Source organism: Staphylococcus sp. HMSC070D05 (assembly GCF_001815595.1).
GTDB lineage: Bacteria > Bacillota > Bacilli > Staphylococcales > Staphylococcaceae > Staphylococcus > Staphylococcus hominis.
The window spans coordinates 59,404-167,852 of the sequence record NZ_KV821138.1; the positions used below are offsets into that span (position 1 = coordinate 59,404).

Below are 108,449 nucleotides of genomic sequence, written 5' to 3' on the forward strand. Positions count from 1 at the left end.
GAAGGATAAATACCTTTAAAGTCTTTACCTTCAGATTCACCGTATAACTGTTTCCACCATTCATTAAAGTACTGCATAGATGGTTCGTAGTTAATTAACATCTCAGTTGTATAACCTTTACTATAAAGAACATTTCGAATTGTTGCATATTGATATGCAATATTCTCTTCTAAATTTTCAGATGATAGTTCTTTACGAGCTTTATTTGCCCCATTCATAATTCCTTCAATATCAATACCTGCAGTTGCAATCGGTAATAATCCTACCGCAGTTAATACTGAATAACGACCACCTACATCATCAGGTACAACAAATGTTTCATAACTTTCATTATCTGCTAATTGTTTCAATGCACCTTTTGCTTTATCAGTTGTAGCAAAAATACGTTTTTTCGCTTCATCTTTACCATATTTTTCTTCAACTAATTGTTTAAACAATCTAAATGCTACAGCAGGCTCAGTAGTTGTTCCTGATTTAGAAATAACATTTACTGAAAAGTCTTTATCAGACAAGTAATTCACTAATTCTTGTGTATAACTTGAAGATAAGTGATTTCCTACAAATACAATTTCAGGATATTCTGTACTGTTACGGAAAGATGACGTAAGCATTTCAATTGCAGCACGTGCACCTAAATATGAACCGCCAATTCCAATAACTACTAATACATCTGAATTTGATTGAATATGTTTTGCAGCTTTTTGAATTCTAGAAAACTCTTCTTTATCGTAATCTTCAGGTAAATTTACCCAACCTAAAAAGTCGCTTCCAGCACCTGTACCTTCATGAATCGTTTTATGAATTGTTTTTACAATGTCTTTTTGTTGATCAAGTTCATGTTGACCAAAAAACTCTAACGTTTTGCCATAATCTAATTGAATATGAGTCATTTATAAATCCTCCAATATTTATGAATTAGTTTCATTTTACTAACTTTAAGTTATCTATTCAATGAACAAGTTCAATTATTCAAAAAATAACCTGCTTTTTTATAGAATCATTGAATTACTTTACCTTGTAATGAATACATAATTGAAACAGCAATCAACACTTTATTTGTAGTAATATTCAATAAATATAGAAATAACAATAGATAATTAATTATATTTCAATTATTTTATTTTGTATAAATATGTAAAAAAATGGTTTTATTTTCATAAACAATCTGTTAGGATAGAATTATATTAATTTTCAGAAAAATTTGAGGTGACAATATGAAAGATAAAATTGTTTTAGCTTATTCAGGTGGATTAGATACTAGTGTAGCTGTTAAATGGCTTATAGATAAAGGGTATGATGTCGTGGCAGTATGTTTAGATGTTGGCGAAGGTAAAGATTTAGATGTTGTTTATTCTAAAGCATTAGACATGGGCGCCATCGAATGTCATATTGTTGATGCAACTAAGGAATTTAGTGAAGATTATGTAAGTTATGCAATAAAAGGAAATTTAATGTATGAAAATAGTTATCCTTTAGTATCTGCGCTTTCAAGACCGTTAATAGCGAAGAAATTAGTAGAGATTGCTGAACAAACCAAGTCAATTGGTATTGCACATGGTTGTACTGGTAAAGGTAATGATCAAGTACGTTTTGAAGTAGCAATTAAAGCACTTAACCCTAATTTGAAGACATTTGCTCCTGTTAGAGAGTGGGGATGGAGTCGTGAAGAAGAAATCGACTATGCAATCAAACATGGTATTCCTGTAGGTATTAATCATGATTCACCTTATTCCATCGATCAAAATTTATGGGGCCGTGCAAATGAATGTGGTATTTTAGAAGACCCATATGCTGCTCCACCGAAAGATGCCTATGATTTAACTGCTGAATTAGAGGATACACCAGATACACCAGATGAAATTATCTTATCATTTAAAAATGGTGTTCCTGTTCAACTTAACCATAAAGACTATGATTTAGATCAGCTAATTCTAACATTAAATGATTTAGCTGGTAAACATGGTATCGGACGTATCGATCACGTAGAGAATCGTTTAGTTGGTATAAAATCACGTGAAGTATATGAAACGCCAGGTGCTGAAGTTATATTAAAAGCTCATAAGTCTTTAGAAACATTGACATTAACTAAAGATGTGGCACATTTTAAACCAGTCATTGAAAAACAATTTGCTGAACAAACATATAATGGTTTATGGTTCTCACCTTTAACAGACAGTCTAAAGCAATTCATCGATAGCACTCAACAATACGTTGAAGGAGATGTCAGAGTTAAATTATTTAAAGGTAATGCTATTGTTAATGGTAGAAAATCACCTTATACACTTTATGATGAAAAGTTAGCAACTTATACTAAAGAAGATGCTTTTGATCAATCAGCTGCAGTCGGCTTTATCGATATTTATGGACTACCAACACAAGTAAATGCTTATTTACATGGAGGTTATAATAATGAGTAATAAAGCATGGGGAGGTCGTTTTCAACAACAACCTGAAGAGTGGGTAGATGAGTTTAATGCTTCTATTGATTTTGACCAAACGCTTTTAGATGAGGATATTCAAGGTAGCATTGCACATGCAACAATGCTTGCACATCAAAACATTATTTCTGAAGAAGAAAAAAATGCTATTGTAAAAGGTTTGAAAGATATACAGGCAGATTTTCATAACCATAATATTAAATTTAAACATGCTTTAGAAGATATACATTTAAATATCGAACATGAACTGATACAACGCATTGGAGATCCAGGTGGCAAGTTACACACAGGTCGTAGCAGAAATGATCAAGTAGCAACAGACTTACATCTCTATGTAAAAAAACAAGTCATTGAGATTCAAGCACTCATTCGTTCATTCCAAGATGCTATTTTAACTCTAGCAAAATCTCATGTAGACACGATTATGCCAGGCTATACGCACTTACAACGTGCTCAACCTATTTCTTTCGCTCATCACATCATGACATATTTTTGGATGTTGGAAAGAGATTATACACGTTTTGCAGATAGTTTAAAACGTATTGATATATCTCCTCTTGGCGCTGCAGCATTAAGTGGCACTACGCATCCTATCGATAGACATAAAACTCAAAAATTACTTGGTTTTGAATATATTTATGAAAATAGTCTTGATGCAGTGAGTGATCGTGATTACATTATTGAAACATTGCATAATATATCATTAACAATGACTCACCTATCACGTTTTGCGGAAGAAATTATTTTTTGGTCTACGGATGAAGCGAAATTTATTACACTATCTGATGCATTTTCTACTGGTTCATCTATTATGCCTCAAAAGAAAAATCCAGATATGGCTGAACTCATTCGTGGTAAAGTTGGACGTACGACAGGACATTTAATGAGTATGCTTGTAACATTGAAAGGCTTGCCTCTTGCATATAATAAAGACTTACAAGAGGATAAAGAAGGTTTATTTGATTCAGTTCGTACGATTAAAGGTTCATTACGTATTTTTGAAGGTATGCTTAATACGTTAACAGTTAATACAAATCGTTTAAATGAAACTGTACATCAAGATTTTTCTAATGCAACAGAACTTGCAGATTATTTAGTAGCCAAGAATGTACCGTTTAGAACAGCACATGAAATTGTAGGAAAAATTGTCTTTGAATGTATTCAACAAGGTATCTATTTGTTAGATGTACCATTTGAACGTTATCAAGAATTAAATGATAAAATCGAAGAAGATGTATATGATTACTTAAAACCAACAAATTGTTTAAATAGAAGAAAAAGTTATGGCTCTACAGGCCAAGACGCTGTGCGTCATCAATTAAACGTTGCAGAAAATATTTTAAAACAATAATGAATACTATTATTAAGTGACTATGAATTGAATAAATAAGATTCTAATAAACTATCTACTTGAGAAATGAGTCTAAATCGATTAATCGTTTTATACGAAGGGGTTTGATTTTGTGAAAATCACATTACTTGTGAGAATAAGTAATGAAGTTTCCTTGGGTAGAGTAAGTTAAGTCATGTTAGACTCTTTGTATATAAGGCACCTCGTTAATTTAGTTTAGTGAAGTTTATTAAATTATACGAAAGGGCCTTATTTTTTTAGTGTTTCAATGTAAAATGACGCATAAAGACAAAATATTTGGGCTAGACTCATTTTTTAGTTAAATTTAATTATTTTAACTTTCTCTATATTTATTGTTAATAAATTAATAGTTTTGCTAAAATTTTGAAAAAATTCTTCTAAAAATTTCTTCTCTTTGCTAAAGTTTTAATGTATTTTTAAACTGAATTGAGAGGATGAGTTTTTTGAAGATTTCTAAAAAAGTAATGATATCTAGTTTAGCAATCGCCACTATCGGTTTAGTAACATTACATAATCCAGTAAAAGCACATAATAACCCTAACAACCATGGCACTGCTTCTAATTCTGCTGTAGCACATCAACAGTCTAATCAATCACAAAATAAATATACGTCAGTAGCGATTAGTAAACATCGTAATCAAGATCATTCGAATTGGATGACTAACTTAACTGGAGAACGTTTTACGACTATTGCTCATAGAGGTGCAAGTGGCTATGCGCCAGAACATACGTTTTATGCATATGATAAAAGTCATAATGAGTTAGGGGCGTCGTACATTGAATTAGACTTACAACGTACAAAAGATGGACAATTTGTAGCAATGCATGACGAAACCGTTGATCGTACAACAAACGGTACAAGTCGTGTCGAAGACTATACACTCGCACAACTTAAACAACTAGATGCTGGGTCATGGTTTAACAATGCTCACCCTGAATATGCGAAACCAGAATATAAAAATGCTAAAGTCCCTACTCTAGATGAAATTTTATCTCGCTACGGTACAAAGGCTAATTATTATATTGAAACTAAAAATCCTAATGTATATCCAGGTATGGAAGAACAACTACTTGAAACATTAAAGAAACATCACATGTTAACTGGTAACTCTTTAAATCAAGGACATATATTCATTCAATCTTTCTCAGAAGAAAGTTTACAAAAAATGCACCAATTAGATTCAAGAGTACCACTGATTCGATTACTTGATAAAAATAAATTGCAACAACAAAGTGAAGCGGATTTACAACATATTCGCTCATACGCGATAGGTGTCGGTCCAGATTATACTACTTTAAACGCTGAAAACACTAAGCATTTAAAAGATTTAGGATTTCTAATTCATCCTTATACAGTGAATGAAACTGCAGATATGCAACGTTTAAACCAATATGGTGTTGACGGTCTATTTACAAATTTTGCTGATAAATATAAAGCGACTATCCCAAACGAGTGATTTTATTAATTAAATCATTCTAGAAAAAATCTCCCAATGACGAGTATATATTTCTCATCATTGGGAGTTTCATTTTTAATAGTTATATTTACGCCCATCCACGATAGCGTGCTGCTTCAGCGGTACGTTTAATTCCTACGATATAAGCTGCCAATCTCATATCAATTTTTCTATTTTTTGCTAATTCATAAATAGTATCAAATGCCTCGATTAATTTTTTCCGTAATTTTTCATTTACTTCATCTTCTGACCAGTAGTAACCTTGGTTGTTTTGTACCCATTCAAAATAAGATACGGTCACACCACCTGCACTTGCTAATACATCCGGTACAAGTAAAATATCACGTTCAGTTAAAATACGTGTAGCTTCTGGAGTAGTTGGTCCATTTGCCGCTTCCACAACAATATCCGCTTTAATATCGTGTGCATTATCTTCTGTGATTTGATTTGAAATTGCAGCCGGTACTAAAATATCACAATCAAGTTCGAATAATTCTTTATTTGAAATTGTATCTTCAAATAAGTTAGTTACAGTACCAAAACTATCACGACGATCTAGTAAGTAATCGATATCTAAGCCATTAGGATCATGTAATGCACCGTATGCGTCTGAAATACCGACTACTTTAGCACCCATATCATTTAAAAATTTAGCTAAGAAACTTCCCGCGTTCCCAAAACCTTGAATCACAATACGTGACCCTTTAATTTCTTTTCCTCTACGCTTAGCAGCTTGTTCAATAGCAATCACTACACCAAGAGCAGTAGAACGATCACGTCCTTGTGAGCCACCTAAGACAATTGGCTTACCAGTAATAAAACCAGGAGAATTAAACTTATCTAAAGCACTATATTCATCCATCATCCAAGCCATAATTTGAGAATTTGTAAACACATCTGGAGCAGGAATATCTTTAGTTGGTCCTACAAATTGAGAAATCGCACGTACATATCCTCGTGATAAACGTTCTACTTCATGAATACTCATTTGACGTGGATCACATACTATACCACCTTTACCTCCGCCATAAGGTAAGTTGACAATGCCACATTTTAAAGTCATCCACATTGATAATGCTTTGACTTCTTCTTCATCTACATCAGGATGGAAACGAACGCCACCTTTAGTAGGACCTACAGCGTCATTATGTTGTGCACGATACCCAGTAAATGTTTTAACTGTACCATCATCCATGCGTACTGGAATACGTACTTGCAAGAATCTTAATGGTTCTTTAATTAAATCATACATACCATCATCAAATCCCAATTTATGCAATGCTTCTTTAATAATGTTTTGTGTAGAAGTCACTAAATTATTATTCTCAGTCATAATCACTTTCGCCTCTTTTTTTCACAAATGTTTTCGCTTTCATAAGTATTGTAACACGCCTATACTTTTTAAAGAAATTAAATCATGCCCTATTACGTCTATTTACTCAAATACACTTCTAATTCGATTTAATGCTTCATCTATTTCTTCTTTAGTAATAATCAAAGGTGGTGCAAAACGAATTACTGTATCATGGGTTTCTTTACATATTAAACCTTTTTCTTTCAACGCTTCACAAAATGGTCTTGCACTTTCGTGTAATTCCATACCAATGAATAACCCGCGTCCACGAACTTCTTTAATTGCAGGGTGATTAATCTTTTGTAATTCTGTTTTAAAATATTCACCTAGTTCATTTGAATGTTCTGGTAAATTTTCATCAATAATGACATCTAAAGCCGCAATTGACACTGCACAAGCAAGCGGATTGCCACCAAAAGTAGAACCATGAGACCCAGGTGTAAATACATCAAGCACCTCATTATCTGCTAATACAACTGAAATTGGTAAGACGCCTCCACCAAGTGCTTTACCCAAAATATATAAATCTGGCTTAACATTATCCCAATCACATGCAAATAATTTTCCCGATCGTCCTAATCCAGCTTGAATTTCATCAGCGATAAACAAAATATTATGTTCATCACATAAATCTCTAATGGTTTTCAAATAACCTTCTGGAGGAATATTAATACCTGCTTCGCCTTGAATAGGTTCAACTAAAACAGCTGCTGTATTTTCATTAATTGCTTCTTTTAATTGTGCTTCATTACCAAAGTTAACTTTACGAAAACCCTCTAGTAAAGGACCATATCCACGTTGATATTCAGCTTCAGATGATAAAGACACAGGGGCCATTGTACGACCATGGAAGTTCCCATTAAATGCAATAATCTCAGCTTGATTTGATTCAATACCTTTAACGTCATAGGCCCAACGACGCGCAGCTTTTAATGCTGTTTCAACTGCTTCAGCACCTGTATTCATTGGTAGTGCTTTATCTTTACCAGCTAATTTACAAATTTTTTCGTACCATTCCCCTAAATTATCACTATGAAAAGCACGAGAGACAAGTGTCACTTTATCAGCTTGATGTTTTAATGCTTGAATAATTTTTGGATGACGATGACCTTGGTTAACTGCTGAATATGCCGATAACATATCTATATATTTATTACCTTCTGGATCAGTAACCCAAATTCCCTCTGCTTCTGAAACAACAATTGGTAGCGGCACATAGTTATGAGCACCGTAATGGTTTGTTAGTTCAATAATTTTTTCAGATTTAGTCATAATATCTCCCCTTTGCTTATTGTTATATTAAAACTAATCACTATATTTACTGGCTTTCGAAATTCTATTTTAAAACATTAAAATCTCTCTAACTCCATAAATGAAAGCCCTTACAAAAATAATGACATATCCCCTTGACATTTTACAAGTAAATTATTTCTATTATCTAAAATTTTGATATAAACTTTTTTCTCTTAATAAAAAAAGGTAGTGGACAAAATTCACTATGAATTCTGTCTCACTACCATACTATTTCATATTTCATTAATTATTTATCTTTACGAGGTAACGGATAAAATCCTTTATTAAATTGTTCCCATAAATTTGGTGGTAACGCATGTTTATCTTCACGATTTGGATCAAAGTACGAGATAATTTCCTCTTCTTTACCCTCTTCAATTTTATTGATAAAGTTATAATCTAGAAGAATTCCACGACCTAATGCTACGAGTTCAATGTCTGTCGATTCTACTGCATCTAAAGCATCATCAGCAGTAAATACAGAACCTATACCAATGACTGGCATACGTCCATCTACCCATTGATGGATAAGTTTTAGACGTTCTTCTCCTTCATATTTACCCTCACGTGTTTTTGAGTGGATATCCATAATTGAAATATGAACATAGTCAATCGCTTTTTTTGTAATTGTTTTAATTAATTTTTCTGTGTGTTCCATTGAAATACCAGGTGATTCTGCTTCTTCTGGTGATAATCTATAACCTACAATAAAATCTTTATTTGCATAAGTTTCTTTAACTTTTAATACTTCATCAATCACTGCGAGTGGGAATTTTAAATGGTCTCCCCATTCATCTTCACGACGATTATAGTATGGAGAGAAGAATTGATGAATTAAGTAATGGTTCGCTCCATGTATTTCTACGCCGTCAAATCCAGCTTCAATGGCGCGACGTGTAGCTTCACCGAAATCTTTAATTGTTTGTTCGATTTCTTCAGTAGTGATTTCTCTTGCATGATGTTCCTGTTGTTGACCAAAACTTTTCATTGAAACGGGGCTTGGTGCTACAACATCTCCATTAGGAGTCAATTCAGGTAAAGCTTGTGCACCACCATGATGAATTTGGACTAATGCTTTTGCGCCATTTTTCTTCATCGCTGTCGCTAAGCGTTTTAAACCTTCGATATCTGAATCATGTGCTACAGATGGTTGGCCTGGGAAGGCTTTACCAATATCATTTACATTACTTGCAGCATTAATTGCAAGACCTACATCTTTTGCACGTTTTTCAATGTAAGAAATTTCGACATCTGAAATGGTACCATCATCATTTGAAGATGTATGTGTTAAAGGTGCAAGTACAAAGCGATTTCTTAATGATACACTATTTGGTAATGTAACAGTTTCAAATAATTTTTTATATTTATTATTCATAAGTAATCCCTTTCTAAATCTTTTAGTTTTATTATTTTTAAACTATAACATGAACGTTTTTATGTCTCTACTTTTATGCTTCTATGCATTAATCATCTTTTTATATTTGGTAATATATTAACATAATAAAAAACGTTACTTAAAAAAGTAACGTTTTAACGTATTAACAGTCATTCAATTATTATTACGAATTGCACGTTTAGACTGCTTAATCCAGACCGGTAGGCGTTCTTCAAGCGTTTGAAACCCATACTTTTCTGTCTCTTTAATTTCATCTAATACAGACTGTTTTTCTTTTTTTCGTTCATAATTCTTAAAGTAATCATTATCCTTAAGTGACAAATTAAGCTTTCCTTCATCGTCTATAGAAAGAATTTTAGCTTTTACAATTTGACCTTCTGATAGAAATTTTTTTAGATTATGGACGTAATCATCCATAATCTCTGAAATATGGATAAGTCCTTCAGTATGGTCAGGGGTCTCAACAAAAGCGCCATACGGTTGAATTCCAGTCACACGCACTTTAATATGCTGACCTTCTTTATAGTGAGTATTCAACTTGATAACCCCTTATTTCGTTTTTCTTAACATATTAATAATAGCATAAATCCCATACTTGGACTAATGATAAACTAATAAAAAATTAATTTCTTTAGAAATTTATATTTCTTCTTCCTAAATTTACATTAAAAAGTTCGTTTTTAATAAAAAAGATGAGCGTAAATGTCTTATTTAAAACAGTTTATGCTCACCTATTTTTATTTAATGATATTTCATTGACGAGTTAAGCTTTTTTGTCTTCTACATCAATCGATTCAATAACAACATCATGTACGGGCTTATCTTGTGCCCCTACTTTAGTATTTGCAATATCTTCTAATGTAGTTTCACCATCGATTAATTGACCAAACACAGTATGTTTTTGATCTAACCAAGGTGTTCCACCTTTGTCTGCATAAGCTTTAGCAATTGGTTCAGGCCAACCGCCATCAACAAGCTGATTAAGCATTGTATCTGGTACTTCTTTCATTTGAACGACAAAGAATTGTGAACCATTTGTATTTGGACCAGCATTTGCCATTGAAAGTGCACCATATAAATTAAATGCTTCTAATGAAAACTCATCCTCAAATGAACCTCCATAAATACTTTCTCCTCCCATACCAGTAGCAGTAGGATCTCCACCTTGAATCATAAAATCATTAATGACACGATGGAATGTAATGCCGTCATAATATCCATTTTTTGCATGTGTCACAAAATTTTCAACTGTTTTTGGAGCAATCTCAGGAAACAGTTTAAATGTCATATCTCCTTTATTTGTATGCATGATTACTTTAATTTCATTATCTTGTATTTCTTTATTTAACTGTGGATAGTTAGTCATTTAAATTCTCCATTCATGTTATGATGATATAGATACATAATAACATATTTGAAAGGAAGTAATATAGCATGTTATATCGATTCTCTCATAAGACAGGTGCCTATGGTGTAACGATTAAAGAAGATAACAATCATCAAGTTTTAGTACAAATTGAACAAGTCATTAAACATCCTAAACAAGGAGATTTACATCATCCTGGTGAAACTGAAGGTGTTTTTTTTCATGAAAGACGTGCTTTAAGCCATTATGAAAAACGTTATGCAACACGTTCACAATTGAGAGATTTTAATGTAGAAGAAATGAAATATGAAGATTCTTTACAACAAGCGATTACTAAAATGGAAAACGAATTAAAACAACAACACACAGAATACGCAAAATTGGCATTAGACAATTTAAACAGTCTAAAAAAAGACTATTCTATCCAATATAAACAAAATTTTTTCTAGTTAATTTTACGTCTTTCTTCCTATTTAACAAGATAAGTAAAATTGCTGACTTTACGTCTTTTCACAGTTTTTCAGAATAAATTGATTCATGTATAATAAAATTTATAACAATTTTTGAAGGAGGAAAATATAGTGAGTTTGATACATATTGCGGTACTTTTACCGTTAATATTCGCACTCATTATTCCAATCCTTTATCGTTTCTTTAAAAAGATACATTTAGGATGGTTTGTATTACCTGTTCCTGTTGTCTTATTTATTTATTTTTTATCTTATATTTCAACTACTCAATCAGGTAACACAGTAATAAAAACTTTCAATTGGATGCCACATATTGGTATGAATTTTGATATTTATCTTGATGGCTTAAGTATACTCTTTAGTTTGCTTATAACTGGCATTGGAAGTTTAGTTGTTCTTTATTCAATCGGTTATTTAGATAAATCTGAACGATTAGGGAACTTTTACTGTTATTTATTACTGTTTATGGGTGCAATGTTAGGCGTCGTACTCTCAGATAACATCATTATTTTATATCTATTCTGGGAATTAACTTCATTCTCAAGTTTTTTACTCATTTCTTTTTGGAGAGAAAAGAAAGCTTCTATATATGGAGCACAAAAGTCACTGATTATTACTGTATTTGGAGGACTTAGTTTACTTGGCGGATTAATTTTAATTTCACTTGCCGGACAATCATTAAGTCTACATTATTTAATCCATCATGTATCTCAAATACAAGACAGTTCTTTCTTTATACTTGCAATGGTTTTAATTATGTTAGCAGCTTTCACAAAATCTGCCCAAGTACCATTTTACATTTGGTTACCTGATGCAATGGAAGCACCTACTCCTGTTAGTGCATATTTACATTCAGCCACGATGGTTAAAGCAGGGTTATATCTTGTTGCACGTTTAACCCCATTATTCGCGGTATCAGAAGGATGGATATGGACTATTACTTTAGTAGGCTTAATCACACTATTTTGGGCTTCATTAAATGCAACGAAACAACAAGATTTGAAAGGGATTCTAGCATTTTCTACAGTTTCACAATTGGGAATGATTATGTCTATGCTAGGTATTGGAGCTATAAGTTATCATTTTGAAGGTAGTGAAAGTCAATTATATATCGCTGGTTTTACAGCAGCTGCTTTCCACTTAATTAACCATGCTACCTTTAAAGGCGCATTATTTATGATTACAGGTGCCATTGATCATGTGACAGGCACACGTGATGTAAAAAAATTGGGCGGTTTACTTACTATCATGCCAATTTCTTTTACTCTTACTGTAATTACAGCATTAAGTATGGCAGGTGTGCCACCATTTAATGGTTTCTTATCAAAAGAAAAATTCTTAGAGGCTATGATAGAAGCTACACACGCGCCTCTATTTAGTTTAAATACTCTAGGTATTATTTTTCCAATTTTAGCGATTATAGGTAGTATATTTACATTTGTATATTCAATTAAATTCGTACTACATGTATTCTTAGGTAAATATCATTCTGATTTATTACCTAAGAAAGCACATGAGGCATCATTATTAATGTTAATTTCACCAGCAATTCTAGCAACGCTAGTTGTTGTTTTCGGACTATTCCCTGGACTATTAACACATTCTATAATCGAACCAGCTACTAAAGCCATAAGTGGAATATCAACAGCACATGCAGAATTCCATATGTTCCATGGTATTACTCCTGCGTTCATCTCTACTTTAACGATTTGGATTGTAGGTATTATCTTATTATTTAGTTTCAATTACTGGATTCGTTTATTAAAAGCACAACCAGACAACTTAAAATTAAATTATTGGTATGACACCACTGGCAAGTGGTTACCAAATCATTCCGCTTCGCTAACTAATTATTATGTTAATGGATATGTACGTGACAGTTTAGTTTTTATTTTTGGTACATTAATTGTGTTAACACTCATCACATTAGTGAGTGTACCGTTTAGCTTTAATTTTAAAAATATAAATACAATTCACATCTATGAAATGATTATTATCATAATACTTACTATCTCAGCGTTCTTAGTTGTTACAGCAACATCTCGTTTATTTAGTATTATTATGCTTAGTGTTGTTGGCTATGCAGTATCAGTTTTATTTGTTTTCTTTAAGGCACCTGATTTAGCTTTAACACAATTTGTTGTTGAGTCTATCTCAACGGGTCTATTTCTATTATGTTTCTATCACTTGCCTAACTTAAATCGCTATAATGAAAAAACATCTTTTAAATTAACGAATGCTATCATCTCTATTGGTGTTGGTTTGGTAGTGATACTATTAGGTCTTATCGCTTATGGTAATAGACATTTTTCTTCTATTGGAGAGTATTACAAGGCACACGTTTATGACTTAGCACATGGTAAAAATATGGTTAACGTTATTCTCGTAGACTTCCGTGGTATGGATACCTTATTTGAATCTTCTGTATTAGGTATTGCAGGTCTTTCAGTTTACACGATGATTAAATTACGAAGTAAACGTAACAAAACAAGTGAGGTGGAAAGCAATGAATAGACAAAATAACAATTTAATGTTTCAGTATTCAGCTGTAATTATTGCTTTCTTAATTGCTCTTTTTGGTATTACTTTATTTTTAGCAGGACATTACACACCAGGTGGAGGATTTGTTGGCGGATTGCTTCTATCAACCGCTTTAACCATTATTATGATTGCATTTGATATAAAAACGATGCGTAAAATCTTTCCTTGGGATTTTAAAATCTTAATTGGTATTGGTTTATTATTCTGTGTAAGTACGCCTATAGCAAGCTGGTTTTACGGAAAAAGTTTCTTTACACATACAGAATTTAATATTCCATTACCCCTTCTACACTCTGTTCATATGAATACACCAATGTTCTTCGACTTTGGCGTTATGTGTGCAGTAATTGGTACAGTAATGACTATTATTATAACGATTGGAGAGAACGAATAGTGGAAATTATTATGATTATTGTATGTGGCATACTTACATCAATCAGTGTCTATCTCGTTTTATCTAAAAGTTTAATACGTATTATTATGGGAACTACGCTGATTACACATGCATCAAATTTATTTTTAATTACTATGGGGGGATTGAAACATGGTGAAATGCCAATATATGAAAAAAATATTCATCACTATGTAGATCCAATCCCTCATGCATTAATACTTACTGCAATTGTTATTGCATTTGCAACTACTGCTTTTTTCTTAGTCTTAGCTTTTAGAACGTATAAAGAATTAGGCACAGACAACATAGAACAAATGAAAGGAGTGCCTAGTGATGATAGCAACTAATATGGTTGTTCTTACATTAGTTATACCAATTATTACCGCTATTATTCTTATCTTTTTAGGTCAACACTATCAATTAAAACGTGCGGTCACATTGATAGGCTTAGTTTTAACTTTGATTGTAGCGATGATTAATTTAATTAATGTTAGTAAATTTGGTCCTCTTAAAGTAGAACTAGGTTCTTGGCCGGCCCCATATGGTATTATCTTTTTATTAGATACGTTAGGGGCAATGTTGATTGTAACGAGTATTATCATTACTCTGCTCATTACGGTCTATTCTTTTTCAACTGCCGGAATCGATAGAGAGCGTTATTATTTTCATTTTTCAATCGTCTTTATGTTAGTGGGTATTATTGGTGCTTTCACTACTGGAGATATTTTTAACCTTTTCGTATTCTTTGAAGTCTTTTTAATGTCATCTTATGCATTGCTTGTATTAGGTGGCACACGTATTCAACTTCAAGAAACAGTAAAATATTTACTTATTAATGTTGTAACATCGACATTTTTCGTTATTGCTGTTAGTATCTTATATTCAATTGTCGGCACTTTAAATATGGCTGACATTAGCGTAAAACTTAATGAACTATCTCATTCACATGAAGGCTTATTAAGTATTGTCTTTATTTTGTTCATCTTTGTGTTTGCAACTAAAGCTGGTGTCTTTCCATTATATGTTTGGTTACCTGGATCATACTATGCGCCACCTTTTGCTATTATTGCATTCTTCGGTGCTTTATTAACTAAAGTTGGTGTCTATGCTATTTTAAGAACACTTAGTCTTTTCTTCCATAACACAATGAGTTTTTCTCACTATACTATTTTATTCTTAGCACTATTAACGATTATATTTGGATCAATTGGTGCTATTGCTTATTATGATATTAAAAAAATTATTTTATATAATATTATGATTGCAGTAGGTGTCATACTCGTTGGTGTTGCTATGATGAGTAAATTAGGAATTATGGGTGCTATATATTATACCATTCACGATATGTTAGTTAAGACTGCACTTTTCTTAATCATTGGTGTCATGTATCAAATTACCAAAACATCAAATCTTAAGTCATTCAGTGGTTTAATTAAGACATATCCTATACTTGGTTGGTCTTTCTTTATTGCAGCTTTAAGCTTGGCTGGTATTCCTCCATTTAGTGGATTTTATGGAAAATACTTTATTGTAAAAGCCGCTTTTGAAAAAGGATTTTATATCAGTGCAATTATCGTATTACTTTCAAGTTTAATCGTACTTTATTCTGTGATTCGTATTTTCCTACATGGTTTCTTTGGTGAACCTAAGGGATATAAAATGAATAACAAAGTAAATGTAAAACAAGCAACAATCGTTTCAGTAATTGCCGTTGTCATTACTGTACTATTTGGTTTATCTGCTGATGCACTTTATCCATTTATATCAGAAGCAGCTAAATCTTTCTATGATCCTAATGTTTATATTAAAAGTGTATTAGGAGGTAGATACTAATGGCTCTTCAATTTGTGTTAAATATTATATTAGCTATTATATGGATGTTTTTAAGTGGCAGTTATACATTCAATAACTTTTTACTAGGATTCTTAATAGGAATTGGGCTTGTTTACTTATTTAAAAAAGTATTGCCTGGTAGTTTTTATTTAAAAAGAGTTTATAAAGTCATTAAATTGATTGTTGTCTTTTTTATAGAATTAATGAAAGCCAATATTGATGTATCCAAAATTGTGTTACAGCCAAGACTTAAAAATCAACCTGGTTTCTTTATTTATCACACAGATTTAAAACATGATTGGCAAGTTGTTTTATTATCTAATTTAATCACTTTAACACCAGGAACTGTCGTTTTAGGTATTAGTGATGATAGAACTAAAATATACATTCACTCAATTGATTTTAGTACGAAAGAAGAAGAAGTTGAAAGTATTAAATCATCACTTGAAAAAGTAGTGAGAGAGGTGGGCGAAGCTTAATGGTAAAAACAATTATTATGATTGCTTTAATTGTCGTAGTATTATCGATGCTAGCAATGTTTATTCGTATTATTAAAGGCCCCACTTTACCAGATCGCGTCCTTGCATTAGACGCTATCGGCTTACAATTGATGGCGTGTGTTGCATTATATAGTGTATTTATCGGCGCACAATACTTACTTGTAGTTATTTTACTTATTGGTATTTTAGCTTTCTTAGGTACAGCAGTATTCTCTAAATTTATAGATAAAGGTAAGGTGATTGAACGTGATAGCAAAAATCGTCATTAGTTTAGCCATCATTTTCATTATCTTAGGTGCATTAATAAGTGCAATTACTGCTATTGGTATTATTCGTTTAAAAGATGTCTATTCACGCGGTCATGCTGCAGGTAAATCTGCAACATTAGGTGCTATATTTTTATTATTTGGAACGTTTTTATATTTTATTGGAACAGAAGGATACGCCAATATGCAACTGATATTCGGCATTATTTTCATTTTAATTACTGGTCCTCTTTCTAGCCATTTAATGATGAAAGCATCATATAATAATAAAATGCCTTATACTAAAGATACAAAAATTGATGAACTTAAAGATGAATTTAACAATAAAAAAATATAATATGATAAAAATCGGGGTACTTTCTTAAAGTGCTTCGATTTTTTCGTTTTGAAAAAGATAGTTTTATGTTATTATAAATCGTAATAATTACGTTTTAAAGGAGTTATATTATGCATTGGACTATTATTGGTGGCGGTATACAAGGAACCACTATAGCAATTAAGTTACGTGAAGCAGGCATATCCATCCAAAATCTTACAATTATCGATCCTCATGATTCTTTATGCGAACAATTTCATAAATACACAAATAGAATTGATATGCCTTACTTACGTTCACCTATTGTACATCATATTCATCCTGACCCGTTTCACTTAAAAAAATTTGCAAAAGTGAATCAGTATATTAATCCAACTTTTGGTCGTTATCAAAGACCTCAAACAGAGATGTTTATGGATCACACACATGCTCAAATACATAACTATCATCTAAATCAATGTCATATTCAAAGTTATGTTCAACGTATTGAAAAAAATCAAAGAGGATGGAGTATGACAACAAGTCATCATTCTGTCATTCAAACTGATTGTGTTGTTTTAGCACAAGGATGTCATAATGAGCCTTTTATCCCTTCCGCATTTACTCAAGCTAAAGATGTATGTCATATATTTAGTGACCATTTTAATTCTCAATTATTTTCACAATCATCTCATGTCATTGGAAGTGGTATTTCAGCTGCTCATTTAACATTAAAGCTTTTAAAACTAGATAAGAAAAAAATCGTTCATTTATGGATGAATAAAAATATAGATATTCAACATTTTGATGCCGATCCTGGTTGGCTAGGTCCCAAAAAAATGAAGCCCTTTTTAAATCATTCTTCACATGAAGAAAAACTTCAAACAGTGTTAAAAGAAAGACATAAAGGTTCAATGCCTCGCGAGTTATATTTACGCTTAAAGAAATATGTTCAAAATAAAAGACTTATAATACATAAAGAAGAGATTAAGGACTTAAAATCGCATCAAATTATTACTGAAAATTTAAATATTCCATATGATTACATTCTTTTAGCAACTGGATTTAAGCCTTCAATTTTGCAGCAACCCATGATACAATCTCTAATTCAACATGCTAACGCCCCCCTCCTATCTTGTGGATTTCCAAAAATCACTCATGAATTAGAATGGTTACCTCATTTATTTGTTGCTGGTGGACTAGCTGATTTAGAACTTGGTCCATTTGCTAGAAATATCATGGGAGGTAAAGAAGCAGCTCAAAGAATTTATAGCGTGTTTCAAAGAATAGATCACCATAAAGAAGTATCATAAATATAAAATACTAGCCCATAGATGAATATTTTTCTATGGACTAGTATTTTATAATTTGTTATTTTAATGGTTTAATCCCTATTGTACCTCTCATGATACTAATTAATTTATCTTGATCACTTTTAATTTCAATATTCCATACTTGTGTCGTATGACCTTTATGAATAATAGAAGCGGTAGCAATCACACGTCCCTCTTTTACTGAGTGAATATGATTGGCATTCATTTCTAAACCTAATGGGATAAAGTGTTTCGTATCAATTAAATGGGCAGCACCTAATGAACAAGCTGTTTCACCTAATGCAATACTTGCACCACCATGTAGATAGCCAAAGGGTTGTTTAACCTTATCAGTGACTGGCATGGAAATTACAACAATTCCCTCACCTTCTTTTTCTATTTTCATATCAAATGTTTCAAGTAAATTAGACATGTTGTCACCTCTTTTTTCTATAATATCATTGCAGCTATTGTACCAAAAATCATCAACGGAACATTATAGAAAATGAAGTTAGGTATACATGTATCTCTAATGTGATCATGTTGACCATCTACATCAAGCCCTGCTGTGGGTCCAAGTGTTGAATCACTTGCTGGTGAACCAGAATCTCCAAGTGCAGCAGCTGTTCCTACTAAAGCAATTAATGCCATATTATCTAAACCAAGAGATGCTCCTAGTGGTATAAATAAAGCTGCTATAATTGGAATTGTAGCAAAAGATGAACCAATACCTAACGTAACAATAAGACCAACAATATACATTGCAATAATAGTAATTAATTTATGTCCATTTGTAATCTCAGTTAAACTAGAAACTAATTTTTCAATATCACCAGTAGCATTCATGACACCGGCAAAACCGTTAGCTGATAAAATAACGACACCAATAAATGACATAATTTTTATTCCTTCTACAAATTGACTATCTAATTCGTTCCATTTATAAATACCAGAAATAAAGAATATCAGCACTCCTGCTAATGCTCCGAAAATCATTGAATCCGTAAATGTTTGAACTAAGAAGGTAGCTAAAATAGCAAAAATTGTAACTACTAATACATATGGACGAATTTCTGCTACTTCTTCTCCATTATCTTTCAATCTTTCTTGCTTATATTCACGTGGTTTACGATAAACAAACATTCCGATAACTAAACCGGCAATATAACCAAATGAAGGAATTAACATTGCTTTCCAAATCATATTAAATTCGATAGGATGATGCGCTTTTTGAAATCCGCTTTGTATAATTTGATGGAAAATCTGTCCAAAACCATAAGGTAGTAAAACATAGGGCCAACATAAACCAAATCCTATGACTAAACTAATTAATCGTCTATCAATTTTCAGATCGTTAAATAGACTAAGTAATGGTGGGATTACAATTGGTATAAATGCAATATGTACTGGAATTAAGTTTTGACTCATAATACTCATTGCTAATAATGCTAAAATAATAATCACTTTTACTTTAATTCTTGATAAGCGATTATTTTCAGTATGAATCGCATGTATAATTTTATTTACCAAATAATCTGTGATACCACTATATGATATCAGTGCTGCAAAACCTCCTAATAATGCATAACTTAATGCAACTTCCGAACCATCTACAATATTTTTACCAAATACACTAATTACTTTGTTTAAACTCATACCAGATATTAGACCACCTACAAGTGAACTAATAAATAAACTAATGATAACATTCAGTCTTAAGAGACATAATATAATCATTAATATTACGGCAATAACTACAGCATTAAACATTATACCCACATCCTTTATTACTCTACCGAACTAAAGTAAATAATTATGTGATTAATAATATCAAGTAGTTAGATGGTTGTCAACGTCTAATATAATCGTAATTTAAAAATGTTTTAAAAAAATAAACGTCTAAGGTATCAGTGTACCTCAGACATTTATCTATTTTGTCTCAAAATGAATGTATAGTCATTTCTAATATCCGTTCTATATTGATTGTCGTAACCAATTCACTATGGTCATTATCATGCTTCCTGTCGGACCTTTAGGACCTTTATAGTTATCTTTATTAATCGTTGCAGGACCTGCAATATCAAAATGAATATGTGGCGTCTGCCCACTAAAATGCGTAACGAAAGCTGCAGCAAATAAGGCTTTACCTTGTCCGTTTGTATGATTCACTAAATCAGCGACATCTGTATTACGAATCAATTGTTGTTCAGTTTGAGTAATAGGTAATTCAAAAGCAAATTCATCAACTTCTCTAGCACTTTCTAAAATGTGTTTCATATCTTCATCTGCATTCGAACTAAATAAAGCAGCCTTATCTTCTCCTAATGCCGCTATAGCAGCACCTGTAAGAGTAGCAAAATCACATATTAAACGTGGTTGAAATTGATTTGCATAAAATACGCCGTCTCCTAAAACTAAACGACCTTCAGCATCGCTATTTAAAACCTCTACTGTTTCACCATTTAAGGCAGTATATACATCATCTGGTTTCATAGCCTGTTGACTAATCATATTTTCTGCAGAGACAATGACACCTACAATATTTACTGGTAAAGATAATTTAGACGCAGCATCAATCATTCCTACAACGTTAGCAGCACCACACATATCAAATTTCATTGTTTGCATACCCATTTTAGATTTGATGCTATAACCACCAGAATCATATGTAATCCCTTTCCCAACTAATGCAATAGGCGCTTCATTTTTATCTGTTCCATGATACGTTAAAGTAATAACAACAGGAGGATGAGTGGACCCTTTACCTACAGCATGTAGTAAGCCAAAACCTTCTGCTAACAATGTATCATTATTTTTAATATCTACTGAAACAGAAGACGATTTAAAGTGATGTGCTACTTTACTTGCAAAGTATTCTGGAGTAAGTATATTAGGAGGCATATTACTAAAATCACGTGCTATATTTACCGATTCACCAATTAAATATCCTGCTTTTATATCTTTTATGTCCTCATCACTATTAAATGACTCAATATATAATTCCAGTTGATATGGTGTGGATTTGTTAGATTTATAGTTGTTAAATTCATAAATCGATTGTCTACTTTGTAGTCCGAAAATCTCTGCAATACTTGTTTTGTCAATTTGTTTTGAATTAAATGTCTCAAAAAGAACATTGGCTTCTGTAACACGTTCTTTTTTTAGGTATTGAAAAAGTGTACCAAACACTTTTAAAAATGAAGCATAAGATAATGTTTTCAAATTTCCTAGTCCAACCGTAATTAAACGTTTAGGTTCGTTATTTATATATAAAATAGTCGAAGATGTTTTTCCTAATTGACTACTTACAATATGTCGATGTCGGTAATTTTCAATGGTTTGTGTAAGGTCACTATTTTGATACGTGATCTTTCCAATTTGATTAAGATGATCAGGTAAGCCTAAAATAATAACGTCGGTCCTTTTATTCGAATCATAATTAAAATGTATCATATAATTCTCCTTTAAAATAAAGGAGTGAGATATTGAAATCTATTTTATTTCACAGATTTCTGTCTCACTCCTTAATGATTAAATATTTAATTTATTAACTTAGAATTTACCTTTTTTAAATGCTAAGCCAACGCCACCCATTTTGAATACAGCACGTGTATCAATTACTTTTTTCATGAATGCAGCTTTTTTACCAGTGATGTCTCTACCGAACACATGACCTACACCATCATGTGAACCTAAAGAACAAACTGTACCACGATCAATATATTCGAAGTCAGTTGTAGCTTGGCCATTTAAGATATTTTCAATGTTTTTAGCAACATGCGCACCTTGTTGCATAGCAATTTGAGCAGTAGTTGGTAATGGACGTTCCTCACCTGCTGGGATAAACGCAGAAACATCACCAATAACGAAGATATCATCGTGACCATCAATTGTTAAATCTTGTTTAGTTACAATACGACCACGTTTTACCCCTTCGAATGATTCTTCCATAAGTTGACTACCGCGAACTCCAGCAGCCCACACTGCAGTATTGGCTTCAAGTTGTTGTTCTTGATCATTTGTTTTAACTTTGAAACCTTTTTCATTACAAGCAACGATAGGCGTACCAATTTTAAATTCAACGCCACGTTCTTCTAAATAATTAACGACATAATTTACAAGATTTTCTGAGAACATTGGTAAAATTTTAGGCATAGCTTCAACACATGTAATTCTAACTTTATTATGATCTACGCCATATTTATTACATAATTCAGGAATTCTATCTGTTAATTCACCTAAGAATTCAATACCTGTAAATCCAGCGCCACCTACTAAAATTGCTAAATCATTTTCATCTTTCTCTTTTGATGCAGCGTAGTTAGCAAATTTATCTTCAATATGACGAGATAATTCGCGAGCAGTATGAATATTTTCAATTTGGAATGCATGTTCTTTCATTCCGTTAATACCGAATGTTTCACTTTCAAATCCTAAAGCAACAACTAAAATATCATATTCAAAAATACCATGCGTAGTTTCTACTTTTTTAGCATTTCTATCAATTTTAGTTACTTCTGCATTGATGAAGTTGACTTTATTTTTGTCAATTACACTTTCAATTGGATAAATTAAATCTTCATAATTTAACGTACCAGCTGACGCTTCGTGTAACCAAGTTGCTTCATAATGATATTTATTTTTGTTAACTAAAGTGATTTCTGCTTCATTTGCAGCTATTTCTTTTTGTAATTTAGTAACTGCTTGTAAACCTGCATATCCTGCACCTAATACAAGTACTTTTTTACGAGTTTGTGCCATTTCATTCACCTAAGCTTTCGTATTTTTTCTTAAATGTAGATAAAGGCTACAAGTTTCAGAACATATTGAAACGTAGCATTTTTATAATACAATAGTATTGTAAAAATACTAATTGTTTCGAAAAACTTTGAACTTAACCTATTTGTTCATCCCCATTTATAGTCTTAGTCAACACTTTTATATTCCATTTTGTGAACATTTATTCACAAAAAAGACAAAATTTAATCCACTTCCAATTTTATAGTTTTTATATCATATTTTCAAGCAACAACAGAACGATTATTTAAATTTATTATTACTATATTGTATTAACTTAAGAATATAAGATTTAACAATTTTCAGGATGTCCAGCTACTTTTGCTGTTCTAAAAGAACTGCCACATCCACATGATGCAATTGCATTTGGGTTGTCGATTTGGAATCCACCACCCATTAGTGATTGTTTAAAATCAATTTTTGTTCCATTTAGTACTGGTGCATCATATTTATCTACTAATACTTTTAATCCATAATATTCTAAAACTTCATCATTTGTACCCGGCGCTTCTTCAGCAGACATACCATAAGTTAAACCTGTACATCCGCCACCATTCACTTTGATTTTTAAATATCCATTTTCCATATGATTACTTTTCAACATGTCTTTTACTTCATAAGCTGCTGCTTCAGTAAGTGTTACTGTTGGCATTTCTAATCACTCCTATAATAAATTTGTAAAATCATTTTCTTCTATGTGTTTATAAATATTGTTTAACAAATCTTCAGGTGTATCCCCTTCTACGACTTCTCCATCTACCAATGCATATAACCCAGAAGAACATAAACCACAATTATTGAGACATCCATATTCTAACACATCTACTTCAGGATCACTTTCGAGTTTATCGTAAACGTAGTCTCCGCCCTTGGCCATATTCGATATACAGAATTCGACTAATGGAAACATACTTCACCTTCTTTTTGATTTAATTATATTATTATAACAAATCTCTTTATATGTTGCATTGCTATGGTTTTTAACTATTTATATTTTGCAATAACATTTTACATTTGTTTGTCGTAATTATTAAAAACATATATAATAAAATTATATTAATCTTTCATTTATTTGTTAGGGGACAATAAATGAAAAATAAGCATTAAATTAGGCTGTAATCACTTAATATTGAGCCTATACTTTATTTATACAATCTAACATTATACAGGTCTGACATTCATAATACATAGCCAATTGATTTTAATGTAAAGGGGTAACATAATATGAAAAATTTAGTTCTGCTTGGTGGAGGATATGGTAATATGCGTATTATGTCGCGCATTCTTCCAGATGTTCTTCCTCAAGAATACACACTAACTCTTATAGATCGAATGCCGTTTCATGGTTTAAAACCTGAATTCTATGCACTCGCTGCAGGCACAAAATCTGATAGTGATGTGCGAATGAATTTTCCTAATTCACATCGTGTCAATACAATTTATGGAGAAATAAGTGATATTGACTTAGATAATCAAATTGTTTCAGTAGGACAAACTAAAGTAGATTATAATGAGTTAATTATCGGACTAGGTTGTGAAGATAAATATCATAATGTTCCAGGAGCTAAAGAATACACTCATAGTATTCAAACGCTATCTAAAGCCCGCGAAACGTTTCATCGTATTAGCGAGCTACCTAAAGGAGCACGTGTTGGAATCGTAGGAGCTGGCTTGAGTGGTATTGAATTAGCAAGTGAACTACGCGAAAGTCGCACAGATTTAGAAATTATTTTATATGATCGTGGACCTCGTATATTAAGAAATTTTCCAGAAAAATTAAGTAATTATATTGCGAAGTGGTTCCGAGAAAATAATGTAAACGTGGTTCCTAATTCATTAATTGATAAAGTCGAGCAAGGAACAATTTATAACGGAGGTACACCAGAACCTGTTGATATTGTAGTATGGACAGCAGGTATTCAACCCGTTGAAATTGTAAGAAAATTGCCTATTGATATTAATAAAAGTGGTCGCGTTATCGTTAATCAATATCATCAAGTACCGACTTATAAGAATGTTTATGTCGTTGGAGATTGCGCAGCTTTACCACATGCGCCAAGTGCTCAATTAGCAGAAGTACAGGGTGATCAAATTGCCGTTGTACTAAAAAAACAATGGAATCATGAGCCACTTCCTGAAAAAATGCCTGAATTAAAAGTTCAAGGTTTCTTAGGTTCTCTAGGAGAGAAAAAAGGATTTGCCTATATTATGGATCGTACAGTTACAGGACGTTTAGCGCATATATTAAAATCAGGTGTTTTATGGCTATATAAATATCATAATGGATAAATAAAACTGGGAAGCGGAACAGAATTTAATTTCAATTCATCATCTCAAGCTTCCCCTCATTTTTATAAAAAAACAAATACTCCACTTTGTATTAATTATCTATAATATATTGATCTATAAAATGAGTCACTTTTTTTGACTGAATATAACCGTCAGCTACATATTCATCGTTCATTGTAATAAGCGGGTAGAACAACTCATCATTTTCAATTTGCTCAATATATTGTTGATCATGATCACTTAAATTTTCAGTTTCTTTTTGAAAGTCGATATATGTATATTCGAAATGAATATTAGGATATTTTCTTTCTAACAATGGTTTTAGCCACTCATACGTATTTTTAGAAGTTGGTGCATTGACACAACTCGCACACACTACATCTGCACCGTAAACAACAACACTTACTTTCGTCATGTATTAATCCCCCATTTAGTTTTATAGATTTTTCTTTCTTTATCTATTATAATAAATTAATAATAAGTTTATGAAGTATTTTACTTGAAAGGAGACATATCTCATGCCTACTGAGAATACAACAATGTTTGATCAAGTAGCCGAAGTTATTGAACGTTTACGTCCGTTTTTATTACGTGACGGAGGAGATTGTACATTAGTCGATGTAGAAGATGGCATCGTAAAATTACAATTACATGGTGCGTGTGGAACGTGTCCAAGCTCAACTATTACATTAAAAGCAGGTATAGAACGTGCTTTACACGAAGAAGTGCCAGGGGTTATAGAAGTAGAACAAGTTTTCTAACGATATAAATTAAAGACACTCTACACTCAGTATTTAATCAGAGTAGGGTGTCTTTTTTCATTTACTATTTAGAATGACCTTGATAATCGTTCATATGTTTTTCAATTTGACGATCCATGTATACCCAACCTTTCCAACCTACATGTACCACATCACTTAATACATATTTTTCATAGTCTTTATTTGACATATCATACACTTTCCCACCGTGTGTAACAACAGTTTTATGTATTTTTTTATAGACAGGTTCACGTGTGGAACGATGAATACCTAAATGATCGTACCACTTACCATTTACTGGAAGAATAACATATTGTACATCAGCACCTGCTTGATGCATTGTATCTACTAGTAAAGATAAATCCTTAAACTCTGGTGAATTCATTTTAAATTCATGTTGGCGACGATTCATTGGTTTTTTATGCATTAGTTGTTTCCAATATTCGTTACGAATACCATAATCATTAGAAGTAGAACGTTTTTCACCAAGTTGCACTGCTTTATTACTCATGCTTTTCCAAGAATCATTGGATGATGTAAGTGAGTGTACATGAGCTAATGGTGATGTATCTAATGAAAAGTATGTTTTTATTGCCTCAATTTTAAGAAGTTGACTTTCTTTAAAATTAGAAATATAACGACCTTTAGGGTTGGTTGGATCTTTTACTAATTCTTTTAAATATTCCTTGTTAGGAACACTTTTAAATTTTAATAATCGTTTAGCATAGCGTTGTTTTAACTCTGAAGGCATATTCTTTTGTTGAAATATCTGATTGATTTGATTTGGTGTCGTACGCGCAGCCATATCCATATCATTAACGCCATGTGTACTAAACCATTGTGGTGAAATGATAAATGTCATCTTTTTACCTTTAAGTTGATCATATTGACCTGCTAATTCAATAGCATTAATTAAATCTGTATTACCACCCGTACCAACTAAGAATACGGGCTTGGTATTTTTTCGATGATGCATTGCTATCGCAGGATTAAACGGATCACGTTTATTTAACTCACTTGAACCATAAAGTGGATAATATTTATCATTACTAAATAATTGATTTTGAATGAGCGTACCTTTAAGTACTTGATTGGTTAGTGACGTCCTATTATCAGCAAGTGTCTTATTGTTAACGAGACCAGTAAACCAACTCGCAGGCATTAATACAAAAGCTAAAAATATGATTCCACTAATAAGAATTGGTAAAAATGGTTTGACTTTCATCGTAATTCTTCTAAAGCTTCAACAATTTTATTAGGAGTTGCCCATTCATCACGATCAAAATCCATAATTGATACTTCAATTCCTAATCTATTTTGAATTTCTAATAATAATCCAACCGTTTGAAATGAATCAATAATGCCTTCTTCAAAAATCTCAACATCTGGGTTTTCTTTAACTACGTCATTTTCTGCTACATCAGCTAATACATCTAAAACTTGTTTTCTAAATTCCATCATTTATTTCTCCCTTTAAATTAATTTTCCTGAGAATATTAAGAATCCAAATGCTACAAAATGGAATGTGATAATAACACTTAATGCTGTAGTAAAACCATTTTGAAAGCGAGGTGGATGTTTCTTTCTCCAACGTTCATAATATCCATATCCGATAAACATTAAACCGTGATAAATACCATAAACAATATAAAATACTTCTAATCCGTGCCATACACCCATAATAAAGAAATTTAAGAAGAAGGCAAAATTTGACATTGCAAATTGATTCTTCATTAATTTTTTACGAGACATATAGAACAATGTTCTCATATAAACACAGTCTCTAAACCAGAATGATAATGACATATGCCATCGATTCCAGAAATCTTTAATATTACGTGCTTTAAACGGCTGTTTAAAATTTGGTGGTGTATTAATGCCATATAGATAACTCACTGCTACTGCAAATAAACTATAACCTGCAAAGTCAAAAAATAAGTAAAAGCTATAGGCATACATATATAACCATTTATGAGTAAAACCATGTAAATGCATTAATAATGGCATAATTGCATATACATTAATTAAATGAGCAATAATATATTTATATAAGAAGCCCATCATAATCATATGAATCGCTTTAACTACCATACCTCTGTATTGCTCACCAGTTGGTATTTTTTTATCATCTTTGACAAAACGTTTATAACGGTCGATTGGTCCTGAAGATACTGTTGGGAAGAATGAAATAAATTGAATCAATTTACCCAATTTAATTTCTTTAATAGACCCATCTCTAATCTCCATTATAAGTTGTACACTTTTAAAAGTAACATATGAGATTCCTAAGAATCCGACAAATTCAATTAACTTATGTTCATGAAAATGTATTTGATGTCCACCTAACCATGAACTTTGTAATATTTTAACAAATGCTAAAGGTAAAATAGATAAAATCATAACAATTAAAAATTTAATAAAAGTATTATTTTTTTGTCGTGATTTGTAATACCACATGATTAACAACACTTGCCATATTAAATAAATTACAAAACTGATTAGTTGAACACTTAAATATTTTTGTCCAAATAAATTGTATTTATCTGAAGAGAAAATAATCACAATCATAATCGCTGTACTTATTCCATTGTATACATAGCTTCGCTTACCTAAAAATCCGAGTATGATGACTGGTAAAAGAACGATAAATGCGACTAAGAAGAAGGTAAACGTACCATAAGGAATCATGCGTCAATATCCTCTGCAACTTGTTTACGATCAAGTTTTCCATTTGATGTTAATGGAAGTTGTTCCATCCAAACGAATTTTCTCGGAATCATATATTCAGGTAAGCGAGATTTCAATTCATTTTTAATGTTTCTGGTCATCTCTAAGTCATTATTAACTTTTTCAGTAGGTACAATAGCACCTACAAGATAAACAACTTTTCTATTTTTATAAATTGGTACAACAACGGTTTCTCTAACATATTTTGAGTGTCTTAGTTGTGTTTCAATTTCTTCTAGTTCCATGCGATAGCCGTTTAATTTTATTTGAAAATCGATACGTCCTTGGATAAACCAATAACCATCTTTTTCAATAGCTTTATCACCCGTGTGATAAATGCGAACGCCATTATCAAACTTAAATACTGCTTCAGTTTTTTCTTTGTTTTTTAGATATCCTAAACTCACACTTGTTCCTTTAATAACAAGCTCACCTTCATCAGTTGTTGATAGTGTAGTATTTGATCTTGCTACACCTACTGGAAGTGGATTATAACGTTTTAAAATCTCAGGTGTAATTTTTACACCAGTAACTGCAACTGTCGCTTCCGTTGGTCCATACGTGTTATAAACAATTGCATTTGGATATCTATCAACAAGTGCTTTAGCTGTTCTATGCGGTAAAATTTCTCCACAAAAGAAGAAATGATTTAAACTTGGATAGGCTTTTTCATTAAGGTTAGGAAGTAATAAACACATTTCTATAAATAATGGTGTTGATACCCAAGTATTAATTGGTGTTTGAACAAGCATTTCATTTAATAACTTCGGTTTTTTTATCATATCTTTATCTACTAAGTTAAGTGTTCCACCAGATGTCAAACATGGATAAATTGCCATTACAGATAAATCAAATGAAAATGGCGCTTGGTTCAACCACTCCTGATGATCATCTGTTTCACTTAATGAAACCATCCATTCTGCAAATTCTATTAAACTCGCATACTCAATTTGCACACCTTTAGGCTCACCTGTAGAACCAGAAGTGAATATAGTATAAACAACATCTGTTTTAGCCATTTGACTATCAAAAACAATTGGATAATCAGAATGTTTAATATCTTCAATTGTAAGTTCTTTCCTTGATTGATTCACACTTGAATCAGTTGTATTTAAAATAAATGTTGGATTTACTTTATTCATAATCATTTCTACCCGTTCTATTGGGACTGACGTATCAATTGGGACATAGCCACATCCTGCTTTGATTGCTCCTATCATTCCAACTACCATATATGGTGACATATGACCATAGATGATTAATGGTTTATTTGTATCTTGTAAATAATGTGCTAGCTTACTAGATTCTTCTATAAGTTGACGATACGTTAACTCATCTGATTTATGTCTAATAGCTACTCGATCTGGATTTTTTTGTCCAATATCATTAATTAAATTTATAATATCTGCCATCATTTGACTCCTTACTAGAATTCGTTATATATAAAGTTATTATGTGTATCGCCTGAACCATATATAAGATACAAAGCTATAAAAATTGCTAAGTATAGAATAGTCAGGAGATATGGTTTTGCTTTTTCATAAAAAACACTTATTTTTTTAGTTTCTTTCAATTGAATTTTGCACCTCACAAACATTGCTATTTATTTTGAAAAACAATTCTACTTATTTTATATTTAATAAAGTTATCTTACTATTAAGAAATATTATATCGCGCTTTTATTTTTACACTTTATTATATAAAAATATTAATTATATATCAAATTTATTTTATATAATAATTATCGAGTGTTAAATATGTATCTATCTTATCCGATATGTCCTTATTCTCATCTTTGATATCCTATATATTAGTACTAATAGTTACATATCACAATTACACAACGCATAACAAAACTGTTATATATAAAAACTTCTTATTACTTATCATTAATTTAAGTAATAAGAAGTTATCATAGAAATTATTTTTATTAATTAGTATTATTTTCTAATTCAGCTATGGCCTCATTCAAATCTTTAAATGAATAGGTTGGTTTTGGTTGTTTAGTTTGAATTTCTTCATAAGATGTTACACCTGTTTGTACATGTATCGTATCCATCCCCACATTAATACCAGACATGATATCTGTATCATACAAATCTCCTACCATAGCCACTTCAGACTTATCGAGTTTCAAAATATCTAAAGCAATTTGCATGATTATGGTTTCTGGTTTACCGATAAATTGTGGCTGTTGACCAGTAGATACGCTAACCACACTTGTAATAGCTCCATTCCCAGGTAAGAAGCCTTTTTCTTTAGGAATTGAGACATCTGGATTAGTAGAGATAAATTTTGCGCCTTGACGTACTGCTAAAGTAGCTATTGCAAGTTTTTCATATGTGACTGCTTCATCTAAACCGATAACTACATAGTCTACATTCTCATCTTCTTTTACGGTTAAACCTACATCGGTTAACGCTGTTCTTAAACCATTACCTCCTAGCATATATACACTAGCTTGATTATTTTCATTTGCAATGTAATTTGCCGTAGCTAGAGCAGAAGTAACTACTTCTTCTGGTTTAGCGTTAATTTTCATTTCTTTTAACTTTTCGGTTACTTCTTCAGGCGTCTTAGTAGAGTTATTAGTAACAAATAAATGAGGAATATCGTTTTTATTCAAATAATCGATAAATTGAGCAGCACCATCAATTTCTGCTGTACCCATATACATTGTTCCATCTAAATCGATTAAATAACCTTTATAATTTTTCATTATGAATAATCTCCTTTTCCAAAAGCGGTAATTGGCACATTTTCTTTTTCAAGAAATTGAGTAACTTCTTTAACAAATTGTCGATAATACAGTATTGAGGTATCAAATAATGGTACAAGTGTTTCAACTTCTAATTCCGTATAATGATGTGCAAACTGTTTTCTGATTTCAACTGTATCATTAATATAGTTCTGTGTATCTTTGGAAATCACACCTTCAAGTTCTAAAATATCAATAACATCTTTATAGTTACCAGGATCTCTCAAAATAAAAGCGTCAATAATCATATTTCCAATATCTACTGATGATTCAATTAGCATTTGCGCAATACGTTCAAATGCATAATGATTTGATTTATTTGTTTCATAATCCTTAATAAGCTGATTTAAATATTTTATTTTAAGTGCTAATTTATCTTTATCTACAAAATACATATCGGTCACCTCTTATTATTATTATCATATCATAGTTTTGCATCATGCATCATTTGTCGTTATACTAATTTCACATATTAAAAATAAAGGAGCATGACTGATATGATAGATATGTTTCTGTACGATGATGAGGAACAATCGCAAGCACAATTTGTAGGATTTGTAGGTGAACATAGTCGCTATGATTTAATGCTTATTCAGACCGATCGTCATTACGGTAAAACACTAGTATTAAATCTTCAAACTAATAAATTTGGCATCATAGGCACAGACGATATTGAAGAAGAAGGATATATTGCTCATATATTAGGTGTGTCTCAAGAAGAAAGCGAAGAAATCATTGAATATCTAAATCAAGTTATTCAATAAATGAAAGGTCAAAACAATGATATTCACAAAATATACATTGTTTTGACCTTTCACTATTTATTATTCTTTTTTTCAGTAGATTGTGTAGCTTGTATTGTTGGTTTTATTTTCACATCATGCAATTTATCTTCTACTTCATCTACACTAGCTAATTCTAATCGTTCATTATCATTAATATGTCTCACTATGAAATATGGACAACCGAAATTACAATATTCCAAAATATAATCTTGAATGGTTGAAAACCGTTTTGAAATTTCAGCTTTTTTATTTGAATCTTTATAAAATCCTTTTAAACGTAATTGATCATAACCAAAATCTCCAACTACAAAATCATATTTATCAAGTATATCTGAATATCTTGAAGCAAATAATTCTTCATCAAAGCATTCTCTATAATCTTCAATTAATTCAAAATACTGTTGATTAATTTTAATCATAATACGTCACCTTTAATTGTAATTATAATAAAAACTTAGATTGCCTATTTTAAAGAAAAAGAGCAATCTAAGTTTTAGCATCCACCTATTAATAAACATTCTTAATTGACTTTATGTACTCATATCATTGTTTCATAAGATAATATGACGTCATTATGCAATATCGCTTAAAAGAAAGTTTATTTTAAATTTTGGGGTTAATATTATTTTTGTTGTAACTGTTCTTCTCCAAGACGGTGTTTTTCTTTTGCCGCTTCATTTACTTGTTCATCAGCATGATAAGAACTTCGTACCATTGGACCAGCTTCACAATGTTTAAATCCTTTTTCCATTGCGATTTTTCTTAATTTACCAAATTCTAATGGAGTATAATATTTTTCAACTTTTAAGTGTTTACGTGATGGTTGTAAATATTGACCAATTGTTAAAATATCAACATCATTTGCACGTAAGTCATCCATTGTTTCATAAATTTCTTCCAATGTTTCACCTAAACCTACCATTAAACTTGATTTAGTTGGAATATCAGGTTGTAACTCTTTAGAACGACGTAAGAATTCTAATGTTCTGTCGTAAGTCGCACGTGCACGAACTCTTGGAGTTAAGCGACGCACTGTTTCAATGTTATGATTTAAAATATCTGGTCTTGAAGCCATTAGTGTTTCAAGTGCTTCATAATCACCACCCATATCTGACGGTAAAATTTCAATTGTCGTATATGGATTACGTTCACGTACTTTACGAACCGTTTCTGCATATACATTAGATCCTGCATCTCTTAAATCATCACGTGCAACAGCTGTGATAACAACATGTTTAAGATTCATTAGTTCTACAGACTCTGCAACACGTTCTGGTTCATTTAAATCTAGTTCATTAGGTAAGCCAGTTTTTACTGCACAAAAACGACAAGCTCTTGTACATACCGCGCCTAAAATCATAAATGTAGCCGTACGTCTAGCTCCCCAACATTCATGTATATTTGGACATTTTGCTTCTTCACAAACTGTATGTAAATTTTTCTCACGCATCATTTTCTTGAGGCCGATGTAGTTTTCATTAGTGTTTAGCTTTATTTTCAACCAATCTGGTTTACGTAAAATCTCTTCATTTTTAGTAGCCATAACAACACATACCCTCCTGTTTAATCTATCTTTAACTATTATAACGAAATTTACATTAAATTAAAATGTAATAACTTATAAAATTAAGACATAACTATGAACATTTGTGTACTAAGAAGAATGATACATATGAATTAGTTTTTCTTTAAAGATATCTCTTAAAAATTCAGGCATTAAATAATCAATTGATGTTCCTTTTAATAATGGGAAATATCTTCCAAATGTATACATATCTACAGTTCCTAATATATATGTACGGTTATCTTCTATTTCTTGTCCATCTACAAAGAAGCGATGTTCTGATTGAATAAATCCACATTGATATAATATATAACCACCAAAAATATCGCCTCTAAATCCTAACCCTTGGACATGTTCATACATATATTCTTGCTTTTGACTTTTTAAGATTACCTTTTTCAATTCAGAACCTTTCAAACGTATACGAACTAAGTTGATTGGATGAGGTAACATAGTATGGATATCGTATTCAGTAAGTTTATCGCCCTCAACACTATTAACAATTAATCCGGCATTAATAATTGTACAATCTGCATTTGTAAACTCATACACACTTTCTGCAAGTAAATAAGTCGTTTTTGTAATCACATTTGTTTTACTAGATAAAGAAACTGGCTTATTAATAATCGCCTTATTCATCAAATCTTTTCCTTCTTCATCAAAATGTGTTTTAACCACTGGTAATGTGTCTACTGGATGTAATGTAGCCTCTTTAGTAACTACTTTTTTATTTTCAATCGTTAAATTCACTTCTCCAAGATAATATCCATATTTCCCCGCTGCTGCCATAAGTACACCGTTATTTACTTCACCTTGATTAAAATGATGATGTGTGTGACTTCCTAGTATCACATCTATCTCTGGGATTTCTTGACATAATTTTTCATCAAAAAAGACACCTACATGACTCATCACTATTAATACATCGTATTGTCCTCTGCATTGTTTAATTTCGTCTTTGATGGCTTCTAATGGGTCTGTCACAATCCAATCAAGTGCTCGATAGAATGGCGTGAAAGGTGCCGTGGCTGCTACAAATAAAAAGCGCACATCTTCTATTTCTTTTATATAAGATGTGGCAATATGACGAGGTAAGTGGCCATCTTCATCTAAAACATTGGCACATATGACTTTAAATTGTGCATCATTATAAAGATGATTTAATGCTTCATGAGAAATAGTCATTCCTTCATTATTCCCAATAGTAGCAATATCACAATGAGCCTCATTTAAAAGTTCAATATTCTTTTTGCCCATAGTTGCTTCTGTTACTGGTGTAGATAAATCAACATGATCACCAATATCTAAATAAAGTGACGGGTGTTGAAGTTCAGGTCGGTGTTCAGCCATGTACGTCATAATACGTGCATATTCATTAAGGTGACTATGAATGTCATTTGTATGAAAAATTGTAAGCTTCACTTAAATTCCTCCTGTTTTATTATAGAAACGATTTAATAATTAGATATACACCCATAATTAACATAACTGTACGTAATAATAATACTACTGTTTCTGATTTAATCGAGCGATTTATTTTCACTCCAATTTGAGCGCCAATATAACTAGAAATGATTAGAATAATTGAATATGACCAAGCAACATGACCTTGAATAATATGTCCAATTGAACTCATAACACTTGAAAAGAAAATCATCATCATACTTGTACCTACTGCTACATGAGGTGGAAATCTAAATACTATAAGCATTAAAGGAGTCATCAACGCTCCACCACCAATTCCAAATAAACCTGTAAGTACACCTATAAATAATGTAGAAAAGAAGGCAAACATAGGTGGAACGCTATAATGATATGTCATCCCTTTAGCATCGATATATGTTTTACGATACTTTTCCTTATCGAATATTTTAAATGGTTTAATTTTATGTCTAATCATCAATAAAATAGATACACATATCATAAAAATACCAAAGTATAAATTAAACGAATTTAATGTTAAATATCTACTTAAAAATGAACCAATAAGTGAACCAGGTAATAATCCAAATAAAAATATAGATCCATTTTTAATATCTACTTGCTTTGTTTTCAAATAACCAATAGATGAAGAAAGTCCAGTTACAATAAGAATAACCGATGACGTACCAATTGCAATCTGAGTAGTGATGCCATGTAACAGATGATGGTTTACACCTAAATACACTAAAGTAGGTACGATAATTATACCACCACCAATACCTACTAAAGAACCTAATACTGCAGATAATAATCCAATTAAAACTAATAAAATAATTGTTAAAAACATTATAATTCGCCTCTTAGAAAAATTTTAATTGCTGAGGTGCTAAGCCTGTATACTCTATATCTAAAATATCTTGATAGGTTTTAGCATTTTGAGCGGCATGACCACCAGAATTATTATTAAAAATGACATAAACCTTTTTAGCTTTTTGTTCTAATATTTGAACTTTATTTGCTAAATCTTTTAATTCATTTTCATTATAATTATATAAATATCTAACATCTCGCCATTCTTGATCTGTCATATCTTTTTTAGTCCAACCATGCTGATTTCTACCATGATAACGCACAAAAGCAGTACTAGAAGTTATACGATTGACTAAAGGTATAGACCCATCTTTAATTTGAGGTTCATCTACGACCGCATGAATAATTTGATGTTCGGTTAAAAACATTAAAGTTTGCTCTTTAAATTGGGAATTAAACCAAGATTGATGTCTAAATTCTACACACATGGGGATCTCTTCTAGTTGTTGTCGAACATACAAAATATAATTTATATTTTGAGCTGTACAATCAAACCAAGGTGGAAATTGCACAAGTACCATTGCTAATTTATGATGTGCAATCAGTGGTTCAAGCATTTGTCTAAATTGTTTAAACAGTTCAGATCGTGAATCAGCATAGGTTTTATAATCTGAATGAAGCGTTAATGCTTGATGAATCTTAACAATAAACTGAAACTTATCTGGTGTTTCATTGATCCATTTCAATATATTACGTTCAGGTTGGATAGCATAATATGAGGCGTCAAGTTCAACAACAGGAAAATGACTCGCATATGTACGTAATTTATCTGTTTGTCTTTCAAGATCTTCATATAAAGAATCATGATCTCCCCATCCAGTTAGACCGATATTAATCATTTTTATCACCAGATATATGATACCATAATCAAAATTAATATATCACTTGTTGTATACTAACTTTACATTTTCTTATTATTTTAAAATCCTCACTATAACATGTTATTTATGTGTTAATAAGTGTTCAATTTGTAGGAGTAATTGTTTCATTAAAGCATTCACTCTTTGATTAGTCGCTAATCGAGGGGATTGTCCACTCCAAATATGAGTAAATTCACTATCTCCATTTGCAGTTGCTTGTTGTCTAATGGATTGTGTTAACTGATTCTGAATGGGATAAGGTGGAATATCACCATCATAATGAATCATTGCTTGAACAAATTGATTATTAATACCCCGAGCATACTTACCACTAAACACATCGGTGATAATTGTATCTGTTTCTTTACTATTTATGATGGTTTGTTTAACTAGCTCATTAGCCCCACTTTCCTTTGATGTTAAAAAGGCTGTACCCATTTGAACACCTTGTGCTCCTAACACCATACTCTCTAATATTCCTCATCCGTCCATTATGCCTCCTGCAGCAACTACAGGAATTGATACATTATCTGCCATCTGTGGAATGAGAGACATCAATTCAATTGCCGGTTGTCTGTCATCTTTAACAGTTAAAAATGAGCCTCTATGCCCTCCTGCTTCACTTCCTTGTGCAACAACAATATCCATACCTGCACGTTCATTCTCTATTACTTCGTCAACCGATGTCGCTGTACCAACGAGTATAATATTTACTTCTTTTATTTTGTTAATAATGTGTGGGTTAGGAATACCAAATGTAAAACAACATACTGATATATTATAATTAATAATAATATCAATCGTACTTCAAATTATTTCAAACTATCCATTAACATAAGCTGATTCTAATTTAATGTTAAGCGCTTTTAATTCATTTTTGTTACTTTAACTATAATTGGATTATCATAAATCATGAAATCTAATTTAGCTTTTAATGGATATTTCACTAAATAATGACTAGATAAATAGCACATCCATAAATATGTATCCATTAATGCAATAAAATTATTATTAATAATATAACTTTAATACAAAAAAGAACTAGAATATTTAATTAATACAAACATTCTAGTTCTTTGAAATATTAGTTTAAGCGATATATTAAATTATCCGATTGAACCTTCCATTTCAAATTTAATAAGACGGTTCATTTCTACGGCATATTCCATTGGTAATTCTTTAGTAAATGGTTCGATGAATCCCATAACAATCATCTCTGTTGCTTCTTCTTCAGAAATCCCTCTACTCATTAGATAGAATAGTTGTTCTTCAGATACTTTAGAAACTTTCGCTTCATGTTCTAATGAAATATTATCATTAAATACTTCATTATATGGAATTGTGTCTGAAGTTGATTCATTATCTAGAATTAATGTATCGCATTCGATATTTGAACGCGCACCTTTAGCTTTGCGTCCAAAGTGAACGATACCGCGATAGATTACTTTACCGCCGTTTTTAGAAATTGATTTAGAGACGATAGTTGAAGATGTATTTGGGGCTTTATGAATCATTTTAGCACCTGCATCTTGAACTTGACCTTTACCCGCAAATGCGATGGATAATGTACTACCTTTCGCACCTTCACCTAATAATACACAGTTAGGGTATTTCATTGTTAACTTAGAACCTAAGTTACCGTCAACCCATTCCATATTACCATTTTCATGAACAAACGTACGCTTAGTAACTAAGTTATACACATTGTTAGCCCAGTTTTGGATAGTAGTATAACGAACATGTGCATCTTTATGAACAATAATTTCAACTACTGCTGAGTGTAATGAACTTGTAGTATATACTGGTGCAGTACAACCTTCAACATAGTTTACTGAAGCCCCTTCATCAGCAATAATTAATGTACGTTCGAATTGACCCATATTTTCTGAGTTAATTCGGAAGTACGCTTGTAATGGTGTATCTAATTTAACGTTTTTAGGTACATATATGAAAGAACCACCTGACCATACTGCTGAATTTAATGCTGCGAATTTATTATCAGCTGCTGGAACAACAGAAGCAAAGTATTCTTTAAATAAGTCTTCATTTTCACGTAATGCACTATCTGTATCTTTAAAGATGATCCCTTTTTCTTCTAATTCTTTTTCCATATTATGATATACAACTTCTGATTCATATTGTGCAGAAACACCAGCTAAATATTTTTGTTCTGCTTCTGGTATACCTAATTTATCAAATGTACGTTTAATTTCTTCTGGTACTTCATCCCAAGAACGTTCAGTATGCTCTGAAGGTTTAACGTAATAAGTAATGTCATCAAAGTTTAACTCTGATAAATCGCCACCCCATTGAGGCATTGGGATTTTATAGAATAGTTTTAAAGCTTTTAATCGGAAATTAAGCATCCATTCTGGTTCTTCTTTCATCTTAGAAATTTCTCTAACAATATTTTCTGTTAGACCACGTTCTGATCTGAAAATGGAAACGTCCTCATCATGGAAACCATATTTATAATCTCCAACATCAGGTGCTTTTTTAGCCATTTCAATCACTCCTTAAATATATTTAAAACGATATGCGCATCATTTATGTTTCACTACTATCTATAGTCATTGTAACAACATGCAAACTACATAAAAAGAAATATGTGTAAAATGTCACAGCATCATAGTGCTTAGAATAACATTTATTAACTATTCGTATTTTATTCTTCAGTTGTACCTTCTTCTTTACCTTCTTTTTGCACTGTACCTTTTTCTAAAGCTTTCCACGCTAACGTTGCACATTTAATACGCGCTGGGAATTGAGAAACACCTTGTAATGCTTCTACATCTCCCATATCTTCAGTGATGTTATAATCTTCACCTAACATCATTTTAGTAAATTCTTGACTCATTTGCATTGCTTCACCTAATGAATGACCTTTAACTGCTTCAGTCATCATCGATGCACTTGACATTGAAATTGAGCAACCTTCACCTTCGAATTTCGCCTCTTGAATGATACCATCTTCGATATCAAATGTTAGTCTAATGCGATCACCACAAGTAGGATTATTCATATCTACTGTCATTGATCCATTATCTAAAACGCCTTTATTACGAGGATTCTTATAATGATCCATAATTACAGATCTATAAAGTTGATCTAAATTATTAAAACTCATATGAGAAAAACTCCTTCGTTTGTTTCAATGCTTCTACTAATTGGTCAACATCTTCTTTAGTATTATAAATATAAAAACTTGCTCTTGCAGTAGATGATACATTTAACCATTTCATTAATGGTTGCGCACAGTGATGTCCAGCTCTAACAGCGACACCTTCAGTATCTACTGCTGTAGCAACATCATGTGGATGAATATCAGCTAAATTAAAAGTGATCACACCTGCACGTCTTTCTTTAGGGGGACCATATATTTCCAATCCTTCAATTGAAGATAATTGCTCATATGCATATTCTGTCAATTCTTTTTCATGCTGATGAATGGCATCAAAGCCTATATTTTCGATATAACGAATAGCTTCAGCCAATCCAATAGCTTGAGCAATAATCGGTGTACCAGCTTCAAATTTAGTAGGTAAGTCAGCCCATGTTGCATCGTACTTACTTACAAAATCAATCATGTCCCCACCATACTCAACAGGTTCCATGTTTTGAAGTAGTTCACGTTTTCCATATAATACACCAATACCAGTCGGTCCTAACATTTTGTGACCGCTAAAGCTAAAGAAATCAACATCTAAATCTTGAACATCGATATCCATATGAGGTGCGGATTGTGCTCCATCAACACTGATAATAGCACCGTGTTCATGCGCAATCTTAGCAATTGCTTTTATATCATTAATGGTACCTAAGACATTAGACACATGAGCAATAGCTACAATCTTAGTATTATCATTAATTGTCGCTTTGACATCTTCGATTCTTAGTTCACCATCATCAGTCATAGGAATAAATTTTAAAGTAGCTTTTTTTCGTTTAGCTAACTGTTGCCAAGGCACAATATTAGCATGATGTTCCATCTCTGTCACAACGATTTCGTCGCCTTCGTTAATATTAGCGTCTCCATAACTATGTGCAACAATATTAATTGAAGCAGTCGTACCTCTAGTAAAAATAATTTCTTCAAAATATTTAGCATTAATGAAACGTCGTACTGTCTCACGAGCACTTTCATATCCATCTGTTGCTAAAGAGCCTAGAGTATGCACACCACGATGCACATTAGAATTGTAACGTTTATAATAATCATCTAATACATTTAATACTTGCACTGGTGTTTGACTTGTTGCTGTTGAATCAAGATAAGCTAATCGTTTTCCATTAACTTTTTGATTTAGTATAGGAAAGTCTTCAATAATTTCTTGTATGTTTAATGAAGTTTCGGCCACTACCTTCACGACCTTTCTTTTATTGAAAATCTCAATGACCTATTTATTTACTTTAAGTTCGATAACTTCTCGTAATTGACGTTTCACATCTTCAATTGGCAATTCACGAACAACTGGATCTAAGAAACCATGAATAACAAGACGTTCTGCTTCTTTTTGAGAAATACCACGGCTCATTAAATAGTAAAGTTGTTCTGGGTCAACACGACCAACCGAAGCTGCATGACCTGCTTCAACATCATCTTCATCGATAAGTAGAATAGGGTTTGCATCTCCGCGGGCATGCTCTGAAAGCATTAACACACGAGATTCTTGATTTGCGATAGATTTTGTACCGCCATGTTTAATATATCCAATACCGTTGAATACAGATGAAGCATTTTCACGCATTACACCATGTTTTAAGATATAACCATTTGTTTCTTTACCATATTGAACGATTTTAGATGTTAAGTTAATTTTTTGATCACCAGTACCAACAATGACTGATTTTAGTTCACTTGTTGAACGGTCACCAATTAAGTTAGTAGTATTATCAATAATTTGGCTTCCCTCATTCATTAAACCTAAAGCCCAATTAATTGATGCATCTGCTGCCGTCACACCACGACGGATAATGTGACCTGTAAATCCTTTATCTAGATAGTCAACTGAACCATAAGTAATGTTTGAATTTGCGCCTGCAATCACTTCAGAAATAATATTTACTTGATTACCTTCACCACTTGTAGTTGAAAGGTAATTCTCAACATATGTTACTTCAGCACTTTCTTCCGTTACAATAATAGCATGATTAAATAAACTTGCATTCTCATTGTCATGTAATACTACATATTGAATAGGATCTTCAACTACTACATTTTTAGGGACATATACAAATACGCCACCATTCAATAATGCTGTATGCAACGCAGTTAATCGATGTTCATCTACTGTAACCGCATCTTTCATTAAATATTTTTCTACTAATTCACTATGATCTTGTAGCGCTTTTGATAAACCTTCAATAATAACATTATTATGATTTGCTTGTTCTGATACTTGTGTAAAAGCTAAATCATTATTATGTTGAATAATTAAATTTTTAGAATTTTCTATATCAATAATATTTTTAACTGATTCAGGAAGTTCTGATACATCATGATATGATTCACTGTCTACATGATGTTGTTTAAATGCATCGAAATCCCATTTTCTTAGTTTTGTTTTATCTGGTTTAGGCATTTCTAAAGTTTCTGTTAATTTCAAAGCTTTTTGACGTAGTTCAGTCATCCAAGAAGGTTCATTTTGTGCTTTAGAATAATCAACAAGTTGTGCTTCAGAAATATTTAAAGTTTCTGTTGTCATAATGCTTTTTCCTCCTACTTGATGAAAAATTTTAGTAACTGAATTGATATATAAACTGTTTATTTCCACATTTTAAAATCAATCAGTTCTTTTAATGAATAGTTTTTATTTTATTTAATGACCTATTCAGTTGCACCAAATTCTTCTTTAACCCATTCATAACCTTCTTCTTCAAGACGTTTAGCTAATTCTGGACCGCCTGATTTTACAACTTTACCACCATACATCACATGTACTTTATCAGGAGTAATATAGTTTAATAAACGTTGATAGTGTGTAATCATTAATGCACCGAAATCTTCACCACGCATTTCATTGATTCCTTTAGAAACGACTTTTAATGCATCAATATCTAAACCTGAGTCAATTTCATCTAAAATCGCAAATTTAGGTTCTAACATCATTAATTGTAAGATTTCATTACGTTTTTTCTCCCCACCTGAGAAACCTTCATTTAAATAACGTTGTGCCATATCTTTATCAATATCTAAGAAATCCATTTGTTTATCTAATTTTTTAATAAATTGCATTAAGTTAATTTCTTGACCTTCTTCACGTTTTGCATTAATCGCTGAACGCATAAAGTCTGCATTTGTTACACCAGTAATTTCTGATGGATATTGCATTGCTAAGAAAAGACCTGCTTTTGCTCTTTCGTCAACATCTAATTCTAAAATATTTACACCATCAAGTAATACTTCACCTTGAGTAACTTCATAACTTGGGTGACCCATAATTGCAGAAGATAATGTTGATTTACCTGTACCATTAGGTCCCATGATTGCGTGAACTTCACCAGTATTAATTGTTAAATTAACACCTTTTAAAATTTCTTTATCTTCAATAGACACATGTAAGTCTTTAATTTCCAATGTTGATGACATTTATATTCCCTCCATAAAATATAAAGTTTTCTTAACTAGTTTATAGTAATTTTAATTTATAGTCAAAAAGACTTCTAACACTTTAATACACTTAATTATAACGTAAATAGTCCCCAATATAAACTTATTAAAATGACAAAAAAGATTATATTTTCGTCAAAATTGTTTCGAAATGACTTCAATTTTCAAGTGCGACTGATAATCAAAAGGCACCTGTTCTCAATAGGCATCTATATATTAACGATGATTGACTACTTAATATTTCAATGTAAGTTAAAAATTTGGTAGTATTCGTATTAACTTAATAAAGAAAGGAGACCTTTATGACATTCAAATGGAAAAATATTTTAAAAGGATTTGCGATGGGAACTTCAGATTTAGTTCCAGGAATTAGTGGAGGTACCATTGCTTTACTTTTAGGAATATATGATGGTTTTATTTCATCCATTAGTGGATTGTTTTCTAAACGATTTTGGCCAAGTTTAAAATTTTTACTTCCTATATTAATAGGAATGATTTTAGCGATTTGTGTACTTAGTAATTTAATTCATTACCTACTCGATCATCATCACGTAATAACGATGTTCTTTTTTACTGGTTTAATTATAGGCATTGTCCCTTACTTATTAAAAACTTCAGATTTTAAAAAAACATTTACAACTAAACACTATGGATTATTAATTTTAGGAATCATAGTTATAGTAGCATTAACATTATTAAATCCTAGCACACAACAATCAAGTTTAACACTTCAATTATCTTTTAGTCTTATTATTAAATATTTTATAGCAGGCGTTTGTGCTTCTAGTGCAATGCTACTTCCAGGTATCTCTGGCTCATTTATGCTACTTGTATTCGGTGCATATGGAACAATAATGCTAGCTATTGCTAATTTAGCTAAACTTAACTTTACCGGTCTGCCTATATTAATAGTAGTTGGTTTAGGTATTTTATGTGGATTTCTATTTTCAAGCCGTATTATAAAATACTTTTTAACCCACCACTTTATTGGAACATTTGCCTTAATTACTGGTTTTGTTATTGGTTCAATTTATGCTGTATTCCCAGGAATTCCTAAATCACCAGTAGAATGGATTGTTTCGATGATTTCCTTAATAATAGGATATATAGTAAGTTATTCATTAGGACTGATTACGTCTAACAATGACACTCAGACATAATATTCTAACATAAACAAAAAACGCATGTGTTTAACACATGCGTTCTCTTCTAGTTAAAACGACTTATTTGTCGCCTTTTAATTTATCAATAACATCATTTGCTTTATCTTTAACGTTATCAACAACTTCTTTAGCTTTACCTGAAGCTTTGTCGCCTTTACCTTCTTTTTCTAAATCTTTATTATCAGTTGCATTACCAACTGTTTCTTTAATGTTACCTTTAGCTTGTTCAAATTTATCTTCTGCCATTTTAAATTCCTCCTTGGTTGAACATTTTATTCTTAAATTATTTATGTAATATTAACATACCCAATACATATCACGTATAAACATAATTTCTGTTATTTTTTATATTTTCCGTCTAATCAATATAATTGTTATAATAATATTGTTCAATTCACTTATCCAATTGGAGATGATAACTATGACATTTGTTAATTTTACTGCTATGACAGAAAAAGGTTTAAATAAAAAGGTCAATGCATTCTTAGAAGAACATCCATATATAGAAATTGTTAAATTTGAATATGCGATGGGTCAAGGCGGTATCGGCGTTGGAATACTATATCAAGACGATTCAAGTTTATAATATAAATGACTGCAATAAATGTATTGATATAAAATATAAAAAACGGTTCACATATTTCTTTGTGAACCGTTTTTCACTGCATATTATTCATTATTTTGCAGGTACAACTGCACCTTTGTATTTTTCATTGATGAAATCACGAATGTCTTTAGATTGTAATACGTCAACTAAAGCTTTAATTTTTTCATCATCTTTATGACCCTTTTGAACTGCAATTAAGTTTGCATAAGGATTATTATTAGGTTTTTCAACTACGATTGAATCTTTTTGTGGACTTAAGCCTTGATCAATAGCATAGTTTGAATTAATAATAGCTGCATCTACATCTTGATTTTGATAGATTTTTGGAAGATATTCAGCTGATTGTTTGTTATTGAATTTAATATCTTTTTTGTTTTCAGTAATATCTTCAAATTTAGCGTCTTCAATTTTTACGCCTTTTTTAATTTTAATTAAACCTTCATCAACGAAGAACTTTAAGAAACGACCTTGTTCAGCTGGGTTATTTGAAACATAAACTGTCGCGCCTTTAGGAAGGTCTTTTAAACTTTTGTATTTTTTAGAATAAACAGCCATTGGTTCTAAATGAACTTTACCTGCATCTTCAATTTTGTATCCTTTTTCTTTACTTTCAGTTTTTAAATAAGGAACGTGTTGGAAGTAGTTAGCATCAAGTTCACCTTTATCTAACAACTTATTAGGTGTCGTGTAATCATTGATTGTTTTAATTTCTAAATCATAATCTTTTTTCTCAAGAAGTGGTTTTGCTTTTTCTAAGATTTCAGCGTGTGGTGCTGGTGAGGCACCTACGACAATTTTTTTATCTTTTTCGTCTCCGCCTTTACCACAAGCAACTAATACAACTGTCAGTGTAAGTACTAATACTAAACTTAAAAGTTTTTTCATTTAATCTCTCCTCTTTTCTATTATCGTTTATCAATTTTATTTGTAAGCCAATCCCCAATGAATTGGATTATAAATACAATAATTAAAATAAATACGGTTGACACTAAAATGACGTCGTTTTGATTACGTGTAAAACCAGTTAAGTAAGCTAAGTTACCTAAACCACCTGCACCAATAACGCCAGCAATAGCAGTTGAACCAACTAAAGCGATAGCCGTTACTGTAATACCTGAAACAAGTGCTGGCATTGCTTCTGGAAGCAATACTTTTCGAACGACTGTCCAAGTATTCGCACCCATAGACCATGCTGCTTCAATAACGCCTTTATCGATTTCTTTAAATGCGATTTCGACTAATCTTGCATAGAACGGTGCAGCGCCAATGACTAATGCTGGAAGTGCTCCCGTTGGTCCACTAATTGTACCTAATAATACACTTGTGAACGGAATTAATAACAAAATTAAAATAATAAATGGAATCGCGCGGAACAAGTTCACTATAAATGAAACTACTGTATAGAAAATCTTAGCTCCAGGTGCGTCACTTTTAGCTGATAAGAAAAGCAACACACCTAAGATTAAACCAAAGATAAAAGCAAAAATGGTTGACACTATAGTCATATAAAGTGTTTCATAAATTGCTTGCCAAACTTCAGGCCATTGCACGTTAGGCATAGTAATCATTTCATGGAAGATATCACCATATGATTTATCCATGTTTAATCACCTCCACATTTACGTGTTGTTTATGTAACTCAGTTACGAATGTATTAAATCCATCTTCACTAATATGTGGAATGTGTACAATTAAAAATCCAACTGAACCTGTACGTGTATTTTTAATATTTGCTTCCAAAATGTTTAATTCAATCTTCTGCGTTCGCGTAATTTCAGACACAACAGGTTGCATTGTATTATTACCATTGAAATTCAATCTTACAATATAAGCGTCTTTGTTCAATGGTTCTAGATGTTTAATTGAATCTTCAAAATCGTCGTCTAAATCGTCTTTCACGAATCGTTTTGTCACCTCATGTTGAGGATTTTCAAATACTTCATCGACTTTACCTTGCTCAATAATACGACCATTTTCCATTACTGCCACTTCATCACATATGCGTCTAATCACTTGCATTTCATGTGTAATAATCACAATCGTTAGATTTCTTTCTTCTTTTATTTTTAACAGTAATTCTAAAATTTCGTCCGTTGTTTGTGGATCGAGCGCACTTGTAGCCTCGTCACATAATAAAACATTTGGATCATTCGCTAATGCACGAGCAATACCAACTCTTTGTTTTTGACCACCTGATAATTCAGAAGGATAAGCTTTTTCACGGCCTTTTAAACCGACTAACTTTACAAGTTCTAAAGCTCTTTTTTTTGCTTCTGCACGAGATACTCCAGCTATTTCTAGTGGAAACATAATATTACTAATGACAGTACGCGACCATAACAAATTAAAATGTTGGAAAATCATACTTACTTTTTGTCGTTTTTTACTCAACTCTGACTTAGAAAGTTTGTTAATATTGTCTCCATCTATAATGATATCCCCTGAAGTCGGTTCTTCTAGATTATTAAACATTCGAATTAATGTACTTTTACCAGCACCAGAGAATCCAATCACTCCAAAAATTGAGCCTGATTCTATATTCAAATCAACGTGATCTACTGCTAGTACATCTTTGTTCTTTGTGTGATAGCGTTTAACAACTTGATTTAACTCAATCACGTTAAGTGCCCCCCCTTAAATTCCTTATGTAATTAAAAAATGCTTCCCCATCTAGAGAGATGAGAAAGCATTTAAAATTATCTTTCTCTCATCTTCTAAAGTCTTAAACTTTATGTGAATTGGCACCATTTCTATTATAGACGGTTGCCGGGCTTCGTAGGGCACATCCCTCCACCTCTCTCGATAAGAGTTTTCGCACTATTTAATTAATTTATATCCTATCACTGTACTAATAATTCGTCAATCATTTTTTTAACTTTTCTAACAAATATGGCACGGATTGAAAGGCATAGACTCTATCTACCTCTTTATCCTTATCCATAATTAACAGTACAGGTACAGACATAATTTTATATTCTTCACTAAAATACTTGTGGAAATTTAAATCAATTTTTTTAAGTGGTAGTTGTTCGATATCATTTGCAATATCCAACATGCGCTCTGAAATCTTACATGTTCCACACATAGGAGTATATCCAAATATTAAATGTTTATCTTTATCAAAGTGTTCTTTGATGTCTTCGATTTTAATAGAATTATTCATTAACGAGTACTAACCTTTCGGAACTTAAATTAGGTATAAGTTTTTTCTCTTTTTTTACGTTAAATCCATACTTACTCAATACATGAGCAAGATAATTTTTAGGACAACGCGCCACTTCACAATATGTTTTATCTACATAGATATGTTCACTTTCACTTAAATAACGTTTAAACCATTTTCTAATTTTTTCGCCTTCATCATCTGAATCGGCAAGAATATAGACCTGTTTTCCATATAACGTTTCTATCATATCGTCTAGTTTGTCGATACTCATTGTACCATGTGTACAAATAATATTTACAGGCTCAGCAATGACTTGTTGCACTTTCTTCTTATCAGATTTACCTTCAACAATGATAACTTTGTTTAAAATTGCCATGTTCATCCACCTTCTAAGTCGATATTAAACAATCATTTACTTTTTCACATTATTGATGAATATAAACACAATTTACAGATAATTAATATAATATATAAAAAACTCCTAGATTCAATATCAAGGAGTTTTTAAAAATTATTCGCCAATCATTTCAGAATATTGTTCAGCTGATAGCAATTCATCTAATTGACTTTCGTCATTTAATTCAACTTTTACCATCCACGCTTTTTCATAAGGTGATTCATTAACAAACTCTGGACTATCTTCTAATTCGTCGTTTGTTTCGACAATTTTACCAGAAACAGGTGCATACAATTCAGATACTGTTTTTACTGATTCAACACTACCAAATGTATCCCCTTCATTAATTTCATCATCGACATCTGGTAATTCGACAAATACGATGTCTCCTAGTTCGCCTTGCGCGTATTCAGTAATACCAATTGTTGCCGTATTTCCTTCAACTTTAACCCATTCATGTTCCTTAGAATATTTGAATTCGCTTGGTACTGCCACGAAAATCCCCTCCTAAAAATAATTACAATTTAATGATGCCATACCGTAAGTTTTCATTCAACTATTAATATTAAAAGTTGTGAGTATACTTTCTATAACCATACATCTTTATATTGTTCTTCATTAAAACCTAACGTAACTTTTTCACTTGAAACCGCTAGCGGACGTTTTACCAACATTCCATCTGAGGCTAAGAGTTCTAATTTTTCATCATTAGATAATTCTTTTAATTTATCTTTCAAACCAAGTTCTCTATATTTCACACCATGTGTATTAAAGAATTTATTTATTTCCACTTCTGATTTAACTACTAATTCTTTGAATTCTTGCTTTGTAGGTGTGTGTTGCACAATATCTATAGACTCATAACTCACACCATGCTCATCTAAAAATCGAGCAGCTTTTTTACAAGTTGTGCATTTTGGATATTGATAAAATTTAATCATTCAGTATTATCCTCCTATTTAAACTTATTTTAAATATATCAAATTATTTAAATAAACGCTCTACTTTTTAAGCTTTATTTTTTTCTAAACATTAGTAATTAGTTATAATATATAAAACAAGCTAAAAGGAGTGTAAAGTATGAAAAATATTACTACTACTGAAGAATTTAATTCAGTTATTCAAAGTGAACAACCTGTTATTGTAAAATTTGAAGCTGGTTGGTGTCCTGATTGTAAAGCAATGGACATGTGGATTGATCCAATCATTGACAAGTATAACGACTATAAATGGTATTCAGTAAATCGTGATGAATTAGAAGATGTAGCATCAGACAATGAAGTCATGGGTATCCCAAGTTTACTTATCTTTGAAAATGGTCAAAAACATGCCCATTTGCATTCTGCTAATGCAAAATCACCTGAACAAGTTGAATCATTCTTAAATGAAACTTTTAATAAATAATTAAAGAACCACACTCATTATTTTGAGTGTGGTTTGTTTAGTATTCTGAGATTAAATGTTTATTTTTACGTTTTGCTTTAGGTGGAACCTCTTCTAAATCAGTAAGATACAATAAACCTGCAATAGCTTCATCTTTAGCAATACCAAACGCTTTTCTTACTTTTGGTTCAAAGATATACAATGGTGTTTTCCAACATGTACCAATACCTTTTTCATAAAGTAATAACATTAGATTCTGAGTGTATGCACCCATCGCAAAAAAGTTTTCGCGATTTTGTCGTTGTCGTGGGTCAGTTTTAAGTACTAAAACTAACATACCTCCTAAATTTGTCACCGCATTATAATGATCTTCTTGTTTTTCCGGACTATTTGGAAAGGCAAAACGTGTAATATCTCTACTCATATCTCCTAATCTATCTTTAGAAACATGAATAACTCTCCACGGTTCTCTCATACCATGATTAGGAGCGTCAGTAGCTTGTTCTATGGCTTTAAATACATCTTCATCATTAATAACCATATCATGTTTAAATTTCTTTATACTTCTTCTTAAAGAAATTACTTCTTGTAATTCCACAATTATCGCTCCTCTATATTGATAACTATTATCAATTATACGCGGATATCGATGACATTTCAATGTATACTACATGCTTTCGTAAAATAATAATTGTTTTTTTAGTTCTTTAACATGAATCTGCCCTGGTGCTTGGGGTTCACCTAAACAGCCATATGACACTGTACCCCCAAAAACACCTTGAGCAGTTCGACTCACTAATCCTAAATGGGACATAGATATCCCAATAACTTGTTGAGAAATCGCTTCAGATGTATAAGCTACTGCTTCTAATAGCGTTGCTACGTCCTGTTTTTCCTTAGGCATTACTGCAATTTTTACATACTCAGGATTTAATTTTTGCATTTTATAATATGAGAATTTTAATTCTTCTAACGGTGGCGTTTCTAAAAAATTATGATATGACACAATGATTTGTTTCTGATGATGATGTGCATGTTCTATAATATGTTTATGCGTCTCAACATCAATATTTGACTCCCATTCTATGTCTATCATTTGAAATGCATCTATTGAGGAGATTGTTTCAATTAACTGTAAATATTTTTTATTAGTTAACTGACCTTTTCCACCTTGAGAAACTGTGCGATATGTCACCAATATTTTGAAATGATCCTTTATTTCATTTAGAAGTGAAAGGTTTTTCATTAAATGTTCATGATGATGGCTCTCCCACTGATCTATACGCAACTCAATGATATCTATATATGCATGGTTATCATTTATACTATTTAACGTTTCATTATCTATTATATCTTGAGGTGCTATGGTTGCAGCTACCTTTACTTCTGCCATATAATCCCTTCTTTTCTTACCATTTACAATTTTATATTATTTTAAACTATTTATGTAACACTCGCCAATGTTTAAAATTCATTTTAATTTTTACAAATCATGATTTAAACCTTTTGAGTCGGGTATATAATAATTGTATTCGAATTTAGGAGGTAATAATAATGGCAGTTCAATATGAAACTAAAGCAACAAACGTTGGTGGACGTAAAGGTCACGTACACACAGACGATAATGCAATAAATGTAGATGTATTACCACCACAACAAGCAGACGGAAAAGCGACTAACCCTGAACAATTATTCGCAGCTGGCTATGCTTCATGCTTTAATGGTGCATATGACCTTATTTTAAAACAAAATAAAGTTCGTGGGGCAGAACCTGAGGTAACTTTAACTGTACGCTTAGAAGATGACCCAAATGCTGAAAGTCCAAAATTAAGCGTATCTATTGATGCAAAAGTTAAAAATGTATTATCTCAAGAAGATGCTGAAAAATATCTACAAGATGCTCACGAATTCTGTCCATATTCAAAAGCAACTCGTGGCAACATCGATGTAGATTTAAATGTTCAAGTTGTTGACTAATTAGTATTACTCTTTAAAATCAAAATTTTATAATTTTAAAAAACCCTGAGACATCTCATTATGTCTCAGGATTTTTTATGTGTTGATAGATAAAGACTGAATTGAAAAGAGCTAATATCAATTTATTTCAATAGTAGTACGGAAGTTAACATAAAGACTTTCGATAAGAACATCTACGTTCATCGCAAGTTGGGCTGTATTGCTAGAATTGAACGACGAATTTAAATTGAATTCTGTCCCACTCCATTTCCTATCTAACAAATTAAGCTTAAGGATATCGATGTATGATAGATAATATTCTAACGTTTATATATTCTCACACTTTTTGTATAATTTTTAAAAATAGGCTATGCTATGAATATAGTTATTAATTAAACTTTATAAAATATTTATAATTAAATTAATTTGTATAAATAAATTATTAAATGCTAATGATAATTTGAGGTGAGTATAATGTCAGAAGTTAGAATTCTTACTAACAACGATTTAAACCAATATATTACTTTAATATCAAATGATTCACATACTTATTCATGGGATAAATTTTATTTTCAACATGTTTCTCCAAATTACTTAAAACACATTCTATCTAAAGAAGAAGAGTATTGTAATATTTTTGGCAATTTTAAAAATGAAAAACTTGTGGCTGGTGTTACATTGCGACAACTCAAACAAATAGGCACACAACATAAAGCAATGTTAGAAAATCTCTTTTTAAAAGACAAAAAAGACGAGATTACTGCGCAAAATTTAATCTGTGAAGTGATTAATTATGCAAAATCTCGTCATATTGAAAAACTAATGACTTGTATTACATCAAATCATATTGGTGCAAAGATTTTTTTCACTGCACTTGGTTTTGAAACTTTAGGGATTGAAAAAAAATCATTTAAAGTAGATGATACTTATTTTGATGTTCATTGGCTACTCTATGATATTAAATAGCCAGGATAATGATTTTACTTATTGGCATCATCGATTGTAGGATCAACCATATCGAGAAATTCAAACTTTCCATGTGTATAAATAAATTTTAAAATACAACAATTTCCAATGATATATTGATTTGCCATATCATCACCTATCCATTTTCTTAAAAAAACCTGAATGGCTGTACCATGGCTTACCGCTAAGAATATTTTTCCATTAGAGGACTCTAATAAATGACTTAATGTCGTAACGATACGATGTTCAACTTCATGTTTCGTTTCTCCTCCGAAAGGGCGTAGTCTAGTTCCAAAAATATCGTGTTTATCCCAAACTGCATCCAATAATTGAACACTATCCCCTTCAAATAACCCAAAACTCCATTCTTTTAATCCTTTATTACGTTGATATGCTTGTTCAGGTAAAACATTTTCTAACGTATCACATGCCCGTTCCGAACTAGATGAATATGCTTCGTCAAAAGTAATATGATTATGTTTAAAGTAATGACCTGCTTGCTTCGCTTGAGATATTCCTAATTTAGTAAGTGGAGAATCACTTGCACCCTGTACTTTCCCTCTTAAATTAAACATAGTTTGTCCATGTCTCATTAAATAGAGTATTTTACTCATTACATTCACCTCAATATATTTTTAAATACTATAGGCAACTTTCTTTTACACCACTTTATAATCCATACATAGTATACCTTAATTTTTTTATACTTAAAAATAACTAAATGTAGAAAAATGAATTAATACACGTTTGATTCTCATTGTGATGGGTATAATAAATTATAAGTTTTACAAATAAAGGAGCGTTCATTATGAATGATCATAATCAATACAATTATGTCAATCCTAATAAGCTCTCATTAGATTGGGAATGTTTTGTAATAAGTAAATCAGAAATGTTACTTGATGGAGTTCCTAGTGAACTTATTCATTCGTGGTTAGATAGAGAAATTATAGAACCTTTTTCAATTAGAGATAATGAATTAAACTTTAAAACTACAGATATATGGAATGCTCTAAAGCAACAAAATTGGTATTATCCTAATTCAAATTAATTTATAGAGACTCATTGCTCGATTAGCACTTTCAATAAGTTGGTGATCAACGTAATTTGATATAACATATGCTCTGATTTCTTTATTATTGCGTTCGTTTTTGGGAAATTTATGATCATTTACAATGTAATTTGCTAAACTTCCTAGTGGTGTATCATCATTAATAAATCCAATAACAAAATCATAAAATGTCATTTTTTCCTCCTCACATTACAACATTTCAGTATCCCCTATCATCTTATTGTTTCTAAATGAATGATGTTTATTTATATGTAAGCACATCAGTAAGTTTTTTTTATAAAAGTTGTAATGTTTTGATTGATTTTATTAAAATAATTAAAACACTTTATTTTTAATTATTCACTCAAAACATTCTATGTGAATATTAATTTTCTGTAAATGTGACGATTTTTCGAATTTTTATACTCTTTTATTTACTTTTTTTGATTTCCCCTTTTAATTGATACGTTTATTAGTGTAATCATACATAAAAAAGCTGCCGATTAGTACATTTTAGCTTGATCGTCAGTTTTTTTATGTAAATTTACGAAGTTATTCGTTTAATAAGAATTAAAATTTTACCTTTTTTTTAAAGAAATGATATGATGATAAAAAAGATATCATTGTTATAGAGGTGACACTACCTATGAATATTAATAAATTATTTTGGATTAATATTATGATTACCCTTTTATTTCTAGGGTTTAATATTACTGTCACCTACTTTCCTAAGTTAGACGATTATTTCTGGCTCGTACCTGGTTTAATTATATGTGGCCTTACTATTTTATTCAGTTTAATTGCTGCTATTTTGGATAAAAACCTTATAAGCGAAATAATTTTTTTAACTAATCTAATCATTTTTTTATATTATATATATCCACTGATATATAACTTTTTTTAATTAAAATGTGGGAGGTGTACAAATGAGTACACATTTAACGATTTTACTTTGGCTGGGTATTATTTTTGTTGTTGCTGCTTCAATTATATTAGGGTTATTGCTAAAATCTAAAAAAGAAGAACGTAAAGAATCTTATTTAGGCTTTACAGTCATCTTCTATATTTTTGGTTTTGCTTTGCTGATATATATACTAATATTTGGTATTTTATAAATAGGGTTTAAAAGAACAAAATACGATTTTATTTTGTTCTTTTTTATATGTTTCTCGATAAAACGATTAAGGAGATATAAATTGAAGACTATTCAATTGAAGCGTATTCTATTTGTTATTTTCATTTCATTACTATTTTTCGCGTTTTCTTCTCATACTTATGCATCTATAAATTCCACTTCTTCATCTCCAGGAAAAGGGAATGATTTCAAATTACAACCTGGTGACATTATTCTTACAAAAGGTCCGGTATTATTTGGTTTCTTTGGACATTCAAGTATTGCTTTAGATCATGATACTGTTTTACAAATTGAAGGACCCGGCGATAAGCCTATTACTGAATCTTTCGAATCATTTAAACAGCGATTTGGCGTTAAAAAAAGTGATTGGATTAAAATATATCGTTGTGAGTATCCTAATGCAGGTCAAAAAGCAGCTAATTGGGCAAAAACTCATTATAAAAACAGTGATAAGACTTATTTAGTTACACTTAATTTAAAAAGTGAACGCTTTACATATTGTACTAAAATTATTTATCAAGCATACAAATACGGTGTAAGTAAAGATACGATAAATGATCATGGTTTACTGATTATCTCTCCATATGCTTTAGTTGATAATTTTAATAATGACTATCGCCTTAAGTTAGTAAAAAAATACTAATCGTTACACTATACTTTTCTATACTAAGAAATGATATTTAAAGGAACAACTTATTTTTATGAAAAACAAAAAATTACATTATCGATTTTTTTATTATATGTTTTTAACTCTTATTATTATATTATTTATTCTTCTCTTTCTTTACTTTTATAAACATTTTGAATTAAAACAAAATCAATCCTTAGATTACTATGCTAACTTTAATGATTTAAAACAACATACAACAAAAAATAAAGATTGGAAAATAATCACAAAATACCGTAAGCACAGCAATACCTTAATTACAGCGATTCATGGTGGAGGTATTGAACCTGGAACCACTGAAATCGCTCGTCGTATTTCAAATATTGGTCAATATCATTTTTATTCATTTGAAGGTCTACGTTCAGATAATAATGCTCAACTACATATTACTTCTACTGTTTTTGATGAACCTCAATTATTAGATATGCTCAACCATTCGTCAAAAATAATATCTATTCACGGATATGCAGGCGATGAACCCATTGTTTACGTAGGTGGTAAAGATAAAAAATTAGTTCAATCCATACGTCATTCATTAACTCATCATGGATTTACAGTACAAAAAACGCCTAAAGGAATTGAGGCCCTTTCCAATAATAATATTATTAATAGAGATAAAAAAGATACAGGAGTGCAACTGGAATTGACGACTCGCCAGCGAGCTTTGTTTTTTAAACAAAACAACTTGGATAAAAATAATAGACGATCTTCAAAGAATTATACGAGAACATTTTATAGATTTGCCAAAGCAGTAGATCAAGGTATTAAAAAAGCACAATAAATGTAATATCATTTGTTTAGTTTTTTAATTAAATTAAATTGGGTATATATAAGTAATGAGTTTAGGAGGCGTTTCTATGGACGAATTAACTAAAGAACAGAAATATACAGTAGCAAAATTTTATAAGCTATATATGGAACGTTCAAATAGTGGTCAAACAGAGGAAGAAGCAAATAATTTTAAAGATAGTATTACAGCTCAAGATGATTATTTTTGCGATAGAAACTATAACGATTTCTTAGAAAATTGCAAAGTTCTTATTGATCATGGCTATCTAGATGGAAATATTATGTCTGATAGAATTGATAATATTAAAGTTACAAATAAAGCTTTTACTGAAATTGAACAAAGCTTTAATTAAAAATACCAAATTTTTTCAAGTTATTCCTATTCAAGGATATTTGCTTAAAAGTCTTAAAAAAATATATTTATTTAACTATGAATATAACTTTTAAAGCCTGCGCATATGTATTGAGTGTGTTTCAGGCTTTTTATTTTTAATAGAGGTGAGTTTACATGAATCATTGGAAAATTAATAATATGACGAATAGAAATCTACTTATACAACAAAACGAAAATGATATATCTATAGTTGAACCTTTAAATAATGGTTCATTTAAAATTCTATCAGAGTTTAAACTGAATACACCCTCCCTTCCTATTAATACATATGATGAACATTTATATGTTTCAATCAATTTTAAAAATGAAGAAATTAATATTTACAATAAATCGAATGAATAACACTATTATATTAATAATTTTATTAACTAAATTGTTTTTAAAAAATAATAAAATGTTAAATAAATATTAATATTTATTATGTAATATTTATAGTGAAATTTGATTGACATGTTGTAATGATGGAGGTCAGTTATGGATAAAATTATATTCTATCTAGGCATTACTTTATTTTTAATCGCATGTATAGTCATTATTTTTGGTATTATTGCTATTTTTAAGAATAAAAATTACTTAAAAATGCTTGCTATGGCTATTATTATTATCTTATTAAGTATGCTTGCACTGGGTATTCATAAAGTCATTGAGAGTAATAATCCCTCTAAAAGTGACATCACTCCTGTAAAAAAAGAAAAGCCTAAAGATAATAAAACAAATAAAGAAAATAACAATAAAAAAGAAAATAATTCTAAGAAAGATAATAAGGATACATCACATGAGTCTATTCAGGACACTCCTTCCACTCAAGAAAACACACCCACCACAGAAGAAAATTCAACTCAGTCATCAGAATCACCAACTACACAACAATCAATACAACAAGAAAACCCAACTACTGAACAAAATAATGTGACTACAAATAACCAAAATTCTACACAACGACAGCAAGAACCTCCAACACCACAACAGGACACATCTCAATATCAGACGAATTCAGCAAATAATAATTCAAAACAAACACATTCTACTCAAACCCAGAATAGTCAAAATAGTACTCAATATAATAATACAAATGAATCTAATACAACAAAAGACAACACTAATAATGTAAATCATAATAGCACGTCAAATACAATTCAAAATATACAAAGTAATAATACGAATAATCATATAAACTAAATAAACAATTAATAATAAAAGATAGAGCATTGAGGCTCTATCTTTTATTTTCGACATTATTTTAAAATTTATAAATATTTATTGAATATTATATTTAATATGCCATACTAAAATATGATACGACTTAAAACAAAGGGATGAAACAATGAAAAAATTAGCCTTACTAACGCTTTCAAGCTTTCTAATATTAGGTGCATGTAGTCATAGTAATGATACAGTCAAAGATGTAAACGAAAGTGCACATAAAAAGAATAATCCAAAAGCACACAAATCCAAAGGCAATTCTGAACGCGTAGATAGTAAAAAAATAAATAAAAACTAAAAATAAGGAGTAGAAGCGCTCTTACTATCCATCGCTTCTACTCCTATTTAATTATCATTCTTCGTATTGTTTAAAGTAATATTCATCTAAATGGTTAAGATGAATATTTTCAATTTGTAGTGTAACATGTTCTAAATTATATTTTTCTTTCAACAATTCAGAAACTTTATTAACCGTTGAATACGGCCATTTAGTATATTCATCACTTAAAACGACATGGGCACTCAATGAACTATGGTTTGTAGTGATACTCCATAAATGAAACTCATGCACATCTATAACGCCTTCAACGCTTTTCATTGCATTAATAATTTCATCTGAATCATATCCATCTGGAATACGCTCCATTAATACTTTCCAAGCATTTTTAATTATTTTATAACCACCATTTAAAATGATAAGAGAAATGATGATACTAATGATTGGGTCAATAATTGCCCATCCAGTAAAATGAATAAGTACTACTGCTACGATAACGCCAATTGAATTTAATAAATCTCCAAAAAAATGCCATAATGCACTTTGAATATTGACATTATCTTCTTTTCTTAAAGATCTAAATAAAATAAGTGTTAAAATGATATTTATAATAAGACCTAATACAGCTACAAATATCATGATACCACTTGCTACCGGTTCAGGATGTATGATTCTCAAAATGCCTTCATACATAATACCTAACGAAATAACAATTAATGCTAAACCATTTAAGAAAGCGACAATAATTTCTAATCTTAAAAATCCATACGTATAATGTTTCGTTGGAGGCTTACTTGCAAAATAAATAGCAAGCATAGACAACCCTAGTGCCAAAACATCACTTAACATATGAAATGAATCTGATAATAAAGCAAGTGAATTAGCATATAATCCACCTACAAACTCTACAATTGTAAAAATCAGCGTAATAATCAAAGAAGACCAAAGCGTTGCTTTTGAACTACTTTGAAATTTCCTATGTTCTACATGATGAAAATATGTTGATTGATTGTTCATTACTTCTCTCCAAACAATTAAATTATAAACTATTTTCTTTAAAACTACCCTAATATATATTAAAAAAACTTTACAAACATTAATATATCAACGTTTTAATGTTATTACAATAAACAAGTGAAATTTAGAAATTTAAAAACATTGTATATTTGAGGCGAAATGATTTATCACATAAATGTAAATATAAAATTTTATTACATTTAATCACCACAGTTGATTAACCAACCATAAAAGTTCGTTATTTCTATTTTGACTTAAATTAACCGACTTAAATTTGACGTTAGTTTAAGATATTCATTATTCTTTTATTAACATTTTTTATGTGTTTGAATTATTTAGTTGTATACAGTAACTACATTAAAAATTTTTTCACATCACACTTATATTAATTTTCTTCTTTGTATTATTTCTATATAATATTAAGAAAGAAACTCTTCAAAAACTTGAAAAAGGAAGTTATCAAATGCTCTTATTTCCTTCAAGTATTTTTATGATTTTACTAGGAAGTTTAATTATTAAACACCCACCAAAAAAAATAAACTACTTCTACGGATTTAGAACAAAAAAGTCAATCAAATCTCAACATAACTGGGACAAAGGACAAATCATTTGTGGAAAGTATATAAAACATTTTTTCAGTTATAGTCTTTACTTCTCTATAATACCTATAGCTTTAGATATTTTTTTCTGATAATCAAGAGAGAAAGTATATTACTATGGTCTATCATAATTCAAAGCATAATCCTTTGTACCTTACTTTTATATGTAATTACCAAAACTAATAAAAATTTAGATTGATCAAAACCTATTATTTACTTTATCTCAACTATTTTTGTTACGTTGATCTTTTTTCATTTTTGTATTCTTACGATAAATATAAATTGCATTTATCGCTCCAAGTATTGTCCAGATAATCGTTATATATACACCCCAATATTTAAAAGTTAATGACATAAATATTATAAAAAATATATTCAAAATTAGAGCGATAATATGTGTAATATCATAGCAATACATTTATTTATAAATTAAACCTTATAATTGCTTTACTGACGTTAAATCTTAGAACTCTTAACAAACCCAAATACTGTCAAATGGCCTACTTAATAGCTCACGCTATGTAGACATTAATCTGCAAATTTAGTTAAGTATATTTCTCAACGCACAATAAATTTCTCGATATAAATGCCGTATTCTATTTTTTTCTTTTTTTGTGATTTTAACTAACAATTTAGCTGTTTTTTCTTCAAAAACTGTTGCTAAAGCAACTAGAATATCTATGATTTTTTTACAAACGTACAAAAACTCCAAAATATTTAAAGCTCCTTTTTTAAAAATTCTTCTCAACGCACAATAATCTTTTTCGACATAAACACATCGTCTAAACTGATTATTTTTCTATACTTAATTTAGAAATTTGTTCTTTCTTCTCAGTTAATTTATCAAATATAAATTTAGGTTTTTTTCCTGAAACTAAAATATTAAAAGAATTATTATAAATAACTTTTGCCTCATTTACTCTCTCAGATTGAGTTGTCGAAATTATATGATAAATATTTCCAATTTCTTCAAACAAATTCGAACTTTTTTGATAATAAATTAAATCCTCTTTATTAGCTTCAAGTTCAGCAAATCCATTTCTGATACCGTATTTTAAAGCATAATAAAGTAAAATAGCTGAAAAAATGATGTATATAAATATCAAATTAAAACCTCTCTTTTTAAAATCTTTAGTACAAGAGTTATTAAAATTTTAAACATCTCTATTTGCAATTTTAAGATACTTTTTAGAGCATTTAGAGAATTTCACATATCATTTTTATTTAACGACTCTTAAAACTCAAGTGAGAGTCAAATTTAAAAATTAAAAAAACTCTTTACTCTAAATACTAACAAACTAAACTTTTATTTAATACTAAATACAAAACAAAGGGTCCTACAAAATATCGATAATTTAATTATTCTTAAATAAAAGAACATAATATATATAAAGATAATTATATGTTATTTAGTACTTTTTCAAAGCATTTAGTGAAAGTAAAATTGATCGTTGGTTTACTAATGCGTACAAATTACTTCCTGATGATTTTCCTAGAATTGTAATTCATGAAATCCGTCATAGTCGTACTTCAATTTTGATTAATCACGGTGCTAGTTTAATGGTTATTGCACAAAGATTAGGACATTCATCTATTGAGGAAGTTAGTAAACGCTAAGGACATTTATTATCCTAGTACACAAAAAGAAATTGTAAAATATTTATGAGGTGATGAAATGGAAGAAGTAAAAATTTTAATAGTAGGCCAAAGTCCATATGAAGATAATAAAAATTATGGCCCATTAAAGGTTGACGATTATATTTCGGAAGTCATTGCATTTTTTCCAAATATTAATGATAAAAAATACAATTTATATAAATTAACAACATACAGACGATTATTAGGTTTCTTAAAAACTAAACCTTTAACAGAAGAAGAATTCACAACGCTCGATTCTCCTAAAAAATTAGTTGATTGTTATAAAAGTAAAGGTATCTACTTTGTCAATGAAATAGAAATCAAAGACATAGATCAAAATACCGATACTATTACTTTTGATAATACAAAACATCCAATTAATATAAAAAACACCAAAATTATTTGTTTTGGAAGTAAAGCGATAAACCGTTTTAAAGATTATGAAAACATCACTAAACTTCCTCATCCTTCACCGCAAAATAATAATAAATTTTGGAAAAAATATGATTCTGAGTATAGTAGCATTAACTATGATGAGTCTTTTGAATTCAAAGAATTATTAAGCACTCTTTAATTAGAGTGTTTTTTATTGGGGCATATTTAGGGCTATATTGGGGCAATAAAAATAAAAAGCTTGCAACCAATAGGGTTACAAGCTATGAGATGGAGGCGGCGGGATTCGAACCCGCGTCCAGAGGTCCTGATACAAATTTTTCTACGTGTGTAGTCTATTGATACATTTCGCATATTGGTAAGCAACAGACAACCAACAATATGCTAGTTTGATTAAATTTCATCTAAACAGACTTCAAACGGCAGTGTTTAGCATATCCTATTAGGGTTGAATCGCGTTAACAGCACATAGGAAATGCTGTTAGGCGATGCAGAGCGCTATTACGCAGCTACTGCTAAATTATTGTTTGATTTGTCAGTTATATTTAACCGAATGTGTTGATGACGGAGACAACCCTCCGACACGCTTAATAAGCTCGGGGGACCCCTGTCGAATCCAAAAACGCCCCCGCAATATTATAAATTATAAGATACAGTTTAATTTAAACAACTTTATTTATCATAACAAATAAAGCCCGATTAAGCAATAAGTATGCTTAATAACGGGCTTTCATTGCACGATCCACGTCTCGTTTCATTGCTTTATCTTTTAATGCCTGACGTTTATCATGCAGTTTTTTACCACGAGCTATACCTAACAAAACTTTACATTGTCCATGTTTTAAATACAATTTTAAAGGAATAATCGAATATCCAATTTCTCTTGTACGTTCGCCTAGTTTGATAATCTCTTTTTTATGCAATAACAGCTTTCTTGATCGTAATGGATCATGATTAAACCGATTTCCTTCCTCGTATGGAGCAATATGCATATTATTAATGTACATTTCTCCACGCTTCACTTGTGCATAACTATCTTTTAAGTTCGCACTACCACGTCGAATCGATTTAATTTCTGTACCTTGAAGCGCAATGCCTGCTTCAATGGTATCTTCAATATTATAATCATGTCTTGCTTTACGGTTTTCAGCCAACGTTCCTGGTGATTTTGTTTTTTTCTTGGCCATTAATGTATGTCACCTCTTTGCTGATTATTTTTTCTTACGACGCGCTTTTTTCTTAATATGTTTATCTTTATAAAAAGGTTTATGCTTAGTTGAGCTTTGTTTATCACGTTGACGTTGATTTTTACCCTTACGTTGTTTACGCTTTTTCTTTTTATTTTTATGATGATTATCTTTAGATTTATCTAAAGATTTACCACGTGTTTTAGCTTGAATCGTTTTTCCACGAGCAGGACGCTGTGATTTATCATTTTTAGGTAATGGCATGCCAACAATTTGGAAATCTATCATTCGTTCATCTACGTCTACATGAGTAACTTTAACTTTTACTTCATCACCAATTCTAAACACTTTAGCATGTCGTTCACCTATCAATGCCATTTGTCGTTCATCAAATTGATAATAATCATCTGTCATATTAGAAATATGAACCATACCTTCTATCGTATTTGGTAATTCAATGAACATACCAAAATTGGCAACAGAGCTTACAATACCTTCAAATTCATCACCAATATGTTGAATCATATACTCTGCTTTCTTCAACTCATCTGTATCTCTTTCTGCTTCAATTGCGCGACGTTCACGTTGAGATGTATGTTCTGCTAATTCTGGTAATGTTTCTTCCCATTTATGCATCTCTTTATGATTCATAGAGTGATCGACAAGATACTTACGAATTAAGCGATGGACAGTTAAATCTGGATAACGACGAATCGGGGAAGTAAAATGTGTATAATATTCTGCTGACAAGCCAAAATGACCTAAATTCGTATCATCATAATGTGCTTGTTGCATCGAACGTAACATCATTGTTGAAATAACCATTTGCTCAGAACGACCTTCAACTTCTTCTTGGATAGATTGTAATGTTGAAGGATGAATATCTTCGCCTGTACCTTTAACCATAATACCAAAATTAGTAATAAAGTCGAAGAACTGACGTAATCGATCTGATTTTGGTTGTTCATGAACACGATAAATAAATGGCACTTCTAATTTGTTAAAATGTTCAGCAACTGTTTCATTGGCCGCTAACATAAATGATTCAATTAAACGCTCTCCTTCACCACGTTCTCGCAATATGACATCTGTAGGTAGTCCTTCGTGATTGACCAACACTTTAGCTTCATTAATATCAAAATCAATTTCACCACGACGTTTACGCATACGGATAAGTCGATTAGATAAATCTTGCGCTAAATCTAACATTGGGACAATTTCACTGTATTGTTGACGTACTTCTGCATTTTTTTCGGTAATAATTTGATTCACTGCATCATACGTCATACGATAGTTTGAATGAATAACACTATCAAATATGTCATGATTCACCACTTCGCCACGCTCATTTATTTCCATACGACAACTTAACGTTAAACGATCTGCTTCAGGATTTAATGAACAGATACCATTACTTAAACGGTGTGGAATCATTGGAATAACACGGTCTACTAAATAAACACTCGTTGCTCTATCATAAGCTTCTTTATCTAGCGCAGAGCCTTCTTTTACGTAATAACTTACGTCTGCAATACTTACTGTCAATTCCGTATGACCATTAGCTAGACGTTTAACGCTAATTGCATCGTCTAAATCTTTAGCATCTGCACCATCTATTGTAATTGTAAGGTCGTTTCTTAAATCTCTTCGTCCTTTAATTTCTTCAGGTTTTATTTCTTCAGGGACTGATTCCGCTTCTTTTAATACCTCATCAGGAAATTCAATCTCTATTCCATGCTGATAAATAATTGAAAGAATATCTACTCCTGGATCATTTTTATGACCTAGAATAGCAGAAACATGTCCTTCTGGATTATCTGTACCATCAGCATATTTTGTGATTTGGACCAGTACTTTATGACCATCTACAGCTCCAAGACTCTGTCCTTTAGGTATAAATATATCTTGCATAATACGTTTATCGTCAGGAATGACAAAACCAAAATGTTTTGCTTCACTATACGTACCTACCACTTGTGTAACAGAATGCTTTTCTATAGATTTTACTTCACCTTCAACTTTTCCACGATGCTCTCCTCTGGATTTTTGTAATTCAACTATTACTGTATCACCATCTAAAGCACGATTAATCTTTGTTGGTGGAATAAAAATATCTTCAAGTTCTTCGTTTTCTGGGCGTAAGAAAGCAAAGCCTTTTTTATTTTGACTTAAAGTACCTCTTATTAATTTTGAGCTTAAATTCTTATTTGATGCTTTACGTTGATAGCGATCTGTCTTTGTTCGCTCTACCAATCCTGCCTGTTCAAGTTCAACGAGCACCTTTATTAATTCTCTAAATGAGTCAGCACTACTAAGACCTAAAGCATCTTGAAAGTCCGATACAGACATCGGTTCATAATCAGGTTGTTTTACAATTTCTTCAATGGATTGCTTTAAATTCATCATGCCCCTCCTTTCTTCAATCGATTATTTTTATTATTTATTCAGACCAGTCTAATCCTTCTAAAAACTCATATACATCTTCAAACACTTGCTCTTTTTCTTTATCAATTGTAATGACATGTCCTGAATTTGCATACCATTTAATTTGTTTTTCATCTGAATCTACATTTTCATATATATAATTTGCTGACTGAGGATCAATCATTTCATCTTTTTCAGCTTGAACTACTAAAATGGGATCTAAGACTTCATCTACATCATTACGCACACGACTTAACGTATCACTAAGTTCTTTGAGTGTTTCAGTAGGATGAAAATCTTCCATTTCTTTATCAATAGTTGCTTGGTCTTTACCTTCGTATTTTTTAAAATTACGTGCATATTCTAAAAAACCTTCATAGATTGTACCTTCTGTTTTTACTTCGGCAGGTGCACACATTGTTATGATACCTTTTACAGGACGGTTTAAACTTAACTTCAATGCAAATACACCGCCTAATGACAATCCAGCTACCGCTATGTCTTCATAACCTTGTTCTATAAGATAATCATAGCCATCAAGTACATCTTTAAACCATACATATGGACTAGATTTTAATATTTCTTCTGGCGGTGCAGCATGACCTTCATACTGTGGCGCATAAGAAGTATAACCTTTTTTTTGTAAAAATCTACCAAGTTGTCTTACATCAGAGGAATTGCCTGTGAATCCATGTAAGAGTAAGACTGCTCTTTTACCTTCTTGGAAAAAGAAAGGTTGAGGTAACTTAATTTGCATTTTTTATCCCTCTCTAACAAAAATTATAATATACTTACTTTTTTAATTTGTACAAATAGATTGTATTCATTATATACTCAATCTATTTTATTCCCTTAATAGCTTAAAAATATGCATTAATGATTATATTAAAATAATGCTTTCTTTATAAAATGTGTTAATTCTATTATAAATAAAAAAGCCCGACATTGATATCGTCGGACCTTATAAACCAAAATAACTTATCCCAATCATTATTAAAAAGAAAATGATGGCTAACACAATTGTTAATCTATGCAAGAACAAATCGACGCCACGTTGTTTTTGCTTACCAAATAACTGTTCAGCGCCCCCGCTAATCGCACCCGAAAGTCCATTACTTTTACTTTCTTGGAGTAATACAACAGTAATTAATGCAATACAATCAATAATTAATAAGACCATAAATAATGTATGCATGAAAATTGTCCTCCGTTCATTATATACGTTCCGAATTATAACATATTCTTAATATAGTTATCAAATACTATCGATTAAATGTGCTTTTACGTACAATTGAAATAATTAACATATATATTGCTAATATTACTGAACCAATCACGACGATTAAAATAGGTAAAATAAATAAAATCGATTTTGTTTCAATAATAGCATTTAACACCATTGTTAAGTTGACAAGTGTAAATAATACATTTGACACATATACGGCAAACATAAACCACCAAAGATATTTATGTCGATTCCATAAAGCAATTACTCCAGCTAAATATGCGAGAATATACATAATACCTGTATATCTAAAACTATTTAAAATATTATCTACTGAACTACTTGATGCTTTTTGATGTGCTAGTGTTAACAGTGTTTTAGCAGTGTGAGCATCTAAAGCAATAAAATTATGGATAATTAATAATATACAAAATACAAGCGAACTATATCCAATCAGTTGACCGACAATACGTTCTCTTTTATTTGACTGATTAAGTTGTTGATCCATATTCAATTCTCCTTCTTTCAATTACAGGATTATTATATCAGTTTCATCACTGAAGTTAAATCTTACACTTCTTTACTATTGTTTAAATTTTATATTAAAAAAGCCTGTCATAGTCTCAACTCTATGACAGGCAAACGCGTGAACTCTATTGATTTTAGTATGTTGCTAAAATTATTTATCTAAATTATAGAAAGATTTAATTCCGTCAAATTTTGCTGTTTCAAATAATTCATCTTCAATACGTAGTAATTGATTATATTTCGCAATACGATCTGTTCTTGATAATGAACCAGTTTTAATTTGACCAGCATTTGTTGCTACTGCGATATCAGCAATTGTTGTATCTTCAGTTTCACCAGAACGGTGAGATACTACCGCTGTATAACCAGCTTTTTGAGCCATCTCAATAGCATCAAATGTTTCAGTTAATGTACCAATTTGGTTTACTTTGATTAAGATTGAGTTACCAATACCTTGTTCAATACCTCTAGAAAGAATTTCAGTATTAGTTACGAATAAATCGTCACCTACTAATTGAACTTTGTCACCGATACGATCAGTTAATTGTTTCCAACCGTCCCAGTCATTTTCATCCATACCATCTTCAATTGTAATGATTGGATATTTACTAATTAATTCTTCTAAGTAGTCAACTTGTTCAGCTGCGCTACGTTTTGCACCATGTTCACCTTCGAATTTAGTGTAGTCATATACACCATTTTCATAGAATTCAGATGAAGCACAGTCAAATCCTAAGAATACATCTTCGCCTGGTTTGTAACCAGCTTTTTCAATCGCTTTAATGATTGTTTCAACTGCATCTTCAGTACCGTCAAATCTTGGAGCAAAACCACCTTCGTCACCTACAGCAGTTTCTAATCCACGTTCACTTAAAATTGATTTTAAGTTATGGAAAATTTCAGCGCCCCAACGTAATGCTTCTTTAAATGATTCAGCACCAGTTGGTAAAATCATGAATTCTTGGAATGCAATTGGTGCATCTGAGTGAGAACCACCGTTAACAATATTCATCATTGGTACTGGTAATTGTTTACCGTTAAATCCACCGAAATATTTGTATAATGGTTGACCTAATAAGTCAGCTGCTGCACGTGCAACGGCAATAGATACACCTAAAATAGCGTTTGCGCCTAATTTACCTTTGTTAGGTGTTCCATCTAATTGAATCATCATTTTATCAATTGATACTTGATCTAAAACTGAAAATTCACCTTCAACGATTTCTGGAGCGATAATTTCGTTTACATTTTCAACAGCTTTTGTAACACCTTTACCGCTATAACGTGATTTATCTCCATCACGTAATTCAACTGCTTCGTGTTCACCAGTAGAAGCACCTGAAGGTACTAGAGCACGACCAAAAGCACCACTTTCAGTTAATACTTCAACTTCAACTGTTGGGTTACCACGTGAGTCTAATACTTCGCGAGCATAAACATCTGTAATAATTGGCATAATAAATAATCTCCTTTAAATTTAGATTCCTTAATTATTATAACTATTTTTTGTTATTTAATAAAATATTTATACTAAGATGACTTAATATTAAAGAATAATATTAAATCATCTTACCATTTACAGTTTTACTAATGCTTAATTAAAGATTCACCTGTCATGTCTGACGGTTGTTCAACATTTAATAAGTCTAGTAATGTAGGTGCTAAGTCACCTAAACGACCAGTTTCACGTAATGTTACATCTTCTTTAGTAACAATTACTGGAACTGGGTTTGTAGTATGAGTAGTCATAGGTTGATCATCATCAGTTAAAACTTGATCTGAGTTACCATGGTCAGCTGTAATAATTGCATAGCCATTCATATCTAAAATTTTATCAACCACTTCACCTAAACATTCATCTACTGCTTCAATTGCTTTGATTGTTGGTTCAAGCATACCACTATGACCTACCATATCAGGATTAGCAAAGTTTAAGATAATTAAATCTAAATCACCTTTGTCTAACTCTTCTAACAATGTATCTTTAACTTCGTATGCACTCATTTCAGGTTTTAAATCATACGTAGCAACTTTAGGTGAATCAATTAAGCGACGACGTTCACCTTCAAATTCTTCATTACGTCCACCACTCATGAAATAAGTAACATGTGGGTATTTTTCAGTTTCTGCAATACGTAATTGTTTTAAATTATTATTTTGAGCAACTTCACCAATTGTATTAGTTAAATCAACTTTTTCAAATACGACTTCTGCATCAACATTATCATTGTATTTAGTAAACGTTGCATAGAATAAATCATTTACACGTTCAACTTTAAAGCCGTCAAATGCTTTATTTGTAAATATTTCAGATAATTGTGCTGCTCTATCAGGACGGAAATTGAAGAAGATGACAGCATCACCATCTTGAACACCTTCATTTTGTCCTTCAACTATAAAAGGCTCAACAAATTCATCTGTAACATCATTTGCATAATTCGCTTCTACACCTTCTTTAGCGCTCGCATAAGAAGGTCCTTCGAAATTACGAATAGCATTATAAGCTTTTTCTTCACGATCCCAACGTTTATCACGGTCCATTGCGTAATAACGACCTGAAATTGACGCAAATTGACCTACACCAAGTTCTTTGAATTTAGCTTCTGTTTCTTCAATATATTTAATTGCTGATTTTTGATCTACATCACGACCATCTAAAAATGCATGTACATACACTTTATCTAAACCTTTTTGTTTAGCAAGTTCTAATAATGCAAATAAATGTTTGTAATGACTGTGAACACCGCCATCTGAAAGTAAGCCAAATACATGTAATGCTGAATCGTGATCTTTAACGTGTTGAGCTGCTTTACCTAACACTTCATTTTCGTAGAAATCACCATCTTCAATGGATTTATTAATACGAGTTAAACTTTGATAGACAATACGACCCGCGCCTATATTCATATGACCTACTTCAGAGTTACCCATTTGACCTTCGGGAAGGCCAACATCTAAACCACTTGCTTCAATTTGAGTCGTAGGATATTTGTTGTAATAACGATCGAAATTTGGTTTATGCGCTTGTTTTACTGCATTACCATGTTCACTTTCACGGTTAGCAAAACCGTCTAGAATAATTAATGCTGTTGGTTGTTTAGCCATAATTATTTAGCACCTTCTAACAATTGTACAAAATCATCTACTTTAAGTGATGCGCCACCAACTAATGCACCATCGATATCTGATTGAGCCATATATTCTTTAACATTATTTGGTTTCACACTACCACCATATTGAATACGAGTCGCATCAGCTACATCTTGACTAGACACGTCTGCTACTGTTTTACGTACTTGTGCACACATTTCATTTGCGTCTTCTGAAGTGGCTGATTTACCAGTACCAATTGCCCAAATTGGTTCATAAGCAATGACAACTTCTTTAAGTTGATTTTCTGACAAGCCTTTTACTGCTTCTTTTACTTGGTTGCTTACTACTTCGTTAGCTTTGCCATTTTCTCTTTCTTCATCTGTTTCACCAACACAAATAATTGGTGTCATTCCATGATTAAATACTGCATGTGCTTTTTTATTTACATCTTCATCTGTTTCATGGAATAATTCACGACGTTCTGAATGTCCAATAACGACATATTTAACACCTAAATCAGCTAATGCCACTGGAGAAGTTTCTCCTGTATACGCACCATTATCTTCAAAATAAGTGTTTTGAGCACCAATTTTTAATCCTTTTGCTTTGCCATCCTTCACTAGAGAGATCAATGCATCTAATTGAATTGTTGGCGCACAAATTACTGATTCAACTTCTTTTTCATCAGGTAATGTAGGTAAATTGTTTACAAAGTCTTTAGCTTCTTGAACTGTTTTATTCATTTTCCAGTTACCAGCTATGATTGGTTTTCTCATTATTGACACTCCTATTATTAATAAATTTAAAATTAATTATAAATATTTACGTTCTTTTATTGTTTTCCCATGAAAATCGTAAAAGAAACATTTTTATGATTCAAATAAATATTACTTATCGTTAATTGCTTTGATACCAGGTAATTCTTTACCTTCAAGGTATTCTAATGAAGCACCGCCACCAGTTGAAATATGAGTGAAATCATCTTCAAATCCTAGTGAAATTGCAGCCGCTGCTGAATCACCGCCACCGATAATTGTGATTGCATCTTCTAAGTTAGCAATTGCTTTGCATACACCAATTGTACCTTTAGCAAAATTACTAAATTCAAATACACCCATAGGTCCATTCCATACTACTGTATGAGCACCTTGTAATTCCTTAGTAAATAACTCTATTGTTTTTGGTCCAATATCCATTGCTTCTTGATCACTTGGAATTTCATCAATAGATACTTCAGTGATTTTAGCATCGTTTGAAAATTCTTTAGCTACTTTACAATCAACAGGTAATACAATTTGATCGCCATTTTTTTCTAAAAGCTCTTTAGCAAAGTCGATTTTATCTTCTTCTAATAAAGATAGACCAATTTCTTTACCTTGTGCTTTTAAAAATGTATATGCCATACCGCCACCAATAATGATTTTATCAGCGATATTCACTAAATTTTTAATAACACCAATTTTGTCAGATACTTTAGCACCACCTAAAATAGCCACAACTGGTTTATGTGGATCATTTACCACACCACCGATAAATTTAATTTCTTTTTCCATTAGGTAGCCTGCAGCTGTTTCTAGATGAGTAGAAATACCAACATTTGAAGCATGTTCACGATGTGCAGTACCAAATGCATCATTTACAAACACATCACCTAATGATGCCCAATATTTACCTAATTCAGGATCATTTTTAGATTCTTTTTTACCATCTAAATCTTCAAAACGAGTATTTTCAACTAATAATACATCGCCTTCATTTAAATTTTTAATTGAAGATTCTAATTTTTCACCGCGTGTTTCTGGAACAAACACAACTTCTTTGCCTAATTTTTCAGTTAATGAATCTGCTACTGGTTTTAAAGTTAACTCTTTTTTATCACTTTCTTCTTTAACTTTACCTAAGTGAGAGAATAATACCAATTTACCGCCTTGTTCTAAAATATATTTAATTGTTGGTAAGGCTTGAACAATACGGTTATCATTTGTAATTTCACCATTTTTTAAAGGTACATTAAAGTCAGCACGTTCAAGTACAACTTTTCCTTTTAAGTCTAAATCAGAAACAATTTTTTTTGCCATTATAATTTCCTCCTTTAAATAGGAATGATTAATATAAAAATAAGCGGAGAAGCGCTAGTGCTCCCCGCTTACTCATAAGCTAACTTAATTCAACATTTTATATAAGTGTACTGAGCACAAGTTTTTATTAAACTAGGCTACGAAATTATTTAGTTAATTCAGCTAAATATTCTAAAGTACGTACTAATTGAGAAGTATAAGACATTTCGTTGTCATACCAAGCAGCTACTTTAACTAATTGTTTGTCGCCAACTGAGATGACACGAGTTTGAGTTGCATCGAATAATGAACCAAAGTTCATACCAACGATATCTGATGATACGATTTCATCTTCAGTGTAACCGAATGATTCGTCAGCAGCATTTTTCATTGCTTTGTTAACATCTTCAACTGTTACTTCTTTTTCTAATACAACTGTTACTTCAGTTAATGAACCAGTAGCTACTGGTACACGTTGTGCTCCACCATCTAATTTACCATCGATTTCAGGAATTACTTTACCGATAGCTTTAGCTGCACCTGTTGAGTTAGGTACGATGTTTTGTGCTGCTGCACGTGCACGACGTTTATCACCTTTTTTATGTGGACCATCTTGAGTCATTTGGTCGCCAGTGTAAGCGTGGATAGTTGTCATTAAACCTTCTACAATACCAAATTCGTCATTTAAAACTTTAGCAACTGGTGCTAATGAGTTTGTAGTACATGAAGCACCTGATACTACTGTTTCAGATCCATCTAAGTCTTTGTGGTTTGTGTTAAATACGATAGTTTTAACATCACCTTTGGCTGGAGCAGAAATTAATACTTTTTTAGCTCCTGCGTTAATGTGTGCTTCAGCTTTTTCTTTTTCTGTATAGAAACCAGTACATTCTAATACTACGTCGATATCTAAATCGCCCCATGGTAATTTACTTGCATCTGGTTCTTCAAAAGATTTAACTTCTTTACCATTTACACGGAAACCACCTTCAACAACTTCTACGTCTCCGTTAAAGCGACCTTGCATAGTGTCATATTTTAATAAATGAGCTAACATTTCGTCGTCTGTTAAGTCGTTTACTGCAACTACTTCAATACCTTCTACATCTTGAATTCTTCTGAATGCTAAACGACCAATTCTACCAAAACCATTAATTGCTACTTTTACTGCCATTATAATGGCCTCCTTTAAAATGATATTTAAAAAGTTAAATAACTTTTTATTCCTTATTTAATATTACTTTAGCTGCTGCTTCATCAGTAATTAATATTGTATTTTTGGGGGCAATACTGAGATATGCTTTGATAGCTTCTCCCTTAGACATGCCACCAGCAACAGCATATATAAAATCTTTGCTTTCTAAATCTTCAAGTTGTAATCCAATAGTTTTTACTTTTTGAACTACATGGCCTTGAGCGTCAAAATAATATCCGAAAGCTTCTCCAACGGCTTGATGATGTTGAAGTCTTTCAATCACCTCATCAGATGATTGTCTACGATGCGCCATCTTCAGCGCATCACCAATACCGTGCATTGTTATATTTGCTTGTTTAATCTTTTCTAATGTATGCACAACTGATGGTTCCATCAGTAATGTATTATATGTTGATTCACTTACATTATCTGGTACATATAGCGTGGTATAATAACCACCACTTTGTTGTGCCATACTTGCTGCAATTGTATTTGCTTGATAAACCATATTTTCACCAAGACCACCACGTGCAGGAACAAAAAACACATTAAATGGTAATAAATGCATTGCTCGGCTAACATTAGCCATTGTTGATCCACCTGTCACTGATACAATTGCATCTTCATACAATATATCTTCTAGTAAATGACCTGCTTGTCTACCCATCTCAGACTTAACTTCTTCATGTATGTCAGAATTTCCAGGTATGACATATACTTCTTTAATTCCAAAGTTGGACTTAATATGTTTAGCATAATGATTATCATCTTTATACACTTTAAAATAATCACTTAATTGATTAAGTACTTTTATACCTTCTTCAGTGATTTCCATACCAGTTGATTTTACTTGTATAAGATTTTGCTTTTTTAATATGTCTGTTTCTGTTCTTAAGACTCTTTCTGTAATATCCATATGTTCGCTTAAACTTCTACGCCCAACAGGTTCATTATTTGAAATTGTCGTTAAGATAGAGAAACGTCGATACATTTTATCAACTAAGTCAGGAACCAACTTTTGTTGTAGTTTAATCAGGTCTTTCACTACTACCTTCCTCCTATTTTTCTCAAAAGGTAATCGAGAGTTAGAGGGGGTTTGACTTTTTTTGTCCCAGGTGGGACAAAATTCAACCTCTTTACAATTGCAATACTACTATTGTCGTTATAAAAAAGCAAGTGAAAACCTTTATTATTTTAAATAATCTGTTAAATATTTAAAATAGGGTATAGTAAATGCAATAGAGTTAACCTTATAGGTGTTTGAATTATAATTTAAACATTAACTAGATAGGAGGAATCACTTTGAAATATAAAGACAATAAGGATGTAGAAGTTTTAGATCCTTCTGATAATAGATATAAAGATGATGATTATTTTAAAAGAGAACAAGAATATCGAGATATGTCTGAACATCACAATACAATACGATATCACTATGGTTGTGGTTGTCCTTTTGGTTGTTTCTCTTCTATTTTTATATCGATTGTTCTTTCAATTATCTTAACGTTCTTGCTCAACTGGATATTTTAAAAGACCTAGAAATACACACATGGTAAAATGTGTATATACCTAGGTCTTTTTTTATTCTTCGTTTGAAGATCTTTGAGATTGTTGGGCATTACTTTTTGATTCTGAAGTTGTTGAACTAGATGATTGTGTTTTAGCTTCGGCAGTAGATGGTTGCATCGTTGATTTTTGTGTTTGGGATGATTGACTTGTATTAGCTCGTTCTTGTGTAGTAGTTGTATCATTATTACTTGAATTATGTTGTGATGTTTCAGTTGAAGCATTAGAACGAGAAGATTGACTTGACTGAGTATTTTCAGTTGATTTATCTGTTTCTTCTTGCGTTGCTTTTTCTTGAGTTTGTGCGTTTTCTTTTTGTTGAGTACTTTGAATTTGATTTGTATTAGGTTGTTTTGTAGATGTTTCTTTAGAAGATTGTTGCGTTTGTGCTGTTTTACCTTGATTAGTAGGTTGTACTTTTATTGAATTATTTTGCTCATTAGAATAGTTATCAGTTACATTTGGATTTTTTACGTTATCTAATTTATTTTCTTTACTATTATTTGTATTGCTTTCACTTGTTGTATTTTCTTGCGTACTTTCTTCATTCTTTTTATCACTTTTAGTATCTTTATCTTTCTTATCTTTATGTTCTTCCGTTGACTGATTATTTAAACGTTCATTGACTCTGTTTGAATTATCTACAAAAGCAAAAACTGCAAACACTAATCCACCAAGTAATAGAAGCACAATAAGTGTACTAATTATTTTAGAAATACCACTCATCTTTTTCTTTTCATGTGCTTCATAGTCTTTAAGATTTCTATTTTTTTTTGACATGGACTCCCTCACTTCTTAATATCTATTCATCCTTTAATATAGCAATCTATTTTACATTATTTCCTTTTAAAAAAATATTAAAAATACTTAAGTAAATATATAAATGGAATACTCATTCATTATATATGATAACATCATATATAAATAACTACACTATCAATATAAAGTAAATTTTGGAGTGACAAAATGAAAAAAGATGCTTTTAACACATTATTTGAAAATCATTCAAGCAATAAAATTAAATCTATGATGTTAAGCAATGATGATTTTGATGAAAGTAAAAATTCAAAATTTGATATATTTATTAGCATTTTAATTCCTATAATCATATTATTCTTAATCTTATTTATAAAGTAATATAATAGAAACTTGAAAGAGAATAGAAAGAAACTAAAATGACTTTTGCTTTGTATATTAGTATATTAAAGGTATAAACATACTTTTTAAATGTTCTACTATTCTCTATGGCAAAGCTATACTTATATTATAGCTAAATTTAGATAAATTTAATGACCGTATTTTCTAAAGTTAATGACATGTGATTGAATAAATCTTGAACGCTTTTTGAGCATCTTTCTCTATATTGTCATTAAAAATTTATTTTCTTTATAAAAAATGAGGTGTTAGTAAATGAAACAATTTTTAATTACTGGTGGAACCGGAATGGTAGGGAGTCACTTAGTAAATGAAATAAAAAAAAGAGAGGCTCATATTACAATTTTAACTCGTAGTGATAAACAAAGTGATGAGCCTAAGATTACGTATGTTAACTGGTCTAAAAAAGGATGGGAAAATCAAGTACCAGATATTGATGTAGTCATTAATTTAGCAGGAGCGACATTAAATAAACGTTGGACTTCCTCTTACAAACAAACGATTATGACAAGTCGTATTCAATCGACTGAATCTTTAGTTCATTTATTTGAGCAACGTCAACATAAACCTGAAGTGCTTTTTAATGCAAGTGCTATGGGGTATTATCCTCCAAGTTTATATCGAACTTATACAGAACAATATCAAACACTTCCTTTTGATTTCCTGTCAGATGTCGTTTATCAATGGGAACGATTTGCTCGTCGTTTCGAAAATTTTGGTACACGTGTTGTATTAGGAAGATTCAGTATGATTTTGTCTTCTGAAGGTGGCGCACTTCAAACAATGAAACTACCATATAAATTCTACGTAGGCGGGAAATTAGGTTCTGGCCGTCAATGGTATTCTTGGATTCACATAGATGATTTAGTGCGTGCGATTTTATTTACAATTAACGAATCAAATGCAAAAGGTCCATTTAATATGGCTTCTCCAATTCCTGAACGTCAAAATTTATTTGGTTATACGCTTGGACGTACGATGCATAAACCACATGAAACGTGGGTGCCATCATTAATTATGCGTGCTGTACTAGGAGAAATGTCGACAGTAGTCCTTGATACTCAAAAAGTCTTACCTAATAAATTAGAAGCATTAGGGTTTAATTTTAGATATAATAATTTAAAAGTTGCACTTGAAGACTTAATTAACGAATAGTATTGGGAGATTTAGTAATGAATGACAACAAGTTAACGTATATCTTACTACTTATCGCTAGTATATTTTTAATTTTAAATGGTATCTTTGCTTTCGAAAAGAGCATTATTATGGTACTTTTATCTTTTTTCTTTATTATTATAGGATTATTATTAAGCTTTGTAGCTATACGATATTTATTAAAAACTAAAAAACCATAAAAAAAGGAAGAGCATCAATGCTCTTCCTTTTTTACATATTAAACAATTCTATTTACATATCTTCAGGTTGCATTACGTGATCAATTAAACCATATTCTTTTGCTTCATCAGCAGTTAAGAAGTTATCACGATCAGTATCTTTTTGAATTGTTTCAATACTTTGACCTGTACGTTCAGCTAAAATACGATTTAATTTTTCACGTGTTTTTAAGATATGGTTAGCAGCAATTTCAATTTCAGTCGCTTGACCTTGAGCGCCACCTAATGGTTGATGAATCATAACTTCAGCGTTTGGTAAGGCAAAACGTTTACCTTTTGTACCAGCTGCTAATAAGAATGATCCCATTGACGCAGCCATACCAATACAAATTGTTTGTACATCTGGTTTAATGTGTTGAATTGTATCGTAAATAGCAAATCCTGCTGTTACACTACCACCTGGAGAATTGATGTATAAATAAATATCTTTTTCAGAATCTTGAGCTTGTAAGAATAATAATTGTGATACAATTGAATTTGCAACATTATCATCAATTGCTGAGCCTAACATAATAATGCGGTCTTTTAATAGACGAGAATAAATATCATAGGCACGTTCACCGCGATTTGTTGTTTCAATAACTGTAGGAATTAAATTCATTATATTTCCTCCTTGTAATTAACTGTTGTATTTATTTTACAACAAAAGTCAAAAATGGTCAAAAATAATACCTTTACATTTATTTGACGTGGCTTTTTATAATTTTATACACTATTCATATATTCAAATTGTACTGTTAATTCTATATTTAGTACAGAAATTAGTTTTTATACTATACTCCTCGTAGTGTAATGGATAGCACGTAAGATTCCGGTTCTTAAGATAGAGGTTCGATTCCTCTCGAGGGGGTTAATGATTATTAAGAAATAGGATGAAACGTTATATTAATGTTTCATCCTATTTTTTAAAACACATTTTATTTTATAATTCGACTTTTTCTCCATTTCTAATTTTATCAGCGAGTTCATTTAATTTTCGTAAGCGATGATTTACTCCTGATTTAGAAATAGGCCCATTTGATATCATTTCTCCTAATTCTTTCAAAGAAATTTCTTGATGTTCTACTCGTAATTTTGCAATCTCTCTTAAACGATCAGGCAAATTATCTAAACCTATTTCTTCATCAATTAATTGAATGCTTTGTACTTGTTTCATAGCTGCACTCACAGTTTTATTTAAATTAGCTGTTTCACAGTTTACTAGTCTATTGACAGAGTTTCTCATATCTCTCACTATTCTTACATCTTCAAATTTTAATAGTGCTTGGTATCCCCCTATCAAACTTAAAAACTCAGAAATTTTCTCCGCTTCTTTCAAATAAGAGATGCTTCCTTTTTTTCGTTCTAAATGCTTAGCATTCAGTCCATAACTGTTCATTAGTTTAGTTAATCCCTCAGCATGTCCTTCATATTGAGAAAAAATTTCTAAATGATAGGAAGAGGTTTCGGGATTATTTACTGATCCACCCGCTAAAAATGCCCCTCTTAAATAGCTTCTACGCATTTCATCATCTTTAATCATACTCGCATCAATGTCATGAACGAAAATACCATTTTTTAAAATACCTAATTCATCAAGTATTTCCTTAACACGTACTTTAGTTCGACAAATGTAGATATTATTCTTTTTTAATTTCATTTTTTTTCGTACTAAAATTTCTACTTCCACATTAAAAATACGCTTAATTAATGAATATATTCTTCGAGCCGTAGTCGCATTTTCAGTTTGAACATTAATTACAAATTGCTGATTAGATAAACTGAGTGCACCGTTCATCCGAATCAAAGCGCTAAGTTCAGCTTTAGCATTACTTTCATCGACTTCAATACGGGTCAATTCATTTTTCATATCTGATGCAAAACTCATTGATGCTCCCTCCTTTTCTCATCATCATTATTATATGTAATTAACATCTCAAAATATATAACACTCTATATCAAATTATTTTTAAAATCATTAAAATTTAATTTATTTTTTAGGTTTAAATTGAATTGTACTTGTTAATTCAAGTGCTAAATCATATACAAGGTTAGCAAGAACCTTTGTATTATGACGAACAAGGACGTTGTCATAAACTTCTACAAGATTTTTAGAAGTAACAATTTTAATATTATTTTCTGTTAATTTTATTTTATTCGTATTTACAGGATGAGCATTTCGTTCCTTATATCGTTGAAGAATCTGTTCATCAAATGCATCATTACTACAAATAACATAATCAATAAAAGGTTCTCCAGCATGTTGATGAATAGCTTTAATATGATCGTAAACATCATAATCATTTGTTTCTCCAGGTTGAGTCATAATATTGGAAATGTATAATTTCGGTGCTTGCGAACTTATTATTGCTTTAGAAATACCTTCAACACACAAATTTGAAATTACACTCGTATACAGTGAACCAGGACCTAGAACAATTAAATCCGCTTCTTGTAAAGCATCAACAGCTTCCTGCATGGGTTCTACATTAGATGGTTCTAAATAGACACGTCGAATTTTTTTATTTTTTTTAGGTATTTTAGATTCACCTTTAACAATCTCACCATCTTCTAATACAGCATTTAACATAACATTAGTATTGGTAGATGGAATCACTTTTCCTTTAATGTTTAAAATTTTACTTAATTCTTTCACTGCATGACCAAAGTCATTTTTTATATTTGTGAGTGCTGCAAGTAATAAATTACCTAATGAGTGACCTTCAATTTGATGTTCTTCAAAACGATACTGAAATAATTCTTCTAGAATAGGTTCCGCATCGCTTAGCGCTGCAATGACATTTCTAATATCTCCTGGAGCAGGAATAGACATTTCATCTCTAATTTTACCTGTACTACCGCCATCATCTGCAACTGTAACAATAGCAGTAATATCTATTGGATATTCTCGTAACCCTCTAGCTAATACTGAGAGCCCCGTACCTCCTCCGATTAGTACTACTTTTAACTGTTTCATTTCTTCACGCCACTTTCAATATGTGCATCTCTATGATGAACATATACATTATAATCAAATATATCATTTAACTCTTCTCCGATACGCTTAGCTAAGGCTACAGAGCGATGTTGTCCGCCAGTACAACCTATGGCTATGACCAGTTGCGATTTACCCTCTTTTTTATAGCCTGGAATCATAAAAATAAGTAAATCCATTAGTTTTTCAAAGAAAGTTTCAGTTTCTTTCCATTTCATCACATAATTATAAACTGCTTCATCTTCTCCAGTCATCGGTCTCAAGTCTTCAACATAATATGGATTAGGTAAAAAGCGTACATCAAATACTAAATCAGCATCTTTCTGAATACCATGTTTAAATCCAAAACTAGTTACATTAATACTAAATGAATTCATTTTTTCATCGGCGAAATGACGTTTGATTCTTTCTTTTAATTCTTTAGGCTTTAACTCTGTAGTATCAATAATGTAGTTCGCTATAGACCTAATATTTGAAAGTAATTGTTGTTCTTCTAGAATTGAATCAATTAAAGACATTTGACCATTTTGATTTAAAGGGTGCGCTCTACGTGATTCTTTATATCTAGAAATTAATTTTTCAGTTGTAGCTTCTAAAAACATAACATCTACAATAACATCATTTCGCGTTTTAATTGCATCAATTTCATCTACAAGTGATTTAAATAACTCTTTTCCTCTTAAATCAATTGCAATTGCTACTTTTTGAAGTGAAGGATTACCTTGCTCCATTAACTCTACAAGTTTAGGTAGTAATATAGGTGGTAAATTATCTACACAAAAAAAGCCAATATCTTCTAAACATTGAATAACTAATGATTTACCAGCGCCAGACAATCCTGTAACAACTAATAGTTCACTTTTGCTCATTTCATCATTTATTTGATTAACCATTCTAAGCACCATCCATTTAAGCATACATGTATTTATATAACATCATAGCATATATTTTTACCTTACTAACCATTTGTATCGACTTTACTGCTAAGAAAAAAGCTAGTAATAATACTTCTATCAGAAGTGATTATTCTAGCTTTAATTAATACCTTAAGCTTCTTCTTTATCTTTTAATTCTTCGATATAATCAATTGCACTTTGTGCAGCAATACTACCATCACCTGTAGCAGTTACGATTTGACGTAATCCTTTATCTCTCACGTCTCCAGCTGCAAAAATCCCTGGTACAGAAGTAGTCATATCATCTTTTGTAATAATATAACCCATATCATTTGTGATACCTAAATTATTAAATGGTGCTGTTAAAGGTTTCATACCAATATAAATAAATACACCATCTGCATCTAACGTTTGTTCAGACGCATCTTTTGTTGAAACTAACGTTACAGATCCTACTTTTCCATCTTTTTCATTAATTGATTTCAAAGTGTGACTCCAAATAAAATCAATTTTTTCATTTTTAAATGCACGATCTTGTAGAATTTTTTGGGCTCTTAGTTCATCTCTTCGGTGAACAATTGTTACTTTATCAGCGAATTTAGTAAGGAATGCACCTTCTTCTACCGCTGAATCGCCTCCACCAATAACAAATATATTTTTGTTTTTAAAGAATGCACCATCACATACTGCACAATAACTTACACCGCGGCCACCTAATTCTTGTTCACCAGGGACGCCAATTTTTTTATATTCTGCACCTGTTGAAATAATTACTGCTCTAGCTGTTATTGTTTTATTTCCTAGATTAATCACTTTGTGATCGTCATTATCTTCAATTGATTTGATATCTCCATATTGATAAGAAGCACCAAATTTTTTCGCATGTTCAAACATTTTTGTTGATAAATCTGGACCTGTAATCATTTCAAATCCTGGAAAATTTTCAACTTCTTCCGTATTTGCCATTTGTCCTCCAGGCATACCACGTTCAATCATCACTGTTTTTAGATTTGCACGTGATGCATAAACTGCTGCAGTCATTCCAGCTGGTCCAGCTCCAATTATCGCAACATCAAAATCTACTTCGTTCATTTTTATACCTCCTACGTTTATATTAATACGCGCATTATATAGTATTATTTGCTTTTCATAAATTTATATGCTCAATAATTTATCAATTGCGTTATCTAATTTATATCTTGTAGTATTAAAAATTTCAATAATTTTCTTTTTAGTTATATGTTTTTTATGATAACGGTAATATAAATAAACATGTGCCGCAATATATCTATTTAACTCTTTAAAATTAACGCCTTCAACAATTAAAGCTTCTCCTTTATCAATCCAACTGACAAATAATTCTGTATCAAACGATAGTTCTTCAACGTCATAAATTTTCTTTAATCCTTTATGAATAAAATCAAGCTTATTTAAATGTAATCCTTGAACTAAGTAAGTTAAATATAACTTTTCATAGTCATTCATGTTTTCCAATACTGACCAAATGTCTTCAGTCATTAGTATTTCTTTTCCATTTAACTGATTTAATAAAAATACGCCATATAATCGATAATGACTATCATCATCTAATAATAAAGGTAATATTTTTTGTTCAAATGTATATTTACTTTCTTCTAATACCCATGGGGCATACCCCACATCTACTTCAGAAATTTGCAATAATTTATCCCAAAATAATTTACTTTGTTCTTTATTTCCTAAGTAATAATAGTTATAACTTAAAGCATTAAACATTTGAATTGAAACAAACTTACCCTTTTTATATAAAGGTAATAAAAGTTGTTGAGACGCTTTGTACTGTTTAAGATAACTTAGTACAATACCTAACTTAAAGCTTTCATCTTCATTCATCGGCATCACTTTATTTAATATTTTTATATATTTGTGATACTTCTCTGTTTCATTAGTATTATATAATAGCAATGTATAATGACATAGTGCATGAACATCCGAGTTATCTTCAGCAAGCAATGTTTCGAATAATTCTTTAGCAATCTCATATTCACTCAAATAAAGATAACACATTGCTAGTAAATTTCTAATAACGCGATGCGACTGAATATCATCTTTTTGTTTTAAAATATACATTCGTGCTTCTTGTAAACGTCCTTGAGCGAATAAATATTGAAATAACAATTGAACTGCAAATAATTGTGCTTCCATTTCAATTTTATTTTCTTCAATATAAGAAACTTCGAACATTTTTTCTAATTCTTCTCTAAAAGAATCATCATTTGATAAAACTACATAATTAATACCAAACAAGAAGGCCTTGTTTGGCTCATTAAGTTTAATATTTAGTTGACTCAATTGATAATAACTTTCTGATACATTATGATCATTTATAATGCTTTCATAAAACATTTTTTCTGCTTTTTCATTCAAATTCAATTCATTTAAACAATCGGCATACTTAAGTTTTACATTAAAATCTTCAGGTGACAAATCTAGCACATTTCTATAATATTCAGCTGCTTTTCTATAATCTCTCTGTTTATATTTTTGATCTGCCATCTTTCGATAAAAATTCTCATCAAAAGTCATTGGAATAATTTTTTGTTCCTTACGTGCCATGCTTTGTCACCACTTTCTTATTTATTATGAATTTGCATGGGGTTTCCAAAAGCAATAGTATCATTGGGAACATCTTTAGAGACGATAGTACCTGCTTTAATCATAACGTTATGACCGATTTTCACCCCAGGTAAAATGGTCACATTTGCTCCAATTAAAGTATGGGAACCAATGTCCACTCGCCCATAACGATACTCATTTACTAAAATTTCATGCGTTAATATTGTTGTATTATAACCAATAACAGTATTACTGCCAATAGATATTAACTGGGGATGAAAAATATCAGGCATTACCTTATAGGCAAATGCAGTTCGTTCCCCAATTGACATCTTCAAGAAATGAATATAAATATATCGTTTTACATTTAAAAAAGGAATAAATCGACTTATTTCTATTATTACTGTATTTTTTAACACTTTAGAAAAACGAACAAATTGGTAAATGCGCCATAAAGGATTCATCGACGGTGTTTTAATAATAGTTAATCGTCTCATTATTTTACTTTCACTCTTGAATTCCAAGTTAATGGCCCAGCATTTTTATAAATAGCTGGTTGATATTTTATTCGACGATAGATAATTAAAATAATACCAATCATAATTAAAATAACTGAAACAAGTTGAGCTACGCGAATATGACTTGTTAACATTAAACTGTCTGTTCGTAATCCTTCAACAAAGAAGCGCCCTATTGAATACCAAATAAGATATAATGAAAATGTTTCTCCAACGCGTAGATACTTTCTAAGGGTAATTAATATAATAAATCCAAGTATATCCCAAATAGATTCATATAGAAAAGTAGGATGATAGTATACACCTTCAATATACATATTTCGAATAATAAATTCTGGGATATGTGTGTTTTCTAGAAATGTTCTTGATACTGGTCCGCCATGAGCTTCATGATTCATAAAATTACCCCATCGCCCTATACCTTGAGCTAATATAATACTTGGTGCAACAATGTCTCCAATTTGAAAAGGATTAAGATTTTTCAATTTACATAGAATAATTCCAGTAATAAAGCCACCTATTAAGCCACCATGAATAGCTATCCCGCCATGCCAAATTTTAGGTATTTCTGATGGATTTTCCATATAATAAGGCCATTGAAATATAACAAAGTAAATTCTTGCAACTAGAAATCCGAAAATCGCACAATAAAAGATAATATCTACTAATGTATCTTTATGTAATCCTATAGATTTCAAGCTTTCTTGAGCAATAAAATATCCAATCAATATTCCTACTGCAATAATAGTTCCATACCATTTTATCGATAAAGGACCTATATCGATAGCAGTAGGATTGATATAATTCAAATTAAAAAGCATATACTATTTCCCTTCATTCTGATTCCCATTCTTAAGAATTTCTTCATTCAAACGTTGATTAAATTCTTCAGCTGTATTAACACCCATGATATTTAAACGATAATTCATTGCAGCTACCTCTATAATAACAGCAACGTTTCTTCCTGGTCTTACAGGGATTGTTTTTTTAGTTATTTCCGTATCTAAAATCTTTAACGTTTCTTCATTCAAGCCAACGCGATCATATAATTTATTCTTATCCCAATTTTCAAGATTTATATTTAACCGTATTTGTTTTTGGGTTAGAATTGACCCGGCTCCAAATAAAGTCATGACATTGATAATTCCTAGTCCACGTATTTCCAATAAATGTTCAATTAACTTAGGTGGTGTACCAATCAATTCGTCTTTCGTAATTTCGCGGATTTCAACATTATCGTCTGCCACTAAACGATGTCCTCGCTTTACTAATTCTAATGCTGTTTCACTTTTCCCGATGCCAGAATCTCCTGTAATCAATACGCCTACACCATATACGTCTACTAAAACACCATGTAGAGAGGTCGTTTTAGCTAACTCATGTTCTAAAAATGTCGTTAATCGACTCATTAAACTTGTTGTAGCATCTTTAGAAACAATCAAAGGTGTATCCATTTCTTGAGCCGCTTCAATCAGTTCCTGAGGTGGTTCTAATCCTCTTGTCACAATAATTGCTGGGGTTTCAGGACGACATAATTTTCTCATTCGTCCCCGTCTTTCTTCATCTGGTAATAAATTGTAAAATGATAATTCAGTGGTACCTAATAATTGAATACGATTTGCTGCATAATGAGAAAAATAACCTGCCATTTCTAAACCAGGTCTAGAAATATCAATATTTTTAATCGTTTTATTTAATCCTTTTTCTCCAGTAAATAGCTTCAGTTTTAATACTTTAACCAATCTATCTGTCGTTAACATGAGTTCACCTCAAAATTCTCTTGAATTAATTCATCTCTTATCATATCAAAAATATAACAATATGTTATATAAAAAAGGAGTAGAAAATTATTTTTCTACTCCTTTTTTCAAAACCAGTAAAATGATATTCTACTTCATTTATAGTCTAAAAAACACTATCGCACATTAAATTCTATTTTATTCATCTCGCACTTTATCACGTTCTAACACTGTTTTTAAGTACTTACCTGTATAAGAAGCTTCCACACTTGCAATGTCTTCAGGCGTTCCAGTTGCAACGATAGTACCGCCACCTTCTCCGCCTTCTGGTCCTAAATCTATAATATAATCTGCTGTTTTAATAACGTCTAAATTATGTTCAATAATAACCACTGTATCTCCATTTTCCACAAGGCGATTTAATACTTTTAATAATCGACTGATATCGTCAACATGAAGACCTGTAGTAGGTTCATCTAAGATATAAATTGATCGTCCTGTAGAACGTTTGTGTAATTCTGAAGCCAGTTTCACACGTTGTGCTTCTCCACCAGAAAGTGTGGTTGCTTGTTGTCCTAAAGTAATATAGCCTAATCCTACATCTACAAGAGTTTGTAATTTTCTATGAATTTTAGGAATATTTTCAAAGAAATAAGTCGCTTCTTCTACTGTCATTGCTAATACATCTGCAATATTTTTCCCTTTATATGTGACTTCTAACGTTTCTCTATTGTATCGTTTGCCATCACACACTTCGCATGGAACATATACATCTGGTAAGAAATGCATTTCTATTTTAATAATGCCATCGCCTTTACAAGCTTCGCAACGACCGCCTTTAACATTAAAACTAAAGCGTCCTTTTTGATATCCTCTAATTTTAGCTTCATTCGTTTGAGCAAAAACATCTCTAATGTCATCAAATACACCAGTATATGTCGCCGGGTTAGAACGTGGTGTTCTTCCTATAGGTGATTGATCAATATCTATAATCTTATCTAATTGATCAATACCTTTGATCTCATCATGCTCTCCAGGTTTAACTTTAGAATTATTAATTGTTTGAGCTAATGATTTATATAACACTTCATTAACTAATGAACTTTTACCTGATCCAGAAACACCTGTTACAACCGTCATTACTGACAATGGAATATCTACATCAACATTTTTTAAATTATTACTTTTTGCACCTTTAATTGATATTTTACGATTCGTAATTTCTCTGCGATGTTCCGGTACGTCAATACGTTTTTTACCGCTCAAGTATTGACCTGTTAAGGATTTCTTGTCTTTCATTACCTTTTTAGGAGTCCCACTTGAGACAATTTCACCGCCATGGTTACCTGCACCAGGTCCGACATCAACAAGGTAATCTGCTGCTCTCATCGTATCATCATCATGTTCAACTACAATGAGTGTATTACCTAAATCTCTCATTTCTTTTAATGTATTGATTAAACGATCATTATCGCGTTGATGTAACCCGATAGAAGGTTCGTCTAATACATAAAGCACGCCTGTCAATCGTGATCCAATTTGAGTAGCAAGACGAATACGTTGTGCTTCTCCACCTGATAATGTTCCTGAAGAACGATTCAGTGTTAAATAATCAAGGCCTACATTATTTAAAAATGTTAATCTTGAAATAATCTCAATTAAAATTTGTTTAGCAATCGCTTTGTCTTGCTCTGACAACTCTATATTCTCATAAAATTTGAGTGCATTTTTAATTGAATATTCTACAACTTCTCCAATATTGTATCCACCAACATATACTGAAAGTGCTTCTTTACTTAAACGTTTACCGTGACATGTTTCACAAGGAAGTTCAGTCATATATCTACTCATCATTTCACGTGTATATTCTGATGGTGATTCGTGATAACGTCGATCTATATTAGGGACTACGCCTTCAAATTTCATTTTTCTACGACGTGTGCCTCCATTTCGACTATGAAATGAAAACTCAATTTCTTTATCGCCTGACCCATTCATAAGAATATCTTTTTGTCTATCAGTCAATTTTTTATATGGCTTATCCATATTAATTTTATAAACTTCACATACTCGTTTTAATAATGTCGGATAAAAATCGGAACTTGTAGGCTCCCAAGGTTCAATCGCACCTTCATTTAAAGTTTTGTTAGTATCAGGAACAACCAAATCTAGATCCACTGTAAGTCTTTGACCTAATCCATCACATGTTGGACAAGCACCGAATGGGCTATTAAAACTAAACATTCTAGGTTCTAATTCACCTATAGAAAATCCACAAATTGGACAAGCATAATTTTCAGAGAATTTGAGATCTTCCCCACCAATAACATCAACAGTAAGATTTCCTTCACCTAGCTCTAAACTTGTTTCTATTGAATCTGCTAATCTTGTTTCTATTCCTGATTTTACAACTAAACGATCTACAACTACTTCAATAGTATGATTTTTATTTTTATCTAGTGCAGGAACCTCGTTTACATCGACCACTTCACCATCGACACGTAATCTGACATATCCCTTTTTGCCAATATCTTCAATTAATTTTTCATGGCTTCCTTTTCTATGTGAAACTAAAGGAGCTAAAATTTGAATTTTAGTTCTTTCTTCTAATTCTAATATACGATCTACCATTTGTTGTACAGTTTGCGATTCGATTTCGATTCCATGATATGGACAAAATGCTTTTCCCACACGTGCATATAATAATCGAATGTAATCGTATATTTCAGTCACAGTAGCTACTGTAGAACGCGGGTTTTTACTTGTCGTTTTTTGGTCAATTGAAATTGCAGGTGATAGTCCTTCTATGGTATCAACATCTGGCTTATCCATTTGTCCTAAAAATTGTCGTGCGTAGGCGCTTAACGATTCTACATAGCGACGTTGTCCTTCAGCATATATTGTGTCAAATGCAAGTGATGATTTCCCCGACCCAGAGAGACCAGTCATCACTATAAGTTTATTCTTTGGTAACTCAATATCGATATCTTTTAAGTTATGTGCTCTTGCACCTTTAACTACGATACTTGGACCTTTCATTTAATAATCACCCTTCTGCTTTTAGTTCAAATAACATATCTCTCAATTCTGTTGCTCTTTCAAAGTCTAAATCTTTAGCTGCTTTTTTCATTTCTTTTTCAATATTTTCAATTGTTTTCTGACGTTCTTTCTTTGTCATTTTCTTAGGTACTTCAGTTTGTTGCTTTTCATTTGTTTCATCATTATCCACTGTAGCACTAATGACATCATGTATTTTTTTATTGATTGTTTTAGGAGTAATACCATATTTTTCGTTATGTGCCATTTGTATTTCTCGACGACGCTGTGTTTCATCAATTGCGTACTGCATAGAATCTGTGATCTTATCGGCATACATGATAACTTCTCCTTTATCGTTACGTGCAGCACGTCCGATAGTTTGAATAAGTGAACGGTTTGAACGTAAAAATCCTTCTTTATCTGCATCTAAAATAACTACTAACGACACTTCAGGTATATCGATACCCTCTCTAAGCAAATTGATACCTACTACAGCATCATATGTGCCCATTCTTAAATCACGTATAATTTCTATACGTTCAAGTGTTTTGATTTCAGAATGAAGATAATTCACTTTAATTCCTGCCTCTTTCATATATGTTGTCAAATCTTCACTCATTTTTTTAGTTAAGGTTGTGACAAGTACACGTTCATTCCTATCAATTCTTTCTTGAATTTCACTGAGTAAATCATCAATTTGATTCATCGTAGGTCGAACATCAATTTTAGGATCTAATAAACCAGTTGGTCGAATAATTTGTTCTACCATTTTATCAGTATGTTCAATTTCATATGGACCAGGTGTTGCTGAAACATAAACGAGCTGTTTAGTTTTTTGTTCAAATTCTTCAAATTTAAGCGGACGGTTATCCATAGCACTTGGTAAACGGAAACCATGATCTACGAGTACTTTTTTACGTGCTTGGTCTCCATTAAACATACCTCTAATTTGTGGTAACGTCACGTGCGACTCATCTATCATTACAAGCCAATCATCACCAAAATAATCAAGTAAAGTATAAGGTGTGGACCCAAGTGGTCTTAATGTTAAATGAACAGAATAATTCTCTATTCCAGAGCAAAAGCCCATCTCTCTCATCATTTCTAAGTCATAATTTGTACGTTGTTCTAGACGTTGTGCTTCTAATAATTTATTTTCAGCTTTCAATTCTTTTAATCGCTCTTCAAGTTCTTTTTCAATACGTTCAATAGCGACTTTCATTTTTTCTTCTCTAGTAACAAAGTGGGAAGCAGGGAATATTGCAAAATGTTCTCTTTCACGTATCACTTCACCAGTTAGATAATTGACTTCTCTGATTCTATCAACTTCATCGCCAAAGAATTCCACTCGGATACACATTTCTTCTCTTGAAGCAGGAAAGATTTCTACAACATCTCCTCTTACTCTAAATGTACCACGTTGAAAATCGATGTCGTTCCTTGAATACTGAACATCGACTAATTTTCGAAGAAGCTCACTTCTATCCATTTCCATTCCTACTCGAACGCTAACAACTAAGTCTTTGTATTCTTCTGGATTACCTAAACCATAAATACAACTTACACTTGCAATAATGATCACATCATCACGTTCGAATAAAGCACTTGTAGCTGAATGTCGTAACTGATCAATTTCATCGTTAATTGAGGCGTCTTTTTCGATAAATGTATCCGTTGATGGCACATATGCTTCAGGTTGATAATAATCGTAGTAACTTACGAAGTATTCTACCCTATTTTCAGGAAAGAACTCTTTAAATTCACTATACAATTGACCTGCTAACGTTTTATTATGCGCTATAATTAATGTAGGTTTTCCAACTTCTTTAATAACATTACTCATGGTAAATGTTTTACCAGTACCCGTTGCACCAAGTAATGTTTGATGACGTTTACCAGCTTTAACACCTTCAACGATTTTTTTTATGGCTTGAGGCTGGTCCCCTTGTGGCTCAAATTCAGAATTTAATTTAAAAGGATGATGTTCTACCATTCTTTCAAGCGCCTCCTCAGTTTATTTTATTAATTGTTTATTTCAGTAAAAATAATATTATTTATACTTATCTTAACAAAAAAGAGAATAAAAAAACAAACGTTTGTTCGCTTACGTTTGCTATCATTTTTTATATGCATATAAAAAATGAGACACAAATATAAATTCACTTCTATATTTATGCCTCATCTTAATATGTTGACGTATTTTTATTAGATATGTATTAATAATATAAAACAAATGGTATAGTACTGCAATTTTTTGGCTTAGTCTTGATGTTTGTGAAATTCTAAAGTATCAATAATCACATAACCAGCTAGGATAGATACTACATCTAAAAATATAATCCATTCATTATGAAAAAAACCTTTATACACTGAAGCGGCAATTAATATCAATGTTACAATAACGCCTACCCATTTACTTCTGGTAATGACACTAAATAAAATAACTAAGATACAAGGAAAGAAAGCAGCTAAAGTATACCATACCATGATATTCACTCATTTCGTCTTCGGCGTTCTAAGATTGTCATTGTTGTTTCACGTAGTTCAGCACGAGGAATAAAGTTTTCCGTAAGCATTTCCGGTATAACGTGATCGATAAAATCTTGTACTGAACTTAAATGATCAAACTGCATTATTGTTTCTAGGCTATGTTCATAAATTTCAAAAAACAGATCTTCCGGATTACGTTTTTGAATTTCACCAAACGTTTCATATAATAAATCAATTTTATCAGCTACTGATAAAATTTGACCTTCTAAAGAATCATCTTTTCCTTCTTGAAGTCTTTTACGATAAATATCTTGGTATGACTTCGGAATTTCTTCATTAATGAACGTATCTACCATTTCTTCTTCGACTTGAGAAAATAACATTTTTAATTCTCTGCTTGCATATTTAACTGGTGTCTTAATATCTCCAGTAAATACTTCTGCAAAATCATGGTTAAGGGCTTTTTCATACAAGCTTTTCCAATCAATTGAATTACCATGATATTCTTCAACTGTTGCTAAGTATTGAGCTATTTTAGTAACTTTAAATGAATGTGCTGCAACATTATGCTCAAAATACTTGAATTTTCCTGGTAATCTTATTAATTTTTCAAGGTCAGATAAACGTTTAAAGTATTGATGAACCCCCATAATGCGGTTATACCTCCTTATATTATTAAATAGACATTATACTTGTATTTATTATATCAATCAATCGTTTAGTAAAAAGTTTTAATTGTGATAATTTCATAACTTTTATTTCCTCTTTTAAACAATATATTGCATTATTAATAACTAAAAAACATCAACAAAACATAAGCTTTGTTGATGTTTTAACATTATAAATCATTTGAAAATTTTAATGTATAAAATTATAACTAGACGAATTATGAATTGTTCTATTTGTAACATCATTGAAATGACCATTCCAATTCATCTCTGAAACGTAAAATGAACCATCATTGTTCACACGTTCTACAATGCCCACGTGACCATAATAACCCGCTGTTGTTTGGAAAATAGCTCCTACTTCAGGACGATGATCGACCATTAAACCAGCATTTCTAGCTGAGCTTGCCCAATTATTTGCATTTCCCCAATAGCTCCCTACCGAGCGTCCTAATTGTTGTCTACGATCAAATGCATAATATGTACAGTTACCAAAATAATAATGATTACCTTGGTTATTTAAAGCGCTATTATTATAATATACTGGTGCACTTACTGTTTCAATATTGTAATTATTACTAGTAACATATGATGGAGACGCTACATATGGTGCAGTCTTAGCACTATTATAACTTAATGGTGCAGTTTCAATTGAATCAGGCGTAGCATATACACTACTATCACTTATCAATTGACTTTCTAATGTTGCTGAACCTTTGTCACTTACTGCGATTAAATCACCAGGATGAATTAACGGTTTTACTCCTGGATTAAATGCATATAATTCACCTAATGTTAAATGATGAGCTTTTGCAATTTTGTTTAATGTATCCCCATATTTAACTTCAACAATATCTTTATCAGGTACAACTATTGAAACATCTTTTTCAACTTCATCATTACCTATATGATTTAATTTTTTTATTTCATCTGCAGTTGTAGAAAATTGTTGTGCCAATACTTCTACATTTGTTCTTTCTTTAACAACGTGTGTTTGTTGTGCATGTGCTAACGTATTTAAACCTGTAATTGCTGCAATTGAAGCAAATGTTACAGTCATTGATTTTTTTAACATGTTGTCATTCCTTTGCTGTAATGTATTCTTGTTCATTAATACTTTAGCATAAACAACATTAAAAAAGAGGAATGTTAAAACCTTGTAATGTAAAGGTTAAATAACACTCCTAAATTAGTTTAAATTGATTAAATCAGTAATATTACAAGTCACGAATTACATTATAAAGTCGGAATTATTTAAATTTTAAAATTTTATTTTTTATTCATAAACAACTAAATCAATCATTTTGTGACATCGTTTGTCGTAAATAAGCTTCTATAAATGGCGCAATATCTCCATCCATTACTGCATCTACCTTAGCAGTTTCTTCATTTGTACGATGATCTTTTACCATAGAATATGGATGGAATACATATGAACGAATTTGACTACCCCATCCTATTTCTTTTTGTTCACCACGAATTTCCGCCATTTCACGTTCTTGCTCTTCTAACTTCAATTGATATAATTTAGATTTCAACATTTTCATTGCAGCTTCACGATTTTTGATTTGAGAACGTTCATTTTGGTTATTCACTACAATTCCGGTTGGATGGTGAGTAATACGGATTGCAGACTCTGTTTTATTGATATGTTGTCCACCTGCACCTGATGCTCTAAATGTATCTACTGTAATGTCATCAGGATTAATTTCTATTTCTATTTCATCATTATCAAATTCTGGTATAACATCACAGGAAGCAAATGACGTATGACGTCTTCCAGATGAATCAAAAGGTGAAATTCTTACAAGTCGATGTACTCCTTTTTCTGCTTTTAAGTAACCGTAGGCATTATGACCTTTAATCAATAATGTTACGCTTTTTACTCCCGCTTCATCACCTGGTAAAAAATCGATGGTTTCTACTTTAAAACCTTGTTGTTCACCATATCTTTGATACATTCTTAATAACATGCTAGCCCAGTCTTGAGATTCAGTACCTCCAGCACCAGGATGCAACTCTAAAATAGCATTATTTGCATCATGTGGACCATCTAATAATAATTGTAATTCAAACTGATCGATTTGTTCTCTGAATGCTACAATATCTTGTTCTAAATCTTCTTTGATTTCATCATCATATTCCTCTTGAAGTAATTCCCTTGTTGCATCCATATCTTCTAATTTGTGATTGAGTTCATAGTAACCATTAACTATCGATTTTAATACATTATTTTTATCAATAACATCTTGAGCTTTATTTTGGTTATCCCAAAAGTCTGGTTCTGTCATCATTTCTTCATATTCTTGAATATTTGTTTCTTTATTTTCTAAGTCAAAGAGACCCCCTAATTTGTTTTAAATCATTATTATATTCATCAATATTACGTTTGATTTCTGATAATTCCACTATATATATCTCCTTTATTTATAAATTCTTTAAATAAAATACGAGATCGTGACAAAAGCTTTTAAATGATAAGCAATATACGTCTCGATCTCGCCTAATTATAATTACTTGATATTAATCTTCTTTACCATGGCAATTTTTATATTTTTTACCACTGCCACAAGGACAAGGATCATTACGTCCGATTTTTTCACCTTTTACAATAGGCTGTTTTTTTGCTTTTTCTTTGCCATCTTCAGCAGATACGTGTTGTGCCTTACCAAAATCTGTTATTTTTTCACGTTCAACTTGTTCGTCTACTTGAATAATAGATTTTAATATATATTTAGATGTATCTTCTTCAATAGCTTGCATCATTAAGTCAAATAACTCGTGTCCTTCATTTTGGTAATCACGAAGTGGATTTTGTTGTGCATATGAACGTAAGTGTATACCTTGGCGTAACTGATCCATTGTATCAATATGGTCAGTCCAATGAGTATCAATAGAGCGTAATAAAATCATACGTTCAAATTCAGGCATTTGATCTCCAATTTTTTCTTTTTGGCTTTCATAACCTTTTTCGATTTTAGTCCATACCACTTCGAAAATGTCTTCAGAATCTTTACCTTTAATTTCTTCTTCAGTTAATTCTCCTTCTTGAATAAACACATCATTAACATAATCTATAAATGGTCCATAATCAGGATTATCATCTTCATCGTTAATATAGTAGTTAATAGCTCTCTGTAAAGTAGTACGCATCATCGCAATAACAATTTCTGAACTATCTTCTGAATCTATAATGCTATTACGTTCATTATAAATAATTTCACGTTGTTTACGTAAGACTTCATCATACTCGAGAATTCGTTTACGTGCATCAAAGTTATTTCCTTCAACACGTTTTTGAGCTGATTCAACTGCACGTGAAACCATTTTAGATTCTATTGGCGTTGAATCATCCATACCTAAACGATCCATCATTTTTTGAAGTCTTTCAGAACCAAAACGAACCATTAATTCATCTTGTAATGATAAGTAGAAACGACTATCTCCTTTATCTCCTTGACGACCTGAACGACCACGTAACTGATCATCAATACGACGAGATTCATGTCTTTCAGTACCTATTACTGCAAGGCCACCTATTTCTTCTACGCCTTCACCTAATTTAATGTCTGTTCCACGTCCGGCCATATTAGTAGCAATAGTAACTGCTCCTTTTTGTCCTGCATTTGCTACAATTTCAGCTTCTCTTTCATGGTTCTTTGCATTTAATACATCATGACGTATACCGCGTTTTTTCAATAAATTTGAAATGTATTCACTTGTTTCTACTGCAACAGTACCTAATAAAACGGGTTGTCCTTGTTTATGTTTTTCAACCACATCATCTACAACTGCATCAAACTTTCCTTTTTGACTAATATAAATTAAATCAGACTTATCTTGACGTTGAACAGGTTTGTTTGTTGGAATTTGAGTTACTGTCATATTATAGATATTACGAAACTCTTCTTCTTCAGTTTTAGCAGTCCCAGTCATTCCAGCTAATTTATTATACATACGGAAGTAGTTTTGGAATGTAATTGAAGCCATTGTTTTAGATTCATTTTGAATTTTCACGCCTTCTTTAGCTTCAATAGCTTGATGCAATCCTTCAGAAAAACGACGTCCAGGCATTGTACGACCAGTGAATTGATCTACAATTAATACTTCTCCATCTACGACCATGTAATCGACATCGCGTTGTAAAGTAACATGTGCTCTTAAAGCAGTATTAATATGACTAATAATATCTACATTTTGAACATCATATAAATTATCAATTTTAAACATTCGTTCTGCTTTATCTGCACCTTGTTCTGTTAAATGAACAGCTTTTGTTTTTTCATCATATTTATAATCTTCATCTGCTTTTAACATCTTAGCAAAAACATTCGCTTGAGTATAAAGAGATGTTGACTTTTCAGCTTCACCTGAAATAATTAGCGGTGTTCTTGCTTCATCTATTAAAATAGAGTCAACCTCATCAATAATAGCAAAATGTAATGGTCTCATTACGCGTTCTTCCGCATAATTCACCATATTATCTCTTAAGTAATCGAAGCCTAATTCATTATTTGTACTATAAGTAATGTCTTTTGTATATGCTTCGCGTTTTTCTTCTGTAGATTTGCTATTTAGATTTAAACCAACTGTTAAACCTAAAAACTCATATAATTCAGCCATTTCTTCACTTTGAACACTAGATAAGTATTCATTGACTGTAATAACATGAACACCTCGCCCTGCTAAAGCATTTAAATACGTTGGCATTGTCGCAGTTAATGTTTTACCTTCACCAGTTCTCATTTCTGCAATATCACCTTTATGAATAGCAATACCACCCATCACTTGGACTTTATAAGGTGACATGTTAAATACACGTTTTGCACCTTCACGTACTAATGCAAATGCTTGCGGCAAAATTTTATCTAAATAATCATTTTGTTTTTTTACATCTTCAATTGCTTGTGCTTCTTCTTGAAATTGTTTCGTTTTATTTCTGATTTCTTCGTCAGTTAAAATCGCCATTTTTTCCTCTAAAGCAAGTACTTCATCAGCTTTTTTACTTAAACGTTTCACTTCTTTCTTATTGCCGTCAACAATTTTTGATAAAAATCCCATTATGTTCGCTCCTTTAGCTAAAAAACTGTTTGGCCTACAACAATTTATAATATCATTTATAAGTTCAAATTTATACTTAAATACTCATATAAACGATATGCTTAATTGTGTACAATAATTACTTTTATATTTAAAATTTCTTTCTATTTCAAAAAACTTACTATTCTTTAATTACCTCATTACATTAGCACAGCATGATTATCCAGTCCATGAATAAATGTAAAAGTAGCTAGTCAGTAGTAGCTTCATACTCATTCTTCACATTGTACGATGCATATAATATTTATTATTCTCTTTTAAATAATAAAAGTACCTGGGACATCAACTTGTCTCAGGTACCTTTAAACAAGGGAGTAGTCATAGCTCCTCATACTTAATCTTTCGTAAAGAACGTCTACATTCAACTATTCAGTTGTTTCAATCAGACCATATTTACCATCTTTACGTCGATACACAATACTCGTACCATCTGTTTCACGATCTGTAAAAATGTAAAAATCATGCCCTAATAAATCCATTTGTAATACTGCTTCTTCAGAATCCATTGGTTTTAAGCTAAACTGTTTAGAACGAATAATTTCTATTTCATTCTCATTTGATGATTCAGAAGTCGCTTCCACACCCTCATTCACTACTGTTTGTTGCTCAGCAATAAATGGTTCTGGTTCTCCATTATCTCTATTCTTACGATTCACACGCGTTTTATATTTACGAACTTGACGTTCTAATTTGCTTGTAACTAAATCAATTCCTGCGTATAAATCGTCATGTCGTTCTTCAGCTCTCAATGTAACATTTTTCAAAGGAATTGTTACCTCTATTTTAGTAGCTGAATTTTGGTACGTTTTAACTTTTACATGTGCAACTGCATTTGGCACATTATTAAAATAACGTTCAAGTTTACCAATTTTTTCCTCAATATAGTTGCGGATAGCATCTGTAATAGTGAGGTTATCTCCATGAATTTCAAATCTAATCATAGTTATCTCTCCTTTAACCTCTAATATTGGTAATTCTTACTATTATAATATCATGTTTAAGTCATCTTGAAAACGCAAACACTTTGAATTTTCTGACTTTTTTATTACATAATACACTCCCAGTGTAATGAACTGTCAAACCGGTAGTATAGATATCATCGATCAGTAAAATATTTTTATTCGTAATATCTATATTTTCTTTAAGATAGAACGGATTGTCAGCTTTAAATCGCTCTCTTTTTCCAAGTCTTGATTGCTTAGGTCGTAAACGTGTCCCTAATAATTCTATATAGCTTACCCCCATTTTGTCCAAAACAGTGGTTACTGGATTAAACGTGCGATGTTCATCTCTTTTATAAGGGGATGGAATAGGGACAATATAGTCATATGACGTTTTAGGCAATGCTAACTTTGAAGCTAAAACCTCAGCTAAATAGTAGTCTTTCATAAATTTGTAATGATGAATCGTTTCTTTCATTATTCCATCATATTTATAATCACAATACAGTTGTGACATTAGAGTGAATTGCTGATTGAGACATTTACAGTCTAAACATTCATCACTTGCTTTTATTTTATAATTAAGACATCTTATACATCTATTTTCATCACTAATATCAAGTTTAATGGCTTGCCATTGTTTTTTGCATGTTTCGCAAAATTGTTGTGGTGGTTTATAAAAATTAAATATAGATAGCTCTTCGTGAATAGGAGTAGCACATTGAATACATTTATTCATCGATCCACCCTCTTTGAACCCCTAATTTATTCATTCTTGTAATATCTTTTTTAGCCATCAACATTGATATACTCACACCTTCATGAAGAAATAATACCATTCCTGTGGGAGCTTCTTGTTTACGTCCGACTCTTCCAGCAATTTGTACTAATGCAGCCTTTTCAAATGTATCTGCATTAATTACGATGACGTCTAATTGAGCCATAGTAAATCCACGTTCTAAAATGGTTGTTGTAAAAACAATTCGATGTTTTCCTTCACGAAGTGCTTTCACTTTTTCAAAACGTAAAGCATCTTCACTTGAAATACATATCAAATCTGAAAATATTTTTTTATAGTATTCGGATATCTTAATCATCTTTTCTATATTATTAAAAAATACTAACGTAAATCTCTTATTTTCAATCTGATTTAATAACATGTACTTTAAAAAACTTTGAGTACGATTCATATTTAATTTAAAATATTTAAATTTTGGGACTGGTAATGGGTGTCTATGAAAGCGAGCAGGTAACTGTATAATGCGATGTTTGGGTATTTGACGCAGTAAATGTCTAGGTGGCGTTGCAGTCATATAAATCAATGCAGATAGTGGTTTAGCCGCTTGTCTAATAGCATTTTGTAGATGATGATCCATAGGCAACGGAAATGCATCAACTTCGTCGACAAAAATAACTTCAAAGTGATTTTTAAATCGATATAGTTGATGGATAGTACAAATTACAAAATGTCCATTATATTGTTGTTTACTTGATTGATGCAATACGTCAATACTTTCTTTCAAAAAAACTTCTTTAATACGCTGGCTAATCTCTACTACTACATCTACTCTTGGAGAGATAATTGCTACATTAAATCCTCTTTTACGTGATAAGCTAATACCCTCATATATCATCTCTGTTTTTCCTGCACCAGTTACCGCATATAATAGTAAGTCTTCACAGTTTTCTATAGCAGATAAGATTTTTTCAGATGCATAACATTGCTGTTCAGATAATTTAAAAGATAATGTATATAATCCCTCTGATTTAACATTTTTACTTTTAATTATTTTATATTCCGTAATATTATCCATTCTTCCTAAATGTATACATTGTCGACAATATATTACTTCTTTATTAAGAATAGAGGAAAAATATTGATAGAAATGAGCACTATCTTCATTACCACATTGAATACACAGATATCCTTTTGAACTCTTTACGATACCTAACGTTTTCTCACTGATTATTTCATCTTTTAATTCTATTTCTGAAGATACTAATCTTCCATAATATTTAATATTTCAACACTTCCTTATTAAAATAAAAAAAGTCTAATCGAAAAGGAGATGGGTACCTTAGCCCTCCATGTTCTCACTTTTAACGATTAGACCTTCATCTTATTCGATTACAATTTTTCTTGGGAAATATCCAACTCCGATTCCACCTGAACCTAAATGAGATGCAATGACTGGTCCATATTCACAATATTGAATATTAATGTTTGAATATTTCTCTTTTAATTTAGCACAAAAATCTTTACCCTCTTTTGTTTTATCTCCATTAATCACAAAAACTGTTACATCATTAATATTTTTCGCAATATCAAGTGCATGTTGTTCTATAGAATTATAAGCTCGCTTACGTGTACGTACTTTTTCTAAAGGATGAATTTTTCCATCTTCTTCAAACTTAAGCACTGGCTTCATTTGTAAAAGTGTTCCAATCCATGCTTGGGCACCAGTAATACGACCACTTTTTTGTAAATTTTTTAAATCATCAACAAATAAGTATGCACCTGTATCTTTACGAATAGACGTTAATTCCTCAATAATTTCGTTAGGGGTTGCTCCGTCTTCAATCAATTTTAATGTATAAATCACATAGCTTCCTTCAACCATAGAAGCTAATCTTGTATCAAATGTGTGGACTTGAATGCCCTCTACTATTTCACCTGCTTGTGTTGCTGATGGGTAACTACCACTAATACCACTTGATAAATTGAAGACGATAACATCTGTATAACCTTTATCTCTCAATTCCTCATAATTCTTTATCCATTCACCAATAGCTGGTTGACTTGTTGTAGGAATTGTTTTAGATGCGGCCATTTTTTTATAAAAAGATTCTTTTGAAAGATCTGGATGTTCAGTAAATGTTTCTCCATCATCAAATGTTACACTCAGTGGTGCAACTGGTATCTGATATTTTTCAATAATATGTTTTGGCAGATTCGCAGTAGAGTCTGTCATTACTGCAATTTTCATAATCGTCCTCCTCAATTATACTCAATAGTATTATAAGTTATTTTAATAAAAAAGGAAATTCATAATCAATTATTTATCTAAAAGAAAACAAACGTGTATAATAAAATTCATATTAATCATATCTTGGAGGTATTTGTAAATTGAGTGATCATGTTATTACTATAAAAAAAGAACATATTATTGAAAATACAATTAATAAATCTCGATTTATTGCTCATATTAAACCTGTTTTCTCAGAAGAAGAGGCTAAGATGTTTATAGAAGAAGTAAAACAAACTCATAAAGAAGCAACACATAATTGTTCTGCGTATACTGTTGGCAATCAAATGAATATACAAAAAGCCAACGATGATGGAGAACCAACAGGAACAGCAGGTGTTCCTATGCTTGAAATATTAAAAAAACTAGATATTCATAATGCTTGTGTAGTAGTTACTCGGTATTTTGGTGGCATTAAACTTGGCGGTGGCGGATTAATTCGTGCATATAGTGGTGCAGTACGAGATGTGATTTATGATATCGGCCGTGTAGAATTAAGAAATGCTATTCCCACTACTGTTACCATCAATTATGACTTAACAGGTAAATTTGAGTATGAACTTGCTTCAACTTCTTTTTTTCTAAGAGACAAAGTTTACACTGATAAAGTAAGTTATAAGATAGATGTTGTAGAAACAGAATACGACTCATTTATCGAATTTTTAAACCGTAATACAGCAAGTCAATATAATTTAGAAAAAGATACCCCTAAGCAATTACCTTTTGATATTGAAACACATTAATTAAATCACAAAAGCCAGCAAACTCTTACGATTGCTGGCTTTTGTAAATAAGTGAATAAAAGTATTATTTATGGTTTATCTTATGGCGAGATGCATTGTTATTTTTTTTAGAAATTAAATTAAGAATAGGACGATAACTATCATCTATTAAACCAGTAAATTCAACGATGAGTTCAATTGTGATGACGATTAAGATAAACATTAGTAATACACCTAATGGTTGAGATAAATACAGTATAATACTCGATAAACTAAACATAATCGCAATAGAGTATATCAGTAATACTGTTTGACGATGTGTATATCCTAATGCAAGAAGTTTATGATGTAAATGTGATTTATCTGCTTGCATAATGTGTTGACCATTTCTCACTCTTCTAATCATTGCAAATAAGGTATCAATAAATGGTACTGCTAAAATAACAATTGGGAAGAATAAAGAAATAAATGTGATGTTTTTAAAACCTAGTAAGGATAAAAAGCCAATAATAAATCCAATCATTAATGCTCCACTATCGCCTAAAAAGATTTTAGCAGGATGAAAATTAAAGAATAAGAAGCCAAGTAATGCGCCAATCAACAAACTACAAATCATAATGATAAATACATTTCCTTGTAATATAGCTATGAAACCAATGGTAGTTAAACCAATAACTGACACACCTGTTGCTAAACCATCTAAACCATCTATTAAATTTATTGCATTTGTAATTGCTACAATCCATATAATTGTAATAGGTATACTTAAAATACCAAAATGAATGGTTGGACCAATTGGAAAAGAAATAAAATCTATGGTAATCCCGTAAAAAACGACAACTGATGCCGCTATAATTTGTCCAATTAATTTCAAAATTGGCTTCAAATCATAAATATCATCAATGATGCCTACAAAATACATAATAATTAAACCAATTACCAAAGGTTTGACTTCCCTCTCTATGGGATGGCCTAACCATAACCCCATAAGAAATGAAAGTAGTATGACAGTACCTCCCATGACTGATACTGGTTTTGTATGTACCTTTCTATAGTTAGGTCGATCTACTAAATTAAATTTAAAAGAAACCTTTATTATAATAGGCGTTATTATTAAACTGATTACCAATGTTACAACAATAAGTAATAAAGTATACATCAGTTCACCTTCAATATTTTCCTGTTATTTTTTCATCTATACTATTTAAACAATTATTATTATTTTTTTAAATTAGACTATAGTAGTATATATACTTTTTCAATTTTATATATTATTAGTCTATTTATTTTCTTCGTAATAATCTATTCATTAAACAGACCACTTTTAATCATGTATCATAGACTAAATAAAATTAATTGTAAAATTTTTGTAAAGATACGTATTTTTTATATCATATCATTTTGTTATAAATTTGAACATGAAAGTCTATCTGAAATTCATAATATATATTTTATAACAAACAACTTAATGACAAATAGTAAGTTTTCACTTACAATTACTAATGGTTAATTTAAAGGAGTCGATCCCAATATGTTTGAAGCAACTATTTACAATATTGCCGTTATGGTAGCTGGAATTTATTTATTCCATCGATTACAATATTCAGAAAATAAAATTATGATATTTTCTAAAGGTTATGTCACAATTTTAATGACTTTGGTGGCATTACTATTAACAGCTCACCCTATTCCTTTTCATCATCAATATCTTATTCGCCTAACTTTCGTTCCTTTACTATTCCTTGGTCGCTATACAAACGTAGGTTACACTTTTATTGCCTCACTTATCATAAGTCTAGTGGATATATTTTTATTCGGAAATTCTTTTTTTTATGGCGTCGTTCTTATTATAATAGGTATTATTGTTAGTTTAATTGGGCCGTTTCTTAAAAAAAATGATATTATTGCTTTAATCATTTTAAATGCTATCAGTATTGTTATTATTTTTGTTTTATCTATCTTCACAACTTTATATGATTTAACTGAATTAATTATGCTTATACCTATTTCATTCGTATTAACGGTTACTTCTGCTATTACCTTTGTTGATATCTGGCATTTCTTTTCTCTTGTTACACGGTACGAAAACGAAGATAAGTATGATTATTTAACAGGTTTAGGTAATGTAAAAGAATTTGATAGACATTTAAATAAGATTTCTCAAAAAGCCGAAATAGAACATATTAGTCTCGCACTTTTACTCGTTGACATTGACGGATTTAAAGATGTTAATGATACATATACTCATAAAGCAGGAGACGCTGTACTAAAACAAGTGTCTCAATTGCTTAAAAATTATGTACCACATCAATTTAAAATCTTCCGTAATGGCGGTGAAGAATTTTCTATTGTCATCTTCGATTATTCTTTAGATCAAAGTGTGAAACTTGCTGAAAATATTAGGATGGCAGTCGAAAAATCTTCGTTCCATTTACCTAATAAGGAAATTATAAAACTATCTGTGTCTATTGGTGTTGGTTATTTATCTCAAGATGAATATAAATCTCAACGTAAAGTATTTAAAGACGCCGATGATATGGTCCATGTAGCTAAAAAAGAAGGTCGTAATCAAGTAATGTTTAATCCTATAATTAAATTATAGAGGTTACGATTTAATTTGAGATGGAACATGGAATTCGAAATGAATTCTGTTGCATCTCTTTTTTATACTTATTTAACATCTATATTATTTATTTGTTATTCTACTTTTAAAATGACAGATTTAGTAATAAAGTATTAATACAAGCAAAGAATATTATAGATATACACGAAAATTATTATATATTTTAAATTATTGTGGAGGTGCTTTTATGAATAATTCAATCACTATTATCGATGAAAATAAGGTGATTGATGTTGTATTAATAGCTGGTCGCATTCTCTTAGAATCTGGAGCTGAAACTTACCGTGTTGAAGACACTATGAATCGAATTGCTCACAGTTATGGTTTAAATGATACATATAGCTTTGTCACATCGACCGCTATCATTTTCTCACTTAATGATCGAACAAATACAAGACTCATAAGAATTAGAGATCGTACTACAGATTTAGAAAAAATTGCTCTTACAAATAGTCTTTCTAGAAAGATTGCTAAAAATGAGTTAACTATTGATGAAGCTAAATCTGAACTGGTTCATCTAAGTAAAGCTTCATTACAATATTCTTTTTTATTGAATTTTTTTGCTGCGGCAATTGCATGTGGCTTTTTCTTACTTATGTTTGGCGGTGTTGTTTCTGATTGCTGGATTGCTATTTTAGCTGGCGGTGCCGCTTTTTTAACTTTTAGCTTTGTCCAGCGATTCATTCAAATTAAATTCTTTTCTGAATTTGTAGCATCAGCAGTAGTCATTACAATTGCTGTTACGTTTACTAAACTAGGTATTGCTACAAATCAAAATATTATAACAATTTCTAGTGTGATGCCCTTAGTCCCTGGAATTTTAATTTGTAATGCTATTAGAGATTTAATGGCTGGCGAGCTACTTGCTGGAATGTCTCGAGGTGTAGAAGCTGCACTAACATCATTTGCTATTGGTGCAGGCGTAGCGATTGTTTTATTAATTCTTTAAGAAAGGCTGTTTATGTATGTTATTTTATTTATTTCATTTTGTTATAAGTTTTATTTCAACAGTACTTTTTTCTATTATATTTAACGCTCCTAAACGACTTTTACTTGCTTGTGGATTTGTCGGCGCCTTAGCTTGGACAATTTATCAATATACCGTAGATATGGATTTAGGAAAAGTTGGCGCTGCATTTTTAGGTAGTTTAATTCTTGGTTTATTAAGTCATGTAATGAGTCGACGCTATAAAAGACCCGTTATTATCTTCATTGTGCCAGGTATAATTCCTCTTGTTCCTGGTGGTACAGCATATGAAGCAACACGATTTTTAGTATCTAATGACTATACTCATGCTGTGAATACATTTCTAGAGGTCACATTAATTTCTGGTTCAATTGCTTTTGGGATATTAGTAGCAGAAATTCTCTATTATATTTACACACGTATTAAGCAATTTTATGGTAAAATCAAAGGAAAAACGTATAGAAAATCTTACAATATGAACAATAGAGTCTAAGGGGATGTTTCGTTATGAAAGTACAGATTATAGATAGATTATCAAGATATGTAAAAATAGATACACAATCAAATCCCGAATCTAAATCGACGCCTTCTACCGAGAAACAATGGGATTTATTACATTTATTACAAAAAGAACTGCAAGACTTTGGGTTAGAAACAGAATTGGATAATAATGGTTATCTTTTTGCCACTTTAGAAAGTAACATAGAAAAAGAAGTTCCTACTGTAGGTTTTTTAGCACACGTAGATACATCACCAGATTTTAATGCGTCAAATGTTAATCCTCAGATTATAGAAGATTATGATGGTCAACCTATTAAATTAGGTCAAACAAATCGAGTATTAAGTCAAGATGTATTTCCAGAACTTAAAAAACTAAAGGGTCACACTCTAATGATTACAGATGGTACATCTTTACTAGGTGCCGATGATAAAGCAGGTGTTGTAGAAATTATGGAAGCAGTAAAATACTTGCAGGCCCATCCAGAAATTAAACATGGTCGCATACGTATAGCTTTTACACCTGATGAAGAAATAGGTCGTGGTCCTCACAAATTTGATGTGGAACGCTTTAATGCCGATTTCGCTTATACTATGGATGGCAGTGAGTTTGGAGAATTACAATTCGAAAGTTTTAATGCAGCAGAAGCAACAATCACTACACATGGTGTAAACGTTCATCCTGGTTCTGCAAAAAATGTTATGGTTAATGCTATTGGATTAGTACATCAATTCCATAGTCTACTACCTGCTAATGAAGTACCAGAACGTACAGAAGGTTATGAAGGATTCTATCATTTAATGAAAATAGAAGGTACAGTTGAAAAAGCTTCTTTACAATATATTATAAGAGATCACGATAGAAAATCTTTTGAACTTAAAAAGAAAAAACTTTTAGAAATTCGTGATGATATTAATATTCATTATGAAGGTTATCCAGTAAAAGTAGATATTGAAGACCAATACTATAATATGGCTGAACAAATTAAGCCACATCCGTATATTATCGATATTCCTAAAAAAGTATTTTCAGAATTAGAGATAAAACCAAACACTGCACCTATACGCGGTGGTACTGATGGTTCACAGCTTTCATTTAAGGGCTTACCTACACCTAATATTTTTACAGGATGCGGAAACTTCCATGGCCCATTTGAATATGCTTCTATTGATGTAATGGAAAAAGCAGTACAAGTAATTATTGGTATTGCTCAAGAAGTAACACAATATGAAAAGTAATAAATAAAAAAGTTTAGTTCAAAGAATTGGACTGACCCCAATTAGTGGGAATGATATA

117 protein-coding genes, 1 tRNA gene, 1 other RNA gene, 2 pseudogenes and 1 riboswitch are annotated in these 108,449 nt (G+C 31.2%); of the genes and pseudogenes, 42 read left to right on the forward strand and 79 right to left on the reverse strand.

The features are described 5' to 3' along the window. A partial coding sequence (locus HMPREF3046_RS06465) for a glucose-6-phosphate isomerase (RefSeq protein WP_070718018.1) occupies nt 1–890 on the reverse strand: 890 nt, incomplete at its 3' end. 324 nt (nt 891–1,214) lie between these two features. Here HMPREF3046_RS06465 and HMPREF3046_RS06470 point away from each other — a divergent pair. The 3 genes from HMPREF3046_RS06470 to HMPREF3046_RS06480 all read left to right on the forward strand — a co-directional run bounded on the left by HMPREF3046_RS06470 (nt 1,215) and on the right by HMPREF3046_RS06480 (nt 5,267). After that, nucleotides 1,215–2,417 (forward strand): argininosuccinate synthase, encoded by a 1,203-nt coding sequence (locus tag HMPREF3046_RS06470; RefSeq protein WP_070717713.1) that lies wholly within the window; start codon nt 1,215–1,217, stop codon nt 2,415–2,417. After that, nucleotides 2,410–3,789 (forward strand): argininosuccinate lyase, encoded by a 1,380-nt coding sequence (gene argH / locus HMPREF3046_RS06475; RefSeq protein WP_070717716.1) that lies wholly within the window; start codon nt 2,410–2,412, stop codon nt 3,787–3,789. The genes HMPREF3046_RS06470 and argH overlap by 8 nt, the downstream gene beginning before the upstream one ends. A 455-nt stretch (nt 3,790–4,244) precedes the next feature. Continuing rightward, nucleotides 4,245–5,267: a glycerophosphodiester phosphodiesterase gene (locus HMPREF3046_RS06480; RefSeq protein WP_371093791.1), complete on the forward strand. Its 1,023-nt coding sequence runs from the start codon at nt 4,245–4,247 to the stop codon at nt 5,265–5,267. An 88-nt stretch (nt 5,268–5,355) separates the two neighbouring features. Here the strand turns inward: HMPREF3046_RS06480 and HMPREF3046_RS06485 are convergent, their stop codons facing one another. From HMPREF3046_RS06485 to HMPREF3046_RS06505, 5 genes are all read right to left on the reverse strand, one after another. Further along, nucleotides 5,356–6,600: a Glu/Leu/Phe/Val family dehydrogenase gene (locus tag HMPREF3046_RS06485; RefSeq protein ID WP_070717726.1), complete on the reverse strand. Its 1,245-nt coding sequence runs from the start codon at nt 6,598–6,600 to the stop codon at nt 5,356–5,358. A 102-nt stretch (nt 6,601–6,702) separates the two neighbouring features. Beyond that, on the reverse strand, nt 6,703–7,893 hold the full coding sequence (locus HMPREF3046_RS06490; protein ID WP_070717729.1) for an ornithine--oxo-acid transaminase: 1,191 nt from the start codon (nt 7,891–7,893) through the stop codon (nt 6,703–6,705). Between the two features lie 268 nt (nt 7,894–8,161). After that, nucleotides 8,162–9,289 (reverse strand): NADH-dependent flavin oxidoreductase, encoded by a 1,128-nt coding sequence (locus HMPREF3046_RS06495; protein WP_070717732.1) that lies wholly within the window; start codon nt 9,287–9,289, stop codon nt 8,162–8,164. Nucleotides 9,290–9,463: 174 nt separating this feature from the next. Beyond that, the gene (gene ygs / locus HMPREF3046_RS06500; protein WP_002455545.1) at nt 9,464–9,847 is read right to left on the reverse strand and encodes a S1 domain-containing post-transcriptional regulator Ygs; all 384 of its coding nucleotides are present in this window, start codon (nt 9,845–9,847) and stop codon (nt 9,464–9,466) included. A gap of 226 nt (nt 9,848–10,073) precedes the next feature. Continuing rightward, entirely contained in the window at nt 10,074–10,676 is a 603-nt protein-coding gene (locus HMPREF3046_RS06505) for a peptidylprolyl isomerase (RefSeq protein WP_002455546.1), read from the reverse strand. Nucleotides 10,677–10,744: 68 nt separating this feature from the next. Here HMPREF3046_RS06505 and kapB point away from each other — a divergent pair, with 68 nt between their 5' ends. From kapB to HMPREF3046_RS06550, 9 genes are all read left to right on the forward strand, one after another. Further along, a complete protein-coding gene (gene kapB, locus HMPREF3046_RS06510; RefSeq protein ID WP_049437460.1) occupies nt 10,745–11,125 on the forward strand; it encodes a sporulation phosphorelay system protein KapB in 381 nt (126 codons plus the stop codon). 132 nt (nt 11,126–11,257) lie between these two features. Then, a complete protein-coding gene (locus HMPREF3046_RS06515) occupies nt 11,258–13,660 on the forward strand; it encodes a Na+/H+ antiporter subunit A (protein ID WP_070717735.1) in 2,403 nt (800 codons plus the stop codon). Then, a complete protein-coding gene (locus HMPREF3046_RS06520; RefSeq protein WP_017175851.1) occupies nt 13,653–14,081 on the forward strand; it encodes a Na(+)/H(+) antiporter subunit B in 429 nt (142 codons plus the stop codon). Before HMPREF3046_RS06515 ends, HMPREF3046_RS06520 begins: the two co-directional genes overlap by 8 nt. After that, nucleotides 14,081–14,428, forward strand: coding sequence for a Na+/H+ antiporter Mnh1 subunit C (gene mnhC1, locus HMPREF3046_RS06525; protein WP_070717739.1), 348 nt, complete (start codon nt 14,081–14,083; stop codon nt 14,426–14,428). Before HMPREF3046_RS06520 ends, mnhC1 begins: the two co-directional genes overlap by 1 nt. After that, on the forward strand, nt 14,415–15,914 hold the full coding sequence (locus tag HMPREF3046_RS06530; protein WP_070717743.1) for a Na+/H+ antiporter subunit D: 1,500 nt from the start codon (nt 14,415–14,417) through the stop codon (nt 15,912–15,914). Before mnhC1 ends, HMPREF3046_RS06530 begins: the two co-directional genes overlap by 14 nt. Further along, nucleotides 15,914–16,393, forward strand: a complete 480-nt coding sequence (locus HMPREF3046_RS06535) for a Na+/H+ antiporter subunit E (protein ID WP_070717747.1) — start codon at nt 15,914–15,916, stop codon at nt 16,391–16,393. Before HMPREF3046_RS06530 ends, HMPREF3046_RS06535 begins: the two co-directional genes overlap by 1 nt. Then, nucleotides 16,393–16,683: a Na(+)/H(+) antiporter subunit F1 gene (locus HMPREF3046_RS06540; RefSeq protein WP_070717752.1), complete on the forward strand. Its 291-nt coding sequence runs from the start codon at nt 16,393–16,395 to the stop codon at nt 16,681–16,683. Before HMPREF3046_RS06535 ends, HMPREF3046_RS06540 begins: the two co-directional genes overlap by 1 nt. After that, complete coding sequence (locus HMPREF3046_RS06545) at nt 16,661–17,017, forward strand: Na+/H+ antiporter subunit G1 (RefSeq protein ID WP_070717755.1); 357 nt, start codon at nt 16,661–16,663, stop codon at nt 17,015–17,017. The genes HMPREF3046_RS06540 and HMPREF3046_RS06545 overlap by 23 nt, the downstream gene beginning before the upstream one ends. A 110-nt stretch (nt 17,018–17,127) precedes the next feature. After that, on the forward strand, nt 17,128–18,288 hold the full coding sequence (locus HMPREF3046_RS06550; protein ID WP_070717758.1) for an NAD(P)-binding domain-containing protein: 1,161 nt from the start codon (nt 17,128–17,130) through the stop codon (nt 18,286–18,288). Between the two features lie 58 nt (nt 18,289–18,346). Here HMPREF3046_RS06550 and HMPREF3046_RS06555 read toward each other — a convergent pair whose 3' ends face one another. The 6 genes from HMPREF3046_RS06555 to HMPREF3046_RS06580 form a co-directional block, all read right to left on the reverse strand. Beyond that, the gene (locus HMPREF3046_RS06555) at nt 18,347–18,721 is read right to left on the reverse strand and encodes a PaaI family thioesterase (RefSeq protein WP_070717764.1); all 375 of its coding nucleotides are present in this window, start codon (nt 18,719–18,721) and stop codon (nt 18,347–18,349) included. A 17-nt stretch (nt 18,722–18,738) separates the two neighbouring features. Continuing rightward, entirely contained in the window at nt 18,739–20,058 is a 1,320-nt protein-coding gene (locus tag HMPREF3046_RS06560; RefSeq protein ID WP_070717766.1) for a Na+/H+ antiporter family protein, read from the reverse strand. 204 nt (nt 20,059–20,262) lie between these two features. Beyond that, complete coding sequence (locus HMPREF3046_RS06565; RefSeq protein ID WP_070717769.1) at nt 20,263–21,741, reverse strand: M17 family metallopeptidase; 1,479 nt, start codon at nt 21,739–21,741, stop codon at nt 20,263–20,265. 99 nt (nt 21,742–21,840) lie between these two features. Beyond that, on the reverse strand, nt 21,841–23,049 hold the full coding sequence (locus tag HMPREF3046_RS06570; protein WP_070717772.1) for an NAD(P)/FAD-dependent oxidoreductase: 1,209 nt from the start codon (nt 23,047–23,049) through the stop codon (nt 21,841–21,843). Nucleotides 23,050–23,377: 328 nt separating this feature from the next. Then, nucleotides 23,378–23,737, reverse strand: coding sequence for a HesB/IscA family protein (locus HMPREF3046_RS06575; RefSeq protein WP_070717775.1), 360 nt, complete (start codon nt 23,735–23,737; stop codon nt 23,378–23,380). A 12-nt stretch (nt 23,738–23,749) separates the two neighbouring features. After that, nucleotides 23,750–23,995 carry a YuzB family protein gene (locus HMPREF3046_RS06580; protein ID WP_002448156.1) on the reverse strand — a complete coding sequence of 82 codons (246 nt, stop codon included), beginning with the start codon at nt 23,993–23,995 and terminating at the stop codon, nt 23,750–23,752. 314 nt (nt 23,996–24,309) lie between these two features. Between HMPREF3046_RS06580 and HMPREF3046_RS06585 the strand changes: the two genes are divergently transcribed. Continuing rightward, a complete protein-coding gene (locus tag HMPREF3046_RS06585; RefSeq protein ID WP_070717778.1) occupies nt 24,310–25,374 on the forward strand; it encodes an NAD(P)/FAD-dependent oxidoreductase in 1,065 nt (354 codons plus the stop codon). Between the two features lie 91 nt (nt 25,375–25,465). On the opposite strand, the gene HMPREF3046_RS06590 is transcribed toward HMPREF3046_RS06585, so the two are convergent. Next, nucleotides 25,466–25,789: a YuzD family protein gene (locus HMPREF3046_RS06590; protein WP_070717782.1), complete on the reverse strand. Its 324-nt coding sequence runs from the start codon at nt 25,787–25,789 to the stop codon at nt 25,466–25,468. A gap of 103 nt (nt 25,790–25,892) precedes the next feature. Here HMPREF3046_RS06590 and HMPREF3046_RS06595 point away from each other — a divergent pair, with 103 nt between their 5' ends. Further along, on the forward strand, nt 25,893–26,135 hold the full coding sequence (locus HMPREF3046_RS06595) for a NifU family protein (protein WP_070717783.1): 243 nt from the start codon (nt 25,893–25,895) through the stop codon (nt 26,133–26,135). Nucleotides 26,136–26,199: 64 nt separating this feature from the next. Here HMPREF3046_RS06595 and dltD read toward each other — a convergent pair whose 3' ends face one another. The 7 genes from dltD to HMPREF3046_RS06630 form a co-directional block, all read right to left on the reverse strand. Next, nucleotides 26,200–27,360, reverse strand: a complete 1,161-nt coding sequence (gene dltD, locus HMPREF3046_RS06600) for a D-alanyl-lipoteichoic acid biosynthesis protein DltD (protein ID WP_070717787.1) — start codon at nt 27,358–27,360, stop codon at nt 26,200–26,202. Beyond that, nucleotides 27,357–27,593, reverse strand: a complete 237-nt coding sequence (gene dltC / locus HMPREF3046_RS06605; protein WP_070717789.1) for a D-alanine--poly(phosphoribitol) ligase subunit 2 — start codon at nt 27,591–27,593, stop codon at nt 27,357–27,359. The genes dltD and dltC overlap by 4 nt, the downstream gene beginning before the upstream one ends. A gap of 15 nt (nt 27,594–27,608) precedes the next feature. Then, nucleotides 27,609–28,823, reverse strand: coding sequence for a D-alanyl-lipoteichoic acid biosynthesis protein DltB (dltB, locus tag HMPREF3046_RS06610; protein WP_070717792.1), 1,215 nt, complete (start codon nt 28,821–28,823; stop codon nt 27,609–27,611). Beyond that, nucleotides 28,820–30,274, reverse strand: coding sequence for a D-alanine--poly(phosphoribitol) ligase subunit DltA (gene dltA, locus HMPREF3046_RS06615; RefSeq protein ID WP_070717795.1), 1,455 nt, complete (start codon nt 30,272–30,274; stop codon nt 28,820–28,822). Before dltA ends, dltB begins: the two co-directional genes overlap by 4 nt. A gap of 14 nt (nt 30,275–30,288) precedes the next feature. After that, complete coding sequence (locus HMPREF3046_RS06620; RefSeq protein ID WP_371093792.1) at nt 30,289–30,459, reverse strand: teichoic acid D-Ala incorporation-associated protein DltX; 171 nt, start codon at nt 30,457–30,459, stop codon at nt 30,289–30,291. Nucleotides 30,460–30,792: 333 nt separating this feature from the next. Then, on the reverse strand, nt 30,793–31,581 hold the full coding sequence (locus HMPREF3046_RS06625; RefSeq protein WP_070717798.1) for a TIGR01457 family HAD-type hydrolase: 789 nt from the start codon (nt 31,579–31,581) through the stop codon (nt 30,793–30,795). Beyond that, nucleotides 31,581–32,015: a DUF86 domain-containing protein gene (locus tag HMPREF3046_RS06630; protein ID WP_070717800.1), complete on the reverse strand. Its 435-nt coding sequence runs from the start codon at nt 32,013–32,015 to the stop codon at nt 31,581–31,583. Before HMPREF3046_RS06630 ends, HMPREF3046_RS06625 begins: the two co-directional genes overlap by 1 nt. A gap of 102 nt (nt 32,016–32,117) precedes the next feature. Between HMPREF3046_RS06630 and HMPREF3046_RS06635 the strand changes: the two genes are divergently transcribed. Next, on the forward strand, nt 32,118–32,384 hold the full coding sequence (locus HMPREF3046_RS06635; RefSeq protein ID WP_002448201.1) for a DUF3055 domain-containing protein: 267 nt from the start codon (nt 32,118–32,120) through the stop codon (nt 32,382–32,384). Between the two features lie 53 nt (nt 32,385–32,437). On the opposite strand, the gene HMPREF3046_RS06640 is transcribed toward HMPREF3046_RS06635, so the two are convergent. The 11 genes and pseudogenes from HMPREF3046_RS06640 to sufC all read right to left on the reverse strand — a co-directional run bounded on the left by HMPREF3046_RS06640 (nt 32,438) and on the right by sufC (nt 43,710). After that, nucleotides 32,438–32,824 (reverse strand): YutD family protein, encoded by a 387-nt coding sequence (locus HMPREF3046_RS06640; protein ID WP_070717803.1) that lies wholly within the window; start codon nt 32,822–32,824, stop codon nt 32,438–32,440. Between the two features lie 203 nt (nt 32,825–33,027). Beyond that, nucleotides 33,028–33,948 carry a lipoyl synthase gene (gene lipA, locus HMPREF3046_RS06645; RefSeq protein ID WP_002448197.1) on the reverse strand — a complete coding sequence of 307 codons (921 nt, stop codon included), beginning with the start codon at nt 33,946–33,948 and terminating at the stop codon, nt 33,028–33,030. 111 nt (nt 33,949–34,059) lie between these two features. Then, on the reverse strand, nt 34,060–35,391 hold the full coding sequence (locus HMPREF3046_RS06650) for a bifunctional metallophosphatase/5'-nucleotidase (RefSeq protein WP_070717807.1): 1,332 nt from the start codon (nt 35,389–35,391) through the stop codon (nt 34,060–34,062). A 19-nt stretch (nt 35,392–35,410) separates the two neighbouring features. Then, nucleotides 35,411–36,238, reverse strand: a complete 828-nt coding sequence (locus HMPREF3046_RS06655; RefSeq protein WP_070717810.1) for a sulfite exporter TauE/SafE family protein — start codon at nt 36,236–36,238, stop codon at nt 35,411–35,413. A 13-nt stretch (nt 36,239–36,251) separates the two neighbouring features. After that, nucleotides 36,252–37,100 carry a DUF72 domain-containing protein gene (locus HMPREF3046_RS06660; protein ID WP_070717812.1) on the reverse strand — a complete coding sequence of 283 codons (849 nt, stop codon included), beginning with the start codon at nt 37,098–37,100 and terminating at the stop codon, nt 36,252–36,254. A 102-nt stretch (nt 37,101–37,202) separates the two neighbouring features. After that, nucleotides 37,203–37,928: pseudogene (locus HMPREF3046_RS11015) on the reverse strand (NAD(P)H-dependent flavin oxidoreductase); the annotation flags it as partial. Nucleotides 37,929–38,227: 299 nt separating this feature from the next. After that, nucleotides 38,228–39,625 carry a Fe-S cluster assembly protein SufB gene (gene sufB, locus HMPREF3046_RS06670; RefSeq protein ID WP_002448087.1) on the reverse strand — a complete coding sequence of 466 codons (1,398 nt, stop codon included), beginning with the start codon at nt 39,623–39,625 and terminating at the stop codon, nt 38,228–38,230. Between the two features lie 161 nt (nt 39,626–39,786). Further along, nucleotides 39,787–40,248: a Fe-S cluster assembly sulfur transfer protein SufU gene (gene sufU / locus HMPREF3046_RS06675; RefSeq protein WP_070717818.1), complete on the reverse strand. Its 462-nt coding sequence runs from the start codon at nt 40,246–40,248 to the stop codon at nt 39,787–39,789. Beyond that, the gene (locus tag HMPREF3046_RS06680) at nt 40,238–41,488 is read right to left on the reverse strand and encodes a cysteine desulfurase (protein WP_176746076.1); all 1,251 of its coding nucleotides are present in this window, start codon (nt 41,486–41,488) and stop codon (nt 40,238–40,240) included. The genes sufU and HMPREF3046_RS06680 overlap by 11 nt, the downstream gene beginning before the upstream one ends. 30 nt (nt 41,489–41,518) lie before the next feature. After that, complete coding sequence (gene sufD / locus HMPREF3046_RS06685) at nt 41,519–42,826, reverse strand: Fe-S cluster assembly protein SufD (RefSeq protein ID WP_070717826.1); 1,308 nt, start codon at nt 42,824–42,826, stop codon at nt 41,519–41,521. Nucleotides 42,827–42,948: 122 nt separating this feature from the next. Next, nucleotides 42,949–43,710: a Fe-S cluster assembly ATPase SufC gene (gene sufC, locus HMPREF3046_RS06690; protein ID WP_070717830.1), complete on the reverse strand. Its 762-nt coding sequence runs from the start codon at nt 43,708–43,710 to the stop codon at nt 42,949–42,951. A gap of 323 nt (nt 43,711–44,033) precedes the next feature. Between sufC and HMPREF3046_RS06695 the strand changes: the two genes are divergently transcribed. Next, nucleotides 44,034–44,891 (forward strand): polyprenyl-phosphate transporter PopT, encoded by an 858-nt coding sequence (locus tag HMPREF3046_RS06695; protein WP_070717833.1) that lies wholly within the window; start codon nt 44,034–44,036, stop codon nt 44,889–44,891. A gap of 63 nt (nt 44,892–44,954) precedes the next feature. On the opposite strand, the gene HMPREF3046_RS06700 is transcribed toward HMPREF3046_RS06695, so the two are convergent. Further along, nucleotides 44,955–45,140: a CsbD family protein gene (locus HMPREF3046_RS06700; protein WP_070717835.1), complete on the reverse strand. Its 186-nt coding sequence runs from the start codon at nt 45,138–45,140 to the stop codon at nt 44,955–44,957. Between the two features lie 175 nt (nt 45,141–45,315). On the opposite strand from HMPREF3046_RS06700, the gene HMPREF3046_RS11340 reads away from it, so the two are divergent. Then, nucleotides 45,316–45,480 carry a hypothetical protein gene (locus HMPREF3046_RS11340; RefSeq protein WP_002448129.1) on the forward strand — a complete coding sequence of 55 codons (165 nt, stop codon included), beginning with the start codon at nt 45,316–45,318 and terminating at the stop codon, nt 45,478–45,480. A 90-nt stretch (nt 45,481–45,570) separates the two neighbouring features. Here the strand turns inward: HMPREF3046_RS11340 and HMPREF3046_RS06705 are convergent, their stop codons facing one another. From HMPREF3046_RS06705 to HMPREF3046_RS06735, 7 genes are all read right to left on the reverse strand, one after another. Next, on the reverse strand, nt 45,571–46,386 hold the full coding sequence (locus tag HMPREF3046_RS06705) for a MetQ/NlpA family ABC transporter substrate-binding protein (protein ID WP_070717838.1): 816 nt from the start codon (nt 46,384–46,386) through the stop codon (nt 45,571–45,573). Between the two features lie 20 nt (nt 46,387–46,406). Continuing rightward, the gene (locus HMPREF3046_RS06710; RefSeq protein WP_070717841.1) at nt 46,407–47,102 is read right to left on the reverse strand and encodes a methionine ABC transporter permease; all 696 of its coding nucleotides are present in this window, start codon (nt 47,100–47,102) and stop codon (nt 46,407–46,409) included. Continuing rightward, the gene (locus tag HMPREF3046_RS06715) at nt 47,095–48,120 is read right to left on the reverse strand and encodes a methionine ABC transporter ATP-binding protein (RefSeq protein WP_070717843.1); all 1,026 of its coding nucleotides are present in this window, start codon (nt 48,118–48,120) and stop codon (nt 47,095–47,097) included. The genes HMPREF3046_RS06710 and HMPREF3046_RS06715 overlap by 8 nt, the downstream gene beginning before the upstream one ends. Nucleotides 48,121–48,205: 85 nt before the next feature. Further along, nucleotides 48,206–48,310: riboswitch (SAM riboswitch) on the reverse strand. A 54-nt stretch (nt 48,311–48,364) separates the two neighbouring features. Then, nucleotides 48,365–48,664 carry a thioredoxin family protein gene (locus HMPREF3046_RS06720; protein ID WP_070717846.1) on the reverse strand — a complete coding sequence of 100 codons (300 nt, stop codon included), beginning with the start codon at nt 48,662–48,664 and terminating at the stop codon, nt 48,365–48,367. After that, nucleotides 48,657–49,043 carry a toprim domain-containing protein gene (locus HMPREF3046_RS06725; RefSeq protein ID WP_002448075.1) on the reverse strand — a complete coding sequence of 129 codons (387 nt, stop codon included), beginning with the start codon at nt 49,041–49,043 and terminating at the stop codon, nt 48,657–48,659. Before HMPREF3046_RS06725 ends, HMPREF3046_RS06720 begins: the two co-directional genes overlap by 8 nt. Before the next feature lie 135 nt (nt 49,044–49,178). Beyond that, complete coding sequence (gene gcvH / locus HMPREF3046_RS06730) at nt 49,179–49,559, reverse strand: glycine cleavage system protein GcvH (protein ID WP_002448172.1); 381 nt, start codon at nt 49,557–49,559, stop codon at nt 49,179–49,181. A 92-nt stretch (nt 49,560–49,651) separates the two neighbouring features. After that, on the reverse strand, nt 49,652–50,005 hold the full coding sequence (locus HMPREF3046_RS06735; RefSeq protein WP_070717851.1) for an arsenate reductase family protein: 354 nt from the start codon (nt 50,003–50,005) through the stop codon (nt 49,652–49,654). Between the two features lie 139 nt (nt 50,006–50,144). On the opposite strand from HMPREF3046_RS06735, the gene HMPREF3046_RS06740 reads away from it, so the two are divergent. Continuing rightward, entirely contained in the window at nt 50,145–50,468 is a 324-nt protein-coding gene (locus HMPREF3046_RS06740; protein ID WP_070717854.1) for a thioredoxin family protein, read from the forward strand. A 37-nt stretch (nt 50,469–50,505) separates the two neighbouring features. Here the strand turns inward: HMPREF3046_RS06740 and HMPREF3046_RS06745 are convergent, their stop codons facing one another. Both HMPREF3046_RS06745 and aroD read right to left on the reverse strand, forming a co-directional pair. Continuing rightward, a complete protein-coding gene (locus HMPREF3046_RS06745) occupies nt 50,506–51,045 on the reverse strand; it encodes a nitroreductase family protein (RefSeq protein WP_002448165.1) in 540 nt (179 codons plus the stop codon). A gap of 69 nt (nt 51,046–51,114) precedes the next feature. Beyond that, on the reverse strand, nt 51,115–51,840 hold the full coding sequence (gene aroD, locus HMPREF3046_RS06750) for a type I 3-dehydroquinate dehydratase (RefSeq protein ID WP_070717858.1): 726 nt from the start codon (nt 51,838–51,840) through the stop codon (nt 51,115–51,117). 161 nt (nt 51,841–52,001) lie between these two features. On the opposite strand from aroD, the gene HMPREF3046_RS06755 reads away from it, so the two are divergent. Next, entirely contained in the window at nt 52,002–52,424 is a 423-nt protein-coding gene (locus HMPREF3046_RS06755; protein ID WP_048680989.1) for an organic hydroperoxide resistance protein, read from the forward strand. A 453-nt stretch (nt 52,425–52,877) separates the two neighbouring features. Next, nucleotides 52,878–53,369 (forward strand): GNAT family N-acetyltransferase, encoded by a 492-nt coding sequence (locus HMPREF3046_RS06760; RefSeq protein ID WP_070717866.1) that lies wholly within the window; start codon nt 52,878–52,880, stop codon nt 53,367–53,369. Nucleotides 53,370–53,383: 14 nt separating this feature from the next. Here HMPREF3046_RS06760 and HMPREF3046_RS06765 read toward each other — a convergent pair whose 3' ends face one another. Then, a complete protein-coding gene (locus HMPREF3046_RS06765; protein WP_070717869.1) occupies nt 53,384–53,983 on the reverse strand; it encodes a histidine phosphatase family protein in 600 nt (199 codons plus the stop codon). Between the two features lie 194 nt (nt 53,984–54,177). Here HMPREF3046_RS06765 and HMPREF3046_RS06770 point away from each other — a divergent pair, with 194 nt between their 5' ends. Then, on the forward strand, nt 54,178–54,420 hold the full coding sequence (locus HMPREF3046_RS06770; protein ID WP_070717870.1) for a hypothetical protein: 243 nt from the start codon (nt 54,178–54,180) through the stop codon (nt 54,418–54,420). Here HMPREF3046_RS06770 and HMPREF3046_RS06775 read toward each other — a convergent pair. Continuing rightward, the gene (locus HMPREF3046_RS06775; RefSeq protein ID WP_070717873.1) at nt 54,412–54,615 is read right to left on the reverse strand and encodes a sterile alpha motif-like domain-containing protein; all 204 of its coding nucleotides are present in this window, start codon (nt 54,613–54,615) and stop codon (nt 54,412–54,414) included. The two genes, HMPREF3046_RS06770 and HMPREF3046_RS06775, sit on opposite strands and share 9 nt — an antisense overlap. A gap of 451 nt (nt 54,616–55,066) precedes the next feature. On the opposite strand from HMPREF3046_RS06775, the gene tsaA reads away from it, so the two are divergent. From tsaA to HMPREF3046_RS11345, 8 genes are all read left to right on the forward strand, one after another. Next, nucleotides 55,067–55,324, forward strand: coding sequence for a type II toxin-antitoxin system antitoxin TsaA (gene tsaA, locus HMPREF3046_RS11520; protein WP_070717875.1), 258 nt, complete (start codon nt 55,067–55,069; stop codon nt 55,322–55,324). A 22-nt stretch (nt 55,325–55,346) separates the two neighbouring features. After that, nucleotides 55,347–55,535, forward strand: coding sequence for a type II toxin-antitoxin system toxin TsaT (gene tsaT, locus HMPREF3046_RS06785; RefSeq protein ID WP_070717878.1), 189 nt, complete (start codon nt 55,347–55,349; stop codon nt 55,533–55,535). A gap of 96 nt (nt 55,536–55,631) precedes the next feature. Then, the gene (gene lnsA, locus HMPREF3046_RS06790) at nt 55,632–56,198 is read left to right on the forward strand and encodes a lipoprotein N-acylation protein LnsA (RefSeq protein ID WP_371093793.1); all 567 of its coding nucleotides are present in this window, start codon (nt 55,632–55,634) and stop codon (nt 56,196–56,198) included. Between the two features lie 58 nt (nt 56,199–56,256). Further along, nucleotides 56,257–57,003 carry a poly-gamma-glutamate hydrolase family protein gene (locus tag HMPREF3046_RS06795; protein WP_070717886.1) on the forward strand — a complete coding sequence of 249 codons (747 nt, stop codon included), beginning with the start codon at nt 56,257–56,259 and terminating at the stop codon, nt 57,001–57,003. Nucleotides 57,004–57,079: 76 nt separating this feature from the next. Beyond that, nucleotides 57,080–57,364: a hypothetical protein gene (locus tag HMPREF3046_RS06800; RefSeq protein WP_070717890.1), complete on the forward strand. Its 285-nt coding sequence runs from the start codon at nt 57,080–57,082 to the stop codon at nt 57,362–57,364. A gap of 155 nt (nt 57,365–57,519) precedes the next feature. Continuing rightward, nucleotides 57,520–57,747, forward strand: coding sequence for a hypothetical protein (locus HMPREF3046_RS06805; protein ID WP_070717894.1), 228 nt, complete (start codon nt 57,520–57,522; stop codon nt 57,745–57,747). A 132-nt stretch (nt 57,748–57,879) separates the two neighbouring features. Beyond that, the gene (locus HMPREF3046_RS06810; protein ID WP_070717897.1) at nt 57,880–58,584 is read left to right on the forward strand and encodes a hypothetical protein; all 705 of its coding nucleotides are present in this window, start codon (nt 57,880–57,882) and stop codon (nt 58,582–58,584) included. A 145-nt stretch (nt 58,585–58,729) separates the two neighbouring features. Further along, entirely contained in the window at nt 58,730–58,906 is a 177-nt protein-coding gene (locus tag HMPREF3046_RS11345) for a hypothetical protein (protein ID WP_002448052.1), read from the forward strand. A 54-nt stretch (nt 58,907–58,960) separates the two neighbouring features. Here the strand turns inward: HMPREF3046_RS11345 and HMPREF3046_RS06815 are convergent, their stop codons facing one another. Beyond that, nucleotides 58,961–59,902: a cation diffusion facilitator family transporter gene (locus HMPREF3046_RS06815; protein ID WP_070717900.1), complete on the reverse strand. Its 942-nt coding sequence runs from the start codon at nt 59,900–59,902 to the stop codon at nt 58,961–58,963. Nucleotides 59,903–60,392: 490 nt separating this feature from the next. On the opposite strand from HMPREF3046_RS06815, the gene HMPREF3046_RS11525 reads away from it, so the two are divergent. Further along, nucleotides 60,393–60,593, forward strand: a complete 201-nt coding sequence (locus HMPREF3046_RS11525) for an SdpI family protein (RefSeq protein ID WP_256278223.1) — start codon at nt 60,393–60,395, stop codon at nt 60,591–60,593. A 699-nt stretch (nt 60,594–61,292) separates the two neighbouring features. Here the strand turns inward: HMPREF3046_RS11525 and HMPREF3046_RS06825 are convergent. After that, nucleotides 61,293–61,607, reverse strand: a complete 315-nt coding sequence (locus tag HMPREF3046_RS06825) for a hypothetical protein (protein WP_070717904.1) — start codon at nt 61,605–61,607, stop codon at nt 61,293–61,295. Between the two features lie 266 nt (nt 61,608–61,873). On the opposite strand from HMPREF3046_RS06825, the pseudogene HMPREF3046_RS11025 reads away from it, so the two are divergent. Together HMPREF3046_RS11025 and HMPREF3046_RS06830 are read left to right on the forward strand one after the other, a co-directional pair. Next, nucleotides 61,874–62,118: pseudogene (locus HMPREF3046_RS11025) on the forward strand (tyrosine-type recombinase/integrase); the annotation flags it as partial. A 58-nt stretch (nt 62,119–62,176) separates the two neighbouring features. Then, nucleotides 62,177–62,713 (forward strand): hypothetical protein, encoded by a 537-nt coding sequence (locus tag HMPREF3046_RS06830; protein WP_070717906.1) that lies wholly within the window; start codon nt 62,177–62,179, stop codon nt 62,711–62,713. Between the two features lie 87 nt (nt 62,714–62,800). Here the strand turns inward: HMPREF3046_RS06830 and ssrA are convergent. The 12 genes from ssrA to HMPREF3046_RS06890 form a co-directional block, all read right to left on the reverse strand. Continuing rightward, nucleotides 62,801–63,162, reverse strand: a transfer-messenger RNA (tmRNA) gene (ssrA, locus tag HMPREF3046_RS06835). 86 nt (nt 63,163–63,248) lie between these two features. After that, nucleotides 63,249–63,719 carry an SsrA-binding protein SmpB gene (gene smpB, locus HMPREF3046_RS06840; protein WP_017175898.1) on the reverse strand — a complete coding sequence of 157 codons (471 nt, stop codon included), beginning with the start codon at nt 63,717–63,719 and terminating at the stop codon, nt 63,249–63,251. 24 nt (nt 63,720–63,743) lie between these two features. Then, nucleotides 63,744–66,122: a ribonuclease R gene (rnr, locus tag HMPREF3046_RS06845; RefSeq protein ID WP_070717910.1), complete on the reverse strand. Its 2,379-nt coding sequence runs from the start codon at nt 66,120–66,122 to the stop codon at nt 63,744–63,746. Nucleotides 66,123–66,159: 37 nt separating this feature from the next. Continuing rightward, nucleotides 66,160–66,900 (reverse strand): alpha/beta hydrolase, encoded by a 741-nt coding sequence (locus HMPREF3046_RS06850; protein WP_070717913.1) that lies wholly within the window; start codon nt 66,898–66,900, stop codon nt 66,160–66,162. A gap of 204 nt (nt 66,901–67,104) precedes the next feature. Beyond that, entirely contained in the window at nt 67,105–67,338 is a 234-nt protein-coding gene (gene secG, locus HMPREF3046_RS06855; RefSeq protein ID WP_002448159.1) for a preprotein translocase subunit SecG, read from the reverse strand. A 67-nt stretch (nt 67,339–67,405) separates the two neighbouring features. Then, nucleotides 67,406–67,876 carry a hypothetical protein gene (locus tag HMPREF3046_RS06860; protein WP_070717917.1) on the reverse strand — a complete coding sequence of 157 codons (471 nt, stop codon included), beginning with the start codon at nt 67,874–67,876 and terminating at the stop codon, nt 67,406–67,408. A gap of 171 nt (nt 67,877–68,047) precedes the next feature. Next, nucleotides 68,048–69,352, reverse strand: coding sequence for a surface-displayed alpha-enolase (gene eno / locus HMPREF3046_RS06865; protein ID WP_002448208.1), 1,305 nt, complete (start codon nt 69,350–69,352; stop codon nt 68,048–68,050). A 131-nt stretch (nt 69,353–69,483) separates the two neighbouring features. After that, a complete protein-coding gene (gpmI, locus tag HMPREF3046_RS06870) occupies nt 69,484–71,001 on the reverse strand; it encodes a 2,3-bisphosphoglycerate-independent phosphoglycerate mutase (RefSeq protein ID WP_070717922.1) in 1,518 nt (505 codons plus the stop codon). A 2-nt stretch (nt 71,002–71,003) separates the two neighbouring features. Further along, nucleotides 71,004–71,765: a triose-phosphate isomerase gene (tpiA, locus tag HMPREF3046_RS06875; RefSeq protein WP_070717926.1), complete on the reverse strand. Its 762-nt coding sequence runs from the start codon at nt 71,763–71,765 to the stop codon at nt 71,004–71,006. A 111-nt stretch (nt 71,766–71,876) separates the two neighbouring features. Further along, a complete protein-coding gene (gene pgk / locus HMPREF3046_RS06880) occupies nt 71,877–73,067 on the reverse strand; it encodes a phosphoglycerate kinase (RefSeq protein ID WP_070717928.1) in 1,191 nt (396 codons plus the stop codon). A 145-nt stretch (nt 73,068–73,212) separates the two neighbouring features. After that, complete coding sequence (gene gap, locus HMPREF3046_RS06885; RefSeq protein ID WP_017175906.1) at nt 73,213–74,220, reverse strand: type I glyceraldehyde-3-phosphate dehydrogenase; 1,008 nt, start codon at nt 74,218–74,220, stop codon at nt 73,213–73,215. A gap of 46 nt (nt 74,221–74,266) precedes the next feature. Next, complete coding sequence (locus HMPREF3046_RS06890; protein WP_070717931.1) at nt 74,267–75,286, reverse strand: sugar-binding transcriptional regulator; 1,020 nt, start codon at nt 75,284–75,286, stop codon at nt 74,267–74,269. 257 nt (nt 75,287–75,543) lie between these two features. Here HMPREF3046_RS06890 and HMPREF3046_RS06895 point away from each other — a divergent pair, with 257 nt between their 5' ends. After that, complete coding sequence (locus HMPREF3046_RS06895) at nt 75,544–75,771, forward strand: hypothetical protein (protein WP_049382072.1); 228 nt, start codon at nt 75,544–75,546, stop codon at nt 75,769–75,771. A 51-nt stretch (nt 75,772–75,822) separates the two neighbouring features. On the opposite strand, the gene HMPREF3046_RS06900 is transcribed toward HMPREF3046_RS06895, so the two are convergent. Beyond that, the gene (locus HMPREF3046_RS06900; RefSeq protein ID WP_070717936.1) at nt 75,823–76,587 is read right to left on the reverse strand and encodes a DUF4887 domain-containing protein; all 765 of its coding nucleotides are present in this window, start codon (nt 76,585–76,587) and stop codon (nt 75,823–75,825) included. Nucleotides 76,588–76,773: 186 nt separating this feature from the next. On the opposite strand from HMPREF3046_RS06900, the gene HMPREF3046_RS11350 reads away from it, so the two are divergent. The 3 genes from HMPREF3046_RS11350 to HMPREF3046_RS06910 all read left to right on the forward strand — a co-directional run bounded on the left by HMPREF3046_RS11350 (nt 76,774) and on the right by HMPREF3046_RS06910 (nt 78,317). Then, nucleotides 76,774–76,944: a hypothetical protein gene (locus tag HMPREF3046_RS11350; protein WP_176746077.1), complete on the forward strand. Its 171-nt coding sequence runs from the start codon at nt 76,774–76,776 to the stop codon at nt 76,942–76,944. Nucleotides 76,945–77,217: 273 nt separating this feature from the next. After that, complete coding sequence (locus HMPREF3046_RS06905) at nt 77,218–78,117, forward strand: TIGR01777 family oxidoreductase (RefSeq protein WP_070717938.1); 900 nt, start codon at nt 77,218–77,220, stop codon at nt 78,115–78,117. A 17-nt stretch (nt 78,118–78,134) separates the two neighbouring features. Continuing rightward, on the forward strand, nt 78,135–78,317 hold the full coding sequence (locus tag HMPREF3046_RS06910; protein WP_070717940.1) for a hypothetical protein: 183 nt from the start codon (nt 78,135–78,137) through the stop codon (nt 78,315–78,317). A 52-nt stretch (nt 78,318–78,369) separates the two neighbouring features. Here the strand turns inward: HMPREF3046_RS06910 and clpP are convergent, their stop codons facing one another. Then, the gene (clpP, locus tag HMPREF3046_RS06915) at nt 78,370–78,957 is read right to left on the reverse strand and encodes an ATP-dependent Clp endopeptidase proteolytic subunit ClpP (protein ID WP_049335079.1); all 588 of its coding nucleotides are present in this window, start codon (nt 78,955–78,957) and stop codon (nt 78,370–78,372) included. 177 nt (nt 78,958–79,134) lie between these two features. On the opposite strand from clpP, the gene HMPREF3046_RS06920 reads away from it, so the two are divergent. Next, nucleotides 79,135–79,206, forward strand: a tRNA-Arg gene (locus tag HMPREF3046_RS06920). A gap of 72 nt (nt 79,207–79,278) precedes the next feature. Here HMPREF3046_RS06920 and whiA read toward each other — a convergent pair. The 19 genes from whiA to fakB1 form a co-directional block, all read right to left on the reverse strand. Next, on the reverse strand, nt 79,279–80,223 hold the full coding sequence (whiA, locus tag HMPREF3046_RS06925) for a DNA-binding protein WhiA (RefSeq protein WP_070717944.1): 945 nt from the start codon (nt 80,221–80,223) through the stop codon (nt 79,279–79,281). Nucleotides 80,224–80,325: 102 nt separating this feature from the next. After that, complete coding sequence (gene yvcK, locus HMPREF3046_RS06930) at nt 80,326–81,312, reverse strand: gluconeogenesis factor YvcK family protein (protein WP_070717948.1); 987 nt, start codon at nt 81,310–81,312, stop codon at nt 80,326–80,328. Next, a complete protein-coding gene (gene rapZ, locus HMPREF3046_RS06935) occupies nt 81,309–82,223 on the reverse strand; it encodes an RNase adapter RapZ (RefSeq protein ID WP_070717951.1) in 915 nt (304 codons plus the stop codon). The genes yvcK and rapZ overlap by 4 nt, the downstream gene beginning before the upstream one ends. A gap of 153 nt (nt 82,224–82,376) precedes the next feature. Beyond that, nucleotides 82,377–83,318, reverse strand: coding sequence for a thioredoxin-disulfide reductase (gene trxB / locus HMPREF3046_RS06940; RefSeq protein WP_070717954.1), 942 nt, complete (start codon nt 83,316–83,318; stop codon nt 82,377–82,379). A 63-nt stretch (nt 83,319–83,381) separates the two neighbouring features. Beyond that, nucleotides 83,382–84,821 carry a tetratricopeptide repeat protein gene (locus HMPREF3046_RS06945; protein ID WP_070717959.1) on the reverse strand — a complete coding sequence of 480 codons (1,440 nt, stop codon included), beginning with the start codon at nt 84,819–84,821 and terminating at the stop codon, nt 83,382–83,384. Nucleotides 84,822–84,838: 17 nt separating this feature from the next. Then, nucleotides 84,839–85,318: an acyltransferase gene (locus HMPREF3046_RS06950; protein ID WP_070717962.1), complete on the reverse strand. Its 480-nt coding sequence runs from the start codon at nt 85,316–85,318 to the stop codon at nt 84,839–84,841. Next, nucleotides 85,318–86,160, reverse strand: a complete 843-nt coding sequence (gene lgt / locus HMPREF3046_RS06955) for a prolipoprotein diacylglyceryl transferase (RefSeq protein WP_070717963.1) — start codon at nt 86,158–86,160, stop codon at nt 85,318–85,320. The genes HMPREF3046_RS06950 and lgt overlap by 1 nt, the downstream gene beginning before the upstream one ends. Nucleotides 86,161–86,163: 3 nt before the next feature. Further along, nucleotides 86,164–87,099 (reverse strand): HPr(Ser) kinase/phosphatase, encoded by a 936-nt coding sequence (gene hprK, locus HMPREF3046_RS06960; RefSeq protein ID WP_070717966.1) that lies wholly within the window; start codon nt 87,097–87,099, stop codon nt 86,164–86,166. 177 nt (nt 87,100–87,276) lie between these two features. Continuing rightward, a complete protein-coding gene (gene uvrA, locus HMPREF3046_RS06965) occupies nt 87,277–90,117 on the reverse strand; it encodes an excinuclease ABC subunit UvrA (RefSeq protein ID WP_070717967.1) in 2,841 nt (946 codons plus the stop codon). Between the two features lie 7 nt (nt 90,118–90,124). Next, on the reverse strand, nt 90,125–92,110 hold the full coding sequence (uvrB, locus tag HMPREF3046_RS06970) for an excinuclease ABC subunit UvrB (protein WP_070717970.1): 1,986 nt from the start codon (nt 92,108–92,110) through the stop codon (nt 90,125–90,127). 266 nt (nt 92,111–92,376) lie between these two features. Continuing rightward, entirely contained in the window at nt 92,377–92,604 is a 228-nt protein-coding gene (locus HMPREF3046_RS06975) for a CsbA family protein (RefSeq protein WP_070717973.1), read from the reverse strand. Nucleotides 92,605–92,609: 5 nt separating this feature from the next. Further along, entirely contained in the window at nt 92,610–93,257 is a 648-nt protein-coding gene (locus HMPREF3046_RS06980) for a YfbR-like 5'-deoxynucleotidase (protein ID WP_070717977.1), read from the reverse strand. 208 nt (nt 93,258–93,465) lie between these two features. After that, complete coding sequence (locus tag HMPREF3046_RS06985; protein WP_070717980.1) at nt 93,466–94,350, reverse strand: COG3942 and LysM peptidoglycan-binding domain-containing protein; 885 nt, start codon at nt 94,348–94,350, stop codon at nt 93,466–93,468. A gap of 220 nt (nt 94,351–94,570) precedes the next feature. After that, nucleotides 94,571–95,684 (reverse strand): peptide chain release factor 2 gene (prfB, locus tag HMPREF3046_RS06990; RefSeq protein ID WP_141755525.1). Its coding sequence is split into 2 segments (ribosomal slippage): nt 94,571–95,611 and nt 95,613–95,684, totalling 1,113 coding nucleotides; the frame shifts between segments, so codons are not numbered across the junction. Nucleotides 95,685–95,798: 114 nt separating this feature from the next. Next, a complete protein-coding gene (secA, locus tag HMPREF3046_RS06995) occupies nt 95,799–98,336 on the reverse strand; it encodes a preprotein translocase subunit SecA (protein WP_070717987.1) in 2,538 nt (845 codons plus the stop codon). A gap of 404 nt (nt 98,337–98,740) precedes the next feature. Beyond that, entirely contained in the window at nt 98,741–99,316 is a 576-nt protein-coding gene (gene hpf, locus HMPREF3046_RS07000) for a ribosome hibernation-promoting factor, HPF/YfiA family (RefSeq protein ID WP_070717990.1), read from the reverse strand. 61 nt (nt 99,317–99,377) lie between these two features. Beyond that, a complete protein-coding gene (locus HMPREF3046_RS07005; RefSeq protein ID WP_070717993.1) occupies nt 99,378–100,055 on the reverse strand; it encodes a ComF family protein in 678 nt (225 codons plus the stop codon). Continuing rightward, nucleotides 100,048–101,130, reverse strand: a complete 1,083-nt coding sequence (locus HMPREF3046_RS07010) for a DEAD/DEAH box helicase family protein (RefSeq protein WP_070717997.1) — start codon at nt 101,128–101,130, stop codon at nt 100,048–100,050. The genes HMPREF3046_RS07005 and HMPREF3046_RS07010 overlap by 8 nt, the downstream gene beginning before the upstream one ends. Before the next feature lie 306 nt (nt 101,131–101,436). Further along, nucleotides 101,437–102,303, reverse strand: a complete 867-nt coding sequence (gene fakB1, locus HMPREF3046_RS07015; protein ID WP_070718000.1) for a fatty acid kinase binding subunit FakB1 — start codon at nt 102,301–102,303, stop codon at nt 101,437–101,439. A 140-nt stretch (nt 102,304–102,443) separates the two neighbouring features. Between fakB1 and HMPREF3046_RS07020 the strand changes: the two genes are divergently transcribed. Then, complete coding sequence (locus tag HMPREF3046_RS07020) at nt 102,444–103,085, forward strand: YigZ family protein (RefSeq protein WP_070718002.1); 642 nt, start codon at nt 102,444–102,446, stop codon at nt 103,083–103,085. A gap of 64 nt (nt 103,086–103,149) precedes the next feature. Here HMPREF3046_RS07020 and HMPREF3046_RS07025 read toward each other — a convergent pair whose 3' ends face one another. Then, nucleotides 103,150–104,223, reverse strand: a complete 1,074-nt coding sequence (locus HMPREF3046_RS07025) for a glycosyltransferase family 4 protein (protein WP_070718004.1) — start codon at nt 104,221–104,223, stop codon at nt 103,150–103,152. A gap of 372 nt (nt 104,224–104,595) precedes the next feature. On the opposite strand from HMPREF3046_RS07025, the gene HMPREF3046_RS07030 reads away from it, so the two are divergent. The 4 genes from HMPREF3046_RS07030 (at nt 104,596) to pepT (ending at nt 108,391) form a co-directional block, all read left to right on the forward strand. Then, on the forward strand, nt 104,596–105,666 hold the full coding sequence (locus tag HMPREF3046_RS07030) for a GGDEF domain-containing protein GdpS (protein WP_070718007.1): 1,071 nt from the start codon (nt 104,596–104,598) through the stop codon (nt 105,664–105,666). 208 nt (nt 105,667–105,874) lie between these two features. After that, nucleotides 105,875–106,636 (forward strand): threonine/serine exporter family protein, encoded by a 762-nt coding sequence (locus HMPREF3046_RS07035; RefSeq protein ID WP_070718011.1) that lies wholly within the window; start codon nt 105,875–105,877, stop codon nt 106,634–106,636. 16 nt (nt 106,637–106,652) lie between these two features. Further along, a complete protein-coding gene (locus tag HMPREF3046_RS07040; RefSeq protein WP_002448047.1) occupies nt 106,653–107,147 on the forward strand; it encodes a threonine/serine exporter family protein in 495 nt (164 codons plus the stop codon). 14 nt (nt 107,148–107,161) lie between these two features. Then, on the forward strand, nt 107,162–108,391 hold the full coding sequence (pepT, locus tag HMPREF3046_RS07045) for a peptidase T (protein WP_070718014.1): 1,230 nt from the start codon (nt 107,162–107,164) through the stop codon (nt 108,389–108,391). The last annotated feature ends 58 nt before the right edge of the window (nt 108,392–108,449 follow it).

Bases quoted from the DNA above. Each gene is read 5' to 3' on its own strand.
- HMPREF3046_RS06470 (WP_070717713.1), top strand. From the start codon at position 1,215: ATGAAAGATAAAATTGTTTTAGCTTATTCAGGTGGATTAGATACTAGT.
- argH (WP_070717716.1), top strand. From the start codon at position 2,410: ATGAGTAATAAAGCATGGGGAGGTCGTTTTCAACAACAACCTGAAGAG.
- HMPREF3046_RS06480 (WP_371093791.1), top strand. From the start codon at position 4,245: ATGAGTTTTTTGAAGATTTCTAAAAAAGTAATGATATCTAGTTTAGCA.
- HMPREF3046_RS06485 (WP_070717726.1), bottom strand. From the start codon at position 6,600: ATGACTGAGAATAATAATTTAGTGACTTCTACACAAAACATTATTAAA.
- HMPREF3046_RS06490 (WP_070717729.1), bottom strand. From the start codon at position 7,893: ATGACTAAATCTGAAAAAATTATTGAACTAACAAACCATTACGGTGCT.
- HMPREF3046_RS06495 (WP_070717732.1), bottom strand. From the start codon at position 9,289: ATGAATAATAAATATAAAAAATTATTTGAAACTGTTACATTACCAAAT.
- HMPREF3046_RS06505 (WP_002455546.1), bottom strand. From the start codon at position 10,676: ATGACTAACTATCCACAGTTAAATAAAGAAATACAAGATAATGAAATT.
- kapB (WP_049437460.1), top strand. From the start codon at position 10,745: ATGTTATATCGATTCTCTCATAAGACAGGTGCCTATGGTGTAACGATT.
- HMPREF3046_RS06520 (WP_017175851.1), top strand. From the start codon at position 13,653: ATGAATAGACAAAATAACAATTTAATGTTTCAGTATTCAGCTGTAATT.
- HMPREF3046_RS06530 (WP_070717743.1), top strand. From the start codon at position 14,415: ATGATAGCAACTAATATGGTTGTTCTTACATTAGTTATACCAATTATT.
- HMPREF3046_RS06535 (WP_070717747.1), top strand. From the start codon at position 15,914: ATGGCTCTTCAATTTGTGTTAAATATTATATTAGCTATTATATGGATG.
- HMPREF3046_RS06540 (WP_070717752.1), top strand. From the start codon at position 16,393: ATGGTAAAAACAATTATTATGATTGCTTTAATTGTCGTAGTATTATCG.
- HMPREF3046_RS06550 (WP_070717758.1), top strand. From the start codon at position 17,128: ATGCATTGGACTATTATTGGTGGCGGTATACAAGGAACCACTATAGCA.
- HMPREF3046_RS06555 (WP_070717764.1), bottom strand. From the start codon at position 18,721: ATGTCTAATTTACTTGAAACATTTGATATGAAAATAGAAAAAGAAGGT.
- HMPREF3046_RS06560 (WP_070717766.1), bottom strand. From the start codon at position 20,058: ATGTTTAATGCTGTAGTTATTGCCGTAATATTAATGATTATATTATGT.
- HMPREF3046_RS06565 (WP_070717769.1), bottom strand. From the start codon at position 21,741: ATGATACATTTTAATTATGATTCGAATAAAAGGACCGACGTTATTATT.
- HMPREF3046_RS06570 (WP_070717772.1), bottom strand. From the start codon at position 23,049: ATGGCACAAACTCGTAAAAAAGTACTTGTATTAGGTGCAGGATATGCA.
- HMPREF3046_RS06575 (WP_070717775.1), bottom strand. From the start codon at position 23,737: ATGCCAACAGTAACACTTACTGAAGCAGCAGCTTATGAAGTAAAAGAC.
- HMPREF3046_RS06580 (WP_002448156.1), bottom strand. From the start codon at position 23,995: ATGTTTCCATTAGTCGAATTCTGTATATCGAATATGGCCAAGGGCGGA.
- HMPREF3046_RS06585 (WP_070717778.1), top strand. From the start codon at position 24,310: ATGAAAAATTTAGTTCTGCTTGGTGGAGGATATGGTAATATGCGTATT.
- HMPREF3046_RS06590 (WP_070717782.1), bottom strand. From the start codon at position 25,789: ATGACGAAAGTAAGTGTTGTTGTTTACGGTGCAGATGTAGTGTGTGCG.
- HMPREF3046_RS06595 (WP_070717783.1), top strand. From the start codon at position 25,893: ATGCCTACTGAGAATACAACAATGTTTGATCAAGTAGCCGAAGTTATT.
- dltD (WP_070717787.1), bottom strand. From the start codon at position 27,360: ATGAAAGTCAAACCATTTTTACCAATTCTTATTAGTGGAATCATATTT.
- dltC (WP_070717789.1), bottom strand. From the start codon at position 27,593: ATGGAATTTAGAAAACAAGTTTTAGATGTATTAGCTGATGTAGCAGAA.
- dltB (WP_070717792.1), bottom strand. From the start codon at position 28,823: ATGATTCCTTATGGTACGTTTACCTTCTTCTTAGTCGCATTTATCGTT.
- dltA (WP_070717795.1), bottom strand. From the start codon at position 30,274: ATGGCAGATATTATAAATTTAATTAATGATATTGGACAAAAAAATCCA.
- HMPREF3046_RS06620 (WP_371093792.1), bottom strand. From the start codon at position 30,459: ATGTTTGTGAGGTGCAAAATTCAATTGAAAGAAACTAAAAAAATAAGT.
- HMPREF3046_RS06625 (WP_070717798.1), bottom strand. From the start codon at position 31,581: ATGAAAAATTATAAAGGTTATTTAATCGATTTAGATGGAACAATGTAT.
- HMPREF3046_RS06630 (WP_070717800.1), bottom strand. From the start codon at position 32,015: ATGTATTTTGTAGATAAAGATAAATTAGCACTTAAAATAAAATATTTA.
- HMPREF3046_RS06635 (WP_002448201.1), top strand. From the start codon at position 32,118: ATGATAGATATGTTTCTGTACGATGATGAGGAACAATCGCAAGCACAA.
- HMPREF3046_RS06640 (WP_070717803.1), bottom strand. From the start codon at position 32,824: ATGATTAAAATTAATCAACAGTATTTTGAATTAATTGAAGATTATAGA.
- lipA (WP_002448197.1), bottom strand. From the start codon at position 33,948: ATGGCTACTAAAAATGAAGAGATTTTACGTAAACCAGATTGGTTGAAA.
- HMPREF3046_RS06655 (WP_070717810.1), bottom strand. From the start codon at position 36,238: ATGTTTTTAACAATTATTTTATTAGTTTTAATTGGATTATTATCTGCA.
- HMPREF3046_RS06660 (WP_070717812.1), bottom strand. From the start codon at position 37,100: ATGATTAATATCGGTCTAACTGGATGGGGAGATCATGATTCTTTATAT.
- sufB (WP_002448087.1), bottom strand. From the start codon at position 39,625: ATGGCTAAAAAAGCACCTGATGTTGGAGATTATAAATATGGTTTCCAT.
- sufU (WP_070717818.1), bottom strand. From the start codon at position 40,248: ATGAGTTTTAATAATTTAGATCAACTTTATAGATCTGTAATTATGGAT.
- sufD (WP_070717826.1), bottom strand. From the start codon at position 42,826: ATGACAACAGAAACTTTAAATATTTCTGAAGCACAACTTGTTGATTAT.
- sufC (WP_070717830.1), bottom strand. From the start codon at position 43,710: ATGTCATCAACATTGGAAATTAAAGACTTACATGTGTCTATTGAAGAT.
- HMPREF3046_RS06695 (WP_070717833.1), top strand. From the start codon at position 44,034: ATGACATTCAAATGGAAAAATATTTTAAAAGGATTTGCGATGGGAACT.
- HMPREF3046_RS06700 (WP_070717835.1), bottom strand. From the start codon at position 45,140: ATGGCAGAAGATAAATTTGAACAAGCTAAAGGTAACATTAAAGAAACA.
- HMPREF3046_RS11340 (WP_002448129.1), top strand. From the start codon at position 45,316: ATGACATTTGTTAATTTTACTGCTATGACAGAAAAAGGTTTAAATAAA.
- HMPREF3046_RS06705 (WP_070717838.1), bottom strand. From the start codon at position 46,386: ATGAAAAAACTTTTAAGTTTAGTATTAGTACTTACACTGACAGTTGTA.
- HMPREF3046_RS06710 (WP_070717841.1), bottom strand. From the start codon at position 47,102: ATGGATAAATCATATGGTGATATCTTCCATGAAATGATTACTATGCCT.
- HMPREF3046_RS06720 (WP_070717846.1), bottom strand. From the start codon at position 48,664: ATGAATAATTCTATTAAAATCGAAGACATCAAAGAACACTTTGATAAA.
- HMPREF3046_RS06725 (WP_002448075.1), bottom strand. From the start codon at position 49,043: ATGGCAATTTTAAACAAAGTTATCATTGTTGAAGGTAAATCTGATAAG.
- HMPREF3046_RS06735 (WP_070717851.1), bottom strand. From the start codon at position 50,005: ATGATTAAATTTTATCAATATCCAAAATGCACAACTTGTAAAAAAGCT.
- HMPREF3046_RS06740 (WP_070717854.1), top strand. From the start codon at position 50,145: ATGAAAAATATTACTACTACTGAAGAATTTAATTCAGTTATTCAAAGT.
- aroD (WP_070717858.1), bottom strand. From the start codon at position 51,840: ATGGCAGAAGTAAAGGTAGCTGCAACCATAGCACCTCAAGATATAATA.
- HMPREF3046_RS06755 (WP_048680989.1), top strand. From the start codon at position 52,002: ATGGCAGTTCAATATGAAACTAAAGCAACAAACGTTGGTGGACGTAAA.
- HMPREF3046_RS06760 (WP_070717866.1), top strand. From the start codon at position 52,878: ATGTCAGAAGTTAGAATTCTTACTAACAACGATTTAAACCAATATATT.
- HMPREF3046_RS06765 (WP_070717869.1), bottom strand. From the start codon at position 53,983: ATGAGTAAAATACTCTATTTAATGAGACATGGACAAACTATGTTTAAT.
- HMPREF3046_RS06770 (WP_070717870.1), top strand. From the start codon at position 54,178: ATGAATGATCATAATCAATACAATTATGTCAATCCTAATAAGCTCTCA.
- HMPREF3046_RS06775 (WP_070717873.1), bottom strand. From the start codon at position 54,615: ATGACATTTTATGATTTTGTTATTGGATTTATTAATGATGATACACCA.
- tsaA (WP_070717875.1), top strand. From the start codon at position 55,067: ATGAATATTAATAAATTATTTTGGATTAATATTATGATTACCCTTTTA.
- tsaT (WP_070717878.1), top strand. From the start codon at position 55,347: ATGAGTACACATTTAACGATTTTACTTTGGCTGGGTATTATTTTTGTT.
- HMPREF3046_RS06795 (WP_070717886.1), top strand. From the start codon at position 56,257: ATGAAAAACAAAAAATTACATTATCGATTTTTTTATTATATGTTTTTA.
- HMPREF3046_RS06800 (WP_070717890.1), top strand. From the start codon at position 57,080: ATGGACGAATTAACTAAAGAACAGAAATATACAGTAGCAAAATTTTAT.
- HMPREF3046_RS06805 (WP_070717894.1), top strand. From the start codon at position 57,520: ATGAATCATTGGAAAATTAATAATATGACGAATAGAAATCTACTTATA.
- HMPREF3046_RS06810 (WP_070717897.1), top strand. From the start codon at position 57,880: ATGGATAAAATTATATTCTATCTAGGCATTACTTTATTTTTAATCGCA.
- HMPREF3046_RS11345 (WP_002448052.1), top strand. From the start codon at position 58,730: ATGAAAAAATTAGCCTTACTAACGCTTTCAAGCTTTCTAATATTAGGT.
- HMPREF3046_RS06815 (WP_070717900.1), bottom strand. From the start codon at position 59,902: ATGAACAATCAATCAACATATTTTCATCATGTAGAACATAGGAAATTT.
- HMPREF3046_RS11525 (WP_256278223.1), top strand. From the start codon at position 60,393: ATGATTTTACTAGGAAGTTTAATTATTAAACACCCACCAAAAAAAATA.
- HMPREF3046_RS06830 (WP_070717906.1), top strand. From the start codon at position 62,177: ATGGAAGAAGTAAAAATTTTAATAGTAGGCCAAAGTCCATATGAAGAT.
- smpB (WP_017175898.1), bottom strand. From the start codon at position 63,719: ATGGCCAAGAAAAAAACAAAATCACCAGGAACGTTGGCTGAAAACCGT.
- rnr (WP_070717910.1), bottom strand. From the start codon at position 66,122: ATGAATTTAAAGCAATCCATTGAAGAAATTGTAAAACAACCTGATTAT.
- HMPREF3046_RS06850 (WP_070717913.1), bottom strand. From the start codon at position 66,900: ATGCAAATTAAGTTACCTCAACCTTTCTTTTTCCAAGAAGGTAAAAGA.
- secG (WP_002448159.1), bottom strand. From the start codon at position 67,338: ATGCATACATTATTTATGGTCTTATTAATTATTGATTGTATTGCATTA.
- HMPREF3046_RS06860 (WP_070717917.1), bottom strand. From the start codon at position 67,876: ATGGATCAACAACTTAATCAGTCAAATAAAAGAGAACGTATTGTCGGT.
- eno (WP_002448208.1), bottom strand. From the start codon at position 69,352: ATGCCAATTATTACAGATGTTTATGCTCGCGAAGTATTAGACTCACGT.
- gpmI (WP_070717922.1), bottom strand. From the start codon at position 71,001: ATGGCTAAACAACCAACAGCATTAATTATTCTAGACGGTTTTGCTAAC.
- tpiA (WP_070717926.1), bottom strand. From the start codon at position 71,765: ATGAGAAAACCAATCATAGCTGGTAACTGGAAAATGAATAAAACAGTT.
- pgk (WP_070717928.1), bottom strand. From the start codon at position 73,067: ATGGCAAAAAAAATTGTTTCTGATTTAGACTTAAAAGGAAAAGTTGTA.
- gap (WP_017175906.1), bottom strand. From the start codon at position 74,220: ATGGCAGTAAAAGTAGCAATTAATGGTTTTGGTAGAATTGGTCGTTTA.
- HMPREF3046_RS06900 (WP_070717936.1), bottom strand. From the start codon at position 76,587: ATGTCAAAAAAAAATAGAAATCTTAAAGACTATGAAGCACATGAAAAG.
- HMPREF3046_RS11350 (WP_176746077.1), top strand. From the start codon at position 76,774: ATGAAAAAAGATGCTTTTAACACATTATTTGAAAATCATTCAAGCAAT.
- HMPREF3046_RS06905 (WP_070717938.1), top strand. From the start codon at position 77,218: ATGAAACAATTTTTAATTACTGGTGGAACCGGAATGGTAGGGAGTCAC.
- HMPREF3046_RS06910 (WP_070717940.1), top strand. From the start codon at position 78,135: ATGAATGACAACAAGTTAACGTATATCTTACTACTTATCGCTAGTATA.
- clpP (WP_049335079.1), bottom strand. From the start codon at position 78,957: ATGAATTTAATTCCTACAGTTATTGAAACAACAAATCGCGGTGAACGT.
- whiA (WP_070717944.1), bottom strand. From the start codon at position 80,223: ATGAGTTTTGCATCAGATATGAAAAATGAATTGACCCGTATTGAAGTC.
- yvcK (WP_070717948.1), bottom strand. From the start codon at position 81,312: ATGAAACAGTTAAAAGTAGTACTAATCGGAGGAGGTACGGGGCTCTCA.
- rapZ (WP_070717951.1), bottom strand. From the start codon at position 82,223: ATGGTTAATCAAATAAATGATGAAATGAGCAAAAGTGAACTATTAGTT.
- trxB (WP_070717954.1), bottom strand. From the start codon at position 83,318: ATGAACGAAGTAGATTTTGATGTTGCGATAATTGGAGCTGGACCAGCT.
- HMPREF3046_RS06945 (WP_070717959.1), bottom strand. From the start codon at position 84,821: ATGGCACGTAAGGAACAAAAAATTATTCCAATGACTTTTGATGAGAAT.
- HMPREF3046_RS06950 (WP_070717962.1), bottom strand. From the start codon at position 85,318: ATGAGACGATTAACTATTATTAAAACACCGTCGATGAATCCTTTATGG.
- lgt (WP_070717963.1), bottom strand. From the start codon at position 86,160: ATGCTTTTTAATTTGAATTATATCAATCCTACTGCTATCGATATAGGT.
- hprK (WP_070717966.1), bottom strand. From the start codon at position 87,099: ATGTTAACGACAGATAGATTGGTTAAAGTATTAAAACTGAAGCTATTT.
- uvrA (WP_070717967.1), bottom strand. From the start codon at position 90,117: ATGAAAGGTCCAAGTATCGTAGTTAAAGGTGCAAGAGCACATAACTTA.
- uvrB (WP_070717970.1), bottom strand. From the start codon at position 92,110: ATGGTAGAACATCATCCTTTTAAATTAAATTCTGAATTTGAGCCACAA.
- HMPREF3046_RS06975 (WP_070717973.1), bottom strand. From the start codon at position 92,604: ATGGTATGGTATACTTTAGCTGCTTTCTTTCCTTGTATCTTAGTTATT.
- HMPREF3046_RS06980 (WP_070717977.1), bottom strand. From the start codon at position 93,257: ATGGGGGTTCATCAATACTTTAAACGTTTATCTGACCTTGAAAAATTA.
- HMPREF3046_RS06985 (WP_070717980.1), bottom strand. From the start codon at position 94,350: ATGTTAAAAAAATCAATGACTGTAACATTTGCTTCAATTGCAGCAATT.
- secA (WP_070717987.1), bottom strand. From the start codon at position 98,336: ATGGGATTTTTATCAAAAATTGTTGACGGCAATAAGAAAGAAGTGAAA.
- hpf (WP_070717990.1), bottom strand. From the start codon at position 99,316: ATGATTAGATTTGAAATTCATGGAGATAACCTCACTATTACAGATGCT.
- HMPREF3046_RS07005 (WP_070717993.1), bottom strand. From the start codon at position 100,055: ATGAATAAATGTATTCAATGTGCTACTCCTATTCACGAAGAGCTATCT.
- HMPREF3046_RS07010 (WP_070717997.1), bottom strand. From the start codon at position 101,130: ATGGATAATATTACGGAATATAAAATAATTAAAAGTAAAAATGTTAAA.
- fakB1 (WP_070718000.1), bottom strand. From the start codon at position 102,303: ATGAAAATTGCAGTAATGACAGACTCTACTGCGAATCTGCCAAAACAT.
- HMPREF3046_RS07025 (WP_070718004.1), bottom strand. From the start codon at position 104,223: ATGTATACTTTATTACTTATTGTTGTAACATTGGTAATCAGTTTAATA.
- HMPREF3046_RS07030 (WP_070718007.1), top strand. From the start codon at position 104,596: ATGTTTGAAGCAACTATTTACAATATTGCCGTTATGGTAGCTGGAATT.
- HMPREF3046_RS07035 (WP_070718011.1), top strand. From the start codon at position 105,875: ATGAATAATTCAATCACTATTATCGATGAAAATAAGGTGATTGATGTT.
- HMPREF3046_RS07040 (WP_002448047.1), top strand. From the start codon at position 106,653: ATGTTATTTTATTTATTTCATTTTGTTATAAGTTTTATTTCAACAGTA.
- pepT (WP_070718014.1), top strand. From the start codon at position 107,162: ATGAAAGTACAGATTATAGATAGATTATCAAGATATGTAAAAATAGAT.